The sequence below is a fragment of the Calditrichia bacterium genome (assembly GCA_020634975.1).
In the GTDB taxonomy this organism is placed as follows: domain Bacteria; phylum Calditrichota; class Calditrichia; order RBG-13-44-9; family J075; genus JACKAQ01.
The window spans coordinates 1,002,672-1,118,014 of the sequence record JACKAQ010000001.1 but is presented as its reverse complement, the minus strand read 5'-3'; the positions used below and the strand labels follow the sequence as shown (position 1 = coordinate 1,118,014).

Below are 115,343 nucleotides of genomic sequence, written 5' to 3'. Positions count from 1 at the left end.
CCGTTGGTTGGGACGTCGACCAAGCGTTCGGGGTGTTGTGATGAACCCTGTTGACCACCCGATGGGTGGCGGTGAAGGTCGGACCTCGGGTGGGCGCCATCCTTGTTCACCGTGGGGGCAGTTATCCAAAGGTTTGAAAACCCGTAAGAAGCGTAAAAAATCCAGCGCGTTAATCGTCAAACGTCGTAAATAAAGGAAGTAATCATGTCAAGATCGCTGAAAAAAGGCCCTTTTATTGACCAGAAATTATACCAAAAAGTAGACGATTTGAATGGTAGCGGTCAAAAGAAAGTTGTGAAAACCTGGGCTCGTCGTTCAACTGTACCGCCTGAATTTGTTGGGCATACAATTGCAGTACACAACGGCATCAAATTTATTCCGGTTTATGTGACGGAAAATATGGTTGGGCATAAGCTTGGTGAATTTGCCCCGACCCGTACCTACCGCGGTCATGCGGGTAGTAAAAATGAAAAGAAATCGAAAGTTCGTTAACCTTTTTCAATCGTGAGGTCTGTTGATGAAAGCTGTAGCCAGACAACGATACGCGCGTCTCTCACCATTAAAAGTGAGACAAGTGACACGTCTGATCAAAGATAAAAATGTGGAAGATGCTTTGAGCATCCTGCACTTTACGCCGAAGCGCGCCGCTAAAACGGTTGAAAATGTATTGCGCTCTGCAGTGGCAAATTTTCAAAACCAGGAAGAGGCCGGCGGTGTTAATCCGGATAAAATTTTCGTGAAAAGTGTAACGGTAGATGGTGGACCGATGTGGAAGCGTTTTCGTCCCATGTCAATGGGGCGTGTTGGTCGTATCCGCCGCCGCACTTCTCATATTACAATTGTTGTTGAAGATCGCTAAAAAAGTATAGTTTCGGAGGTTACGTTTTGGGTCAAAAAACGAATCCAGTTGGCTACCGTCTGGGCTTTATCAAAACTTGGAACTCCCAGTGGTTTGATGAAAAAAACTTCGCTGAAAAGCTGAATGAAGATTTGTTGATTCGTAAATACATTTTCAAACGCATTTCAGATGGTGCTATTTCGAAAGTTGGTATCGAACGCACTGCACGGCGCGTGTTGATTACGATAAACACAGCTCGTCCCGGTGTTGTGATCGGGAAAAAAGGTGCTGAAGTCGATAAGTTGAAAGAAGAGCTGAAGAAATTGGTCAACAAAGATATTCAGATCAACATCAACGAAGTGAAGCATCCGGAGCTAGACGCCTTTTTGGTCGGGCAAAACATTGCTCGCCAATTGGAAGGGAAAGTATCTTTCCGACGTGCGATGAAACGCGCCATTACTTCCTCTATGCGCCTCGGTGCAGAAGGAATTAAAATACAGTGCTCCGGCCGTCTCGGCGGTGCGGAAATGGCACGGACAGAAAACTATAAAGAAGGTCGGATTCCCCTGCACACACTCCGCGCCAATATTGATTATGCAACCTCTACTGCCAACACAACTTATGGTTGTATCGGTGTAAAAGTGTGGTTGTATCACGGTGAAGTGATCGGGACCAATTCGTAAGAGGAGACGTTTGTCATGTTAATGCCCAAAAAAGTTAAACATAGACGTGTAATGCGTGGCCGCAGAGCGGGGAATGCAACCCGTGGTGCAAGTGTATCGTTCGGACAATTTGGATTAAAAGCTTTAGACGCCGGCTGGATTACCAGTCGCCAAATTGAAGCTGCCCGTGTTGCGATGACACGCTACATCAAACGGGGTGGTAAGGTTTGGATTCGAATTTTCCCGGATAAGCCCATAACCAAAAAACCCGCAGAAACACGGATGGGTAAAGGTAAAGGTTCCCCGGAATATTGGGTAGCGGTTGTAAAGCCCGGACGCGTAATGTTTGAACTTGCCGGTGTTTCTGAAGAAATTGCCAAAGAAGCAATGCGCCTGGCTTCGCACAAACTGCCCATCAAAACCAAGTTTGTAACGCGTAAAGAAGCGGGAGAATAAAAATGAACACTGCGGAAATAAAAGCTTTACCTGAAGCGGATATCAAACAACATCTGGACGATTTGATGGATGAACTTGCGAATCTCCGCATTCAGAAAGCGACGCATCAATTGACAAATCCAAGCCGGATCCGCGAAGTGAAACGTGAAATTGCGCGTGCCAAAACCATCATGCGCGAAATAGAATTAGGTATTGTCAAAACAAAAGAATCCTAACCGAAGTGAATGGTGTGAAATGGAAAGAGGTATTCGTAAAACCCGTGTGGGATTTGTAGTTAGCGACAAAATGGATAAAACCGTTGTCGTAGCTGTTGAGCGTTACGTTCGACACCCACTCTATAAAAAGTTCGTCAGGCAAACCAAGAAGTTCAAAGCGCACGACGATACCAATACCTGCGATATTGGTGATAAAGTAAAAATTATGGAAACTCGTCCTCTGAGCAAAACGAAACGCTGGCGGGTTGTAGAAATTGTTGAAAAAGTGAAATAACAGCTTAACCTTTGGAGTTGTCATCATGGTTCAGGAACAAACCCGTTTGAGTGTCGCGGACAACTCAGGCGCGAAAAAAGTGATGTGTATTCGCGTGTTGGGGGGCTCAGGCAAGAAAAGTGCTACGGTAGGCGATATCATCGTGGTGTCTGTAAAAAGCGCCATCCCGAATGCGCCGGTCAAAAAAGGACAAGTATCAAGAGCGGTAATCGTACGCACCAAAAAGGAAGTTCGCCGCGCCGACGGTTCCTATATTCGCTTCGATGAAAACGCAGCCGTGTTGCTTGATGCGCAGGGTGAACCGCGCGGAACCCGTATTTTTGGTCCCGTTGCGCGTGAACTGCGCGATAAAGCTTTTATGAAAATTGTGTCATTAGCGCCAGAAGTGATTTAATTAAAGGGTTGTAAACGATGAAAAAAATTAAGAAAAATGATTCTGTGATGATCATCGCCGGCAATGATCGCGGGAAAACCGGAAAAGTATTAAAGGTGTTTCCTGAAAACGAGCGCATTATTGTTGAAGGCGTGAATATGCATAAGCGTCACCGTAAACCGACGCAGCAAATGCCCCAGGGCGGTATATTGAGTATCGAAGCCCCCATCCATATTTCCAACGTGAAATTGGTTGCGCCAAAAAGTGCTGTAGCAACACGGGTTGGGTTTAAAATTTTAAAAGATGGCAGCAAAGTCCGGGTTTGCAAACACCCGGATGCAAATGGTGAAGAAGTAGCCTAAAACGATTAAAGCAGGTTTGTAGAAATGAGCTATACACCCCGTTTAAAAAAGAAGTATACGGAAGAAATTGTGCCCATGCTGTTCAAAAAGTTTGGGTATAAAAACATCATGCAGGTACCGAAGCTTCAAAAAATTACCATGAATATGGGCGTTGGCGAAGCCGTTCAGGATAGCAAAATTCTGGAACGTGCGGTAGAGGACCTTACCGTAATTGCCGGTCAAAAACCGGCTTTGACTACGGCGAAACATTCCATCTCGAACTTTAAACTTCGGGAAGGTATGAAAATAGGTTGCAAAGTGACCCTGCGTGGCGATCGGATGTACGAATTCCTCGATCGTTTTATCAATTTTGCAACACCGCGTATTCGAGATTTTCGCGGTTTGCCAGACAAACTCGACGGTCGCGGAAACTTCACAGTTGGTGTTCGTGAGCAGATTGTATTTCCTGAAGTTAACGTCGATAAAATTGATAAAATCCGTGGTTTGAACATCACTTTCGTATCAAACGTAGATTCAGATGAAGAAGCATACGAGCTTCTGAAAGCGTTTGGAATGCCGTTCAAGAAATAATGTTGAAGGAGAAGTAGGTTTGGCTAAGAAAGCGCTCATCGCAAAAGCGAAACGGAAACAAAAATTTAAAGTCCGAGAATACAACCGGTGCCAGCGTTGCGGACGTCCGCGTGCGTACTATCGCAAATTTGGTATTTGCCGCATTTGTCTTCGTGAATTGGCAAATAAAGGCGAAATTCCGGGTGTTACCAAAGCAAGCTGGTAAAACGTTAGGAGAGATTGTAATATGTCCATGACTGATCCGATTGCCGATTTTCTGACACGGATTCGCAATGCCATTCAGGCAAAGCATCGTACCGTTGATATTCCGGCGTCGAACATGAAAAAACGCATGGCGGAAATTCTGTTTGAGCACAAATTTATTCGTAATTTTATCATCATTGATGATGGCAAACAGGGTATCATCCGCGTCTTTTTGAAATACGTCGCCCCATCCGGTGAACCTGTTATACACGAATTAAAACGTGTGAGCAAGCCCGGACGCCGTTATTACGTTGGGGTAGAGCAATTGCCACGTGTTAAAAACAATGTTGGTATTGCAATATTGAGTACATCCAGGGGTGTTATTACAGAACGTCAGGCACGCCGTGAAGGTGTGGGTGGCGAAGTGCTTTGCACAGTCTGGTAGTTTGCGCATTTTGGTGTTGAATTATCGACGCAAATATCGGTTGTGTAAAATGCCCTTTTTGGTATGTTTGTAAGTAATATTAAAATTTGATAGTTATTTTATTTAGGAAGAGGTGAACCGGTGTCTCGTATAGGAAAATTACCGATCGAAATTCCCGGCGGTGTAGAGATCAAAGTTGATGGTGGTTTGGTAAGTGTAAAAGGACCCAAAGGCAAACTGTCCCGTCAGATTAATCCTGATATGATATTTGAACAGGAAGATAATACGCTTACTGTATCCCGCCCAACGAACGAACGAAAACATCGTGCACTGCATGGATTAACCCGCACATTAGTCAATAATATGGTTGTGGGTGTAACCCAAGGGTATACCCGTACGCTATTAATTGAAGGCGTGGGTTATCGTGCAGAGAAAAAAGGGAATGGCCTGGTTTTGAGCTTGGGATATTCACATCAGATTTACTTTTATTCGCCAGATGGCGTCGAAATCAATGTCCCTCAGCCGACCCGAATTGAGGTGAGTGGTATAGATAAAGAAACTGTCGGGCAAGTTGCTGCAAAAATCCGCTCTTTCCGCAAGCCGGAACCGTATAAAGGTAAGGGTATCCGTTACGACAACGAAACAGTCCGTCGTAAAGCTGGTAAAACTGGGAAATAATTGAGAAGGTAGTTGGTATCATGGCTAAAAAAGTACGTAAAAAGTCAAAAATGTTTGGCACCGCAGAGCGGCCGCGTCTGGTAATTTCCCGAAGCATTCGTCACATCTATGGACAAATTGTTGACGATACTGCCCAAAAAACAATCTTAGGCGCTTCGGAAATAAGCAAAGAGCTCAAGGATGAATTGAAAGATGTAAAAACAAGAATTGAAACCAGTAAACGTGTCGGCGCTTTTATCGCAAAAAAGGCCAAGGAAAATGGGATTGAAACAGTAATTTTTGATCGCAACGGTCTGAAATATCATGGTCGCGTAAAAGCATTGGCCGAGGGCGCGCGTGAAGGCGGCTTGAAGTTCTAAAACGAGTGAGGAAATCGTGAGAGACAGAATTAACGCACACGAATTGGATTTGAAAGAAAAGGTTGTTCACATCAACCGTGTTGCTAAAGTTGTAAAAGGTGGTCGTCGCTTTAGCTTTAGTGCAATTGTTGTCGTTGGCGATGGCAATGGCCATGTTGGTATTGGTTTGGGTAAAGCAGGCGAAGTTGTAAATGCAATTTCCAAAGCTACCGAACGGGCTAAAAAGGATGTCATGCGCGTTAACCTGATTAATGGCACACTTCCTTACGAAGTATATGGCAAGTATGGCGCAGGTAAAGTGTTGTTGAAGCCTGCATCTGCTGGTACTGGTGTTATTGCAGGCGGTCCGGTTCGGGCAATTTGCGAAATGGTTGGTATCCACAATATTTTAACCAAAATTATGGGATCTTCGAATCCGCATAGTGTGGTCAAAGCAACGATTGTTGCATTACAAAAATTACAAGATCCGGCGAATATTGCCCGCAAGCGCGGAATGTCGCTGAAAGAGTTGTACACCCTGTAAACGGTTGAGTAGAGATCATGGCTAAAAAAACTAAAGAAAAACAATTGAAAATCACACAGGTGCGCAGTATCATCGGGCAAAAAGGTACGCACAAAAAAACCATTGAAGCTTTGGGTTTGAAGCGTATTCGCCACGAGGTAATTCAAAAAGACACGCCACAAATTCGTGGAATGGTCTTCAAAGTAAAGCATCTGGTTTCCGTAGAAGAAATTTGATTAATAACGTTTGAGGAAGTGCAATGGATCTCGGTTCTTTAAAAAAAGCAGAAGGCGCAACCCATAGCAGAAAAAGAATTGGTCGCGGAGAAGGCTCGGGCCAAGGTGTTATGGCAGGACGTGGTCATAAAGGTCAAAAAGCTCGTTCTGGATCAAAAAGACGCGCCTGGTTCGAAGGTGGACAAATGCCGATTCAGCGGCGTCTGCCCAAATTCGGCTTTTACAATCATAACAAAAAAGTATATCAGGTTGTGAACCTGAGTGATTTGGAAAAAGTAAGTGAAACTGCCGAAATCACACCGGAAACGTTACAACAAAACGGTTTGGTCAAACGTTTGGATGTGCCGGTGAAGGTCCTGGGAAATGGGGAGGTCAGCAAAAAACTGAATATTCAAGCCCATGCGTTTAGTAAAACCGCCCGGGAAAAAATTGAAAAGGCAGGAGGCAGCGTTACAGAATTATGATCGAAACGTTCCGTAACATACTGAAAATTGATGACCTGCGTAAACGTATTTTCTTTACTTTTGCGATTTTGGGTCTGGCTAGAATTGGTACACACATTGTTACGCCCGGAATTGATACTGCAGCGTTGCAGGAAATTTGGCAAAGCGCCAAAGGTACCCTTTTCGGGCTATACGACTTGTTCGCCGGTGGTGCTTTCAGTAAAGCTGCAGTGTTTGGACTGGGTATCATGCCTTACATCAGTGCGTCGATCATTTTCCAATTATTAGGTGCTGTTTGGCCTACCATTCAGCGGTTGCAGCAATCTGGTGAAGATGGCAGAAAAAAAATAACCCAATACACGCGCTATGCAACCTTACTACTTTCTGGAATGCAGGCATTTGGTGTTGCCGTTTGGTTGGAAAGCCAAGGCGTTGTGTTGGATCCAGGGTTTGGTTTTAAACTGTTAACAATGATATCGATGGCTTCCGGAACAATGTTGTTGATGTGGATGGGTGAGCAAATTGACGAACGAGGTATTGGCAACGGTATTTCACTGCTGATTACTGTCGGCATTATTGCATCTTTACCAAGTGCAATCCGTCAGGAGTGGATCGAATTCATGAACGACAACCGGAACCTGTTGGTAGAAGTTTTGCTGCTGGGTATCGGATTTGGTATTATTGCCTTTGTCGTGCTCATCACTCAAGGGCAACGTAAAATTCCCGTTCAATATGCAAAACGTGTTGTCGGCAGAAAAGTTTATGGTGGTGTAAATACCCAGTTACCGTTGCGGATAAATACTGCAGGTGTTATGCCAATTATTTTTGCCCAGGCAATTATGTTTATTCCGCAAACGCTTTTTTCACTCTTTCCGGAAAGTGATGTAATGAACTCTATTTCCGGATTGTTTGCCTTCGATTCGGTGTTTTATTGGTTTATATATGCCGTACTGATCATCTTTTTCACCTATTTCTACACGGCTATTATTCTCAACCCGGTTGAAGTTGCAGACAACCTGAAAAAGCAAGGTGGCTTTGTTCCCGGTGTTCGCCCCGGTAAAAAGACTGCTGAGTATCTCGAAAATATTCTCACCCGTGTAACACTGCCAGGTGCGCTTGCCTTAGCTTTTGTGGCTATCATACCTTACATCTTGTATCGATTTATGGGTGTTTCTTTTGCCTATGCATCTTTCTTTGGTGGAACCGGGTTATTGATCATTGTTCAGGTAACGCTTGATTTTATCCAACAAGTTGAATCGCACCTTTATATGCGACATTATGAAGGATTCAGCCGCAGTGGGCGTATTCGCGGCAGAAAATAATATCTTGTGATTACGATTAAGAATGAAAAAGAAATCGAGCGTATGCGAGTCAGCGCAGGAATTGTTGCTGAAACGCTCGAAATGCTGGCAGATTTCATCTGCCCCGGAAAATCGACAAAAGATATTGACAACGCGGTAGAAAAATATATATTTTCGCGCGGTGCTTATCCGGCTTTTAAAGGATTGTATGGTTTTCCGGCAAGTGCATGTATCTCGATAGATGAAGAAGTTGTTCACGGAATCCCATCAACCAAACGGTTGTTGAAAGAAGGTATGACAGTAACCGTTGATGTTGGTGTGCGCTACAAAGGCTATTATGGGGATGCGGCTTTTACTTATCCCGTTGGGAGTATCACTGGTGATAAACAAAAGTTGATGCTCGTAACATGGGAAAGTTTGTTTAAGGGATTAGAAAAAGCGCATTCGGGAAACCGATTAGGTGATTTATCCGCCGCAATTCAACAGCATGCAGAAATGCATGGTTATGGTGTTGTTCGGGAGTTGGTTGGCCACGGGATCGGAAAAAAGATGCACGAAGATCCTCAGGTCCCAAACTACGGAACTGCAGGAAAAGGGATGTTGCTAAAACAAGGAATGACAATAGCCGTTGAGCCCATGATAAATATGGGTACAAAAAATGTGCGGATTTTAGATGACAAATGGACTTACGTAACTAATGATGGAAAACCCTCTGCGCATTATGAACATACAATTCTTATTCGTGATGGCGAGCCGGAAATATTGACAAATCATTCATTAAATCCGGAACAGTTTTTTTAAGCATTTTTAAACAAAAAGTAGTTTATGGCAAAAGAGCAACCGATTTCAGTAGATGGAATAATCAAAGAAACGTTGCCTAACGCCACTTTTAGAGTGGAATTAGAAAGCGGTTTGGAAGTATTAGCACATGTATCCGGTAAAATGCGTATGCACTTTATTCGTATATTGCCCGGAGATAAAGTAAAGTTAGAACTCTCGCCATACGATTTAACCCGTGGGCGAATAACCTATCGATACAAATAAGAATTTTTCGAGGTTTTCAAATGAAAGTTCAAGCTTCAGTAAAAAAACGTTGCGAAAATTGCAAAATTATCCGACGAAAAGGTGTTGTTCGTGTAATCTGCAAGAAAAATCCGCGGCACAAACAACGTCAAGGTTAATTTTTTAGATAGGGATTAGACTTAATTGTTGATAATTAAGCATCCCTGTAAATTCGCCAATAATAACACGTTCCGAAAAAAACGTATATTACCGCATTATTCAGGAGGCTATTTTGGCACGTATTTCAGGTGTTGATTTACCGAAAAGCAAACCCTTAAACATTGGGCTTACCTATATTTTCGGTATTGGTCGCACGACAGCTCAGAAAATATGTGATGAGACAGGTATCGACCCTTCGACTCGCGTCAACGATCTGACAGATGACCATGTGAGAAAGATTCGCGAATACATTCTGCAATATATTAAAGTAGAAGGTACGCTTAAATCCGAAATTAACATGAACATCAAACGATTGATTGATATTGGTTGTTATCGTGGTTCCCGCCATAAAATGGGCTTGCCTGCCCGTGGACAGCGGACCTCAACCAATGCGCGAACCCGAAAAGGTCGCCGTCGTGCTGTGATGAAGAAAAAGAAATAATATCAGATAGACTCTATTTTCAGGAGGTTATACCTTGGCTAGAAGAGGCCGTACAGTACGTAAAAAGAAAGATCAGGTTGATCCGCTAGGTGTTGCACACATCAAAGCAAGTTTCAACAACACCAATATTACATTGACCGATCAAACTGGTAATGTGATTTCGTGGGCAACTGCCGGAAGAATGGGCTTTAAAGGATCGCGTAAAAATACGCCATATGCATCCCAGATGGCCGCAGAAAATGCTGCAAAAGAAGCTATGGATTTGGGATTGCGTAAAGTTGATGTGGAAGTAAAAGGACCGGGTGGTGGTCGTGAAGCTGCAATTCGTTCGCTGCAGGCTGCCGGTTTGGAAATTCTTTCCATTAAGGATATTACGCCGATTCCGCACAACGGTTGTCGTCCGCCCAAAAAACGCCGCGTATAAGGCGATTGTGTTCGCGCACGTTAAGCTGTTGTTTTAAATCGAATTAAATATTCTTGAAAAGCCATAAACCTGGTTGGGAGTATGTATGAACTGGATGAATTTATTGATGCCGGAAAAGGTCGAATTAGATGAAACAAACTATTCTACCAATTACGGCAGATTTGTTGTACAGCCATTAGAACGTGGATTTGGTGTCACGCTTGGCAATTTGTTTCGCCGTGTGCTGTTGTCATCTATTCAGGGTGCGGCAATCACTGCTATCCGTATTGATGGTGTTCAGCATGAGTTTGCAACCATTCCGGGCGTTAAGGAAGATTTAACCCACATTATTCTGAACCTTAAAGAAGTCCGTATTAAGTTGTTGAATAAACGCCCTGATAAAGTTACGTTAAACTTGAGCGGACCCTGTGATCTGAAAGCCGGTGATCTGGAAAAATACACAACAGATTTTGAAGTGTTAAATCCTGACCTGCACATTGCGACTTTGAACGAAGAAGCAAACCTTGATATCGAAATCCGAGTGGGCAAAGGTAGAGGATATGTACCGGCTGAAGAAAATAAGCCACTGGAAGCGTCGATTGGTTTGATTCCGATTGATTCGATTTTTTCACCGATCAGCAAAGTTCGTTTTGATGTTGAAAACGTACGCGTTGGTCAGCGGACAGATTATGAAAAATTGGTTTTGGAAATCGAAACGGATGGCAGTATCACTCCGGATGATGCTTTAACGTTTGCCGGTAAAATTGTAAAAGATCACGTTCAGTTGTTTATCAATTTCGATTTTGAGCCTGAAGAAGAAGAAACTCAGGAAATCGACGAAGAAGTTCTGCGCATCAAAAAGCTGTTGAAAATGAATGTGGATGAACTGGAATTGTCTGTTCGTTCGCACAACTGCCTGAAGAATGCGAACATCAAAACTATTGGCGATCTGGTTCGTTTGGATGAATCAGAACTGCTGAAATTCCGGAATTTCGGACGCAAGTCGCTCCAGGAAATCCAGGAAATTCTGGATAAAAAGAGCCTCTACTTTGGAATGGATGTAGATAAATATCTCAAGGGCGACGACTAATTCTTTTAATGATAGTGGAGTATTGAAATGCGACATCGTAATACTGTAAAAAAGATGGGCAGAACGCCAAGCCACCGCGCTGCGACATTACGTAACCTGGCATCTGCACTTATCGAACATAAGCAAATTCGCACAACGCTTTCCAAAGCCAAAGCTGCCCAGGGATATATCGATCGTTTGATTGGTTATGGAAAAGGCAATTCGGTTCATGACCGTCGCCTTGCTTTTAAATTGTTGCAAAGCCGTGATTTGGTAAAAACGTTGTTTGATGATATCGCGCCGACATTTACGACACGTAACGGTGGTTACACCCGTATCGTTAAGTTGGGAATGCGTCGCGGTGATGGTGCGCCTTTGGCTGTATTGCAACTGGTTGGTTTTGAGCCGTTCAAATTTGGCGAAGAAACTGAAGCTGCAAAACCGGCGGCGAAAAAGAGCAAGCCTAAAGCCGCTAAAGCAGCCGCAGCAACAGCTGCTGTGGAATCAGCGACTGAAACAGAAAAGCCGAAAGCAACAAAATCCAAAGCCAAAAAAGCTGAAAAGAAAGAAGTTGAAGTCGAGGAACCCGTTGAAGAGGCAGTCGAAGCAGCAGAAGAAGTTGCCGCAGACGTTGCTGAAGCCGCACCGGAAGCGGAAAAAACCGATGAGCCGGCAGCTGATGAAGCTGAAAAGAAAGATGATGATAGTGAAAAAAAATAGCTTGATCTTTGATTGATCAAGCCTGATTTTCTGGATTTTTTAGCGGAACCGATGTTTTGGTTCCGCTTTTTTTTTGGTAAAATTGTTGTGGTTTCTCCAATCGTAAATCATTAAAATTTATGAATCTGTGCAATTGTTTGTTAATAATGGGGTTTTAAAAAGTGTTAAAAGCGCTCTGGCAAATGATAAATAGTGTGAAATTTTGGCTGGTAATATCGGGCATCATCCATTTTTCTGTATTTGCTAATGCAGATGTCGAAGTCCGTGCGCTGTGGGTTATCCGGCATCAAATGAAAACCCCCCAAAGTATCGATAGCGTGCTTAAATTTGCAGCTGCGAACCAAATCACAGATCTGTTTGTGCAGGTTCGTGGTCGGGGTGATGCATATTATCACAGCCGTTTTGAACCGAAAGCCGAAGAAATCCCCGAAAATTTTGATCCGCTCGGATATTTGTTGATCAAAGCCAATCGAAAAAAAATCCGGATTCATGCATGGGTGAACATGTTTTACATATGGAGCAGCGAAAAAAAACCGGTTTCACCTGAACATTTAATAAACCGGAAACCGGAATGGCTGATTTATCCATCAAAATACGACCCTGCCTTGCCCGACAGCAACTGGAACGGTCGCAGGAATGAGGAAGGGCTTTATCTTGCGCCGTTGATTGAAGATGTGCAAATTCATTTGCTAAATGTTGTCGATGACATTTTATCGCAGTATGAACTGGATGGTTTACATCTGGATTATATTCGGTTTCCGGGATACGGATTTGATTTTGATCCGTATGTTCGCGATAAATTTAAGGAAAGGTATGTGATCGACCCTGCAGAGTTTCGCAATACGCCGGAATCATTTTCGGCGAATTATGGAGCCGTTGGCTATGACATTTTTTTTAGCCGTTGGGGAAAGTTTTTGCGAGACGGTCTTTCAGAATTTATCGAAAAACTGGCAAAACAAACGCGTGAGCGTCATCCGGAAGTGATTATTTCTGCAGCAGTTAAGCCGGATTTGCGGCGGGCACATTGGTATTATTATCAGGATTGGGATCGCTGGTTAAATGAGGGGTGGCTGGATTGGGCTGTGCCAATGAATTACGCAAAATCTCAATCCGATTTTGAAACGCGAATGGACCAGATGCTCGAAAAAGTGCCGGCAGAAAAAGTTGTGATGGGCACAGCGTTGTATAACCAACCGTGGTCATCCGTCAAACAAAAGTGGCAAACGATACAAAACAAACGCGACAAAAATGAAGCTTTAAAAGGCGTTGCCCTGTTTTCTTACGACCAAATTTCGGAGAGTGGCGCGCTGCAAAAAGCGTATACAGAGGTGTTTATCCACAGGAGGACCCGATAATGAAACGCGAAATTCATGCGCCGCATGGCAGCAAATTGAGTTGCAAAGGCTGGCATCAGGAAGCCGCTTTGCGAATGTTGATGAACAATCTTGATCCCGATGTGGCGGAAGAACCGGACAAGCTGATCGTTTACGGCGGTTCCGGTCGCGCAGCCAGAAACTGGGAAGCATTCGATGCGATTGTTAAATCGCTTCGCGAACTGGAAAATGACGAAACGCTGCTGGTGCAAAGCGGCAAACCGGTGGGCATTTTCCGGACCCACCCGTATTCGCCGCGCGTGCTCATTGCCAATTCCAATCTGGTTGCGAATTGGGCAACCTGGGAGCACTTCCGCGAATTGGAAAAAAAAGGGTTGATGATGTATGGGCAAATGACTGCCGGAAGCTGGATTTACATCGGCACGCAGGGCATTTTGCAGGGCACATACGAAACTTTTGCGGAAATCGCCCGGAAGCGTCACAACGGCAGCCTCGCCGGAACGCTGACACTCACCGCCGGACTCGGCGGAATGGGCGGCGCCCAACCGTTGGCGGTAACGATGAACAACGGTGTGGTGATTGTGGTCGAAGTGGATGATCACCGCATTCAGCGACGGCTGGAAACGCGCTATCTGGACGAAATGGCAACCGATTTTGACACTGCGATGCAAATGGCGCAATCGGCGATGGCAGCCAAAAAACCGCTGTCGATCGGTTTGCACGGGAATGCGGCGGATGTGTTTGCTGAGTTCGTAAAGCGTGGAATAGTGCCGGATATCGTTACTGATCAAACATCCGCACACGATGAATTAAACGGATATGTGCCAAACGGAATCCGTTACGCAGAAGCGTTGGAATTGCGGAACAGCAATCCCAAACAATACATCGACCTGTCGATGAAAGCGATGGCAGCACACTGCCAGGCAATGCTCGATCTGCAAAAAATGGGCGCAGAAACCTTCGATTACGGCAACAACTTGCGCGGACAAGCCATCAAAGCCGGCGTGAAAAACGCGTTCGACTATCCGGGTTTTGTGCCGGCATACATCCGAAATTTGTTTTGTGTGGGGAAAGGTCCGTTCCGGTGGGCGGCACTTTCGGGCGATCCCGAAGATATTTATCGCACCGACGCGTTGGTGAAAGAATTATTTCCCGAAGATAAAGCGTTGCTGCGCTGGATTGATATGGCGCAGAAAAAAGTGAAATTCCAGGGGTTGCCATCGCGGATTTGCTGGCTCGGCTACGGTGAGCGCGCCAAATTGGGTCTGGCAATGAACGAGTTGGTGCGCACCGGTGAAGTGAAAGCGCCGATCGTGATTGGTCGGGATCACCTTGATTGCGGTTCGGTGGCATCGCCCAACCGCGAAACCGAAGCGATGAAAGACGGCAGCGACGCAGTTGCCGATTGGGCGTTGTTGAACGGAATGCTCAATGTCGCATCCGGCGCATCGTGGGTGTCCATGCATCATGGTGGCGGTGTGGGCATCGGTTATTCGCAACATTCCGGCGTGGTGATGGTTGCAGATGGCACGGAAGACACCGCAAAACGCATCGACCGGGTGCTCACCAACGATCCCGGCACCGGCGTTATGCGACATGCGGACGCAGGTTACGACGAAGCAATCGCCTGTGCTAACGAAAAAGGCGTCAACATTCCCATGCTTTCTGCAAATTCATCAACACCTCAAAAGGTCAGTTGACGATTGTTTTAAAGCAGCCGGAATGATATATTATTTTGGCTGCTATCGCCGAAATAAACGCGACAAAGGTGTAAAATGAAGAATCTTGAACAGCATTTCGATAAATTCCGCAACAATATTATTGGAAATAATTTTGTGCACGATTTCCCCGGTGGGAAAATGCCCATCATTTATGCGGATTGGGCAGCCAGCGGGCGGCTCTACGCACCCATCGAAAATTATATTTCCAATAAATTGGGTCCGTATGTGGCAAATACGCACACAGAAACCACGCTCACCGGAACGGTGATGACCGATGCCTATCATCAGGCACAGAAAATTTTCAAAAAACATGTGAACGCATCGCCGGATGATCTGCTGTTATTTGTCGGTTCCGGTATGACGGCGGCAATCAATAAGTTCCAGCGGATATTGGGTTTACGCGTTCCCGAGCGATACAAAAATCAGGTGAAACTGAGTGGCAACGAACGTCCGCTGGTGATTATCACCCACATGGAGCATCACTCGAACCAGACAACCTGGGTTGAGTGCATGATGGATGTTAAAATTTTGCAGCGCTGCAGCAACGGACTGCCCGATCTCGATCATCTGCGGGATATTTTGAAAGCGGAAAAAGATCGCCAGTTGATCATCGGATCGTTCACTGCCTGCTCGAACGTTACCGGCATCGTGACGCCATATCACGAAATGGCGGAGATTATGCACGAGTTCGGCGGCTACTGTTTTGTCGATTTTTCCGCATCTGCGCCGTATGTGCCCATCAACATGCACCCGGAAAAAGAAACGCAAACGCTGGATGCCATTTTCTTTTCACCGCACAAATTTTTGGGCGGACCCGGCTCCTCCGGCGTGATTATTTTCCACAAATCGCTGTATAAAAACACGGTGCCGGATCATCCCGGTGGCGGCACTGTGCTGTGGACAAATCCGTGGGGTGAACATCATTTTTTTGAAGATATCGAAGTGCGGGAAGATGGCGGCACGCCCGGATTTTTGCAGGGCATCAAAGGCGCGCTTTCTATTCGCTTGAAAGATGAAATGGGCGTTGCGAATATTTTGGAACGCGAACACGAACTGACCAACCGGCTGATGGATCACCTCGAACGGATTCCCGGTATTGCCATTTTGGAGCGCGAACAGCGCAATCGGGTGGGATTTGTATCGATGTATGTGCCGGGATTGCATCACAATTTGATGGTGCGACTGCTCAACGACCGATTTGGTATCCAGACACGCGGCGGTTGCTCCTGTGCCGGAACCTACGGCCATGTGCTGCTGAACATCGATTATCACGAATCACAACGCATTACCCAAAAAATCGATCTCGGCGATTTGAGCGAAAAACCCGGCTGGGTGCGCATTTCGCTGCACCCGACGATGACGGAATCTGAGGTCGATACTATTGCAGATGCCGTTTCAGAAGTTGTCAAAAATTATAAAAATTGGGATTACGATTACAAATTCAACTGCAAAACCGGGGATTTTGAGCCGGGAAACCGTAAACCGTTTATCATTAATCTGTCAGAAACTATTATGGCGTAAATAAAAAGGGCGGATTCTACATCCGCCCAAATAAAAAATTAATCATTTATTTTCACAATATTTTACCGCAATTCCCGCATATTTTCTTCCACCAGCGAAAGTTGCTGCTCCAACTCTGCAAGCTGTTCGCGGCTTTGCTGCACCACGTTTGCCGGCGCTTTGCTGACAAAGCTATCGTTGGATAACTTGCCTTTTAACCCGCCGATGCGTTTAACCAGATTTTCTTTTTGCTTTTCGAGTCGCTCCAATTCCTTTTCAGGATCGAGCACACCGTCCACATAAATTTCCATTTCACCCAAAACAGCGACAGCTGCAAGTTTCGGCTTTTCTGCGTTTGCATCGATTGCGAGCGAGGCCAACCCGGACATTTCCCGAATGTGGTAGGTCATATGCTGGAGTGCAACAGCATCTTCGCCCGTGGCTTTGATGGCAGCATCCAGCCGGTTTTGGTGGGGAACGGTGTATTTATTGCGCAAATCGCGGATGCGCCGAACTGCTTCCTGCATCAGCGAAAACTCATTTTCCAACGCAGCGTTTTGGCGCTCGGGGCGAACCGCCGGCCATTCGGCAACTTGCAACACATCCACAACCGGCAATGCCGCATCGATGCCGCGTTGCGGGGCGCGTTCGTTGAGATTCTCCCAAATTGCTTCGGTGATAAACGGCATGAACGGGTGATACAATCGCAACACCTGATCGAGCACCGTTGCCAGCACCTGCCGCGCCACGAATCCGCTCTGCTCATCTTTCATGCGCGGTTTGATGAGTTCCAGATACCAATCGCAAAATTCGCCCCAAAAAAAGTCGCGCGCCGTGTTGATTGCCGCCGAGGGATTGTATTTTTCCAGATGCGATTGCACTTCCGCAACGGTTTTGGAGAGCCGCGAGAGCAGCCAGCGATCTTCCAACGCCAAATCGTTTTCGGTCAGCGGGCGGAATTCCTGCCGGTTGAGGTTCATCATCGCGAAGCGGGCGGCGTTCCACAATTTGTTGCAGAAATTTTTGCCGATTTCGAACCGGTCGCTGATAATTTTTGCGGAAGGAATATCCGGCATCGTGCCCAGCACGTCGAATTCTTTCCCGGTTTCCGGGTCGATGTAGGTGAAAATGCTGCGCCCGTGTTTCGCTTCCGCAAGTTCTACTTTGTTGCCGGTAAACGGCGAAATCGCCTGCACGGGCAAACGGATATCCTGCGTGCCGGTTTGCATATCGGACAGCACGTAGCGCATCGCATCCGTGCCATACATATCGATAATGTCCACCGGATCGATGCCGTTGCCTTTGGATTTGCTCATGCGTTCGCCTTTGCCATCCATAATATTGGCGTGCAAAAAGCAATCGGTGAACGGCACATCGCCGAGGTTGTAGAGTCCGGCAATTACCATCCGCGCCACCCACAATGTGATAATATCGCGCCCGGTAACGAGGCATGATCCGGGATAATAATAATCCAGCGAATTCGGGTTGCTGTTGAGATCGGTCTGTCCGGTTTCTGTTTTTGCATCTTCCGGGTTCGGCCAGCCGAGGGTGCTGTGCGGCCACAACGCGCTGGAAAACCAGGTGTCCAGCACATCCGGGTCTTCTGCTAACCCCAATGTTTCCAGTGATTTGGCAAATGTGCTTTCGTTGCTCAAATAGCGCGGGCACGCCTGCACTTCCAGCGGTGTTTCTGCCGGGAAAGCAGCCAATTTTGCCCGGGCTTCTGCCAGCGAAAAGGTGTGATCGTGCTCATCCGCAATCCAGACGTGTAGCTCCTCGCCGGAAAGTTTGTCCAGTTCATCGAGCACCGGCGCCAGATTTTCCGGCAAAAATTGCCCGTGCCAAATGGGAATGCGATGCCCCCACCACAACTGGCGGCTGATGCACCAATCGCGTTTTTCCGCCAGCCAGTTGTAAAAGGTGTTGCGATAACGCACCGGGTCCGGGTGAAAAGTGAGGTTGCGTCCGCTTGGCGATTGGTAGTTGGGATCGACAACATCCATCGCAGCCTGCGCGAGCCCGGGTGCGGAAAATTCCTTTTCCGTGCCGCGACCGAGCACCACGCCGCCAGCCACATCGCCCATGCGGATAAACCACTGTTTGGACAAATACGGCTCGATGGGCGTTTTGGAGCGATCGGAATGCCCGACCTCAATTTCGCGATCTTCCACTTTGGCGAGCAATCCCTGCGCATCGAGATCGGCGACTACCTTTTTGCGGGCGTCGAACCGGTCGATGCCTTTGTAACTTCCGGCATTATGATTCAGCGTGCCGTCGGGATTCAAAATATTGATGATATCAATTTCATTTTGGTGACGTTGCCAAACGGCGTAATCGTTCGGGTCGTGTCCTGGTGTGATTTTCACACAGCCGGAGCCGAGTTCGGGCTTCGCCCATTCATCAACGATGAGCGGGATTTCCCGGTTTTGCAACGGCAGCAGCACTTTTCTGCCATTCTGCGCCATATTTTTTAACGCTTCCAACTGCGCCAGATGTGTTGATTTACGATTTTCCAGTCGCTCTATTTCCGCTTCGATTTGCGGTTTGTCTTTTGCAGATGCGCCTTCCAGCCGCTCTTTGGCTTTGGCGATGAGCGAATTGAGTTGTCCGGCGGGATCGGGATGCACGGCAACGGCGGTATCACCCAGCATGGTTTCCGGTCGCGTGGTTGCGACAATCACATGATCCGGTTCGCCCGGCTGCGGATCGACAATCGGATAGCGCAAATGCCAGAAATGCCCGTCCACGGTTTTGTGCTCAATTTCGTCATCGGCAACGGAAGTTTGCAGGGCGCAATCCCAGTTTACCAATCGGTAGCCGCGAAAAATCAGTCCGTCTTTGAACAGCCGGAAAAACCATTCGCGAACCGCAGCGGCACACACCGGGTCCATTGTAAATCGCTGGCGATCCCAATCGCAACTGCAGCCCATTGCCTGCTGCTGCCGGATGATGCGCGCCTGATATTGGTCTTTCCATTCGAAAATGCGCTGCACCAGCGCATCGCGCCCGATATCGTGACGGGTTTTTCCCTCGAGTTCGAACAAGCGTTTTTCCACAACCGCCTGTGTGGCAATTCCGGCGTGATCGGTTCCCGGCTGCCAAAGGGTGTTGTCGCCCATCATCCGGTGCCAGCGAACGAGCAAATCCTGCATCACGTTGTCCATCGCGTGACCCATGTGCAACGCGCCGGTAACGTTTGGCAGGGGCATCATTACCACATAGCGATTTTCGCGCTCGTCCGGCTGCGCCGCCCAGGCTTTGGTGCGGTTCCATTTATCGGTAATTCGCTGTTCAAAATCTTTCGGATCGTAAACGGAGGGAATTTCTTTCATCGACATAAAACGCCTCAACAGGTTGTTTTGCAATGCTTTAGCGCATCGCTATTTATCAGTTTTGCTATCGTTTTTAATTTGATACTAAAGTCGGTAAATTTAAACGCTTAAGGGTGATAAATAAACTGTTTTTTGAATCTGGTGAACAGGTTCTACGAAAACGTAAATGAGGAGGAAATCAATATGAGTAAAACATTTGTTATCACCGGTGCATCCGCCGGATTGGGAAAAGCGATGGCGCTGCAAGCCGCAACATACGGCGCAAAAGTAGCGCTGTTGGCACGCCGTGCGGAAAAACTGGCAGCCGTTGCCGATGAAATTCGCGAAGCCGGCGGAGAGGCGTTGGCGGTTCCCACAGATATCAGCGATGCGAATCAGGTTGTGCAAGCTTTTCGGACGGTGCACCAAAAATGGCATAAAATAGATGTGCTGGTCAACAATGCCGGTGTTATCAATCCGATTGCACCGATACACGATTTTGATGAAAACGAATTGGATAAGTTGCTGAAAATTAACGTTTTCGGAAGCTTTTTAGCAATGCGCGAAGCGTTGATAATTATGCGACATCAGCAGGATGGAACGATTGTGAATATCACCAGCGGTGCGGCGTACAAGCCGTACGAAGGGTGGGGCGCATACGGCAGCAGCAAAGCCGCAATGGACATGATGACTCGCATCGCCGCAGCGGAAAATGCTGAAAAGAACATCTGTATTTTTGCCATCGCTCCGGGTGTTTTTGCCAGCAACATGCAGGATACCATCCGGCAAACGCCGGCGGAGAAATTTCCGCCATTGCAAAAATTTATCGAGTTGCATGAAAAAGGGTATTTATCCGATCCCGCGGATGTGGGCAGCCTGATCGCACAGGTTGGGCTGAACGCCTGGCCGGAGCTCAACGGAAAAGTGCTGGATATCCGCGATGTGGATTTTCAAAATGAGATCAAATTGAACGGATTAATTATCCCGGGTGCACTTGCGGTATAATTTAGCCTGGAACTATCATGTAAAAAAAGCTGCCAATATAGGCAGCTTTTTTAATTGCTGGTTAATGACAAATTTTAATGAATTGTCAAAGAAGCAAATTGCATTAATATGCAAAGTGTCTAATCGTCTAATAAGTAATCTTTATCTCCCGGTTTCTTGCCATCGATGGTTAGCACTTTTACCGATTCGTCCACATCCTTTAAATCCATAAAACCAATGGCGCCAACATTACTTGCAATTGCGGATTTAATTTCCGCACCGCTCGAATAATCCTCCGGAGGTTTTACTTCTGTTGCGCCGGTAATTTTTTTACTGATCCATAATTTTGCAATTTTTTTGGATGATTTTCCGGTTACTTTGTGATAAAAATCCTCTTTCAGGCTGTCCAGCGCCATCAAATGAAGCTCAATGTGTTCTTCTAATTTTGACAAGTTTCCCAGAAACAAATGCTTTAGATCTTTCTGACTGATATCTGTTATTGCACTCTTCGGATTTACAACCACAACGGTTTGGGCAAATAACGATGAAACACAGCAACCAGTTAGTAAAAGTATGTAGAATACAAATTTATAATTTTTCATTTCTTATCTCCTGATCAATTCAATTAACGTTTTCAGAATGCTACCGCAACAGAAGTCACGAATCTTTCATAGCCATCAATAGCCTTATTCTGAAAGCGATTGAGCTGAACTTCGCCTTTCAAATAAACACGTGGCGTTACAGAGATATTTAACCCTGCTACGATTGTATTCATTGCATCATCATCTACATTCGTGTTTGGGTCAAATACTTCATAGCGGAAAAATGGCGTGTACATATCCAGAATTGTGTATGCTGTCTGAGCATAATATCCCAAAATATCCACATAATTTCCGGTCGGTGTCATTTGGGCGTTAACCGTTTCCTGCTTTGCCATAACACCTTCTAATTCAATCAGAAATTCATATTGGGTGAATGCCATATCCAACGAAAGTGCAGATTGGCGGGTATCCATTGCGTTACCGTTTTTTTCGTTGTAATAGGATGAGCCAATCGTAAATCCTGTGATGCCGGGAGATAGCCTAACCATACCTCCCACAGCTTTGTTGGTGTTGTTATCTTGTTTTGCGGGTTTTGGCCCGCTTCCGTTGCTCGCAAAAACATGATACTCGCCGGACCAGCTATCCGTAATAAAAATTCCCAAAACCTGAATACCTGTCGCAAATTTACCATAAAGTCTTTGGCTGTTTCCTAACGGATTCGCGTGCTCGCCATATACTGCATTTGGAAGAAAACTGGAAAGGAAAGTAGGTGTTGCATCGTGTTTTAAGTTGTATAAACCAAAAGGAGTTAACATTTTTCCAAATTTAAAACGCAGAGCATCTGTGTATTTATATTCCAGCCAGGCACGTTCCATCGCCACCAAGCCAGAGCCTTCGCCATCTTCAATTTCCACACCGTGTTCCCATTCAATTTCTGAAAATATGCGGAACCGTTCATCTAATTGAAAAGTGGTAATTACATTAAAATGGTGCTGGTCAAATGTCCATATTTTTCCTTTGGCATCTCTGTTGTTAACTTCTGCCTCGAGATCAAAATATCCATATATAGACATTCTGGAATCTTGTGCAGAAAGCACCATTGAAAACATCAACCCAATCAAAAGAATGAGCGTTTTTTTCATCTTGAAATCCTTTCCTGAAAATAGATATCCGAAAATTACTATCGATAAATAAGCGTTTGGATGGTTTTAAATTTAATTGGTTTGCCTTTGTAGGTACCGGGTTGGTAACGATAATTTGTTAATGTTTCGATACTGAGCGTGTTTAGCCACTCGAAGCTGGATGGTTCAATAAGTTCAACAGATTCCACTATTCCCGATTCGTTGACCAAACAAATCGCTCGGACTTCTGTGAATCCTTGAATATCCCAAACTTTAGTATTACGCGGTTTGGCTTTTTTGATTAACCGAACCGGCTGATCCAGCAACGAATCGCTCACAACTGTCAGCGGTTGAAAATCGGTTGAATTTGATGGTGTTGGGTTTGGCAATAGTTGCGTTGCGGGTTTCGATGAGGGGACTGAACCACCGGAATTTATGGCAGTTGGTCTATTTGCATTATTTGCCGATGGAGTGTTCTCTGAAACTTTATCTGACGGTAATGGTTGTGTCCGGTTCGCGATTGTTGGTGATGAACTGGTGCCAGTTTGATTTGCGGATATCGCCGGTTCTTTTTCAACCGGCGTTTCTGGGGTTATCGCAATTTTGGAGTCATCGGAATCTTGTTGAGCCTTCAGATTGTTAAATGATTTCCGGTTTTCAACCGCCCGTTTTTCTGCAATAAGCAACGCTTTGGTTTCATCTATTTTGTATAAAATTTCCGGATCATTGGGTGAGATAATCAGGTAATTTTCATAAAACTCAATTGCAGAATTATATCGCCCGGAACGCTGGGCACGATCACCGGTGGATGCATAAAACCGTTTGATTTCTTCCAGCATTTCAATGGCTTGAGCGTTATTGGGGTCAATTTGCAATATTTTGAGGATTGTTGAGAAGGCGTTGTCATCCTCTGGTACCAAATATCGCTGCATTTCAAATGATTTTTTAGCCCTGGAAAGCAAGTCGGAAAGCTGGCTGTTTATGGCCGTTTTCTGCTCAACAATTGTCAGATGCCCAATCCTGATGTCATCTGCTTTTTGGTTCGCCAATTGTGCCAATGGGCTTTTTGGGTGTTCATTTGCTAGTTTGCTAAATGCTTGAAAAGCCTGAAGATACTGCTGATCATTATACAGTTGATTTGCATGAACAAAAAGCGCATTTGCCTTGGCTTCAATTTCTGCAATGTCTTTTTGTGATTGATTTTTCCAGACCAGCCAAAGAACAACGGCAACAACCAGAATTCCTGCAAGACTGTATAGCAGTGGTAACGTGCGGCTTTTGGGGGAATGGGATTTGATTGGTGTTGATCTGTTAAAAACAGATGTCGGTGCAGCTGTTGATGGGGTCGGTTTTACGGCTGGTGAACCGCCTTCCTGTATCGAAAATCCTCTGTTTTGCTGCCGTAATGGCGATTGGCGAGGTAGCTTTTCATCTGCTCCCGGTTGGGTTTGTTGAGCATTCAATGGTGTGCCACATTGAATGCAAAGTGTGTTTTGAAAATTATTTGCTACACCACAAACAGCACATCTGACCATATAACATTCCTGTTAGAATTCGTTAATATTTAGACTTAAAAATTCCATTTTGGATTCAGTTGAGAAAAAAGCCTTGCGGTAAAAAAATTATAGTAACAATAAATTGTTTTCGAGAACAACGGGATGATTTTATTTGCCGCAACAGCAAGTGTTTATACATCTATTTGGGTAAAAAAATAATGGCTAATGAACCACTCAGGATAAATAAAGGAACCGGGTGCATGTTTTCATGTGCTCAAGCGCAACAAAAGAAAGGTACAAAAAAAAACCGGGAGCGATAATACTCCCGGTTTTGGTCTTTAACTTGCCTGAGGAGGCTTTGGGGGTTGTTTATTCTCTTGGTAACACAAAGTCGATAATTTGCCGGCGCCCGTCACGTTTGATTTGCAGTAACACTGCATCACCCGGCTCAATTTCTTTGATCGCTGCGGCAAATTCACCGGTGTTGGTGATGCGGCTGCGATTGATTCGCATGATCAAATCTCCGCGTTCCAATCCGGCGCGTTCAGCAACGCCACCCTGCGCAATTCCCTGAATAATCACGCCGTAATCGCTGTCGCTCAATCCGTATTCGGATCGCAGCGAATTGGTGAGATCCTGCACGGTCAAACCGAGGTCTTCTATCTCATTGGAATTACTGGAATTACCGGCTACCAACTCATCCGGAAATTCACCAAGTTCCACTTTCACGGATTTTTCTTTTCCGTCCCGCAACAGTTTCAAGGTCACTTTGTCGCCGGGATTTTTGGAGCCGATAACCGAGCTCAATTCTGTTGGTGATTTTACGGTGTTGTCATCAACACCCAGAATAATATCACCCGGCTCAACGCCATCTTTTTCGGCTGGGCTGTTTTTTTCGATAGAACGGATCAACACGCCATCGTCATTTTTCATATTATACATTTCGGCAACTTCTTTGCTGACGGGGCCAATTTGCACACCCAGCCATCCGCGGGAAACTTTACCGTCTTCCAAAATATCCTGCATCACATCTTTGGCGAGATTTGAGGAAATCGCGAATCCGATGCCGGAATTTTGTCCGGTTCGGCTGGCGATTGCCGTATTGATTCCCACCAATTCGCCGCGCAAATTAACTAATGCACCACCGCTGTTTCCGGGATTAATGGCTGCGTCTGTCTGAAGAAAATCCTGAACGCCGGTTAATCCACTAACCTGACGCCCTTTTGCGCTGATAATTCCTGATGTTACAGTGTGATTATATTCCGGGCTGAGCGGCGAACCGACAGCCAAAACCCATTCGCCAACCCGAAGATTATCGGAATTGCCGATGGGAACGATCGGTAAATTATCCGCATCGATCTGGATTACCGCGATATCGCTGCGGGGATCGGTGCCTGTAACTTTTCCGGGGAATTCGCGACCGTCCATCAACTGAACGATGATGTCATCCGCATCGCGGATCACGTGATTGTTGGTGAGGATAACCCCGTTGGACTGAACAATCACACCGGAGCCGAGCCCCTGCGATTTGAATTCGCGCTCACGGTCGCCCTGCGGTCCAAAAAAATCTTCAAAAAACGAAGGCATTCTGGGCACGCGCTGGCGAACCGTTGTTTCTGTTGAAATGGTTACAACCGCAGGGTTAACACTTTCGGCAACATCTGCAAATGCGTTGCTGAGTGCGTAAACCATGTTCAAATTACTGTTGGTGCTTTGATTGGGTTGTCCGGAATTTTCGCCGGTTTTGGGCGGATTCGGTGAATCTGCATTACTAATGTTCGGGATGCCAAATCCGGCTGCCAAAATCAAACCCACAATAATTCCTGCAAAAACCAACGTTGCGCTAAACAAACTGGATTTGTGCTGTGACATAAGTTAACCTCTTGATTATTTTACCTTTATTAAACTCAGTTATTTCGGCAAGATGACGATTTGCATCGTTGCCCATATTTTTGTTTTCGTGAATTATAAACGCTATTGATGAAATGAAGTTTCTCAACTAAAAAAAGTTTACCCAAAATTTACAATTGGCGCTGATTTTTTTTGGGAGAAAAGTGGCGGGAATAAACGAAGAATATCGCGACATACGAAAAAAAGGGCGAGCCGTTTGCCCGCCCTTTTCAATTTGAATTTGCGATTAAAGCAGCTCGGCAATGGATTGGTTGGCGCGAATCAGTTTCATTCCGGCATCGGCGAAGCGCTGATAGGCAGCGTTGGCATCATCGGTAAAATCGACCACATCGGGAATGCAAACTGCGGAGGAACAATCGTCCAGCAGATAAATTTTTTCCACAAACGCGGGATTTTCTTCTTTGATGCTGGCCAGCAAATCAGAGATTGTCCACGCGACGCAGTGGCTTTTTGCCTGTCCGGCGATAATCACGGCATCGTAAGCGAGCAGCTTTTTGAGCAACGCATCATTTTTTCCGACCATCAACCGTCCGTTGGCATCGTGGGTAACTTCCGGATTAATTGCGGAATAATGTTCGGTTAACGGATGACTGCCTTTGATCTGAATATCCGGCTGGCTGTTGCGGGCGATGCCGTGAAAAAATATGGCTTCCTCAAACGCCGGAACCAGCGCATGCCCGATTCCGCCGAGCATTGCATGATACGGCCAAATCATCAGCTGATATTTGCTGTTGCGCTCTAACCGTTGGGTGTAGTAAAGCAGGTGTTTTTCCATAAAATTTGTGGAATAGCCGAGTTGTTTTGCCAAATCTGCATTAAAACGCCATTTGCCTTTGGTGATATCGGTGGAAGAAATCATCGTTAACGGTGCGGGATGATTGCCTTTTTCATCCACAAAAAAGAAGCTGTGGAAAATTTGCATGGCCTGGTGGGTGTCCATTGTGGGAATAATTTGGGTAATGAACGGCAGATTTTGGTAAATAAATTTGCACAACCGCCGGGTATCGTCTACCGCGCCTTTGCCGCTGCGGCCGCCCACAAACAGTTCGTGACCGGGAATGCAAAAGGTGTTTTGCATATCGATAACGAGCATGCACACCTTCTTTTTATCCGAAATCGCTGGTGAAATTTTATGTTCGCGCTGCCATTCTCGGGCTGCGCCGGCAATTTGCTCATATTCAACCTTCCAGATTTTGCTAACATTTTTTGGTTTAAAATGTGGTGGAACGGGCAAAGTATGTTGCATCGGAAAGCTCCTGTTTTGTTGATTTGCATTCGTCAATCGGGACTAATGTAAGATAACTCCGGCAGAAATTAAAGATCAACCTAAAAAGATGGAACAGGTTTGTTCAAAAAAAAAGAAACTGTTTGGAATACATGGTTTCGTGTTTTAATTATAAAACCTGTCAAATCTTCATCAATATATGAAGTTTTGGCGCAACTAACTCAAAATAACCCATTTATTCTCTGAATCCGGGAATATGTTATGAAACTAACTTCCGCTTTTAACAGCCCGGTGTTGCAATCTTTTGCAATCCCGTATGTGTTGAATCGCTGTAAGCTAAAAAATGCGCGAAACGGATTAATGAATTGCATGATCTGTTTTGCCCAAAAAATTCTGGTTGTTACCGTTTTCCTGCTACTTTTAGTCCTCATACAAGAACCCGGTCTGGCGCAACAAACCGGTGATCTTGAAGCTCCCCAATTTGTGACTCCCACTGAAAACATCGTTAATGCCGGATACATACGGATTCGCTGGATGGCCATCCCTTCGGATAACCAAAACGAAACGGTTGAATACGAACTCCAACAATCCACCGAAAAAGATTTCGGGAATTTTCGCGTGAAATACAAAGGTGTTGACCTGGCATCTTATGTTTCCGGTTTGCCAAACGGGACGTTTTACTACCGCATTAAAGCCATCGATACCGCAACAGGCAACGAAAGTTTGTGGTCTGCGCCAATTAAAGTTGATGTTGTCCACCATTCCCTGACGCTGGCGTTTTGGCTGATGGGAATCGGCAGTATCGTGTTTTTCGCGACTGCCGGCGTAATCTGGCACGGCACACGTTCGGCTGCAAACGAGCAATAATTCCACTTTTTTTAATTTGAACCGAAGCCACATCGAAAATAAAAGGAGGCTGTAGTGGCTCACCAAACGGCAATTCTTTCCCAGAATGTGGGATGGGTTTTACTGGCTATTTTAAGCATTTTCTGGATTGCCCTGGGCATTTATTGGGGCAAAAAAGCCAAGGATATGGAAGGTTTTATGCTGGCAGGGCGCAACGTCGGTTTGGCTTTGGGCGCTGCAACCGCAATGGCAACCTGGGTTACCTCCAACACAACAATGCTGGCGCCGCAATTTGCACTGCAGTTGGGTGTTTGGGGAATGCTGGCATATTCTACGGCTTCGTTCGGGCTGTTTATGTTTGCACCGCTGGCAAAACGCATTAAAGGATTGATGCCAACCGGCTACACCAGCGGCGATTTTATCCGGCTGCGATACGGCAAACGCGCCTGGTTGCTGTTTCTCATCATTTCTATTTTTTATGGTGTAACCTGGATGATCAGCATGGGCATGGCCGGCGGTATCTTGATGAACGCAATTACAGGAATTCCATATGTTTACGGTATGTCTGTAATTCTGCTGGTTTGTGTTATTTACACGCTGTTTGGCGGATTGTATGCGGTTATCGGAACAGATTTTATCCAAAGCCTGATCATTTTGATCGGAATTGTTGCTGTTGGTGCGGGCATTTTAATGAACACGGATATGACCCAGGTGCACACCGATTTACAAAAAGACAGTCCCATGCTCATCAATATTTTATTGCCTGCGGCGATTATGGCATTTTTTAACAACCTGCTGTTTGGTGTCGGCGAAATTTTTCACAGCAACGTGTGGTGGAGCCGGGTCTTTGCGATGCGGGCGGATGTGGGACAGAAAGCATATTTGCTGGGCGGATTATTTTGGTTGCCTGTGCCGGTTGCCGCCGGATATTTTGCACTTTCCAGCGGCACTTTGGGCATCAACATCACAAGCCCGGATATGGTTGGCCCGCTCATCGCTTCGCAATTGCTGGGTGAAATCGGTTCGGTGATTGTTTTTGTGGTGCTGTTTTGCTCGCTGGCGTCCAGTATCGATAGTTTGTTGGCAGCGACTTCGGATCTGGTAACGGAAGACATCTACAAAAAATGGCTCCGTCCGGATACCAGCCCGGAAAAGCTCCGAAAAATGTCCGCATGGATTATTGTGTTTATCGGCGTGCTCACCTGGCTGATCTGTTTGCCGCGCGTCGGCACGCTGGCGGATGTCCTGTTTTTTGCCGGTCCCATGGTTGGCAGCACCATTTGGCCGATCGTTACCGGATTATACTGGCGAAAAGCCAGTGCAACAGGTGCATTTTGGGGAATGTTGCTGGGCTCGTTGTGTGGTCTGGTTTCGTATTTCGAGCTTGGCTGGTACACATCTTCGCTGATCGGTGCGGCTGTTTCGATGATTGTGGTCATTATCGCCAGAGTCGTTTCGAAAACGTCGTTCGATTGGAAGGATTTAAATGAAGCGTCAAATCACTAAAAATAATGAGGTTAAGATGTTTTTCTCAGAAATTTTCCTGACTTGGTGTGTTCACCTTGCGTTATGGCTCACCGGGGTTTCGGCGCTCACTTTAATCGGATTAATAATCCGCGATTACCTTAAAAAGGAGATCTGGTAATGGAAAAATTTAGTCAAACAGATATTGATGTAAAAGAAATTAACCCTCTGGAATCCGAAGGGTTATATCCAAATCCGGAAGAACTGATTTCCGACGACAAAATTCACCTGAGTATTTTGGAACACCTGATCGGGCAATCCGTGCTTTCGGTTCAACAATTTGATAAAAACATGGTGATGGAGCTGTGCAAATTTGCGGCGCTTTTGGAAGCAACGGAAATTTCCAGCAGTCATCCGCTGGACGGAAAGCTGATCATCACTGCGTTTTTTGAAGCGAGCACCCGCACCCGCTTATCGTTCGAAAGCGCTGTGTTGCGGCTCGATGGCAAAATTATCAGCATTCCCGACGGCAAAGTTACCGGCACAGCCAAAGGCGAATCGTTGGCGGATATTGGCGAAATGTTCAACGCATACGGCGATCTGGTCATTATGCGGCACACGGAAACCAGTTCCATTCACGAAATTTCCGAAAAATTGCGTCTGCCGCTGATCAATGCCGGAAACGGCACCGGCGAACACCCCACTCAGGCGCTGGCGGATTGGTACGCTATTTTAAAATGGCGCCCGGATTTGAAGCAACCGCGCATCAAACCGGAAAACAAAATACATCTCGGTATTTTGGGAACGCCGGGCAGCATGCGTGCTGTGAAAAGTTTTCTGCTGATGTCGCTGTTGTTCAAAGATTGCATCGAGCAAATTTCCATTATTTCTGAAATGGCCGATCCGCTCGGCTACGATGCCCGAAACGAGCTGGAAACGGTGGGTGTACCGTTCAAGATCACCAATAATATCAACACGGTAATTTCGGATCTGGATGTGATTTATATGAACTCAATCGCGTTTTTGGGCGACAGCTACAAAACGCTGGATTCGCGATATAAATTACACGAAAACAGTCGCTTAAAGAAAAATGCAGTTGTGCTGCACCCGCTCGCACGGCTGGATGAACTGAGCCCTACGCTGGACGGCACGCACCATAATCTGTATTTTACGCAGGCACACGGTGCGGTTTTTGTGCGGCAGGCGTTGCTCATTTCTATTTTGAACTGTTTCGACCGGCTGCCGAAAAATATTCCGGTAGTGAAGTAAAACAATCAGAGCATTCATTTTTAGCATGGAGGAAACGCATGTGCGGTATTGCCGGATATTGGCAACTCACAGGAAACCCGGATAATCTTGCCCCGAACGCCAAACGGATGGTAAAAGCCATTCGCCACCGCGGCCCGGATGGTGAGGGATATCATATTGATTCAAACAATGGGTTGGCGATGGGTCACGCCCGGCTGTCCATTATCGGACTGGATTCGGGTGATCAACCCATCACCACCGCAGAAAAAGACCTGGTTTTAACCGTCAACGGCGAATTTTACGATTACAAACGCATTCGCACATCGCTGGTGCTGGATGGCGCGCGGTTTTCCACAAAATCCGACAGCGAGATTGCCATGCATTTGTATCGCAAACACGATCTGGATTTTGTGCACCATTTGCGCGGCGAATTTGCCGTCGCATTGTTCGATAAACAGAAACAGCGTCTCATTTTAGCCCGGGACAGATTTGGGATAAAACCGCTGTTTTACCATCGCCAGAACGGAAAAATATTCTACGGTTCAGAAATTAAAGCAATGTTCGCGCACCCGGAAGTACCGCGGGCATTTGATAATCAGGCTGTTTTGCACCAGCTAATGCACACGATGGTGCCCGGCAGCAGCGCATTTAAAGATGTTTACGCCATTCAACCGGGGCATATGTTGGTCATCAGCAAACGCGGCAACGGTTTTGATGTGAAAGAAATTTGCTATTGGGATGTCAATTTCCCACGGGCGAATGAGCGCGATCAATCCCGGTCGACACCCGATCACATCGAAAATGTGCAGCGGCAACTCACCGAAGCTGTCCGGCTGCGGCTGGAAGCGGATGTGCCGGTAGGCTGCTATCTTTCCGGCGGCATCGACAGTTGTTCGATGTTGGGATTGGCGGCGAACATGCAGCAATCGCATGTGAAAGCGTTTACCATCAGTTTCGATAATGCGGCGTATGACGAATCCGCCATCGCCCGGCAAATGGCGGAACGGGTGGAAGCTGATCAGGAAATGCTCAACCTCACCGCCGACGATTTATACGGCGACAATTTTCTGAAAACCGCATTTCATGCCGAACGCACATTTTACAACACGCTGGGCGTGGCAAAATGGTGCATGAGCAAACGCGTTCGCGAATGCGGCTACAAAGTGGTGGTCACCGGCGAAGGCTCGGACGAATTGTTCGGCGGCTATCCGGCGTTCAAACGCGACATGTTCCGGCACGGATTGAAAGATCTGCCGGAATCGCAAGTGGCGGAATATCGTGCGAAAATGGATGCCAGCAATAAAGTATTCAGCGGTGCCATTCTCGCGGAAAAAGATGTTTCCCACCCGGATTTTGAGGCGCTGTGCGGATTTACGCCATCGTGGATACAGCCGTGGATGCTAACGTTAAATCTCGCGCGGCCATTGCTGCACGATGATTTGCTGCACGATTTGCGGGATTACGATCCCATTTCCGCCATCGTTGCAAAGCTGGATCGCCGGCAAATTGAACATCGCCACGTGCTGGACATTGCCCAATATACCTGGATAAAAACCATGCTGGAATGCCAGATTTTGAACTGGGGCGGCGACCGGGTGGATATGGCAAACGCGATGGAATCGCGCCCTGCGTTTCTGGATCATCACGTTGCGGAAGCAGCGCGGGATATTCCGCCACATTTGCGTATCAACGGCGATGTGGAAAAATGGGTGCTTCGCGAAGCCATGCGCAATATTTTGCCGGAAGTGCTTTACAAACGCGAAAAATTTGCGTTCATGGCACCGCCCGGACACACCGAAGAGAAAAAACGCAAGGCATTGCAACAACTGCTGGACCGGTTTATGAACGAAGACAGCATCCGCAATGCCGGGCTGTTTGATGTGAAGCGGTTAAAGCAATTTATTACGGACTATCACAGCGATACCGATGCCACATCGCTGGTGCGCAAGGATGCGCTGGTGAATCATTTGTTGGTATTGCATGTCTTGCACAAACAATTTATCAAACAAGAAACCGTTTATTAAAATATTCGACTCCTGAATAAACAAAAAGCCCCGTAGTGGTTAGCTGCGGGGCTTTTTTATTTGTGGAGACGCCGGGAGTCGAACCCGGGTCCGAAAAGGAGATTGCCAGTGCGTCTACATGCTTAGCCGAACGGTTGAGTTTTGCGCATCGCGGGCAGTCCGGCGAGCCTTCGTTACGCTAGCCCGGATTATACGATCATCAACGCCCGGGCGGCATTAATGAAAGACCCATCAGAGTCGGCGTTCATCCACTTCCCGGATGGGTGCGAGTCGTGGTGAACGGGCTTTAACGCTTAATTAAAATTAAGCAGCCATTGCATAATCATAGTCGGCATTTAAACCGATTTTTCCCACTAATTTCGGGGTAGTGAGGATCCCGGCATGCAGCCCCAACCTTCGTCGCAATTCGTCGAAGCCGTTTCGTCCCCGTTATCAAAGATCTGTTTTTATTACAAGCCGGGAAAGTTAAAGTTCCGCAATCCTAAAAACAAGCCGGTTTTTTCATTCTGAAAATCGGTTTTTGTATTTCACAATCGTTGGTGAAAAACGTATATTTCGGTTCGTATTTACACAGGGCTGCAATTTGCAATCCTGCTGTTTTGCGCATCGCGACGTTGTCTTTTTATCACGGAATACTCAAATTCTAACACTCGGCCGAACAGGAGATGTCTATGAGAAACTGCATCGGTATACGCAGGGAAAACAAATACTTAACGGAAAAACGCGCACCGCTTTCACCCTATCAGGTGATGAAATTGATCAATCTTCATGGTTTACACGTTGTGGTTGAACCATCCGATACCCGCATTTTTTCCAACGATGAATACGAAAAAGTAGGCGCGGAAATTTCCGAAGATTTATCCAATTGCAACATCGTTTTCGGAATCAAGGAAATCCCGGTTGAGAGCCTCGAAGAAAAAATGGCTTACTGTTTTTTCTCGCACACCATCAAAGGGCAGCCGTATAACATGCCCATGCTCAAAAAAATTCTCGATCAAAACTGCACCTTGCTGGATTATGAGCTGGTAACCGACCAACGGGATAAACGGGTGATTTTCTTCGGCAATTTTGCCGGATACGCCGGGATCATCAACTCGATGTGGGCTTTGGGTAAACGTCTGCAAACTGAAGGCGTGCATACACCGTTCGCGAATCTGCAGCAGACCTGCCGATACGAAAGCCTGGATGAAGCCAAACGCGCCGTTGGTGAAGTCGGGGAGCGCATCAAACGGGATGGCTTGCCGGATTCGATGGTGCCGTTTGTGTGCGGTTTCACCGGCTACGGACAGGTTTCCAAAGGCGCACAGGATATGTACGAACTCCTGCCATCGCAAACGTTGACGCCCGAAGAACTGCCGGAATTTTTTGAAAAAGGCGATTTTTCCCGTTACACGGTTTACAAAGTGGTGTTCAAAGAAGAGCATATGTTTGCACCAAAACCGTATCAGGGACGCGAAAAACGATTTAATTTGCGGGAATATTTCAGCAATCCGGAGCGGTATTTCGGGACTTTCCACAATTATGTGCCATACCTGACCATGGTTATCAACGGCATTTACTGGACGCCGAAATGCCCGAAACTGATCACCAAAGAATATCTCAAAGAATTGTATCAGCAGAGCGAAAACGTCCGGTTGAAGGTGATTGGCGATATTTCCTGCGACATCGACGGATCGATCGAAATGACCGTGAAAGCGACCAGTTCGGACAATCCGGTTTATGTGTTCGACCCGGAAACCGAAACCGTGCAAGATGGTTTCGAAGGGCGTGGTCCGGTAGTGATGGCTGTGGACAAACTGCCAGCGGAACTGCCCCGGGAATCATCGGAATACTTTGGCGGCTCGCTGATGCCTTTTGTGCCGGAACTTGCCGATGCAGACTTTTTTACCCAATGGGATCGTATTCGCATGCCCCGCGAATTCCGTAAAGCGATGATTGTCCATCGCGGGAAATTAACCCGTAGTTTCAACCATTTGCAGCAATCATTACCCAAAGAATGATCAAAATGAAAATACGTATCTACAGAAAAAACAAAGACATACCGTTGCCGGAACGCCAAACTGCGCGTTCCGCAGGGCTGGATGTTTACGCCGCCGAACGCAAAGAATTGTTCCCCGGAAAAGTGGAAGTAATCGCCACCGGACTGGTGATTGCCGCACCACCGGGATTTTTCTATAAAGTGCATATCCGCAGCGGTTTGGCAGTGAAAAACGGCATTTGCCTCGCCAACGATGTGGGCATTATCGATGAGGATTATTGCGGTCCGCAAGATGAGCTGAAAATTGCATTGGTGCGACTTTACAATCCCAACGATCCGCAGAAAGATGTACCGTTTGTGATCGAACGCGGCACGCGCATCGCGCAGATCATTTTTGAACGCAATGCGTTGCCGGAAGTGGAGTGGGAAGAAATGGATTCGCCCGATTTCGCCGGGAAAACCCGCGGCGGGTTCGGTTCCACGGGCATCGCCTGATTTTTTAACACCGAAAATTTGATGGTCATTCTGAACGAAGTGAAGAATCTGTACGATTGCATCGCTTGCGATTCAGTTGAATAGTGCAATCGTCACCGCGATATATAATTAAAAACTGCGTCCCGCGCCGCCGCCGCCGGAGCTTCCGCCGCCAAAACTGCCGCCGCTGAAACCACCGCCACCACCAAATCCGCCACTGCCAAAACCACCACTGCGCCCGGATGTCGGTCCGCCGACCCAAATGGTGGGTTTGGGCTGACGCACCCGTTTCGGAATCCGGCTTTGTTTGCGCTCCTGATGCCCGCAGCCCGGGAAAACGCATTTCTGTTCAATTTCCCGAGTGCCTTCGCGGGTATAACTTGGCTCTTGCAATACATAGGTTCGCAGCCGCAGCGTGCGGTGTTTGCATTTCGGGCAGTTGGAAAATCCGCCCATAAATTTGCGTTTTACGGTCACTGTCTGGCAGTCGTCGCAATGCCAAACGCGATAATCGATGCTGCCGATTTCTTCCTCAAACTGTTGGTCTGCCGAGAGATACGGTTTCTCCTGTTCTGGCGAAAGCAGCCGCATTTTTTGTTTGCAACTCGGGCAGCGCTCGATGCGTTTGCGGAGGATCACAAAAACGATCACCAACCCGATCGACAGCATCAGCAGCCACGGAAATAGTGAAAATTCGCGTGTTCGAGATGATTCCGCAAAACCACGCACATCGTCGGGATCGCGCATGAGGACTCGTGACATCTCCCGAACGCCATCCACCAAACCGCGCCCAAAATCGCCATCGCGGAAACGCGGTATCACAACATCATCCAAAATTTGCCCGACCCTGCCATCCGGCAAAACGCCCTCTGCGCCGTAACCGGTTTCTACCTCAATTCGCCGGTCGCCCATGGACAACAGCACCAAAACGCCGTTATCGTTGCTGCCTTTGCCAACGCCCCACAAATTGAATAAATCCGTGGCAAATTCTTTTACCGATCGCCCGTCCGTTTGTCGAATGATGACCACCGCCATTTCAACGCTGGTTTGCGATTCCATTGTGGAAATTATGGCGTTAATTTGGCTGATTTCCTCTGCGGATAGCGTTCCGGTTAAATCCGTTACCCAATTATCCAGCGTGGCGCGCGGATTGGGCACCTGTTGCGGTATTTCTGCAAACAGCAAGCCGTTAAACAGAATAATTGCTATTTGTAGATAAAACAATAAGTTGTGGACTGAAATCGATCGATTTTTCAACATATCAGGCTTTCGGGGAATCCGTTTCGGGTGAAATGCTATCCAAATTCGATTGCATCAATTTGTCGATTTCGCGAATGGCGGTTTGCATCGCCGAAAAATAATCGCCGTTTTTGAGCTGCGGAACCACTACCGTATCCAGAATTTCACCGGATTCCGGATCGGAAATAATCGGTTCCCAGCCGTAGCCGACTTCGCTTTCCACCCTGCGATTTTCCTCCGCGAGCAAAATTGCGATGCCTTTGTGCCGGTCGTCGCCAATTTGCCAGCGGTTGAACAGCCAAAAAACATATTCGGACGCCTTCACCGGATCGGCGTTTTGTATTGTGATAATGACCAATTCTCCGGCATATTTTTGGGAAAATTCTATCAATTGTTCGGTCAATAATTGCTGTTCATCCTGCGAAAAAAGTCCGGCAAAATCGTTTACGCTGCCGTTTTGTTGCGGTGGTTTTGGCAGCAATTTGTCGAGATCGGCAATCGTAAAATGACATCCTTCGCAAGCTGGCACTTCATCGGTTACAATTAATCCACAGCGGGGGCATTTCATTTTTGGCGTTTTCTCCAGAGCATTTTATTTGTTTTCACAACAAAAAGTTAGCGCGAAAGCGGAATCTTTCAAACCAAAAAAAATCCCCGTATGATTGCCACACGGGGATTTTATGAATGGTTGAAACGTCAGATGCTCAGAAATTTTGTGCCAACGCCACAGACTCAACCTGGTTTTTATCCATCTCATATTGGGCAACATAAGCCAATACATGCCGTTGAACTACCGGATCTTTCTCAAATTTGGTGCTGCGTTTCAGGAAATACATTGCCCAGTTGCTGTTCATTTTGGAAATTGCAGCGAGTGCCAGCAATCGCACATTACGGTCTTTGTTGCTGCGAAAAACGTGAACCACATCAAACAACGCATCGCGAACATCCAGATTTTCGCCGTGGCGAATTACCAATTGCATTGCCGAGTGGCGCAATCCGGCGTTATCCGATTTCAGCGCATGCACTAGATTTTCGCTAAACAAATCCCAATTTACTGTGGCTTTGGTTTGGGCATTTGCAGTTGCGAAACCAAATACACATACACTTAACAACATTATCCAGGTTATTTTCGAAAAGATTTTCATGGTAAATCCCCTTTCATTTCTGAAAGATTCAGGTTTTACCTCCGCCTGAAATATACTACGGGAGCGTTTGAAAATAAGTTGCCGCCCTGTCGCATTTTTTTTGTAGAAAATTATAAAAGTGAAAAAATAAATCCATCGTAAAATGTGCATGCTGTGGTATAAGGATGGATCATCACCATAAAAAATTTTGAATTCCGGGCATTTTCCTTTAGATTTAAGTGATACAAATAAACATAAAACAGGAAGTTACCGCTTGATCGAACCTAAATCGATGCCAGCTACAACCCATCAATCGCTTTCCGGTGAAATGACGCAGGCGTATCTGCAGATTTTGCAGAAACATCACGATGCCTGTTTGCAAAGCTGGACAGCAGCTCATCGGAAAACACTGGATTTCTTCAATCAGCAACTGAATGTTGTGCTGAATTCAATTCGGGAGTTGAAAAATCCGGAAGATTTACGCCCGGTTTGGCGACTTTGGCAGGACTATTTTCGCCACATCCAACTTCATTTAAGCGAGCTGCATTATGCCGGCGATGTGCCGGTAGCGCAAATGCTGGAAAATTGGGATAAACGATTCGAAGAATGGCTGACCAATTATCCGCCGCAGGTGGATTTGCCGATTGAGCCAACGGACACCCAATTGGAAACGGGTGATGCCACAACCGTGCTGGTCTGGAAAAATGCTCGCCGTTTCCGGAATGTGTTCCGCAAAAAGACAGCGATTCGTCGCGTTCAACTGCACGATTTTGCAACATATTATCTGCAGCAAACTACCGAACAATTTTTGATGGATGAATGGGAACATTTTCTGCGATTTGCGGCACAGCAGCTTGCCGCCGCCCACCGGGTAATGCAGGAAACTACCCGGCTGTTTTTGTTGCTGGATAACGCGCAAACCGATTGGCAGCAGCATCCGGCGGAAATTCTGGAAAAATCGTTAGCTGCGGTTCAACCATATCAGGAATCGCTGGCAACGTTGCCGACGGAACTGGAAAAATTTGTTGAGCTTCGCAAACCTGTGCTGGATAAACATTGCGAACAAGTTTGTTCAACATTTACAAAATTGCTGGCGTTTGCGGGGAGTTTCGCACATCCGCACTATCACTATGGTGTACGGCGGCAGCAAAAACGCCGGCATTCGCTGGAGATTCATTACAATGCCCATCGTCCGGTGTGGGAACGCCACTTCGTCGCCGAAAAAGAGGACTGGATTGGCGATACCGCGCTGAAAGTTATTCAAATGGATGTTGGCCGCGCGTATTTGCTGACCATCGCCAGTTTGAGTGAAAAAGTGCAGAAACAGGTTTTCCCGCCGCTGAAAAATGCGGATGCTATTTTTGAAAAATCGATAAACCGTTTTGCCGAAATGGAACCCGGCAGTATTGTTCAATTGCGTAAACAAATGAATACCGAGCATTATGACCTTTTGCGCGAACTGCGCAAAACCGTTCTGCCGGAAACCACCGATGCATTTGTGAAGGCACAGTTTAATCAGGTGATCAGCCGTTATATTTATGAAGCGCAGCAAACCACGACAGATTTGCCCAAACACCAATCGATTTTCACCCGTCGCGATACGGAAAATATTCCACCGAAATCCGAAGTGGACGATATTCCGCTGCAGGAATTGTTTGAGCACAGCCTGCTTAGTTTGTTGCAAACAAAATGCAACAAATGCGACAAAAATATTCAGCAGCGATTCACAAAAATAGTGAATGGTGTAACCGAGCTGGACCAGGTGGTCGAGTTCAATTTAAAGGCGGCGCTGGATTCTCTGCAGGAGCAAGAAGAATCGGCGCTGGCGATACAGCATTTCAACGACGGATTAAAACGGGCGCGCGAACGGCTGCAAGGATATCAAAACGAAACAGTTCGGCTGGAAACGGAAACTTCCCGCGAACTGTTCGAAATTTCACACCAGTTTATCAGCAGTGTTCAGGAATTGTTGGATGATGAAAAATTACTCGAACTGAAAATTCAGTTGATGCGCGCCAAAGCGGAAGAAAAATTTCGCGAAAGCCGCCGTAAAGCATGGGAATTCATTAAATACGCACTGCCGCGAGCTTGGCAGCGTATCCGGAGTTTTGCCAAAGGTATTTATGAGCAATATTTGCGGATCGGGAAATTTACCGGGCTTGTGACCACTTCCACCGCAACGAAAGAGCAATTATTTCGCTTCCTCACCGAAACTCGCCAGCGTATTGCTGCATTGCCGTTTATCTATCAACGTTTGTTCGAAAACAAACCGCTGAACGATGAGCGACTGTTTGCCGGTCGCGAAAAGGAGATGGATATCCTGAAATCCGATTTGAAAGATTGGGATAGCGAACGGTTTATGTCCACCGTGATCATCGGAGAAAAAGGCGGTGGGCGCACAACCCTGCTTAATTTTGCAGAAAAAGAAATTTACAAATTGTATCCGATCAAAAAAATTGTGCTCGAAGAAACCGTGTACACCGAAGCCGCGTTTATGCCGCTTCTCCACAAGCTATTTCCGGATGTGCCCGGCGAAACGCTTTCCACTTTCGAAGCATCGCTGATAAAACTGGACCAGAAACAGGTCTGCATTGTTGAAAATATCCAAAACATGTTCCTGAAAACCGTGGATGGGTTTGACCTGATCCGCCGGTTTTTGCAACTGGTGGCGCACACGCAGGAGCATGTGTTTTGGGTGTTGAGCAGCACGCTGTATTGTTGGGAATATCTCGATAAAGTGATCAATATTTCCCAACAATTCCAACGTGTGCTGCTTCTGGACGGATTGAAACGTGAAGATATGGAAAGCATAATTTTGAAACGCCACCGGATTACCGGTTACGAATTGGCATTCGATGCACCGGAATCGATAAAAAATAATCGCCAGTTTCGCAAACTGGACTCCGACGATGCCCGACACCAGTTTTTGAAAGATCGCTTTTTTGAGCAATTGCAAGAGGTTTCCCAGGGCAATATTTCTGTGGCGATGTTGTATTGGCTGCGGGCGATCAACAAAATAGAAGATAACAAACTGGTGCTTTCTGCATCGGTGGAGTTTGATTATTCATTTATTTACCAGCTTTCCGGCATCGAGTTGTTCACGCTCGGCGCATTGTTGCAGCACGAAACGCTGAGCATTGCCGAACATGCCAGCGTTTTTCATCGCTCATTGGAAAGCAGCGACGCAGTGTTCAACGTGCTGCGGCGAAAAGGGATTCTTATTCCCGCACACGGCGATGATTTTCAGCTACACCCGTTTTTGTATCGCCCGACCGTTCGCGCGTTAAAAAGCAATAATATTTTGCACTAATCCGCAAAAGGGTAACCAAAGATGAAAACACTTTTTTATAGATTCCGTTACTGTTCCTTTCGGTGGATTGTTTGTCTGCTGCTGGTTGCCGGACTGGCAACTGCAATCGCACAGGAAACCGGAGCGGATAGCACAGCCGCACAATCCCGTTCGGTTGAACCCACACCGCAACCGCAACAATCCGTGCCCGAAAAGAACACGCCGCAACCGGAGAAACAGACGAATACGGATTCGTTAGCCGCCACAGCCGATTCGGTTCAAAAATCAGCAATCGATAGCGCAGCAAACGACAGCGCAACAGTTGCCTCAGATACATCCTCCGGCGATCCTACCGGCATTGTTGATGCCATCAAAAAAACGCAGCCCGATCCCCAATTCTCGCTGTCATTCGGGAAAATTTTCTGGTCGATCATCATTCTGCTCATCGCGCTTTACATCATCCGCTGGTTTACGCGATTGTTGGAGGCAATCGCCGAGCGTTGGCCAAATTTGCGATTGACCATTAAACGCTTGATTCCATCTATCCGGATTATTAGCTGGATTATCGTAATTTATGAAATTATTGTTGTTGTTTTAGCGCCGCCGATCGAAACGATTATTGCGTTTTCCGCATCTGCAGGAATTGCTATCGGCTTTGCTTCGCAAGATATTTTGAAGAATATTTTTGGCGGATTGATGATTTTGTTCGATCGCCCGTTTCAGGTTGGCGACAAAGTTGAAGCTGCCGGGCACTACGGCGAAGTAATGCAAATCGGACTGAGAACCGTGCGAATTGTTACACCGGACGACAATTTGGTATCAGTGCCCAACGGCGAAATTATGAATCAGGCGGTTTCCAACGCCAACGCCGGAGAATCGAATTGTCAGGTTGTTGCGGAGTTTTTTCTGCCGCCACAGATCGATCTGGAGCGCACCCGGGAAATAGCCTATCTTGCTGCTGCCACATCCCGGTATGTTTTTCTCAACAAACCCATCGTCGTGATTTTCAAAAATGAAATTCATGAAGGCAGGTCTCTCCTCAAAATGCGACTAAAAGCCTATGTGCTGGATATCCGATACGAATTTCCTTTCATGAGCGATATGACAGAAACCGTTTTGCGAGAGCTTTTGGCAAAGGAATTGGTGCGACCGGAGCAACTCAACTTTATCACAAGTGACCCGCATCACACCTAACGTTTTTGTCAAATTAAATCGTGACAATTAACGGTTTATGACTAATATTTTAACCGGAGGCGGCGATAATTTACTACTCAAACAACAATGGATGTTGGATTTGACGAGCTGCGAGGAGAGTTATAATGTCGGATATTTTGAAGCATTTAAAGGATTATTTGCGGACACGTCCGAGCAATGGCAACAAGCCAAAGCCGGGCAAAAAGGGTGCAGGTAAGGGTGGACAAAAATCGGGCAATTCGAAATAGCCGACCCCATTTCGCAAATACGCTGTAATTGTTTTGGACCGCGCTGTTGGTGTGGTAAAAATATTGATCCAGAAAAGAAGCGGTAGATGCAACCGCTTCTTTTCTGATAAGTTATTTGCTATGCCAAAAATATTAACGCATGTAAACCATACGTTTCGTTTGAGAAAACGAGGCTGTTTCCCCCCGAACTTGTAATCGATAAAAATAAATTCCGGAGCTGACAGCTTTGCCGTTTTCATCTGTTGCGTCCCAAACGATGCGGTATTGGCTTCCGGCAGTTTGCCGCTGATTGACGAGTGTGCGCACTTTTTTTCCGGTGATATCAAAAATATCCAACATAACTTCACCGGATTCTGGCAAATTGTATTCGATAGAAGTTGCTGGGTTGAACGGGTTCGGATAATTCTGCGCCAGTTGGAATTCGGATGGCAGATTTTGTGCCGGCGGATCATCCAATCCGGTTATGTTTGCGCCATCAAAATAGAAAATAAACAATCCGTAGGTGCGATCACTTGCCAGCACTTTCCCGGAATTGAAATAAGGAAACGCGCCCCAGTTGCCTTCGTAGTTGCTGCCAACCCCTGGATATGTATCGTAAGATGCCACTTCCAAAATATTTGAAGGATCGGAAATGTCGAGAATCCGTAACCCGTCCCAATAATGTGCGAGATATGCGTACTGCCCTTTGATATGCACGTTATGCGGTCTGCTGGTTGCTGTCGCAATGTAATCGTCCATTAATGTTGCGTTTTGGGGATCTTGCACATCCCACAATTTTACCGTTTTACCTGCCGGAACTTCCTCTGTGGTCATCAGATAATTGCCGTCGTCTGTTGCCCAGGCGTTGTGGGCATAACCGGATGAGGGTGTATTGAATCGCCCCAACAACGCCGGGATTGTCGGATCGCTGACATCCCAAATGCTGTAACTAAACTGCCATCCTTCGGACACATAAAGACGATCACCCGTTGCAAAAACATCGTGAACGCTGGGTGCGGAAATAGTGGTCAACTGAACCGGGTTTGCCGGGTCTGCTAAACTGATCACCCGAACTCCGCCACCACCCTGGGCGTATAAAATGGCGTTGTTTTCATCGATAAAAATATTGTGTGACGACGCAAACCCGCCACCGGTAAATGTATTCACCAATGATACACTGTTGGGCAAATCGGAAAGATCAATCACCTGCAGCCCATTTCCCGATGCATCGATAACAACATATGCATAGTGATCATACGTTTTAATATCTTTCCAGGTGCTGGTGTTAGACGGCACAAAACCGACCTCTACCGGATTTAGGGGATCGCTGATGTTCACAACGCTGGTGCCATTTAACACACCTAAAAATGCATATTCTTTGCCATCCGGTGCGGTGTAGCCCCAACAATCGTTGTAACCGATCGATGGATAAGGATCGAAATTGGACAAAAGTGTTAGGTTTATTTCGCCTTGTGCAAAAGCGAAGCCTGATAACAACATCAATAGAAACAGCTTGTTAAGCATGGTTTTCATTGGGTAAAACTCCTTTGTTGAATAGATCACGAATGCGTGAAAAGTTACAGGTAGGCGACCACTGAAATAATAGTCAGATAACCGGAAAGTTCCAAATAAAATGTTGCGATTTTTGATTCTGTAGATTCGTGGTTTGGAAAATGAAGTGTGCTTTTTTGTAACAAATAACGCTTAAAACATCGCCTTAATTGGTCGATAACGATAGTGAAACAGGATGTTTTAAAGAATTTGTTGCTCAGGGATGGAGATGATAAATACTTTTTCGATGTTGTATCATAATCCGGCGAAGTTGCTGGAGTATGTTCTGGAAAACTACTACCGCAAATCGGACGCTGCGGGCCAGGAAGCCCGCATTATGCAATTACTAAAGCAAGCCTCCGAGGTTCGCTGGCACGTTGCCCGCATCTATCACGATCCCCAACTTATCGAAATTTTGATTGATGATCCCTCCCCGATGGTTCGAAAAGCGGCGATGGACAATCCTTATTGGCTCATTTTGGGACAGTTTAAGCCATTGTTATCGCTGCCGGAAGCGGAAAAAATTCAATATATCGGTCGTGAAGGATTTTCAAGTATTCTGGTTTTTCTGGTTTATGAAACAAATCTGAAAGTGTTGAAAAGCGCATTCCTGAACCCGACTGTCAGCATTGCAATGTTGGAAATGATGCGGCGATATTTGATTCGTCGCGGAACAAAATCCGTTGATAACGATATTTTGCGGCTGATTCAACAGTCCATCAAATTAAAGCAACACTATCTTCGTCAAATTTCGGCGATTAATCGGGCTAAGGATAATCAGGATGTTGCGCATTGCATCGCCAATCTCACCCCGTTTTTGTTGGATGAAGATATGGTAATTGTTCAGACCGCAGTCAGTCATCTTGAAAGATTCCCGTATTCCGAAATTGCAGCTGCGTTAATTTCGCCGAGGTTGCTACAATTCATTAGTGCCCATCAATTATGGTGTGTGCTCGATGCTGTCCGGCGCCATTTTTGTTATGTAAAAGATGATTTCAAACCGGAACGGTTAGTTGAAATGAATGGATTTCCGCCGGTAGATCCGTTAAAAACACTCGTCCAAACCCGAAAATTGGAGCTATTGGAGCTTTGCCAATCCGATTTGAACAACCCGCACTATTTTTTCACCGTCGTTCAGGCACACACGGATGAAGATAAACAGGTGCGAAAAATGGTAACCGATATCATCAATGTTGATGAGTTGATCAGCCTGATTACCGATAACGCTTTCCCGGTTTTACGGGCGATGAAATCGTTGAATATTCTTAGCCAGCATCCATTTCCCAGCATTCGTAAACGGTTGGAAAGTGCGACAGTCCAACTCGCGTTGCGTTCCCAAAAGCGGTTGGAAGAAATGGAAACGACGATTAATGCCTGTCTGGATATCGTTTTTGATTTTGGTAAAGTCGTGTTATCCGGCAAAATTCAAAACGACGTAAATACATTAAAAGAGCTTAATTACATTTATGAATTGTTGGTGATGATTGTGAATTTTCCCGGCGAAACCGTAAAAAACGAAAATTTTGCCAAAGCAGAAGATCCCGAGTTATATAAAGAGCAGCATGATAAAGTGCATTCGTTGTGGAAAGCGACTATCGGGCAATATTTGGGGCGGTTGAAAGAGCTTGAAGAAGTGATACGCGATAAATGGGTTGTTCCGCTAATCACCGGGGGGAGACACCGCTCGCGGGAATATCAGGACTTTTCGCGAACGGTGCGACAGTTGGAATGGGATTATAAAAAAGCTGTGGGTTGCGAATTGGCAATCGCCTGCCGCAAATGCCAGAATCGCGCCTGCGCAAGTGAGCGATTTTTAGTTCAAATTGAATATTTGATCGGTGAGATTATCGAAAAGCTTTCGGGAAAATCGGAACACCCCCAAACTATAATAGCGAATGAAAATTTGAGTGCAGCGCCAGAGCCTTATTAACGCGACCGTGATTTAAAAATAATCGATTTGTGATTATCCGGATGGTAAAAACAAAACCCTTCATGAAATTCATAAAGGGTTTTGATAACTAAACATTAAAAAAGTTGATTTTTTCCGGTAATAAAAATCTACGCCGGATTAGTTGATGACAGATTTCAACTCTTTGCCGGCTTTAAACGCAGGCACTTTGCGAGCGGGAACTTCAACCGTTTCGCCGGTGCGAGGATTGCGGGCAGTCCGAGCCTGGCGCTCGGTAACACGGAAACTACCAAATCCGACGAGATTTACAGAACCACCATCTTTCAATTCATCAACAACTGCTTCAATAAAACCTGTAATAAAGCTATCGGTATCTTTCTTGGACAACCCTGTTTTTTCTGCTACTGCATCTACCAATGCTTTACGATTCATAATTACCTCCTGGTCTGTTCTACATTAAATGGTTCATTTAAAAGGAAGAGGATGAAACACCGAAGCATTTCATCCTTTTAGCGGGGGAGAAGAAATTTTTTTTAAGATTTCTGATCGGTTCCTGTTCCATTCCTGAATTGCCTAAAGGCATCGCTTTTTAACATACGATCGGCAACCTCGCTGATGATTTCGTCCTGATCGTAAAAATTTTCGGCAATACGTTGCCGGATGAGCTCAAGTCGCTCCGGAGTGAGATTGGACTTCATACCGTTTAACCTTTTTGCTTCGTCAGATAATACTAATTTGTCTTGATCCGGACGTTTTTCAGGCTCAACACTTTTTTTAGGCCCTGCTTTTTCGACACTAATTACATAGCCCAAATTATCAATGGTATTAATCTTCATGGCTTTTTTGTAACCTATTTTTAGATCACTTTGGATATTACGCGTTCCTGATTTACCTGGCTGCTATATCTTTTCAAAAATACCATGCCCTGTTGAAATTCATTCATTTGGTGAACCAGATCTTGTTTTTTATTATTTATAGTATCGAAGATTTCTGCATCCACTTTAGCTAATTTTTTGAACTCTTCGCGAATATTCCTGCGCAGTTTATCAATTTTGGCTGTTTCGGATGTATTATCGACACTTTCTGACTCAATTGCAAGGCTTTTTAAAGCTTGAATTTCCTCGAAATAGGGAACGCGTTGCCCGGTTAAATCCCTGAATGTTTGCCAATCATCAGCCTTTGCTGCAGCTAACATACCTGTTGTTAGCTCTAAAAGTTTCACAGACGATTCATTAATCCGTTCAAAATTTTGCAATCTGGAACGGTCAGGCTGATTAGAATTTGACATCCAGATTTCCTTTTTCATCCGAATTTTCCGTTTGCTGCATTTCCCGTGCAGCTTCGGATGCTTTTAATAATTCTTCCGGAGGAATTTTACGAACAACCTCATCTGTGACCGGGTCTTTAACCAGAACCAGCACTCGTTCGGTCTTTTCGTCAACTTCCAGCGAAATTTTCATGCCGGAGTTTTTTAATTTCTCCTGAACTTTCTGATTGAGCTCTGCCAGATCATCGTTTTGTTGATTCAAGCCTGTGGCGTTCGGATCCGCTTTTTCGGCTTCCTGAACTTTTTGAGCTCTTTCAACGAACTGTGCTTGCAACGGTGCGATATTTTTGGCAACATTCAAAGGTGTTTGTTGACTATCGTCGTTGGTTTTAGCTTTGCTTTGCTGCTGGCTCATTTGCAATGCAAATCCATTGTTCAATGCGGTAACTTCCATGATAACCCTCCTTTTGTAACTCGGTTAAGAATTTACCACTACGGCGCAAAGCGCCAATTGGCTGATTCCGGGTTATTCGCAATTGCTAATTTAATGCGATTTGAGCGGTATCAGCCATATAAAATACTATTTTATACGAGCGTTTCTATGATTCTCCTGTCAAAAACTAGACTGTGTCAGTGCAGTAATATAACTATACTGTGATTGATATTGTGCATACGCAGCTTGTAATTGAGCAAACTGGGTACGATAATAGTCCATTTTTTTGTCTACCGAGGATTCCATCAACTTTATCCGGCTGTTCATTGTCGTGATCTGGCTTTCCAGCACCTGTTTGCGACGCGTAATGATGCCTTCGCCATCGGTCATCCCGTCCAGCAGGGTTTCCAGTTTGCCGGAAATACCATCCGCAGCGTTGAAAATTTGTTCAACTTGCGAGATGTTGTTTTTGATTAAATCATCCAGCGAATCGGCATCGCTGATGCTGAGTTTGCCATTCCGGTCTGTGGTGATGCCCAATTCGCTGAGCAGCGATGGGTCGTCCACACCTAATCCGGTAATAGGCGTCGCGATGATTTGCCGAAGCTGGAATTTGAATGTGCTGATCGAGTAATCGCCACTAAATGCGGAGCGTTCATATGTTGTGGTGTTTACTGCGGTGTTGGTTTTTATAAAATCCAGCACCCCATTATACGCGTCGATAAATTCCTGAAGCTTCTCTTTGATTCCCTCAACGTCGTTTTCCGCGTTCACGGTGATGGGTGTTTCGCCAATTTCCTGCTGTTTTTTGAGGGAAATGGTGAGACCGGTTACCACATCTTCCAATGTGTTTGTGTTTGAGGTAACGGTAATGCCATCGATTGTGGCAATTGCATTCAATTCGGACGTATCGTAAACATATCCGCCGGTTGTGCCGTTGGCTGCAACGGAATCGTTAATGCCAATGGCGGAAAGCAATCCGCCGGAAGTATCCGACAGTGTCATTTCGTAATCGGCACCGGTTTCTGTGCTGGTGAAAACCATTCGGCTGGTGCTGCTGGAATCTTTGATGATAGATGCACGAATGCCTGCTCCGGTCGCATTGTTTACAGCGGAAGATACTTTACCCAACAGCGTTTCATTGTCTTCTGTGCCATCCAATAGAACGGAAACGGGTGTAGCGACGCCATTTACGGTGACGTCGAAATTGAATGTGCCGGCACCGAGCCCGGTGGCGATGTCTGTTCCGGTGTTTGTAAATTGACTGGAAACCACTTTATCTGCTTTTGCCAACTGGTTTACAAATACCGATGTGGAAGTGGCAACAGCGGTTGAAGTGGCTGTTACGGTCAGATAATCTTCATCTGAGCTGGATGCGGTTTTTTTTCCGAAAAACGAGGTGGTGCCGGAGTAGCTCAAATCCTTGCTCAACGTGCTCAAGGCGCTCAATTTGCTTTTGAGGTCGTTGAATAATTTGATCCGGTTATCGATGCCTGATTTACGGCTTTCTAATTGGCGAATCGGTTCTCTTTCGAGCGATCGATAACTTTCGAGCAGTAATTCTATATTTCCTGAACTGAAGCCGGAGACCATGATCAGCCGCCTTTCTGTTACCCTAATTTAAATGCTGTTGCCCACGTATCCCGTAATTCCTGGATAATTTCCAATGCTTCGTCATATTTTTCGCTATACAAACAATCCTGGCTGTAGCGATACAGCCTGAATAAGCCCATTGCTTCGTCGTGATAATCGAAGTTTAGCGCAGCAATTAATTCAGAGATCGCCAGGTTTGCTTTTTTGATATCTTTTTTCCGAATGCTGACAATTGTCAGATCGTATATTTTTAACGTTAATTCTTCCGGACTTGCACTGAGAATGCTGTTTTGATGATACTGATTAATTGCACGCCTGGCGCCCGGTTTTGCATACGCAAGAGCAGAATTCATGCTTTCTCCTGAGTTAAAAAATTAGCCTGCCAAATACCGTTAGTTAATGAATCCTGTGGTTATTGCTTTCAACCAAGAGAGTCTTCCGCCAAAACGAAAGACTCCCATTGGTGATCAAACTTAACCACCGAACAACTGCAGGATGTTCTGCGGCGCTGAATTCGCCTGAGTAAGCTGGATGGTTGCAGTTTGTTGCAAAATCTGCAGTTTGGTCAATTCCAACTGTTCTTTTGCGACATCCGCATCCATGATCCGGCTGGCTGCAGCATCGGTATTGGTCATGGCCACTTGAAGCGTCTGCTCTTTTACATCCAATCGCTGCATGTAGGAGCCTACTTTTTGCAACTCGATACTAATACTGCTGATGGCACTGTCAATGCTTGTGAGTGTTGTCGTCAACGCAGTTCCCTGCAACGATGCTGATGTAAGGCTGTTCAAGCTAAAATCAGCTGAATCGATTGTTGCAGAGAGACTGATCGTCATCGTGTCGCCACCATCTGCGCCTGTCTGGAACAGCTTGCTGGTGAAGCTGGCATTCAACAGGTTGGTACCGTTGAATTTGGTTTCACTGATTGCATCATCAATTTCGTTCAGCATATCCTGCAATTGCGTAACCACTGCTGCCAATTCTTCGCTGCCGTAGGAGCCGTTACCGGCTTGAATGACTTTCTCTTTCATGCCTACAAACAGATCGTTGATACTCTGAAGTCCGCCTTCAGCGACAGAAAGGATATTCTTCGCTTCGCCGACGTTGTTCAAAGCCGCGCTCAAAGAACGGGAACGGGCGACCAATTTTTGTGAAATAGTGTAACCGGCAGGATCGTCTGCTGCGGAATTGATGCGCTTACCAGAAGCAAGACGCAGTTGGTGCGTACCGATTTTGCTGTTCAACGTATTCAACGCATTTAAAGCATTTAACGCGCCAACATTGGTGTTAATCCGAGAGCCAGAATAAAAGGCCATTAGATATACCTCCTTGTATGAATGTTTTTAACCATCTCGAGCTTCCGTGCCCGATTTTGTCTGAGAATCATAATCGCCATCTACAGTATTTGCTTTAGTGTTTTTCTGAATTTTTATAATACTTTTTGTTGATTTTCCCGCTAAAAACATTTTTAAAACACGCGATAGATGGGTTATGGTTCTAAATTACTTAATACCGAATTTTCGTAAAGTAATGATTATTATGGTGATGCCGTATTAAAAAGCCGCCCTGCAAAAGGGCGGCTATGGTTTACAGCCATCAAAAAAATTAACCGAACAATTGCAGCACGCTCTGTGGCGAAGAGTTCGCTTGAGCCAGCTGGATGGTCGATGTTTGTTGCAGAATTTGCAGTTTCGTCAAGTTCAACTGCTCTTTCGCAACGTCGGCATCCATAATCCGGCTTGCGGCTGCATCGGTGTTGGTGATGGAGCTCATCAACGTCGATTCTTTCACATCCAAACGAGAGGTCAACGATCCCACAACCTGAAGTTCGCCACTGACGCGGTTGATTGCGCTGTCCAGGCTGTTCAGGGTTGCGGTCAGGTTGGTACTGTTGAATGTTGCAGACGTAATGGAGCTCAAATTGAAGTCTGCAGAATCGATAGTTGCGGACAAGCTGACCGTCATAGAATCGCCACCATCAGCGCCGGTTTGGAAGATCTTGCTGGTGAACTGGTTGTTCAGCAAGGATGTTCCGTTGAATTTGGTTTCGGAAATGATGTCGTCGATTTCGTTCAGGCTGTCTTTGACCTGTGTGACAATCGCGTTCAATTCTTCGCTGCCGTAGGAACCATTGGCTGCCTGGATGGCTTTTTCCTTAATGCCAACCAACAGGTTGTTGATTTCCTGCAGACCGCCTTCAGCTACCGACAAAATATTCTTCAGCTCGCCCACGTTGTTCAACGCAGCCGAAAGGCTTTTGGAGCGTGCTTCGAGTTTTTTACCGATGGTGTAGCCTGCGGGGTCGTCTGCGGCAGAATTGACGCGTTTGCCAGAAGCAAGACGCATTTGAACAGAACCAATTTGTGAGTTGATTTTACTCATCGCGTTAAATGCATTCAACGCGCCCACATTGGTGTTAATCCGAGAACCAGAATAAAAAGCCATAATAACCTCCTTGTTTAAATGACTTTTCGAGAATCCCTTCTCAATCAATGCAGCTCATATTTTTAGGTTTTCGGGGTTGCTGCATCTACCCCTGGGGAAGTCTTTTTCCTTACATCTGATATCGACATCGTTAGAAAACCCTTTAGCAAAATGTCATAACTTTATAGATAATTTATTTTTATAAAATAAAACTGTTTACTACAGAACAGGTCTGTAGTATCATATTTCTGTGTTGATGTCACGATAAATTAAACTATTACAGGATTTGAAAGCTTGGAGGGAAAAGCGGAAGAGAGTAAAAACAAAAAGCCGCCCGTTGCCGGGCGGCTTGATTCGATTGAAATCAGAATCGGGATTATCCGAACAACTGCAGGACGCTCTGCGGAGCAGAGTTCGCTTGAGCCAGCTGGATGGTCGAAGTTTGTTGCAGAATTTGCAGTTTCGTCAAGTTCAACTGCTCTTTCGCAACGTCGGCATCCATAATCCGGCTTGCGGCTGCATCGGTGTTGGTGATGGAGCTCATCAACGTCGATTCTTTCACATCCAAACGAGAGGTCAACGATCCCACAACCTGAAGTTCGCCACTGACGCGGTTGATTGCGCTGTCCAGGCTGTTCAGGGTTGCGGTCAGGTTGGTGCTGTTGAACGAGGCAGACGTAATGGAGCTCAAGCTAAAGTCTGCTGAATCGATAGTTGCGGACAGGCTAACTGTCATTGTGTCGCCACCATCAGCGCCGGTTTGGAAGATCTTGCTGGTGAACTGGTTGTTCAGCAAGGATGTTCCGTTGAATTTGGTTTCGGAAATGATGTCGTCGATTTCGTTCAGGCTGTCTTTGACCTGTGTGACAATCGCGTTCAATTCTTCGCTGCCGTAGGAACCATTGGCTGCCTGGATGGCTTTTTCCTTAATGCCAACCAACAGGTTGTTGATTTCCTGCAGACCGCCTTCAGCTACCGACATGATATTCTTCAGCTCGCCCACGTTGTTCAACGCAGCCGAAAGGCTTTTGGAGCGTGCTTCGAGTTTTTTACCGATGGTGTAGCCTGCGGGGTCGTCTGCGGCAGAATTGACGCGTTTGCCAGAAGCAAGACGCATTTGAACAGAACCAATTTGTGAGTTGATTTTACTCATCGCGTTAAATGCATTCAACGCGCCCACATTGGTGTTAATCCGAGAACCAGAATAAAAAGCCATAATAACCTCCTTGTTATTAGATTGAGAATCCCTTCTCATAGCGGTAGCTTATGTAATTGTTAAGCTTATGACGCTACCAAATCACTCGCTTTATTTTTTGAGCCACATCCCTTTGGCTCTTTCTTAATCTTCGTATGTTATTTTTTGCACTTTAATTCTTTTTCAATAATTATTTTTTGCTTGATGCAGAATTAGCAGTTTCGTTTGCAGCTATCATAAAACGTGTTGCCATTTCTGTATTTCCTGTTTTCATGTGCAAGCCAGCAAGCCTGCGAAGTGCCAGTTCCCGCTTTTCCGGGAAATTTCCGGCGATATATTCAAAGCAATCGATGGCCTGTTGATACTTTTGTTGTTTGATCAACGTAACGGCAAGATTGTGGTGAATTTCAAACGTTTCCGGCGATTTTTCGATAGCGCGGTTAAACCACATTTCCGCATTTTCGAACGCCTGGTTTTCCAGATAAAAATTTCCGCGATAATAGGCGAACACGCCTTCATCCGGGAAATAATCAGTTGCAAATTGAATCAATTGATGAAAATCGATGGTTATCTCGCCATTCAACGCCGGTTGCAACAGGCTTTGGGTGGCTGCTAACGGATCGTCAAACTGCGCTATTTTTGGAATTATCGCATTGAGTGTTGCCGTAATGGTTTGCTGTTGCCCGGTTTGGCTAGCGGCATAAATCAAACGCTGTAACGCATTAGAGCGATAATTTGGTGCAGATTCGAAATAGTTAATATAGTGCGGAATGCAGATATCAAAATGTTCAAGATGAAAGTGATATGTTGCCTGCCTTTGGTAAATCAAATGCGGCAGGATCACTTTATCCACACTGACATCGGAAAATGGATTATCTGCATACTGCCAGTAACTTTCCAGCGCAGCAATAGCCTGCTGGTAATTTTCCTGGAGTGCATAACATTCTGAAAGTAAAAAATAGCCCAATCGCTGCGACGGTGCCAACTGCAAAGCCTTCTGAATTTTTTCGATGGCTTCATACAGCAGCTTGTTTGTGTAATCGTCGTTTGCTAAAATCAGGATAATTGTTGCTTCCAGTCCTTCACTTAATCCCTTTATTTCCAAAGCTTTGTGGAGTTGTTCTTTTCCGTTTTTTATCTCGCCGGCAATAATGAGCGTTTGCCCCAACTGAAACCGCGCATAGGCATTTTGGGGCTCATCCGCCACTTGCTCTTTCAGCGATTCCAGATTTCTTTTAACTTTTGCAACCATTTCATCCTGAGTCAGGTTGTAGCCAAGATGTTCAATTTCGACATCCAGCAGTCCGAACTGCCCGTTTATTTGGCGGATGGCAGGTGTAATTTGTTCGTGAATGCGACCGGTAAAATAAACGCCCGGTTTGCGGCGGAACAAACGCGGATAAGCCTGCACATGTGGCATGCTTCCCAACATTTCGCCAACCTCGCTGCTGACGCGAACGTAAAATGCATCAATATTCGTGGATGAAATGGCTTGTTTTACGAGTGGGTGAAATGGCGGATGCAGACGTTCATCTGCATCCAGATACAAAATCCAGGGTTGTGTGGCGTGTTTTAATCCGTAATTGCGGGCTTTGGCAAAATCGCCTTCCCATTCAATTTCGAAAAGGCGTGCGCCATGTGTTTTGGCGATTTCAATCGTCCGGTCCGTTGACCCGGTATCGACAATGACAATTTCAGAAACCAAATCCGCAACGCTGCGCAAGCAATCTTCCAGAAACCGCTCTTCGTTTTTTACGATCATGCACAGCGAAACAGGTGCGTGCCCCGAAGTGCCGGTCAATTTATTTGCTTTGTGACCAGCTTTTTTTTTGGAACGTTTTTTCGACATTTCACTAGCCAAGCAAATGTGCCGATACGACACTGCTTTTTTGTTTGGCAGCAGATTCCGGTTCGTCAGATAATAGCGCTGAAAATACATTATTCAACGAGGCACGAATCGACTCTGTATCCGCCTCTAGTACGATAGAAATTTCGTCAACAGTCAGCCGTTCGTAAAAATAAAGCCCTGCAATCAGCCGGTCTTCTACGCTGATCTGATGCAACGATGCTGCTGTTAGTTCTGCTTCTGCCTGTTTAACGATGTGGTGTTGCATACCCTGCCCTGTCCTAAAATTTAACGATTTGCTTGAATACCTTTGCAACATTTTTCAACCGAGTGTGATCTGTGCGAGTGGCGTTGCGGTTGAACCGTTTGATTTTATCTACGAGTTCTTGCCGATAAACAACAACATCTGATGGCGCGCAAATACCTAATTGCACTTTGTTGCTCTCGATTTTGATAATTTTGATCGAAACTTCCTCTCCAATCAGAATGTTTTGACCTAACTTCCGTGTTAACACTAACATAACTGTACCTTCCTTGGTTTTATGTTATGGTGAGACATCCTTGCTCACCGGTCTCAAATTTTCTCAGGAAATCGGATGTGCGACCGGCACATCGTCTGATGCCAATATCATCTGTTCGCCGCGTTTTTCGTCATAATCGATGACGATGGGACTCTTCAGGTTGATGGTCACTTTTCCGCCTTCGCCATTCAGCGTAACAACGCAAAAGAGATCCAGCGTCTGTTCTTTATTCAACAGCCGTTTCACCAACCGGTGAGGTAATTCTTTGTCGAAATTTTTTGTTACTAAAAACGGATTCAGTACGGGAAAGCCTATTTCTTCTTCATCAACAGCTATTAACCAGCGAAACGGTTCATAATCTTCGTCGTTGACGATCAAAAAACGGCGGCAGCGTTCAAATCCAATCATACCTTTGGGAAAATGTATTAGCATATCTTCCGAAAATTCGATTTCACCGAATTGCCTTGTTACAATTTTCATTCAGATCTCCACTTGATTACGCCCATACAGAAGCAACACCCGTGCCATATCTGATGTTTGTGTTCTAAGTGCCTGTTTATATTTAACATAAAAAATTTATCCTAAATCACAAAGTGCATGGAGCGGTTAAAAAATGTTTGTGCATTCAACACTTTGTAACGAATTTCCCAACACATCTATCAAATGAAATCGATAATTGAGATATTGACTGTTTGTGCCAACGTTTGCAATGCGGTCTGAAGCGCCGTCTGTTCAATTTGCAAATTCACAATCGCTTCCGGTTCGTTGGTATCTTGTACGCCAGAGAGAAATTCCTTCAACCGGATATCTTCGCCCTGAAACTGGGTTTCCAGCAATTCAAAGCGATTGATGCGAGCGCCGGCTTTTGTATTCGCGGAAAGCACCTGATCCAATGCGTTATCCATATCCGGAATCAGAGTATCCAACGCTGCAGCATCGTGATTCATGAATGCTGTTCGCACATCTAAGATTGTTTGAAATACGTCAATCGACTCGAGGTAGGCTTCCTGCCCGGTGATGTTGTAGCGGTCGATATTTCCCTGACCTAATTCGGCTTTTAATTCGCCGTCGACACCCTCGGGATTAACTGACACACTGCTAAAATCGGGCGCAAGTGTAAATGGTGTTGTGCTCACATTTGAGCCGCCAAAAATAAAACGCCCTTTGAAACGGGTATTCGCCGTTTCAACAAATTCCTCAACAAGCTCGTTTAGCTGTTCAGCAACGGCATCAAACTCATCGTTGCTGGAGCTATCAATCCCTTGAATGGTCAGTTCCTTTATCGTTGCGATAATATCAGAACTATTTTGGAGGGCATTTGAGGTAAATGTCAAAAATTCGCTGGAGTCTTTTATATTTTTCTGATATTGCTCGTTGTATTTTAATAAGGAGCGATATCGCATTGCGGTTTCCACGCCGGACGGATCGTCAGATATTTGATTGAGTCTTTTCCCGGTGGAAAGATTGCGTTGGAGTGTACTGATACGTTCACGCGTGCTGTTCACCTGGCTGAGCAGGCTTTGGATGCTATAATCCTGGGTAATTCTCATGTCAGTCTTCCTTGACTTTATCCAGTATTTTGATCGGCGGGAATTATTTCCGCGCCGTTTTCTTCCCTGATATTAATTTACAACTACAGATTGATCACTGTTTCCAAAATATCGTCAACAATGCCGATAACCCGTGCCGCTGCTTCCAGCGAACGCTGATATTTGATGAGGTTGGTCATCTCCTCATCCAGCGAAACACCGGATTCCGATTCGCGCTGATTGGTTATCTGGTCGCGTAATAATTCCTGATTTTGACGATCCGTGCCAGCCAATTGCACGCCGGTGCCCAAATCGGTCACTGTAAAGTTGTAATAATCCGCAAATGTTTCCGAACGGGCGTTGAGCAATCGCTGGCTACGCAAGTTGGAAATTGCAAATGCGGCTTCACCATTACCCACACTGCCATCGTTGGATGCCGCAATATTCGCGGTATTATTTCGAATCGTCGATGAGATCTCGATGGTCGATGCATCGGAGCCGGTGAAAAAATTTAACCCGGTATTGGCAACCGGCGGCGATCCTGTCGGTAGTCCTTTACCGGCACGGTGGATCTGATTTACTTCATCAATAAACGATTTTGCCAAAGTGTCCAACCGGTCTAAAACGCTGGCAATCTCGGTGTTATGCATTTCGATAATGCCGCTCAATTTGCCGGTTTGCACATCTAATCGCTGGTTTTGCGAACCTTTCACAAACACAGACAGCTGGTTGCCGTTTCCTTCGCTTTCAATACCCAGTTCACGAAACTGGGTTTGGGAGACCAGCATTTGTCCATTCATGGTTACGGTAATTTGTCCGTTGCTGTCTTCCATGGATTGGATTTGCACAAACTCCGAGAGCTGATCCAGCAAATTATCGCGTTGGTCGCGCAAGTCGTTCGCTGAGCTGAACTGGTCTTCGGAAACGGCGATTTGCCGGTTCAATTCCGAAATCTGCCGGGAAATCTGGTTCACTTGGCGGATGGAAGATTCCGCATCTCTGCGAAGCGAGCTTTGAATCTCGCGCAAACGACCACTTTTGGTTTGGAACGCCTGCGACAAATTTCCGGTTTTTTGAATCAGCACATTTCGCAAATTCATATCTTCCGGGCTGCCGCCAAGCTCACTGAACGCGTTAAAAAAATCGTCCATCAAACTGCCAATGCTGTTGTCCGAAGGTTCCTGAATAATGGTTTCAACCTGATAAAACATCTGCTCCATAACAGAGCTTCTGCCAAAATTGTGGTTCGTGTTGCGGAATTGCACATCCAGCAAAGAGTTGCGAATGCGGTTAACGCCGCCGATATCCACACCCGTGCCAATGGCACCATAAATTGTATCCATCGGATGAGATGTGGTAATATTAACCCGCTGGCGGGAATATCCCGGCGTGTTCACATTGGCGATGTTATGGCTCGAAACATCGATGCCCAGACGATTGGCAGAAACCGCGCGGCTGGCTGTATTCAAACTGTTAAATATGCTTGGCATTGGCTTCTCCTCTCTTTACAGTGTCCGGTCGATTAACACGTTCGCGGCTTTCGATTTTTGATCTTTGCGATAAACCGCGCCACTATCGGCAGTATCAACAATGCTGCGGAACAACCCGCGGATGAAGCTCAACGAGCGGTTCATCAGCAATTGGTTGGTTTCGCGGAGCTCGGCGACAACTTTCAAGATCGTTTTTAACTGATCCTGAAGCCGCTTTGCCTGCATGGATTCTGTTTCCGAAAGGCTGAACCGTTCGGTTACCGGAAGTGGGCGCATTGCCAATTCCTCCGGCGAAAATTTGCTGAGGAGAAGTTGTTGCCAGGCGTTTTCGTATTCCTGGATGGTTTCCAGAATAGCCAATTGCTCCCCGACAACCTCATTAATTTCAGTCATTTGGTTGTTTACCAGAAGCGATTGCTGTTTGGATAGAGATGATTTTAAATCTTCTTGAAGCTGTACCCGTTGTTCCAACAGGTGCAATAAACCGTGTGGTTGTGGCATAATGGGCTCCTTCCCAAAAAAACTTCGTCCATGATTCCTTGACAAGATTCATCTTCGGCGGCGGAATTGTTCACTTTAGCAAAAGTTTTGGAAATTATTTGATGAATTATTTTTGAGGATAAAAGAGGCGCTCTGGCGGAAAAAAGAATAAACTAACCAACTGTTTTTAATCGATCTAAATGGCGAATTGACGGATCAGAAATTGCAATAATTCCGTGGCGTGTGCTTTGGCGTTTTCGCCAACTTCCAGCGCCGGGCCAACGCAGGACGGGCAACCGGATTTACAACCGCAACCTTGCACCAGTTCCAAACATGCCGCCACAACCGGCTTCGGATTGTTGAACAATTTGAAACTCAGCCCGATCCCGCCCGGATACGTATCATATAAATACAGCGCGGGCAGTTGCGAAAATGGCGATTTTATCATCGGGAATGCCCGGATATCGGACGGATCGCACATCAAATATACCGGCGCGATGTTGTGCAACACGTTGGCAATCGCCTGCAGTGCACTGCTCAAATCGCTGGCGGAGAGCTGCATTTCGGCAGCCAATGCCTCCGGCAATTCCAGCCACGCAGCGGCGGTGTGCAGCTCAATTTCCGGTTGATACACCCGTCCGGAACCGATGTTTTCATGCGTAAACAGCTTGATCTTTTTGTAACCGGTGGTAATGGTGTTCACTTTAATTTCGCCGTAGCGCAGCAGCGCTTTTCCCGCCGGTTTTTCCTCATCAACAGCCAGCACTTTGATGTCCGATTTGGTGATCGCGTCCGTAAAATAATCCACCGAAACCTGCCGCACATACGCTTTTTTTCGCTCCAGATCCAGCTTGTCCACATGAAACTGGATGCTGCCGTGCATGTAAATTGCCTCGGTGTGCACCAGCATGTGCGCGCTAAACAAATCGGTTTCACCGATCACGTTTTCACCGTTGGTTGTGTCGATAATTACGACATTGTCCGGCGAGGCGCTGCGCAAGCTCACCTCCTCCGCCGGATACACCTCGCTGCTCCAGTGATATTTTTCGGCGGAATGGTGCAGCACCCGCTGATCCGCCAGATAATCCAGAATTTCCCGCGTCGCCACATCGCTGAAGGTTTCATCTTCGAGAAAGGGGATTTCGAATGCGGCGCATTTGAGATGGCTCATCAAAATCAGCAAATTGTCGGGATCGACAATCCCGTTTTCCGGCGATTTCTGGAAAAAATATTCCGGGTGGCTGATAATAAATTGATCGATCGGCGAGCTGCTGGCAACCATAATCGCCAGCGATGTGCTGCTGCGGCGTCCCGCCCGCCCGGATTGCTGCCATGCCGATGCAATTGTTCCGGGATAACCGGCCATGATCGCCACATCTAACTGCCCGATATCGATGCCCAATTCCAGCGCGTTGGTGCTGATCACGCTGAGAATGCTGCCGTCGCGCAATCCGCGCTCAATTTCGCGGCGCTCCAGCGGCAAATATCCGCCGCGATAACCGCGCACTTTTTTTTCGGGAATTTTCAGGCTGCGCGCCTGCTCCTTTAAATAATGAGTGAGCACCTCAACCCGCATGCGGCTGCGCGCAAAAACGATCGATTGAACGCGGGTTTCCATCATCAATCGGGAAATGCGGTTCACTTCTTTCAGCACCGAGCGGCGAATGCCCAGTTCCGGATTCACCAGTGGCGGGTTGTAAAAAACAAAATGTTTGCTGCCGCGCGGGGCGCCGTTTTGGTCGACCAATTCCACCGGTTCGCCGATCACTTTTTGGGCAAATTCCAGCGGATTGGCGATGGTTGCCGAGCAGCAAATAAACTGCGGATTGCTGCCGTAAAACCGCGCGATGCGCTTCAACCGGCGAATCACATTTGCCAAATGGCTGCCGAAAACCCCGCGATAGTAGTGGATTTCGTCGATAACCACATATTTCAAATTCTCGAACAGCTTTAGCCAGATGGTGTGATGCGGCAAAATTCCCTGATGCAGCATGTCCGGATTGGTCATTACCACATGCCCGGAACGGCGGATGGCCTGTCGCGCGGAAACCGGCGTATCGCCGTCAAATGTGTACGTTTTGATGTCCGCGCCGGCAATGGTCACCAAATCGTGCAGTTCGTGATATTGATCTTGCGCCAGTGCCTTCGTCGGGAAAAAGTAGAGCGCCCGCGCATCCGGGTCTTGCAAAATACGGTTGATTACCGGCAAATTATAGCCGAGCGTTTTGCCGGATGCCGTGGGCGTTACCAGCACCACATTTTTTCCGTTTTGGATGTGCGAAAACGTTTCCGCCTGATGCGAATACAGTTGGCGAATCCCTTTTTGCGCCAGCGCATCGCGCAATCGCGGATCAATCGAATCGGGAAAGTTGGCAAATTGGGCGGCTTTTTCCGGCACGGTTTCCCAATGGGTTACGTGCTGCATAAAATCGTTCTGCTCACGCAGATAAATAATCAGTTGTTCTAAATTCATATTTTTCAGGAAATTATAAAAATGGCGTGAAACGCGAACCGCGTTCCGTTTTGGTTCAGTCGGAAGTTATTCAAAATAAATCGCCGAGCAAAATGAGCAGCGAAATCAACAAAAAAATCAATCCCAGCAGATGCCGCCCGCGCGATCCTGCCAGCGAATAAATACCGCTGACGAGGCAAAACGCGCCGGTCACGCGCATTACCAAAATGGCGATCGGGTCATCCGGATGTATTGCGACGATCAACAAAATGGCTGCCATGTTCAGCCAGCCCAGCGTTGTGAGGTGCCACGCCGTTCGGGTGGAGCGATTGACGTGTTCGTCAATTTCCAGATTTTCCGGATATTCGTGTTTGAACAATCGCGGTAAAAAATGCCGTTCGCCCATCCACGAATGACCCATGCTCAATAAAACGGTAAAAAATGATGCTGCTAACCAGTAATAATTCATGATAGTTATCGCCTTTTATTTTCCGAGACGATGAGGCCGCAAACTTCTCTGGCAATTTTTAGATAAACGCTTTTTATCAATTCTTCATGCTTCTGTTTTTCGCTGAGCGCACGCATATTCCACCACCCGGCTTTGTGAATTTCGTTGAGGTTCCACCAGCCCATTTGGTCCATATGATCCGCTCGAATGGGAAAAGAATGCTGCGGTACTTCTTTTCTGTAACCATCTTCCGTGGACAACATTTTGGTCCAGCGCTGCGATTTCAGCGAAACCAATCCGTCGTTTTCGCCCTCATTTTTATCCAGAATTTTCCAGGCGATCTGAAACGGCAAAAAGGTTTGGTTGAATTCCTGATGGCTGCTGTACGTCTGGTAAAATATCGGATTTTTTGCCTCGAACGCCTCAACTTCACGGTTGAACGCTGCGCAGGATTCCGTTGCGCAACTGCGAATGCCGTCAAAATTCATGATGGTTTTGAGCACGCCGATCACTTTGTCCATGCCGTATTGAATGGCCACATCGGCAACGCTGGTGCCCCAATGCGGTGTTCCGATGGTGGTCAGCGAAGAAATTTTTTCCGCCATATCGTGATTGACAATCATGTGACGGGCATCGAGCCCGCCCATGCTGTGGGCAATTACGTGCACTTTGTCAGTTTTGGTTTTCTCGATGATTTTCAGGATTTCTTTTTTGAGATCTTCCGCGCGGGTTTCCACATCTGCCGCGAAACTGACGCTGGTATGGTAAACCTCAAAATCGTGTTTGCGCAAATAGCTGGCAATGCCCCGGAAATAATGAAACCGGTCGGAAACGAGGCTGAAATCGTATAGCGAGAGGTTGAGTGTGCGGAAAACAGAATCGACGAGATAATCCGGGCGGGCAATGCCGTGGGACAGCACAATCGGGCGTTTTTGAAAAACTTCCGGAAAACGCTTCCGGGCAACAAGGTTTGCATCGTAATATTGATGAAGCTCTTCAAAATCGTCTTCATCAATCTGGATGAATGAATCGCGTTTGTTTCGAATCATGTTGCCTTCGCCGGCAATCGCCGGCTTCCCCCTGGGCAAGTTCCTGTTTTCACGCTATTTTTTCTGCCCGCCATGGCAGAATCGCCTGTATTATAACAATCATTTTCCAAAAATGAAAAACAAAATCGCGGCAATCAGCAAAGAAACAGAGAGTGCAGGATGCCCGTCCTGAACCACAGAAATAACCATTCCCACTACGCAAGCACCGGCAATGAGCGCGCTTTTTAAGCCGCTGAGCGGGTTTTCCTGTTTGTTACCGTCATTCAAAAAATCTTCCAGCGAGCGGGAACTGTCCGAAGCTAGTTTGGGCAACCGAACCATAAAATCCAGCAATTCCGGTGCGCCACGCATAAAATGTTTATATAAATTGTCGAAGCTAAAGTGTTGACTATAAATACGTTGGATGTGTTTTCGCGATAGCGCGGGAACATCCAGATTTGGCGATAAAAATTGCCCGACACCTTCAAACGTTACCAGCGCTTTCACCATCAGCGTCATTTCGACGGGGAAGAAAATCCGGTAGCGGCTGCTCAATCGCAGCGATTCCAGAATGAGTTGCGCCAGACTGAAATTCCCGTGATGCGCCTGCAGCAAAAATCGCCGCAACAAATCGGTAACGGAGCGTTCGAAGCCTTCGGGATCGCCGCCGCGACCCACTTTTGCCATCGCCAGCAAATGTTTGGCGGAACGCTCCACATCGCCATTCACCAGCGCGTAAAAATAATACAGCATTATCCGCATCACTTTTTCATCAAACCGCCCAACCATTCCCAAATCGATAAACGCGATTTTCGGTCCCGGCAAAATAATCAGATTCCCGGCGTGCAAATCGGCGTGAAAAAAGCCATCCTCGAACAACATTTTGATGATGGAAAACGTGCCGATGTCAATAATCTGGCGCTGATCCGCCGCGCTGAGCGACAGAATTTCCGGATCATTCGGTTTGATGCCATTCATGAAAGACATGCACAGCACATCCCGGGTACTGAATTGGCGGTAAATTTTCGGGAATACAATTTCCGGGGAATTTGTAAAATTGGCGGCAAACAGCTCCGCATGATCCGCTTCGTAAACCAGATCAATTTCACGCTCTGTGTAACGCGAAAATTCCGCGATGATCACTTTCGGCTGAAACCGCGGAATAATCCATTCCAGAAAGGTGCCCAAAATTTGCATCAATTTCAGGTCAGACATGATCGTTTCGCGAATGCCGGGTTTGATAACCTTGAGCACCACCGGAATGCCGTCCAGCGTTGTGGCGTGGTGAATTTGCCCGATGGATGCAGAGCCGATCGGCTGCGGATCGACATATAAAAACAGATTTTTCAGGGAGTTATTAAGGCTGCGCTCGATGATTGCGCGAATGCTTTCGAAGGGCACTTCCGGCAAATGATCCAGCAATTGTTTCAGTTCTCCGGTAATATTTTTTGGCAAAATATCTTCCCGGATGGCCATTATTTGCCCGAGTTTGACATACGTTGGCCCCAACATTTCCAGCCGTCGCCGCAATTGCACTTCAAACGGTTGGTTGCGCAATTCTTTTTTGATCGTGAATTTCAAAAAAAATGCCATCACCCGTCGTCCGGCGGAACGAAGCCCTTTTCGCTTGATCGGCGATAAATTGCGCACAGATACCACAAAAGCACCGATGATCAGCCCCAACACGTGTTTATAGAGCTGCACAAAGCGATTGAGTACGCTGCGATATGTCGCTATCGGATTCCGTTTCACAAATGAAATTACCAAAAAAATGGGTGTTAGCAAAAAGGAGAAATTAAATTGCCAAAAATGGAAATAGCCGCCATAGGGCAGCTATTTCCGCGTCGTTGGGGCAATCCGTTAGGATTGACTTTTTGTAATAACTACTTAGTGGAGGACGACTTTTTTCCGTTTTCGCTCAATTTTTTGGTCAATTGCTCAACGGCGTTGGTCAGTTTGTCAACCTTGTCATTCAGCTTATTCACTTCGTTGCGCGAAGATACACCGAATGTTTCCAATGCCTGCTGGAATTTTTCTTCGATGACGGTCGGAACGGAATTGTTCAGTTTTTCCTGAAATTCTTTGGTAATCTGATCGGTTCTTTCAGTGAAAAACGTTTGGAAAGATTCGATGCGTTCTTTGGCACGTTTCTCAACGGTTTCGCCTTTCTTTTCCAGATCTTTCCCTTTTTCGACGAATCCGGTGAACATTTTTTCGCCTTCTTCTTCCAAAGTGGAAAATAATCCGAGACCTGCCAACCAGATATCCCGTGCAGAATCGCTCAACGATTGTTGCAGACGCTCTGCAGATTTGGTTGCCTGATTAAATTCTTCGTTAAATTGATCGGCTACTTTGCGTGCGCCTTCGGTAACCGTATCTTTAGTGGATTTACGCGTAGTCATAACGCTCTCCTTTCGGGTTTATTGATGTTATTTTTCTTTTTTAGGTTGATCACTGTTTATTTGACTGCCAAGGTTGGTGATCAACGATTCCAGCGATTCGAGTCGTTTTTTGAGCTGTTCGATCTCGCTCTCTTTTTCATTTTTTTTGAACAATTTGTTCAATGATTCCGGCATTATCTGATCCAGTTTTTCAAAGCTATCGCGGAACTGTTTCAGGCTGTCGTCCAGCATGTGATTTCCCCAGCGGATCACATCGTGCAGCACATCCGGCGAAAGCGGGTTACGCCCTTTTTTGCCTTCTTCAAAAATAACCTGCGTTAGCGTTTGCGCGGTGATGTCCTCATCGGTTGTATTGTCGATCACTCGCACATCTTCGCCTTTACGAACCAGTTCCGCAATTTCTTCCAGCGAAATATGCTTTTTGGCTTCTGCGTCATACAGCTTGCGATTTCCGTATCGTTTAATTATTCTGCTCATCGTATTCTGTTGCTGCCTTTTTGTTTCATTTTTGACTCAAGGGTAATATAACGCATCGCGTTAGATTTGTCAAGAAATATTTTACGCATTGCGTTAATTTCTTGAATAAAACACATGTTTTTGGTCAAAAAATAACGCAACGCGTCTACGTAATGCGTTATTTTTACGCAACTTGTAAAATATTTAACGCAGTGTTTAATAAATTGAAAATTTTTTCGGATTGAAAAAAGGTAGGTTCAAATACCGCCAAAAACGAAATACAACTGTGCCATTCCTGCCAAAAATCCCAAAACAGCTCCCATCAAAATCAGTTTGAATTCCTCTTCCTGAAAAGCCGGGCGCAGCAAATGTTGGAATTCTTCGGATGAAAGCGCGATCATTCGTTCGCGAATCAAATCTTTTACGATGGCGGCGCGTTCGTCGTTAAATGCGGGATCGTCCATCGCCTGTTCAGAAAACAACAGCGCTTTTTGCGATGCCGTTTCTTTGATGCCCGCAAATTTTTCGGAGCCGATCGCAAACCGGACCAGCGGTTCGGAAATGCCCATCGCTTCATCAATCAAATCGCGAACGTGTGCCCGGACAATTGCATTGGTGCGTTCGGATTTTTCGCCGTGCAGCATGTCATCAATAATATTTTGCACAGTAATAACTTCTTTGGTAACAATTTCGCACCAAATATTGGCCACTTCGTGCTGCCGTTTGAGGAATAATCCCTGTATCACAAACGGGCCTATTTTATGCGGATTCAGCGGTTGGAAAATGATGCGCAGCGCAATCCAATTGGTGGCGTATCCCACAATTACCCCAAACAGCGGTAAAATCCACCAGTTTTGAAAAAAGAACCATATGCCCATCTGCAAAACGCCAAACAGAAAACCAAAATACAGCCCGGAAACAATAATAAACCGGAATTCTTTCGCGCCACATTCCAGAAAAATGCGGTTGACGATGCGTTTATCCTTCACCAATTGGCGGATGACAACCTGTTTCAGATCAACCATATCTTCAATATTTTCAGTCACATCGTCCATTATTCGCCCGACGGTGCCGGATAATTTTTGGCGCACATTGTTGACGATGGAATTTTGCATCATTTCCGGCAGCATTTTCCACGATGCGGGATCTTCTTCCAGCATGATCCATTTGATGTAGGCGTGCAGCCGTGGCTCAATATTTTCCACCAGATGCCGGGCAATTTTTTGGGGCGACATCGCCGCAAATACATCAGATAATTTGCCTAATTTTGAAAGGGTGGAATCTACCGTAATTGCGCCCATTTTTGCCGCTTTGGAAGGGATGATGCCCTGCCAGCCCAAATATGGCGGTTTTCCCCAGGCTTCCAGCGGATAAAACAGCAGTTTGATGGCCACCCAGTTGGTAGACCAGCCAACCAGCGCAGCAACAACCGGGATGCTCAAATATTTCCAAAATTCGATGTCGGTGAGGAGTTCCGGCATTGCAGATCTCTTTTGTCGTGCAGCAGCACGGTATTTTTGTTGCAAAATAAAGTGAGGGCAGCTATTTCTGTGTTGAAAATCGCTGGTGTTAAGCTACCGGAACGCGTTGGTTTTCCAGCCGCATTTGAACAGATTTGATATGGTGAATATTGTGATACAACGTGAACAACAACATTTCCCGCACAGAAATTTTTCCGAGGCTCGGATGTGGTAGCCGGTAGCGATCGAGATCGTTTTCCTGCCATTTTTCGAGGCTGCTGATCAAATCATCACAGAGGTCTTTCCACTGCTGCAATAATTTTTCGCGTTGTAATTCGGGATTTGCTTCGGAAAAATGCGGGCGTTTCGGCTCAAAAAGCCACGGGGATTTAAAACCGCCGGCCAATTTTGTCCGGTAGGTTTTGCGGACGTCCGCATAACGGCGGGAAATTCGTTCGGCGTTGCCGAATAACAACCGGAGAATTGGGCGGGGTAGGTTCATCCCCAGCACCACCGGCCGGGCAGATTTGAGCAAATGATGCAAATGCTCCGCTGGTGACCAGCTTTGTTGGGGCTGCGCCCAGAAAATATCGGTTGGCAGGGTCCCGAAATATTGCGTTACATCGTGGCGAACACGTTGTAATGCCTCAATAATCGGTCGTTTGGTGTAGGGATCGCCCAAATCAATCATACGAAACTCCCGGTGATGGTGGATCGTTGTTCACAATCTGGATTTCTGCACGAATATTTTTCGAAGAGAAAACCTCGTGTAACTGGCGCACCACTTCTTCTTCCACTTTCCGTTCCAGATCGATGAATAATCCGCCCACGCGCGCTGCCAAACGCCCTTTTTCAGTTGCGATGATCTCTCTCGCATTATGAATTTTTATTGTAATCATAATTTTCCAATGTCAAAGAAACTGCCCTGTTTGTTGTTCAATTAACCAATAGAACAGGACTTTTGCAACATGATTTTTGCCGAAAAAAAACGGCTCAGGTTGGTTTGCGACCACCGGGATTTTCCGGCAAACCTTCCCAAAGTTTCACAAATTCCTGATCTTTCTGCAGTTCCAGTAATTTGGCAAAACGGGTGACCAACTGCCCGACTTCCAGCAGGCGTTTTTCATAATTGCGGTTGCTGATTTTTCCATCTTCGGTGAAATATTTGTAAGCTTCCGGCACGGAAACTTGTTGCGGCAGCACCCATGCATGCAGGTTTCGCCCGATGGTTCGCAGGCTGTTCAGCGCATTTATCGCACCCATATTGCCGCCGGAAACGCCAATCAGTCCGAGCATTTTTCCTTCGAATTCGTCAAAACTCATTAAATCCAGTGCGTTTTTGAGAACGCCGCTTAGCCCGGCGTGATACTCCGGTGTACCGAGCAAAATGCCCTGCGCATCTCGGACTTTCTCTCGCAATTGCAATACATCTGGTGGATAATCCGTTTCCTCCACCTGCCCGAAAAACACCAGATTGTATTGCCGTAAATCGATCATCTCGATTTCCGCGCCTTCCATTTCCGCGCCTTTTAGTGCAACTCTCAGGGAGGCACTGGTATAACTACCGTTTCGCAAACTGCCGGAAATTGCCACCACTCGCACATTTCGTGAATTATTGAGATACTTTTTCAATTGATATTTCCCATTTTTTTTACAAATTGAACAATCGGTTCAACAGCTTTTGGTGATCATTATAACATTAAAACAGGAGCGTTGCCACGAAAAGCCATAAAAAGAGCATTAAACTGTCTAAAACTTTTGCGAGAAAATTCCTGTGACAAATATCACGCGCTATTGAGTTATTTACCGTTAGTTTTTGAGGTAATTTTTTTATCCACTCTCTTTGACATTCATTCACAAAATTTTTTTATCGAGCAGATTTCCCGGAAAATTGTTGGCAATTTTCTTTTGAACATTAAAAAACTACCCGTTTTGGTAACAAAGGAGCGGTTTATGAAGCGATTAATGCTATCGTTTTTGACTGTGTGGATGATCTTTTTTTCGCAGCACCTTTTTGCACAGGCAGCAGATGACGCTAATGATGCAACTTATAATGATGGTTGGCAGTCTGGAGATAATGGCGGAAGTGGATTTGGTGCGTGGACACTTTCCCCAAATCCTAATAACGATTTTGCAGGCTTTTTTATTGGAAGTTCAAAAGTCAATGGAAATGGTGACTCAAATAATGACAATGATATAAATACTGGCGTTAATTTTGATGAGGCGTGGGCGTTATACGCAAAGCCTTTTAATAACAGTGAAGCATACCGATCACTTAATTCACCACTTTCTGTTGGGCAACGTTTTTCTATCGACATGGACAATGGGTTTATTGAATCTGGCGCGGAAGTTGGTTTTGAACTTAGAAATACTACATCTGAATCATTATTACGATTTTATTTCAAAGGTGGTGAAAGTGTCTATAAAATTGAAGAATTAAGTGGCACAGTTTCAACCAGTCAAGGGTTTACGAATGAAGGCCTTCGCATTGAAATAATATTGACAAGTACGTCAAACTATCGACTTGTTTTGACAGACTTATTTGATAGTAGTGAAGAAGTTATTAATGGTTCGTTAAAAAGCACGGTTAGTAGCCAAAGTTTTAGCATTTTACGTTTGTTTAATTTGGGTTCGGCACCTAATCAACTAAATACTGATCAACACAACCTTTTTTTCAACAGCCTGAGCGTCCAAACCGACGCAAATCGTCCAACTGTTGAATTGGCAAATGTAAGCGGAACAGTCGCTAACGCCACACTGCTGGACTCTAAAGCGGGTGATTTGGGCATCGTTCGCATCGAAGTAAAGCAATTGCAGGATGCAACGTTAACCGTCGATAGCAATGCTGCAAGCCTGAACGATGTGATCACAAAACAACTCGTTTCCTCGGTTCCTGTGAGCGTTACCGCAACGGGAGCTGATCCACGAGTGAGCTTGCTGGTAACTGATGTCGCCGGAAACGAAACCGTGTGGTTTTTCGATTTTCTGAATATGTAAAACATTGAAAATAATACGAATAGCAAACGGATATTGATTGAGAAAAAGGAACTTCGAAATGAAAAAATATGTACTGTTACTGCTGGTTTCCATGCTGTTGTTATTGGGGAGCTGCGAAAAAAACATCCAGTCCATCAGCAGCGAAACGGATGCAGCACCGGTGGGGCAAAACGTTCTTCTCAAAGGATTCGGGATTGAAATTGACGAAGCCAGCGGCAGATTTACGCTGTATCAAAACGGGCAGCCGGTTGGATTGGGCAAGCTCGGCAGCCCTGCGGAAGTGATGGGCGATATTAGCAGCACCGTAACGCTGGACGATATCAAATACACCGCCGAAGGCTGTGGCACACCGTCCGATCTGATTCGCGAAATATCGCTGGACTTTACCAATAAAAGCGACAGCCCGACGTATGCGTATATCGTGCCCCAAAATTTTAGCGGATTCAACACCGATGGCGTTAGCGGATACGTCGATACCGATGTTGCACCAGGCGAGCAATTTCACGTCGTTATTCAGGTGAAACTGAGCACCTGCGCGGCATTCAGCGTTTATTTTGATTTGTATGATAATTTCTAAATTGTAAATTATTGCGTGTTGCCGGGGCAAACGCCCCGGCAATTTGTTTCTCTCCAAAAAACAACCAACAATTTTTGTCACCCGGAATTAACCAGTGGGGGATTTTTCTGATGAAATGGTATTCGTACACATTTTTAACGCTATTTTTTTCATTCTATTTGTGTGCACAAACGACGGTTTTTATTAATGAAATTCATTATGATAATGCTGGCAGTGATGTGGGTGAGGGTGTGGAAATCGCCGGGCCGGCTGGGACGGATTTATCAGGGTGGTCAATTGAGTTTTATAGGGACACAGGGACAATTTATAGCACAGTTAATTTGTCAGGAGTTATTCCAAATCAATTAAATGGCTTTGGAACCCTATTCTTTACAGAATCCGGTATACAAAATGGTCCAGCTGATGGTTTATCCTTAGTCGATGATCTGTATAATTTAAAGCAATGTCTTAGTTACGAAGGTAGTTTGGTCGCTGTTGAAGGTACGGCAGCAGGCTTAACGTCAACTGATATTAATGTCACCGAAAGCGATGCTGACACCCCATCGGAAATTCCTCCAGCTAAAAGGCTACAGCACAACTTACGAAGATTTTGAATGGCAGGGCGATTCGGTTGCTAATACTTACGGTGCAGTCAACACAAATCAGGTTTTTATTTTCGATAAAGAATTGCCTTCCGTAACAACCGTTTCAATCGAAAGCGGTATCGCAAATATTGAGTTCAGTGATGCAATTTCCGGTATCGCATCAATAAGCGTTAAGGTGTTAACTGGCGCAACGCTGACACTGATGGCATGCCGTTTAATCAAAATGATGTTTACAATCCAGCGTCACCGGAAAATACCGTCGATGCAATTTTGACCGGATCAAATAGCGACAAAGCCCGTTTGGTGATTACCGATTTAGCCGGCAACGAAACCGTGTGGTTTTTCGATTTCATGCAATAAACACAATACTTCTTTCCTTCCAATAACGCAAAAAAGGCGCACCGAAATTCGATGCGCCTTTTTCAATACATCTCTGCAAGCTGTTTTAAATCAACGGTTTAGCATCATCTTTTTCACCAGCTTTACATCGCCGGCTTCCAGCGAGTAGAAATAAATTCCCGATGAAACGCCGTTGCCGCGCAGGTCGGTGCCGTCCCAATTAAATTGATAGGTTCCCGCCGGTAATTCGCGATTAACCAGTTCTTTCACCTTTTGACCGATCACGTTGTAAATCGCCAATTTGGCAAATTGCGCTGTCGGCAGTGCAAATGTGATGGTCGTGTTCGGGTTGAACGGGTTCGGGTAATTTTGTTCCAGCGCGATGGCTTTCGGCAGCGATTCGCTGTCGTCCGGATCTACGCTCAGCGGCGTTGCGGAAAGGTTCAAATTCATGACCATAATTGAGCCGTTGCCACTGTTGTACGTCATCAATTCCGTGCGGCTTTGGTAGCCGACTTTGCTGGCGCGAACGGTCAATTGTCCGCTGTGTAAGCCCATCATCTGATAATTGCCCTGAGCATCGCTGAGATCGTAACCGGCAATTTCGCCGCTGCCATCCATCAACGTCACCAGCACGCCGGAAACCGGCTCGCCGAAATCATCGGTGATTGCGCCGGTCATCATCGCGTTGGTGGCTGGCGCGATATTCGCGGGTGTCAGAAACGCATCGACGCTGAACACATTTCCGAATGCCGGTACCGGTGTGGCATCTTCCCAAACCAGCACATCGTTGTAAAATTCCGGAACGTAGCCATCGGCGGCGAACAATACGGCGTATTCACCCGCTTCCAAACCCGAAATTGTGTAAAATCCACTGGAATCACTCTGCGCCATGAACATCAGGCCGTGATCGATGCTGGTGGCGATTACGGTTGCGTTATTTAATGCGAACCCGTTTCCGCCGAGCACAAATCCGCTGATGCTATTTTCTCCAACGGTGCTTTCGCTGAGTGTGAAATTGACGTTTTGGATGAGCGTATCGCCGGTGACAAAAATGGGGTCTGCCAGATATTTTGCCGGCTGCTCTTCCCAATATTCGATGCGATAACCATCTGCGCCGGCAGATGCGCTGAATACGTTAAATGGTAGTAATCCGGTGTTTGCGGTGATGCTGTAGTTGCCGGCGTTATCTGTAACGCTGCGGAAAATCAGCGAATCGTTGAATATCGGGAAGCCGAAAAAACTGCCCTCGATGGTCACCAATGCGCCTTCAATAGGATTGCCCGAATCATCTGTAACGGTTCCCGTGAAGGTTGCATTGATCGGCGGAATCGAATCCGGTACGCCAAAATTGATGTTGCCCGTTGTGTCGTTCGCGACGACAGAAACCGGGGTTGCTTCGGCGAGCGTTTGCGCGTCATCAAAATATTCGCGATAAAACATTGGGAATATGTTTAGCGAATCCATCGCGTAATATGTAGCTGCCACAACATAATCGCCCTCCGGCGCCTGCACGGCGTAAAATCCCTGAGGGTTTGTGACTGCGCTAAAGTTTACATTTCCGCCGATCAGCTCGATAACTGCGCCGTTCACCGGAGTGCCGCTGCCGTCGAAAGTCACCTGACCGGTGATCCAACCGGTGGGGCCGTTGAACAGCGATTCCAGGAGAATGTCAAACTGATTTTCGCCGGAAGTAATTACCAATTCCGGCGAATGAAAGGGCTGATATCCGTTTGCATTCGCAAAAATCATGTACAGACCGGGTTCGATATTTGGGACGCTGTAGCTGCCATCGGGGTTATTGGTGACCGGCTCGATCGGAAAACCGCTCGGTGTATCGATCGGAATCAGTTCGATGAAGGTCGGATAAATGGCGCTGCCGTTTGGATCGTTTTCCCGAACGGTGCCCGAAAGTGTGGCTGAGCCGCCGCTCGTTGCGCTTTCCGGCACACCAAAATCGATGCCGTCGGTGATGGCATTTTCCGTAACGGTAACTACTGTTGCTTCGTTGAAGGTTTGCACATCATCGTAAAATTCGCGATAGGATGAGGTTGTGCCCATCGTGTCCAATCCGACTCTTACTGCGACATAATAATCGCCGGTAAGTGTTGTAATAGAGTAGTTTCCTTGAAAATCGGTAAAGGCGCGGTCAATAATGTTGCCGTTTACATTCAGCAATTCGATAAACGCGTTGGCAACCGGGGCACCGCTGGAATCGTATTTCACATTGCCGGAGATCGTGCCAATCAACGGCGTGGGCTCTACTGCCAGCGCAAAATTGAGCGTATCGACCCGGTTATCCTGCAGCACGACCGGACCAAAATTTTGGTTTTCGTATCCGGGTGCGAAAACGCTGCCATAATAAGTGCCTGCCGGAATGCCGGTAAAATAGTAAATCCCACTCGGTTGATTTACTTCGAGAAAAAACAGCGAATCACCGATAGGTGTATTGCCGTGCACTTCCACAAACGCGGGATAAACCGGTAAACCGGTTGCCGAATCGGTGATCACACCGGTTAGCGAGCCCAAGCCTGTCGGGACTCCAACCGGAGTTAATTGAATAAAAAAATTGTTAATCTGCGTGTTAACATCAAAATAAAGGCTGATGAACGGCGATGTCTGGAAGCTGTCTTTTTCAACAACAACTAAATACTGTCCAATTTCGACATCATCGAATGCAAAATTTCCACCGGCGTCCGTCATTTGTTGATAGCTGATTGCGCCATTTTGTTGCAACGATATCAGCGCATCCGCTATAAATTCACCGGTTATTGCATTCTGCACTTTACCGGAAAAGCGATTGTTCAGCGTTCCCACCGGCGAAAGCGTAAAATCAATTTGTAGCTGGGTGTTGCCGCTCAGCAGAATTCCACCGGCTTGCTGGCGAATGTATCCGTTCAGGTCTGCCGAAATAAAATATTCGCCATCTGCCATGTTTTCAATAAGATAGCCGCCGTCGAAACCGGTTGTTGTTTCGTAAAACAGCGAGTCGCCGTTTGTGTTGTAACCGAGTGCCATCACCAGTGCACCGTTCAGCGGTGTGCCGTTGATAGCATCCGTTACCGTCCCGGAAATCGAGGCGCCAAACATCGGCAGCGTCACAATACCCAGCAACAGAACAGCTTTCATTAAAACTGATTTCATAATACCTCCATGATTGACAATTGATCTCGTGGTTTTTTATTTCATCCCTGATGGATCAAATTTAATGCCAGTTTTGATAGAAATTGAGCAATACCATATTTTTGGCAAAAAATCGCCTGTTAAGCGTCATTTGGCGGCTATGCGGCACGAAATAATGCGATTTTAAAACCCGGAAATTTGGTGAACAGTGAAAATTCTGCGCGAAGCTATGCAAATTTTGCAGGGTTGGTTTTTATTGATTGGGTCAGGAAGGATAAAGGACGAAGGGGCAATCGGGAAAAATAGAAAATGGGAGAGATTTTTATGCTATGTTACAGAGATGCTGTATTTGCAGTTGAATTATTGTAACACAACTGTCAACTGCGATGCAAAATTGTATCGAGCATCCAAATAATTAAACCGCCGCGGATGCTCCACGCTGCTGTGCGAATCCAGTTGGAATTTGTTAAAAATTGGTGGGCGCGTTCGTCAAAACCGCTGCTGAGGATGTTGTGTTGGGGAACCTGCAGAAAAAATGTGGAAAGCCAAATGAGGATCACCAGCGCCAGCCCTAGCCAAATTGCCGGAACCGGAATTTCCGGCGGATGGAAATAGAGCAGTAGTACTGCGGTGAACAGCTCGGCGATCATTAACGTAGCGACAATTGGGGAAATGCGTTTGGAGTGGGCAATTTCGTATGCGGCAAAATCTGCCGGATCTACCATTTTGAACAACGGGTAGTGAACCAGTTGCACAAACCAGATAATACCGACCATGCAGAGCGTTACGCCAACGTGGATGAGAAAATTCAGCTTTGTTAACCCTGCAATATCTTCCATAAAAACAACCTGTTAAAACGTGTTATTTCAACAAAATCATCCGGCGGGATTCCCGAACGCCATCCACCGTTAGGACATAAAAATAGATGCCGCTGCCGATATTTCCAGCGAAAAATTCAATTTCGTGCGAACCGGCGGGCTTGCGTCCGTTCAGCAATTCTGCCACGGTTCTGCCGGTCAAATCGACAATGCGCAGCGTTACATTTGCCGATTGCGATAGCTGAAATGGGATCATTGTCGTCGGGTTAAACGGATTCGGGTAATTTTGCTGCAATGTAAACTGATTCGGTAACGGCTCGTTTTCAGGAGTGTCAATTGCCGTTGGCGGCAGGGGAATAAAGGTGCGAAATATGCCATTACCACTGGTTCCGGCATATAAATATCCATCGGGGCTGATGGCTAACGACCACACGCCAGCGCTAAATAATCCGCCAACCGGCAGTTCCCATGTGATGCCGTTATCGCCGGAAACAGCAACGCCGGAACCGTGAGTTGCCGCGAATAAATCGCCGTTTGGCGCGGTGACCAAATCCATAATATGAATGTTGGACAACGTGGTTTGGCTCCAAATGCCGTTGTTGGGCGGCAGAATAAATACGCCCTGCGCCCATGCGCCGGCAAATAATTCGCCATTCGGTTTGGCCAGCAACGTGCGGATGTCTACACCTTCCAGCCCGAGACCGGTGGTGTTCCATTCCAGTCCGTCGTTGCCGGAGCGGAAAATGCCGACATTGCTCACCGCTGCAAAAATTTCGCCGCTGGCGGCTATTTGCAAATCGTAAACCGTTGCGGGAGATGGTAATCCCAAATCGAGCAATTCCCAGCTTCCGCCACGGTTGCTGCTGCGAAATACGCCGTCCAGCAATGTTCCGGCAAACAGCTCGCCGTTGATGCCTTTTTGGAGGGTAAAAACAAACGGGGATAAAATACCTGTTGAGGCGATTTCCCATGTATCGCCGTTATCGGTGGAGCGAAAAATCCCATCGCCGAAGGTGCCGGCATACACCCAACCGGTGTCGTCCACTGCCAAACTCAAAATACCGCCGGTCGATAATCCGCTGCCCAGATTCGTCCAGCTTTGGCCGTTATTGGTGGAGCGAAAAATACCGTCGCCATGTGTAGCAACAAAAATATGCCCCTGTGCATTAAAAACGATGTCGTTGACAGCAACGTTATCGAGCGAGGTTGGCAGCCAAAAGGAATCCGTTACCGCTGCTTCGGCGGAAAAACGCTGTTCATTTTCGCCGGTTGCTGTAATTTCCGGTGCATCCCATGGAAAAAGCTGCCCGAATGCCAATCCGGTCAACGCCAACATCATCGCTGCTGTTTTCAACAATTGCTTTCGCATGATCATCGTCCGTTCGTGAAACACTTTATTTGAGATAATAAGATTTTCCCCGGAACTCCGCAATCTAAAATTTTTTCGCTACTTTTTTCAAAAAACCGGCGAACCCGCATTTCCGCAGGCTCGCCAGCTGTTCAGGTTCCAACCGCTATTTGGAACATTTATTTAATCAACATCATGCGTTTGGTGGCGGAAAAACTGCCGGCGTTCAACTGATAAAAATAGATGCCGGATGCCAAATTCGACGCATCGAAAGTGATCTGGTAACTGCCTGCGGGGCGGTCGCCGCTGATCAGTGTTGCAATTTCTTTGCCAGTGATGTCAAATATCTTCAGCGATATTTTTTGTGATTCCGGCAAAGCGAATGCAATCGTGGTGGACGGGTTGAACGGATTCGGGTAGTTTTGCTCCAGCGAATACGATTTTGCAACGCCCGGCTCCACGGTTTCGATGCCCGTGACCACCGGCAGCGGAATGGCATTTCCGGATGCGGTAACGGCAATCAGTGCGAATGCTTCGCCGTTCTGGTTTGCCGACGGATCGACAAATCCGGATGCCAAAACAGTGAGTGCGCTGTCCGGAAATGCGCTCAACGGCGCGGTGTATTTGAAGATTTTGGTCGTGTTTCCGGCATCGGTAATGTCCAGCGTGTAGTTGATTGCCGGAACAGACAGATACGGGGTGAAGTCGCTATATGCAGCATTATTAACAAGTTGCGCAACGTCCCGCGCATACACATCTACCGTCGGAGCATCGGTTGCGCCGTGCACCACAAACAATTGTGTTTCGCCGGATGCGTCGGATACTTCACGACCGCGATCGTTGATAAACAGCGTGAATGCGGTGCTGCGTCCGTCCGGATTTGCGGCAAAACTGTTCGGATCGAGCACGCCGTTGGCGATTGCCACATACGTTGCGCCACCCAACAAAACTGCCGGGAAATTTTTGAGCGTATCGGCAACCGAGCCGCTGTTTCCGGCAGCAACGCCGATGTTCAATTCGGTCAACGCAGGCGCATCGATAAACGGCGTGGCGGTGCGGAATGCAAAATCATCGAGCAGCAATCCGCCGTTCAGATATACATCCACGGCTGCGGCTGCCGGATCTGCTGCGTTGTGAATCACCTGCAACCGTGCTGTGTCCAGCAGCGGGAATTCAACAACGTTGCCATCGGGCAGCGCCGCGAAAATACCGAAGCCTTCGCCATTTTGATTCTGTGCCGGATTCAAAAATCCGGATGCAAAAACCGCTGCCGCGCCGCCTGCCAAACCGGATAAATCTGCACCGAACGAGGCAACGTAAACCGTTCCGGTAGCGTCAGTTACGTCCAGAATGTAACTGGCTGCGGGAACGGAAATATAATCCTGACCACGTGCAATATCGCCGTATGCGGCGTCATCCACCAGTGTTGCCACATCGCGGGCGGTTACGTCAACGGTGGGCGCGTCGGATGCGCCGTGCAGCACAATAAATTCCACATTCGATGCGTTGATTGCCGCTTCCTGCGCCATCGCATCGATGAACAATGTGAATGCAGTGCTGCGTCCGTCCGGATTTGCCGCAAAGCTGTTGGGATCGAGCACGCCGTTGGCAAATGCGATGTAGCTTTCGCCGGGCGTGAGCGTCAGCGCGAAATTTTTGAGCGTATCCGCAACGGAACCACTGTTTCCGGCGGCAACGCCAACGTTGATCACTTCGCCGGCCGGTGCATCGATAAACGGCGTGGCTGCGCGGAATGCGAAATTGTCGAGCAACAATCCGTCGTTCAAATACACATCAACGGATGCGGCTGCCGGATCTGCGGCGTTGTGAATCACCTGCAACCGTGCGGTGGTCACCAACGGCAATTCGACAACTAATCCATTGGCCAATGCGGCAAAAATACCGAAGCTTTCCCCATTCTGATTTTGGGCAGGGTTCAGAAATCCTGAAGCAAAAACAGCCGCAGCGCCGCCGCCCAAACCGGATAAATCGGCGTCAAATGTTGCCACGCGAACGGTTCCGGTGGCATCGGTCACGTCCAGCAAATACGCTCCGGCGGGCACGGGAATGTATTCGGTGAAATCGCCGTATGCGGCATCGTTCACCAATGTCGTAACATTGCGTGCGTTAACATCAACTGTTGGTGCGTCGGATGCGCCATGCAGCACGGTAAACTCAACATCCGAACCCGACGATGTCTCACGGGCAGCAGGATTTACGAACAGCGTAAACGCGGTGCTGCGTCCATCGGGATTTGCCGCAAAGCTGTTGGGATCGAGCACGCCGTTGGCAACGGCGATATACGTCTCATTTTCCGCCAGCGTAACCACAAAATTTTTGAGCGTATCGGCAGCCGAACCGCTGTTCCCCGGCGCAACGCCGATGTTCAACGGCGTATTTGCCGGAGCATCGATAAATCCTGTTGCTGCGCGAAACGCGAAGTCATCCAGCAAAATACCGCCATTCAAATAAACATCCACAACTGCGGCGGCGGGATCCGCTGCATTGTGTATCACTTGCAATCTTGCGGTTTGCGCCGCAGCGCCACCGCCGATCAACATCAGCGATATCATCGCAAACATAAAACTGCGAAAAAATTTCATCATCACAACCTCCATCGGTAAAGTTAAGATTTAACATGAAGCGACTTTGGGTGTGTTTTCCTTCCATCAGCCCAAATCGCTCAAAACGCTCAAATACAAGCCACATGCCAAACCAAAACCTGACTGCCCGATGGAACATAAAAAAACACCGTTTTTGCTGTATTTTATTGACAGTAAGTTGTTGATAGATAGCTACTTATAAAAAGTTACCCGGAGGGCTAAAAACAATTTGCAAATAAATCTCGCTCATCGCGGAAAAAGCTGATTCAACGATCCTTTGAAGAAATCAAATTTCTAAAGTCACGCAAAATTTGCATGGCAGATTGCAGTATTTGCAGGGTTGGAGGATTGCGGAACATTTGCATTCGCGAAAGCCGAGCCAGTTTTGCGATCAACACATGCAGATATTTGCACATAATTTCGCAGTTTAACTTTTCTTTATTCGCACCATCGCTTATCTTTGGTGATTATCAGTAAAAAAACAGACAGAGACCAAATGGAGGCACTGCGACCATGTATCGCAACATTAAATTATTTTTAACAGCAATCCTTTTCACAATGTTAACATTGCCAATGCTGGCGCAAGATGCACCGGACGCGCCTGATGCCGGCGAAGCGCAATTTCTCACCAATGTTCGCCAATTGATTATTGATGGCAAACGTTCCGGCGAAGGCTATTTTTCGCCAGACGGCCAATACATGGTTTTCCAAAGCGAGCGTGAACCGGAAAATCCGTTTTTCCAGATTTACATGCTCGATTTCGAAAGCGGGGAAACCTGGCGGGTTTCGCCCGGCACCGGAAAAACCACCTGCGCGTTTATTCGCCCCGGCAAAAACGAAGTGCTGTTTGGCTCCACCCACATGGACCCGGATGCCGTTGCCAAACAGAAAGCGGAAATCGAAATGCGCGAAAGCGGCAAACAGCGCCGTTACAGTTGGGATTACGATGAGCACATGGACATTTTTGTGTCCGATATGAAAGGCGGCAACATTCGCCAGCTCACCAAAGCCCGCGGTTACGATGCGGAAGCGTCGTATTCCCCGGACGGCAAAAAAATCGTGTTTTCGTCGATGCGCAGCGCATTCGAAAACAAAAAAATGAGCGCCGAAGACCAGAAACGGATGGAAATTGATCCGGCATATTTCGGCGAAATTTACATTATGGACGCAGACGGCTCCAACCAGAAACGTCTCACCAACACGCCCGGATACGACGGCGGGCCGTTTTTTAGCCCTGATGGCCAGCGGATTATCTGGCGTCGGTTTGATGACGAAGGCATGATTGCCGATGTGTACACCATGAAAATTGACGGCTCCGACCTGCAGAAACTCACCAGTTTCGAGTCGATGAGTTGGGCACCGTATTTCCACCCAACCGGCGAATACGTTATTTTTACCACCAACAAATTGGGATTCGCGAATTTCGAATTATACATCGTAGATGCCGCCGGTAAAAAGCAACCGGTTCGGGTGAGCTTCACCGACGGATTCGACGGATTGCCGGTATTCACACCGGACGGACAAAATCTGGTGTGGACTGCTGCCCGCACGGCGGATGGCAAATCGCAGTTGTTCATGGGCAAATGGAATCACGAAGCTGCGCTGGCTGCATTGAAAGCCGCGCCGGAACGCATGGAAAAAACCGCCGGAAACTTCAGCGGCGAAATGAAAAAATTTGCGCTCGATCATGTGAAACGCGTGGATGAATCGGGCATGGCGAAAGACACACCGGTAGATTTCGCGGTTTCGCCGACCAGCTTTTCCCCGGAAATTTCCGAAGCGGATTTAAAGGGATTGGTGGGCTACCTCGCCGCCGATCAACTGGAAGGGCGCATGACCGGCTCCTCCGGCAGCAAAAAAGCTGCGGAATTTTCCGCCGCCTATTTTAAAGGATTGGGATTGAAACCTGCCGGTGAAAACGGCACGTTTTTTCAGGAATTTCCGTTCACTTCCGGCGTTAAAGCGCTGCCCGCCGAAAACAGCCTGAAAGTAACCGCAGGTGCCAAATCCACAGATTTTGCGCTGGACAGCGATTTTCGTCCGCTCGGATTTACTGCCAACGATGCCGCAGAAGGCGATGTGGTTTTTGCAGGTTACGGTCTGCGCATTCCCGGCGAACCCGGCAAAGGCTACGATTCCTACGCCGGATTGGATGTGAAAGATAAAATTGTGCTGGTGCTCCGTTACACCCCGGAAGACGTGAGCATGGAACGCCGCCAGGAACTGAATCGCTACGCCGGATTGCGCTACAAAGCGCTGTTGGCGCGGGAAAACGGCGCCAAAGGTTTGCTGGTCGTTACCGGACCGAACTCGCCGAATGCCGGTGAACTGGTGCCGCTCAGCTTCGACCAGAGTTTGGGGAACTCCGGATTGCCGGTTGCATCGATCAATCTGGACGTAGCCAACGCGCTGTTTGCCGCTGCCGGAAAAGATTTGAAAACCGTGCAAACCGAACTCGATCGCGAGAATTTCCATTTCGAAGGCTCGTTTGCGATGAGCGGCGCAGCCGTATCGATGAAAACCGGTGTGGAGCGCCAGATTTCCAACGATAACAACGTATTTGCGATGCTGCCGCCTGCTGGCGATGCCAAAGCTGCGGAATACGTGTTGGTTGGCGCCCATTACGATCACCTCGGTTACGGTGACAACAACTCGCTGGCCAAAAATGAAGAACGCGGACAAATCCACAACGGCGCAGACGACAACGCATCCGGAACGGCGCTCGTTCTGGAAGTTGCGGCAGCGCTCGCCAAACAGCGGGCGGAAAATCCTGAAAATTTCAAACGCGGGATTATTTTCGCGCTGTGGAGCGGCGAGGAACTGGGCATCGTCGGATCGTCTTATTTTGCCGAAAACCCGACAGTGCCGATGGAAAATATTGTCGGTTACCTCAATTTTGATATGGTCGGTCGCCTGCGCGAAAACACGCTGTATCTGCAGGGCATCGGCTCTTCGGATGTGTGGAAAAAGCTGTTGGAACGCCGCAACGTGATGGCCGGTTTCAACCTCTCGCTCAGCGATGATCCCTATCAGCCAACCGATGTTACCGCAATTTATCCCAAAGGCGTTCCGGTGCTCGGATTTTTCACCGGCGCACACGCCGAATATCACCGTCCGGTGGATGACACCGAAACGCTGAATTACGACGGATTGAAACGGATCACCGGATTTGCCAAAAATATCGCATATGATATGGTGAAAGAAGAAGCGCGTCCGGCGTATGTAAAAGTAGAGCGCAAAGTGGAAGAACGCGGTGATCGCGCATCGCTGCGGGCGTATCTCGGCACGGTGCCGGATTATGTTGCGGATATCGAAGGCGTTAAACTTTCCGACGTAAAAGCGGGCGGTCCGGCGGATAAAGCCGGTGTTCGCGGTGGCGATATCATCGTTGGTCTGGCGGGTCAGAACATCACCAATATTTACGATTACACTTACGCGCTGGATGCCATCAAAGTGGGTCAGGCTACCGAAATCATCGTCATGCGCGGCAGCGAAAAACTGACGATGACCATTGTTCCCGAATCACGGCAATAGGTTGCTGTTGGCTTTTAGCTTTTAGCTGTTAAGGCCTATTCTTGCTGATACATCGATTGGATAATGTGGCAGGAGACTCTTGCGAATGCAGGAATCTCCCCCGATAAAATGCACTGGATTTGGTTCTTTCTATCCAGTCTGTAATTTGCATCGTTAGCATTTGACAAATAGCCTTGGTGAAACATGAGGGATTTCAAAAATTTAAAAGTTTGGGAGAAAGCGCATGCGCTGACACTAAAAATTTATGAAATCTCGAAACATTTTCCCGATGCCGAAAAATTTGGATTGGTTTCACAGCTTCGCAGAGCCGCAGCATCAATCTCGACAAATATTGCCGAAGGCTGTGGCAGGGATACCGATCGGGATTTTGCGAGATTTATGATCATTGCCGCCGGTTCAACCAGCGAAGTTGAATACCAAATTCTATTGTCGAAAGACTTGGGATATATTAATGTTGAGCAGTACAAAATATTAGATGACGAAATTAATGAAATTAAGCGTATGCTGAATAGTTTTATCAGAAAACTGACAGCTAATCGCTAACAGCTAATCGCTAACAGCAAAAAATTGGAATTGAATGCATAAATTGCATATCCTCAATAAATTGATACTGATTCTGGGCGTCACCGTTTGCCAATTCGGCAGGGCTGACGCCCAAACTATTTACACCAGCAGTTGGGGTAAAGATGCCCCGCTTACCATCGGCGGGCTATCTGCGCTGGGTGTCGGGTTTTATCTGGAAAGCAAGATCGAGCCGCTGAAACCGGCAGAAATTGCCAAACTCAATCGCGCCGAAGTCAATTCGCTGGATCGATTCGCGACACATCAATGGTCGCCGAAAGCCGCAAAAGCCAGCGACTGGATTCGTAACGCAAATCTGCTGGCGCCGTTTCTGCTGCTCTCATCCGAACGGGTTCAAAACAACGCCGGACGATTTATGCTGATGTATCTGGAAACGCTTGCTTTGTCCAATGGCGCGTCGTTGGTCATCAAAAGCCTGGTAAAACGCAAACGACCGTTTGTTTACAACGAAAATGTGCCGATGGAAGAAAAGCTGAAAATTTACGCCCGGAAATCATTTTACTCCGGACATGCAACAATGGGGTTTGTTTCCGCCACATTTTTTGCGCGAACGTATCAGGATTTTTTCCCGGATTCCGATTGGCGGGCTGCCGTTTGGGGCATTTCGATGGGCTCTGCCGGTGCGGTTGCACTGTTACGGGTTTTTGCCGGAAAACATTATTTTTCAGATGTGATCGCCGGTGGTGTGGTCGGTGCGTTAATCGGCTACGGCATCCCGGAAATTCACGAGCGTAAATTCAACAAAACCAACGATGATTCGGCTTTTGTGTTGAGCTTTCAGATTCCGTTATGATGCCAGCCACGGCAATTTGTCCAGATCCACATTCCCACCCGATAAAATGATGCCGATCCGTTTTCCTGCCGCATCAACTTTCTTTTCCAAAACCGCTGCAAACGGCACCGCACACGACGGTTCGATGATAATTTTCATGCGTTCCCAAATCAGGCGCATCGCCCGGATGATGGTTTCATCTTCCACGGTAACGACTGACGAAACGTATTGGCGAATCACCGGGAAGGTGCGGTGACCCAGCGATGTGAGCAATCCGTCCGCAATCGTGTTCGGCTTCACGGATGGGTAAATTTGCCCATCACGGAATGAGCGGAACGCATCATCCGCACCGGCGGGTTCGGTGGCTATTACTTTGGTTGACGGTGAAAAATACGCCGCAGAAAGCGCCGTTCCGCTGAGCAAGCCGCCACCGCCAACGGGCGATAAAATGATATCCAGATTTTCCACTTCGTCGAGCAGCTCCTTCGCGCAGGTTGCCTGTCCGGTGATCACCCGGTAATCGTTGTAAGGATGCACAAATTCCGCACCTGTTTTCTCCACAATCATTTCCAGCGTCGATTCACGGGCTTGCTGGTTCGGCTCGCAAAAGGTGATTTCTGCGCCGTATCCGCGCACAGCGGCAACCTTCACTTTTGGCGCGGTTTTGGGCATTACAATGTATGCGGGGATGCCGCGCATTTTTGCCGCCAGCGCCAGCGCCTGCGCATGATTGCCCGATGAATGCGTTGCCACACCGCGCTGCGCCACTTCATCCGGCAGCGACATTACCGTAAAACACGCGCCGCGAAATTTGAACGCTCCCACTTTCTGGAAATTTTCGCATTTGAAAAACAGGCTGGCGCCGGTCAGATCGTCCAGTGTTTTGCAGGTGAGTACGGGTGTGCGGTGGGCGTGCGGCGCAATTTGTGTCGCAGCATCGAGAATTTCCTGTGCAGTGGGGAAGGCTTCGGGCATATTTGTGTTCCTTTTTTTGGAAATGAAATTACAGTTGCCCGTTCAATTTCGCAACGAAATTCCCAATACATAAACAGAACATTGCGAATGAATAACAACCGCAAAACAATGTTGGGGATTTCCTGAAACCATTTTGGCGGGAAAATTCAGTCGTTTCGCCATCGTCCGACAAACGGACCGCAGCGCGCCGTTTCGTATGTTTCCACCAACACAGGCGACCTCAATTACGCTGACCTCTCGACGCCGGTTCTGTTCTGGAACCGGCGTTTTTTTTTGCCTGTTTCACTGTTTCGTAAAATTTTCGCGATGAAAACTATTGCCTAAGTAGAATAAGTCATTAAAATTGCGTAAAAACAGAATCCGGCGTAAGTGTATTTCAACAGCGATTTTGTCAAAGCGTCATTCTCATCTGTTTGTAGCTGCGGATGATAGATAAAATAAACCGGCACCAAAAACGCCGATATTTTCAATAAATGTTGATATGTTTTTTTCATTTTCCACCTACTTTCGACGGGTTTCTTTTTTCAACCCATAAAATTCCAAGATTAACACCAGACAAAATGCCAAACCCGAATAAGGCAAATTTGTCGATCAGGCGCATGCTATCCGGATTCAGAAAAACGGTAAAAAAGGCTAAAGCGGCAAACGCCAGCGCCAATGCCAGTCGGTTAATTGTTGATTTCATGACAACCTCGATTTATTCAAGATAAGTTTTGCGTTTTGTGAACGCTGTTATCGACAAAAATAGAAAAATTACACCCAGAAAAAACGCCATTACCCGTAACATCTCGCTGGTTGGCGATTGCCAGATGGCGGCAAATGTTAGCGGAATGCCCATCAGGAAAACCAGCAGCATCAGCACCAGTGCCAGCAGGTCGAACTCCGCTGCTTTGCCGCGCCCCATCGCCGAAATAAACGAATCGTGTTGGATGAGATATAACGCGAAACCCATAAAAATGACCCCGATAAACATCAGCAAATCCAGCGAATCATGCTGCCAGACATTCCCGGAAATGGCTGCGAAAAGATAAATCAGCCAATAGATGCCGCAGAAAAACACCGTTGGCAAAACGATGAGCAGCAATCGCGCAACGGCAATTCGCTTCAGCGACAGCGGCAACAAAACATCTTTGCGATCGCGCTTTTCGATGCTGCGATAAATCATAAAATGCATAATTACGGTCACGGTCAGCGGCACAAAAAAGATGATCCCGGGATTTTCCAGCAGTTTGGCGCGGGCAAAAAGAATCGCGAAAAAACAGATAAACGCAGTTGTGAACATCAGGCTAAGGGCGTTGTAACGCAGCTCTGCTTTGAAAATTTGCCACATATCAACCTCCTATTCCAAAAATGATTTTCGGCGTTGATACGAAAAAATGGTCACTCCCGCCACCGCGAAACAGAACGCCGCGAATTTGATGATCCCGATATTCCCCGCAAACGGATTGCTGCCAATGATGAAATACATCACGCTATCGATGATTTCATACGGAATTAATCCTGCTTTCACCTGAACAAATGCGAGAATGCCCAACAAATTCAGTCCCAAAAGGAACAACATTAATCCCACAAATACATTGTTTTTTGAGATCCCACGGTTGCGCAAAAACACCATCAGATGATCGCGTATGAGGAAATAAATGGCAAATCCGCCGAATATGACGCTCAGACCTTTCAGTTGCAGCGAGAGATGTGCCGGCATTCCGGCATCAAATATTTTTATGAAGATCAGCAACACTGTTACATAAACAATTGCCAAAATGAAAATCATCAGCAATCGCAGGGTTGCAATTTGCACCGGCGAAACCGGCAGCAACGCATGAATTCGCTCGCGATGCTCTTTGTTGCGATAAGCGATCCAGTTTTGTAACATCAGAAAAATCAACAGGAAAGCCCAAAAGTTTGCCGGCAAATGTTCCAGCGACCGGACCGTCAGTATTCCGGCGATTATTGGCGTTGTGATAAAAAATCCAAAAAACAGGCGTTTATGATACGCCATTTCCGTTTTGAGCAGTAACCACATGTTTATCTCCTTTGAGGATTTCTACGGAAATTTCATCGATGCTCATGCGATTTTCGTAGATGTTTTCCGCGCCCAATTCCCGCAACTGGCGCAGCGTGATTTCGTGATCCGCACTGATCACCTGATGTTCCGCACCCTCATTTTTGTGTGACACCACGCCGCTAATCACCTGCTGATGTTGCGGCAACCGGAAAGAAATGCGCCGCCAGTGATCGGTGAGCAATTCTTTCGCTGTTCGCAGTTTGATGCTGCCGTTGTCCAGAAATGCCAGTTCATCCGCCAGCCGTGCGATATCCGACAAAATGTGGGTGGAGTAAAAAATCGCCCGATCGCCATCCTCCAGAACTTCGAACAAAATATCGAGCACTTCGGTGCGCACAACCGGATCGAGTCCGGCGGTCGGCTCGTCGAGCAGCAACAATTTGGGACGATGCGCCAATGCGCTCACCAACGCCAGTTTCACCCGGTTTCCGGTTGAAAGCGCCTTCGCTTTGCGATCCAGCGGCAGCTTAAACCGCTGCACCAGATTCATCATATATTCATCCGACCAGTTCGGGTAAAATTTGGAGAGAAACTTGAGATTTTTGGCGGCTGTCCAGTTTTCGTAAAACACGTGGACATCGCCGACATAGCCGATATCAAATTTCCAGTCCGGTTGGTTGGGATCGTTCCGGCGACCAAAAATTTCGATATCACCGGAATCCGGTTTCACCAATCCGGTCATGCAATGCATGGTGGTGGTTTTGCCGGAACCGTTTGGCCCGATGTAACCCAGCACCGTTCCGGGTTCGACAGATAACGATAGCGGTCCGAGCTGGAAATCCGGATATCGTTTGATGATGTTTCGGAGTTCGAAGGCAGAAGACATAATATCCTCCTTCATTGTGGTTATCGTTTGCAATATTGGCATTTTGCTGCATGAATTCCATGATTTTTGAAAGCTGCAAACCTGACAGTTGTCAAATTCGGAGCCATTGGTGTTGCTCAGGCACGGCTTGCGGCTTCTGTTGCGCATTCGCTGAGTATTGCTTCCAGCGTGTTGCGAATTTCATCGATGCTCAATCCTTCTGCAATTGCGGCGCTAAACGGCGCTTTCAGGTGTTCGATCAGTCGCTCGCGAGCCATCTCTTTTTTGGTATCTTTTTCAACGGTAGACACGAAAAACCCCTTTCCCCTTCGCGAATGAATGAGCCCCTGCCGGTCCAGATTTTCGTAAGCGCGCTGAACGGTTATCACGCTCACGCGATTCTCTTTTGCCAGGCTGCGGATTGATGGCAAATCCGCACCGGCGGGCAGATCGCCAGCCAAAATTTTTGCGCGAATCTGCCGGGAAATCTGGCTTTGCAACGGCTCATCGGATATATCGGTTAAATTGAGAATCATTTTTTGCCTCGTAAATACATTCCGGTTTCGAAATTCAAATCCGATTTTTTTACCAATTTTGCACCTGTTAATTGTGCTAACTGTATATACTCAATATATACAGTTAAGTTTCAAATTCTTACACTTTTTTTTTTTTTTTTTGATATGTTGTTGAATATATGATGCTTTCAGATAAAACCGGAGATGCCTGCATTCGCGGGAGTAAATGCTAAATGTTTGTTTTTATTGTCATTCCTGCGAATGCAGGAATCTCCCGGCTATGTTGGTTACCGTGTTTCAGATACTTCGACTTCGCTCAGCATGACAGCGGTCTGAGTAGCATCGAAGTTACCCAGAAATTTCATTTACCAAATACCCGGCTGCGCCGAAATCGAGAATTTTCCGGTGCAATTCAGCGAATTTTATTATATTGTTAACCCGGAAATGAAAAGAGAAAACGAGAAATGCCCAAAATAAAAGTATTACCGCCGCATATCGCCAACAAAATCGCCGCCGGAGAAGTGGTGGATCGCCCCGCCTCGGTGGTGAAGGAATTGGTGGAAAATTCGCTGGACGCCGGTGCGGACGAGGTGAGCATCATCATCAGCAAAGCCGGGAAAGAGCTGATTCAGGTGATCGACAACGGTGCCGGAATTTCGGAAGACGAAGTGGTGCTGGCATTCGAGCGGCACGCCACCAGCAAAATCACCGCCGCCAGCGATCTGGATGCGCTGCGAACACTCGGTTTTCGCGGCGAAGCGCTGCCGAGCATCGCATCGGTTTCCCGGGTGGAGGTGAAAACCTGCGAAACCGGTCAGCAGGTGGGCACGCGTGTGCTCATCAACGGCGGACAGGTGGAAACTGTTGAAAAAATTGCATTTAAGCCCGGAACAACTATCGCGATCAAAAATTTGTTTTTCAACACGCCGGCGCGCCGCAATTTTTTGCGCGCAGATGTCACCGAGTTCAACCACATTCTCAAAACCGTGAAACGCTTTTTTTTGAGCTATCCCGGCGTTCAGTTTTCGCTCGTGCACAACGGCGAAACGCTGTTCGAACTGCCGCGCGCGGTGATGGATGAGCGCATCAGCGATGTGTTCGGGAAAGAATTTTACGAATCGCTGGTGTTCGTTCGCGAGGAAATGGGCGACACGATTTTGGAAGGCTACGCCTGCCGCCCGGACAAAGCCCGGGGCACTACCGAAAATCAGTTTATTTTTCTGAATCGGCGCTCCATTATTAATCGCAGTTTGACGCACGCGATTTTTCAGGGATACGGCAATTTGATCGACCGGACGCGCTATCCGCAGTTCATTATGTTTCTGGAATTGCCGCCGCGACTGGTGGACGTGAATGTGCATCCCAACAAAATGGAGGTGCGTTTCGCCAACGAGCAGGCGATTTATCACCTGTTTTTGAACGCGGTTCGGCGCGGCATCCAGACCCGCGACGGCGCACCGCTGATTTCCATCAACACCGGTGAGCCGGTGGAACGCCGCCGGGAAATCCGTCAGCATTTCGAAAATTTGCCAAAAATGAATTTTTCGCCGCGCGAAAGCAAACCGGGCATCGGCAGGTTGCAGATCCAGCCGCAGAAACCGGAAGCATCGCAGATGCGCTTCGATTACCAGCCGCTGCCGCCCAAACCGCAGGAAATTACCGGCGGTAAATCGGATGATCTGATCGACGCGCCAACTGAACAATCCGGCGCGCCGCAAAAATTGTGGCAGGTGCACGGACGCTATATTTTTTCCCAAATCAAAAGCGGGTTGGTGATTATCGACCAAAATCTGGCGCACGAACGGGTGCTGTTTGAGCGAACGCTCGGCTATTTGTTGCAGGGTGAAAAAATGTCGTCGCAGCAGTTGCTGTTCCCGCAAACGCAGGAATTGAGTATCGAAGATTTTCTGATTTTTGAGGAAATCGGCGATTGGCTGCGCCAAATCGGGTTTGTGATCAACACGCTTTCCGGGCGAACGGTTGCGGTGGAAGCCATTCCCTCCGATGTGAAAGTGGGCAGCGAAACGCAAATATTGCTGGAAATAATCGATCACTTTCGCGAACACAAAGGTGAAAAAAAGTCACCGGCGGAGAAAATGGCAGCGGCTTTTGCGGCAAAAAATGCTATCAAATCCGGTGAAAAATTAACGCCGGAAGCGATGAGTGCGCTGGTGGATCAACTGTTTGCCACAAAAGAGCCGTATTTCGGTCCGCACGGTCGTCCGGTAATTGTGACACTGGAACTGGAAGAACTGGAGCGGCGGTTTAAAAAGTGAAATTTCAAATTTCCAATTTCAGAATGAAAAAATCGCTTAAAGCATTAACTTATTCCATTTTGGCGATTATCATCGGTATCAACCTCATCGCATTCAACCACGCTTACCGCTTTACCCACTTTTCCGACAGCCATTCCGAAAAAACCAAAAAGCCCGAAGAATTGAGCCTACCCGAAAAAATCGGCGTGCTGTTTTGGGGCGCCAGTGTCCCGAAACCGAAGAATAAAAAATCGCCGGAAGCGCCGTTCGAAACGATTTATTTTGAGGGCAACGGTCAATTGGAAGGCTGGCTGATCCCCGCAGAAAATGACAACGGCGTTGTGATTTTGTTTCACGGATATGCCAGTTCAAAATCAAGTTTGCTGCCGTATGCTGCCGAATTTAATAAGTTAGGGTATTCTGCTTTTTTGGTGGATTTGTCGGGAAACGGCGGTTCCGCCGGACAAACAACCACCCTCGGTTTCCGGGAAAGTCGCGATGTGGCGGCGGCTTTTGCGCTGATGAAAAACCGATTTCCGGAGGATAAACTGGTGTTGTTCGGCGTTTCGATGGGCGCGGTATCCATCATGAAAGCGGTCGCGGATTTCGATATTTCACCGGACCAGATTATCATCGAAAGCCCGTTCGGGAGCATGCGCGATGCGGTGTATCAGCGATTTTCAGCGATGAACGTTCCCGCATTTCCGTTCGCGGATTTGCTGCTGTTTTACGGCGGATTACAAAGCGGCTTCAATGCCTTTGCCCATCGCCCGGTTGAATACGCCCGATCGATATCGACGAAAACGCTGCTATCGCATGGCGCAAAAGACCGGCGTGTTTCCCGTGCCGAAATCGATGAAATATTCGAAAATCTGGCGGGTGAAAAGCAACTGGCGGTTTTCGAAAATTCCGGTCATGAGGTTTTTTTGAAAAAGGATAGCACGGCGTGGGTGGCTGTTGTTTCCAGTTTTTTGGCGGGATTGTCGAAAAAGACACCGTTGAAAAACTGACCAAAATTATCGATGAATTAGTTCCAAAATTAAACAGCTTTATCAAAAGCACTACTTGAAAATGAACGCTTCCAAATTTCAAATTTCAAATTTCAAGTTTCCGGAAAACACCGTTTTGGTGATTTGCGGGCCAACCGGCATCGGGAAAACCGCATTGTCACTGGCGGTGGCGGATGCGGTTCCGGCGGAAATTGTGTCGGCGGATTCCCGGCAGATTTACAAATATATGGATATCGGCACGGCAAAGCCGACCGCAGCGGAACAGGCTGTTGCACCGCATCATTTTATCGATATTCTGGAACCGGATGTGGATTACAGCGCCGGCGAATACAGCCGAGATGCCCGGGAAACTGTCGCGGAAATTTTTGATCGTGGCAAATTGCCGGTGGTCGCCGGTGGCTCCGGATTATATATTCGCGCGCTGCTGGACGGCTTTTTCAATCTCGATGCCAAAGATGAGCAGCTTCGCGAGAAACTCAATAAACGACTGGCGAACGAGGGCATCGAAAAATTGTTTGCCGAATTTGCAACCATCGACCCGGAACTGGCATCCAAAACTCATCCGAACAGTATAAAACGGGTGTTGCGCGCGCTGGAAGTGTATCATATCACCGGGAAACCGATGAGCCAGATTCAGCAGGAAAATCGCGATCCCGCGCCGTTCGGCTGGATCAAAATCGCCCTGACGATGGAGCGAAAATCGTTGTATGCCCGCATCAATCAACGGGTGGAAGAAATGTTCGATCTCGGGTTGGTCGACGAAGTTCGCAGCCTGCTCGATCGCGGATTTTCAGCGAACCTAAACGCAATGAATTCAGTCGGTTACAAAGAGGTCGTCGCATATCTGAACGGCGAAATAGATTTGTTCACCTGCAAGGAATTGGTGAAACAAAATTCCCGGCGATACGCCAAACGCCAGTTCACCTGGTTTCGCGGCGAAAGCGATGTGCACTGGCTGGAAATTTCCCCGGAAATGGGCAAAGCCGATGCCCGCGATGGGCTTTTTAAAAAGTTGTTGCGAATCGCTTAAAAGATGCGTAAAAATCGGGCTGATAACGCCGGATAACAATGTGAAATCACGATTTGACAAACTGTTGAAAATCCCATGTTAAAAAAAGTCACCTTTATTATTAATCCCATTTTTGGCATCAACCGCAGCCCGGCGAAAATTGTTCACTGGATTGACGATATCTGGAAAAACAGCGGTGTCGAATACGAAGTGCTCAAAACCGGACACCGCAGCCACGGCATTGAGTTGGCGCGAAATGCCGCCAAATCCGGTTCTGATATGGTTGTGGCGGTCGGCGGTGATGGCACGATCAACGAAATCGGGCAGGGATTGATCGGCAGCCAAACGGCGCTCGGCGTCATTCCTGCGGGTTCCGGCAACGGATTTGCCCGGAATATGGACATTCCGCTGAAACAAAAACTGGCCATCGAGGCATTGCTGAAACCGCAATTTCACAAAATTGATGTCGGAAAAATTAACAAGGACTACTTTTTCAACGTTGCCGGCGCCGGACTCGACGCGGTGATCAGCGATATGTTTGACGGCGTAAAAATGCGCGGACCCGTGCCGTATTTCGTGATCGGTGTTCGGGAATTTTTCCGGTATCATCCGCAAAATGTGATTATCCAACTGCCCGATCGCAAGCTGGAGCGCGCGCCGCTGCTGCTCAGTTTTGCCAATTTGCCGCAATTTGGCATTGGCGCAACCATCGCACCGAACGCCAAACCGGATGACGGGCTGATCGACGTGTGCGTACTCAATCCCGTCAAAGTCGGGAAAGCCCTGCGAAACCTCCCCAAATTGTTTTCCGGGCACATCGACCAACTGCCGGAAATGGAAATTTATCAGGCATCCAAAGTAATTATTTATCGCAAAAATCCCCAACCTATCCACACCGACGGCGACCCGCATCCGAGCGATGCGCTGATCACCGTGGAAGTGCTGCCGGGCGCTGTCCGTCTGGCGCTCCCTCAATAAAATCCTTGATTTGGTATACATATTTTCACTATATTGTTTGGTCAAAAATAGTGAGAAAATATGATTGCCAAAGCACCCGCCAAAGGTCGCGGCGCGGGCGAAAATCCCGCCGGACGATTTGAAAAATTGCAATACGAGCCGGATCTCAGCGCACTTGCGCCGGATGACGAGCTGCCACCGCTGAAAACCCAATATTTCAACGATACTTCCAAAACAATTATCGCATACAACGACAGCCCGGATATTCCGTTTGACGCGGGCATCAATCCCTATCGCGGCTGCGAACACGGCTGCGTGTATTGTTTTGCGCGACCGAGTCATGAGTTTTTGGGATTTTCCGCCGGACTCGATTTCGAATCAAAAATTTTTGTAAAAATGGACGCCGCACGATTGCTGCGAAAGGAATTGGCTGCACCGAAATGGCAAGCGCAAACCATCGCCCTCAGCGGAAATACCGATCCGTATCAACCGGCGGAGCGGCATTTTCAAATTACCCGGCAATGTTTGGCAGTGTTGGCGGAATTTCGCAATCCTGTTGCGTTGATCAGCAAAAATCACCTGATTACGCGGGATATCGATTTGCTCACTGAGTTGGCGAGCTTCCGCGCGGCTGCGGTTGCCGTTTCCATCACCACGCTGGACAATTCGCTGGCGCGAAAAATGGAGCCGAGAGCATCGCTGCCGAAACGCCGATTGGCGGCAATTTCCGAATTGGCGAAAGCGGACATTCCGGTGGGCGTGATGGTTGCGCCGATCATTCCGGGGCTGAACGATCACGAAATTCCGGCGATTTTGACCGCCGCAGTTGACGCAGGCGCGTCATTTTCCGGATACATCATTTTGCGATTGCCATACGGATTGAAGGATATTTTCAGCGACTGGCTGGAACGGCACTTCCCGGATCGCCGGGAAAAAGTGCTCAACCGCCTGCGCAACATGCGCGACGGCAAATTGAACAGTCCGCAATTTCACCAACGCATGCGCGGCGATGGCCCGTTTGCGGATCAGGTGCGCAGCATGTTTCAGCTCACATCCCAAAAACTGGGGCTTGGCGATCAGCGCCAACGGCACCAATTGTCCACCGCCCATTTTCGCCACCCGAACGGCACACAGTTGAGTTTATTTTGAGAATGTAGGATTTAAAAAAAGCAATGGGATTTACCGGTAGTGGTATTGCTGATCGGCAGATTTGAGGCTGTCAAAAATATTGCAGTAATTATCGTATCGCTCCGCAAAAATATCACCGCTTTCGACAGCGGCTTTAACGGCGCAGCCGGGTTCGTGGATGTGGGTGCAGTCCGCGAACTGGCAATTGTGGCGAACTTCAGCAAAATCAACAAAATAGCCGGATAAATCTTTTTTGTAGATATCCCATAATCCCAACTCGCGAACACCGGGTGTGTCCATCACAAACCCACCGATTTCCAACGGAAACAATTGCGAATGCGTTGTTGTGTGCAGCCCTTTGCTGGTGCGCTCGCTGATCGATGCGGTGCGAATATCCAGCTCCGGCTGAATTGCCTGAATGATCGAACTTTTGCCAACGCCGGAATGCCCGACCAACGCACTCACCCGGTTTTTCAACAATTTTGTGAGCGAATCGATTCCTTCGCCGGTTTGGGCAGAAGTGAACATCAGCGGGTAATTCAATTTTTTACTGTAATAATGTTGATATGCCAGAAAATCTTCCGGTTCGGAGAGATCCATTTTGTTGATGCAAATAATTGGCGGGATATGGTACTTTTCGGAAATAACCAGATAGCGGTCGAGCAAACCGGATTTGAAGGCCGGTTTTTTTGTGGATAAAATAATCAGCAGTTGATCGATATTGACAGCAAAGATGTGCTTTTGATACTGTCGGCTTTCGATATTCCGTTCGATTTGCGAGGTTCGCGGCAAAACAGATTCGATCACGCCTTCGCCATCGGAAATACGGTGCAATGTGACGTTATCGCCGACACGAACGGAGCGGTAATCGGGGTTCTCCACGGACAATTTTCCGCGAATGGTGCATTGCAAAACAGTGTGATCCACCATAACTTCATACGTTGCCCGCGTTGCCCTGAGCACTTTACCGGTAACGATTTTGCTCATTTGCACCCCAAAATGCGGTTCATCTGCACCCCATCAATAAATCACCCGGTATTTTCCCCGGTCGCTGCGCGGTCCCGGGTGCATCGGGCAGGTTTCGGTGGGATGGTTATCGCTTTTGAACACCTCGTTGTAAATCACTTTCGGGCAAAATGTGGTGGCAATTTTACCGCTGTCTTCGCAAATATTGAGGTTGATAACATCGGGCGGTTGCCGGAAACCGTCTTCGGGGAGCTTCAATTTTTCGTAAACCAGCCGCATGTAGGTTGCCCAAAATGGCAACGCTGTTTCCGCGCCGGTGCCGGAGCGTCCCAGCTTCAGGGTGTGATCGTCCAATCCGACCCAAACGCCTGCGGTAAAATGCGGCGTGAAGCCCATAAACCATGCATCGCTGTAATCATTGGTGGTACCGGTTTTGCCGGCTGCCGGTGCGGTAAAATGCCAACGCCAGCGGGCGGAGCCGCCGGTGCCTTTGTTGAGCACATCTTCCAGCATATTGGTGATAATGTATGCAGTGGAGCGATTGAGCGACTCGGTGCGTTTGGGTTGGTGTTCCCACAGTAAATTGCCGTATCGGTCTTCAATTTTGAGGATGGATACCGGTTCCACCCGAATACCGCTGTTGGCGAACACGCCAAATGCGCTGACCATCTCCATCGGGATAACTTCCGAACTGCCCATTGCCAGGCTGGGAAATGGCTGAATATCGGTGGTTAAGCCCATCCGGTGGGCGTACTCGACCACATTTTGCGGCTGAATTTCCAAAATCAGGCGCGAGCTGATCAGGTTCAGCGAATTGCGCAAACCCTGCCGCAGGGTAGTTAACCCGCCCACTTTGCGATCGAAATTTTCCGGAGTCCAGCGGGTGCCGTCCGGATTGATCAGCACAACCGGTTGATTGAGCAATTTATCTACCGGTGTGTAGCCGTTATCGATGGCTGTCGCATACAGAAACGGCTTGAATGTGGAGCCCGGCTGGCGTTTCGCCTGAATCGCGCGGTTGAATTTGGAATTCTCAAAATCGCGTCCGCCAACCATCGCCAAAATATGGCCATTGCTGTGGTTGATCGACACAAAACCGATTTGCACGGTCGATTTTTTCACGAATACAGAATCGGGTATCTTTTCCCGTTTTTTCCAACCGAGCAGGTTTTGGGCAACAACTTTCTGGATATCCGGCATTCGTTCGGCAATTGCGGAATCCATCGCGGTTTGATGCGCCATGTTTATGGTTGTGTACACCCGAAGCCCGTCTTCATACACATTTATTCCGAGTTCCTTTTGGAGCTGGTTTAGCTGTATCCGAACGTATTCGGTAAAATACGGGGCAATCATGCCCTGGTCTTCATACGGGTTGGTGGCAACCGGATCGGTTTTCAGGCTGTCGTAAACGGTTTCTGCCAAATAATCGCAGATCACCATGTTTTTCATCACAATGTTGCGGCGCTGCATCGCCCGTCGCATTTTGGTTTTCCAGGCATCCTCTTCCGCTGTCGGTTTGGATTGGAGAAATTCAACCGTTGTAATTGCTGCCGCGTCGGTCAATTCTTTGGGAGTTAAATTTGGTGGTTGATAATTATTCGGTCCTTTTAAACTGCCAACCAAAAATGCAGCTTCCTCGACGGTCAGTTCGGATGCATCTTTGCTGAAATATTTTTTTGCGGCACTTTGGATGCCGTATGCGCCCCTGCCAAAATACGAGAGGTTTAGATACATTTCCAAAATTTCCCGTTTGGAGTAGGTGCGCTCGATTTCCAGTGCGGTAATAATTTCACGGATTTTACGGGAGTAACTGCGCTCAAATCCGATTTTTTTAACATATAAATTTCGCGCCACCTGCATGGAAATTGTACTGAAACCCTGGCTTTTGCCAAAACTACGCAAATTAGCCAAAATAGCTCCGGGAACACGCCCCAAATCGACGCCCCAGTGATCAAAAAATGCGCGATCTTCTGTCGCAATTGCTGCCTGAATTACAGACCCGGGAATCTGTTCGAACGAAATCCAGACCCGGCTTTGGGTGAATAATTCGTGGATCACTTTACCGTCATCGGAGAGCAGTTGGGTGGCTTGCGCGGGGTTCACATTTTCCAGATCGGTGAGATCCGGCAACCCGCGAATCAGGTAAACAAAATATACCAGAAACGCTATACCTGCAATGATTGCAGCCGAAATTACGGCTATCTTTTTTGGCGATAATCCGCCGCTAAAACCTGTTGTGTTGTATGAATCAGACATATGCTATCAGTGTTTTGTTTTCCTCAAAATTATCATTAAGTTAGCTAACGTACGAGATGCATGCGGATAAATCAAGCTGATTTTCAACTGCTGGAAAATCTGCAGTGCAGATGTGCATTTTTTTACCTGGCATGTAGCCGTTTTGAAAACTATATTCCGGGCTTATTTAACGCGTGATTGCAATGGTTTTTATTAATATTTCTACATTTTTTCGCCAATGGCGATTGCCTGCAAGTGTTGCTTTGCTGTGGCTGATTTTTGGTGTTTCCTGCAGTGGTTCCCGCAACGTTGTGGTTTCCAAAAATCCCGACAAAATGAAAATCGGCCAATCGCAGGAAATGGCGGAAAATTACTACCTCTCCGGCGCATTGTACGATTTCGAAGAAAATTATGCCAACGCCATTCTGGAATACAAACTTGCGCTCAATTACGATACTTCATCAGCGCAAATTCACAAAGCGATCGGTCGGAATTATGTTCGGCTCGAGCAGCACGAAAAAGCGCTGGAATATCTCGAAAAATCGTATCACAAAAATCCCGAAGATAAAGAAACACTGCACTACCTTGCGGAAACTCATTATACGCTAAAAGAATTTCGGAACGCCGCATTTTATTACGAATTGCTCAATGAACTGGACCCGTACGACGAAACCGTTTACCGTAATTTGGCCTATTTGTACAACACGCTGGGCGAACTGAATAAACTGATTACTCTTCGTGAAAAACAGCTGGAGCTGGTCAATTGGGAAATCGAAACGGCAACCCAGTTGTGGTCGCTGTATTTGCAATCGCATCAGGAAGAAAAAGCGCTGGAAATGTCTGCGAAGCTGGTGGAGCTTTTTCCGGATGATCCCGATGCCTGGCTGCTCAACGCCAGTTCGCAGGAATTTACCCGCGACACAACCGCAGCGATCGAATCCTATCGCCAGTTGCTGTTGCTCGATCCCGAAAACGAGCGGGCTCTGAATCAGATGTACACGCTGTTCGCCCAATCGCGCGGATGGTCCGGGCTGGATAAAATATTGACCGATTTGCTGGATGTTCACCCGGAATCCGCAATGTTGCGCCTTTTTCTGGGCGAAGTGAAAATTGCCCGCGAACAATTTGCCGAGGCCAAAACGCTGATGGCCCCGTTGCTGGCATCCGAAACCCACGCATCGCAGGCGAACATGCTGTTGGGCAGGCTGGCAACCCAGCAACAAAATTTTGAAGCCGCCAAAGGTTATTTTCGGGAAATTACCCGGCGATCGCCGTGGGATGCCCGGGCATGGGAATTTTTGAGCGTGCTCTATTTTCAGGAAGGGCAGCCGGATTCGGTAATCCTTTTGCTGGAAGAAGGACTCATTTCGTTGCCCAACGAATTTTCGCTGCTGTCATTATATGGCAGCGCGTTGCAACAAGTCAATCGCATAAGCGAGGCGGTTGATCCGCTGGAAAAAGCACACCGGCTGGAGCCGGAAGATTTTAACACTATCGTATCGCTCGGTATTGTTTACGATGAGCTGAAAATGTATCAACCACTCGATTCGCTGTATCAAAGCGCGCTGGCGCGATTTCCCAATAATGCGCTACTGCTGAACAATTACAGCTATTCGCTGAGCGTTCGCGGGGTTGAGTTGGAAAAAGCACTGGAAATGTCCCAAAAAGCGTTGCAAAATGAGCCGGATAACGCCGCCTATTACGACACCGCCGGCTGGATTTATTTTAAAATGGGACATCTGGAAAAAGCGCGCGAACTCATCGAGCAATCGCTGGTGATGGAGCCGGACAACCCGGAAGTGATCGAGCATTTGGGTGATGTGTACGAGAAACTCGGCAATCTCGATTTGGCCAAACAATACTGGCAACAGGCGCTGGAATTGGCGCCGGACAATCCGGAACTTCGCGAAAAATGGCTGCAAAATTAATTGTCGCCCGGACAGTGAACATCAATGAACATCCTTTGAAAAAGGAGAATAGATGAACCGTCAAATAATTGTTTTATCTGTAATTATACTGTCGATGTTTTTGGCAGGCTGTGCCGGTTCCCGCAATGGCACATCTGTAAGTGGCTCTTCGGCTGCCGGAACGCCCGTGTTTGTTTCGGATCTGGCGATGTGGCCGCAACAGTATCGTCAAAATTTTGAGCGGATGCAAAGTTTTCGCGGCGACGCACGGCTAACCGTGGAATCGGAAACATTTGGCGGCAACGTGGATTTGGAAACGCTTTGGGAAAGTCCCAACAAGCTGTTCCTGAAAGCGGAAGGACCGCTGGGATTGGACATCGGCAAAATTTTTGTCGGCGAAGACCGCTTTGTCTGGTACAATCAGTACGAAAATCATTTCACTTCCGGCAACCTCAGCGATCCGTATCTCAATCGTTTTTTGCAAACCAACATCACGCTGGAAGACCTGAAATACACAGTTTTGGGTTTCGCCGGACAAATTATCGATTCCGTTAAAATGGTCGATAACACCCACGGTATTTTCCAAACGATTTCTCCGAAAGATGATGAAATTTATTACCGGTTCATCGTCAATCCGGAAAGCGGATTGCTGGAAACAGTGGAAGCGTTGCGTCAAGGGCGCGCATTCATGCGTCAGGATTTCAAAAATTACCGGGTGGTCGATGGCGTTTTTATTCCCGGAATAGTGCAAATTACCATGCTGGATCAGCGGGAACGCATCTCCATTTTTTACAAAAAAGTGTCAATGAACAAGCCACTGGATCCGTCGGAATACACCATCGAAATTTCGGGCAAGGTAGAGCAACTGAACGTGAATTGATGCCAATCTATTGCATCAATTGGAAAGATAAGCGGGCAGGTTGGCTTTTCCCGGCTGATAAAATAAACATTTGATAAGTTACTGGTTTCTATGGATATATCTGTTGTTGTGCCTGCTTACAACGAGCGGGATTCACTGCCGGAATTGATGAAACAAATTCATGCTGCGGTAACCGATCTTAATTTGACATACGAAGTAATTGTCGTCGATGACGGATCGAACGACGGCACATTTGAAGTGCTGAAATCGTTGCGTTCGGAGTATCCCACGCTGCGCGCAATTCGCTTCCGGCGAAATTACGGCAAAAGTCCGGCGCTTTCCGAGGGCTTCAAATTGGTGAAAGGCAAATTTGTCATTACCATGGACGCCGATTTGCAGGACGACCCGCGGGAAATTAAAAATCTGCTGGCCAAGCTGGAAGAAGTGGACATGGTTTCCGGTTGGAAAAAAGTGCGACACGACCCGATTTCCAAAACATTCCCGTCGAAAATTTTTAATTTTGTGACCTCAAAAATCACCGGCATAAACATTCACGATTTCAATTGCGGGCTGAAAGGCTATCGCAAAGAGGTAATCGATTCGCTCAATGTTTACGGCGAAATGCACCGTTTTTTACCCGTGCTGGCCAACTGGCAGGGCTTCCGCGTCGGTGAAATTGTGGTGCAGCATCATGCCCGGAAGTTCGGCAAAAGCAAATACGGCTTCGCCCGAATTTTCAACGGATTGTTCGATTTGATGACGGTTATTTTTCTCACCCGATTTCGCACATCGCCGCTGCATGTTTTTGGAATGGTGGGGCTGGCCAGCTTTTCGTCGGGTTTTTTGATCGAATTATATATCACCGCCCAAAAATTAATGGGCATTCCGATCAAACAGCGACCGCTGTTTTTTCTGGGCATTTTGTTGCTGATTGTCGGGGTGCAGTTTGTCGGTTTCGGGCTGGTTGCGGAAATGATTTCTGCGCATCAGGCCGAGAATGTGCGCTACTCGATTCGCGAACACATCGGTTTGGATAGAGATCAGCAGTTGGCAACCGAAACGGAAAAAGGCCCGCACATCGGCGATATTCCGGTAGATTAAGTATCTGATTTTAAAAGAATTATCAAAAGAGGACGCGTTGGAGATTTATAACGAATTTACCTTTGAATCAGCCCATTTTTTGCCAAATGTGCCTGAAGGGCACAAATGTCGCCGGCTGCACGGGCACTCGTTCCGGGTGCGCATTTATGTGGAGGGACCGGTGGATGAGCACGTCGGTTGGATCATGGATTTTGCGGACATCCGCACGGCGTTTGAGCCGATCCGCCGGCAACTTGACCACTACTGTTTGAACGATATTGAAGGATTGGAAAATCCCACCAGCGAAAACGTTTCCCGCTGGATTTGGCAGCGGCTGAAACCGGTGTTGCCGGAACTCAGCCGGATCGATTTTTCGGAAACCTGCACTTCCGGCTGCATTTATCGCGGCGACTGATTTTACCCAAACACACTTTTTCGCCACAGTTTGACCTGAATTATCGGGGAATTGGCGCCAATCAAAACGAATTTCAAAACTTTCAATTTGCTGCAAAAACGCGAAGTACGCCAAGAAATATCTTTCGGACCTTTTGCGCTTTTGGCGTTTTCGCAGCAAAAATAAAACGGGATTTCAACAATGAACAATCGCGTCACCAAAACATACCGACAGACCAATTACGGCACGCCGGAAGAAATTTTTCCGCTGCTCTGCCCTGTTCGCGAAGCTGATTGGCTGGACGGCTGGCAATATTCGATGATCTATTCCGAGTCCGGTGTTGCGGAGCAGGATTGCGTTTTTTCAACGCCGCATCACGGCGAAAATGATACCATCTGGTTTGTAACGGAATACGATCCGGCAAATTATCGCATCGGGTTTGTGCGAACCACGCCCGGGGAGAGCGTTGTGAACATTCACATTGCGCTATCCTCGATTGATGAAACATCAACTGCAGCTGATATCACCTACCAATACACCGCGCTCAACGATGCGCAGCAACGTTTCATCAACACTGAACTGGATGCCGTTTTTCACGAAAACATGCTGTGGTGGGAAAAATCCATCAATCACTATTTGCAAACTGGTGAGAAATTACTCTCGGAAGATTGATCAAAACCGATCCAGCCACTCACCGATGGCTGCCAGCAGTCGCGTTTGCGAACGCGCCAGCGTGAAGCCGTGGTCGGATTCCTCGATGCAAATCATCCGGAAATTGGGCGATTCATCAATTTGTGCTTTGAACATATTCTGGAAATTGTAAAATCCGGCACTCTCTGAAGAATATAAAAAACAGCAACTTACATCGTTTCGAAGCAGCACATTCGTGTCGCTGCCGATGCTGTTTTCATCCAGAAAATTTTCGAATATTTCAACGGTTTGTTCCACTTGTTCCTGTAGCAGCGTTTCCGGTTCGGACGATTTTTTAACCCGTGACCACAAATCACTTTTGCCGCTGAGCAGGCGTTTCCAGCTTTCCATGCGGAGCATGCGCTGTTTGTAACGCTGCAAATGGTAGCCTTTGGATGGAATGTTGAAAAAATCGATCGGCAAAATCGCGCGGACGCGCGGGTCGCATTTGGCGGTCTCGAACGCCACATCGCCACCGGCGCATATGCCCGTTAAAATAAACGAGGTTACGCCCAATTTTTGGTTGAGAAAATCCATCGCGGTCTGCGTTTCCGCGACGCTGCTTTTGGCGAAAGGCAGGTTATCGGTGCGCACTTCGCTGTCGCCGATGCCGGAGAAATCGAGCCGAAACGCCAGAAAGCCCATTTCCGCAGCCAGTCGCGCCAGTTTCACATACAACCGGCTCGGACCAACGCGGTGAATCAATCCGGAATTGAGTAAAATGACAGCGGTTTTGCTGCGCTTGCCCCGTTCGCCCGGCAAAGTTGCCACGCCGCTGAGCGATTTATTTTCGCCAAAATCGAATACTTTTTCTTTCATCCGCTCACCTCATCCAGCCAATCCTGAATCGCTTGCAAACTGTTGTTCGGCACCAGAAAATTTTCCAGACTTGCGCTTTCCTGCCAGACCTGTTGTTCCGGGATTTGTTGCGATTTCACCTGCGAGCCGGATTTTTGCAGATGATTTTCCAGCCCCGAGACACCGTTTTCGCTGTTGCTGAGAATGAGAATGTGCTGCGCGGGCGATTGCTGCAATGCCGATAAATCGAGCTGGCGAACGGATTTTTCGAACGCATCCGAAATGGTGAAACCAACGATTTCGCGAACATCACCGGCAGATTGCGGCTTCACGAGATGGCTGATCAGCCAGTTTTGGTGCTGTGTTTCGAGGCTTTGCCAATATGTTTCGCCATTGCTGACCGTATCCCACAACGCGATGCTGTGCACATCGCCGGAAGCTGCGCCGGCCAACGCGGCAATCGCGCCGCCGAGCCGCAAACCGATCAGCGAAACGGATTGCACATCGCCGCAATCGTGCAATTCTTCGATGGCGTTGTGCACGTTTTCCTGCCAAATATTGATGGTTGCATCTGTCAACTCTCCGGCGGAATCGCCCGTGCCGAAATAATCAAACCGAAGCACGTGATAGCCGTCGCGACTCAATCGCACTGCCATTTGTTTGAACAGCCGATGCGTGCGGACGTATTCCTGCCCGAACGGATAGCACAGCACAACGCCGTGCTGCCGGTCATTGGAAAACGCCGGCGCGTGATACACACCCAAAAGGGATTTGCCGTTGCTGTCGAAGTAAAAGGATTCTTTCATTCAATCGTATTTTTGGTGAACAATCACGGAGATTCCTGCCTTCGCAGGAATGACCAAAATATGTCATTCCTGCGAAGGCAGGAATCTCCCATTTGAATCACTTGTTTTTTAATGTCATTAAAATCAATTATTTATCGCCTGTTGAACAGACTGCGCTTCGCAGATGGCGGCGAGCTGCCCGAGCGTTTGCAGCAGCACATCGCGTGGCGTGATGTTGCAGCCGAGTTGTGATTCCACTTTGAAAATCATCTGCAATGCCAGCAGTGAGTGCCCGCCGACATCAAAAAAATTGTCCTGCGTGCCAACTTTTTCCACGCCGATGAGCTGTTGCCAGATGTTCGCCAGCGATTTTTCCATTTGCGTTTTTGGCGGAACGTAGGCGCGGGCGTGGGTTAAATCACTGGGCATCGGCAACGCTTTTCGGTCAATTTTGCCGCTGGGCGTGAGCGGAAATTTTTCCATCACCACAAAACTCGACGGAATCATGTAATTTGGCAGTTTGGTGCGCAACAGCTTGCGCGCTTTGCGTTGCTGAAATGTTTCGCCAAAGGCTTCGATAACGTAACCAATTAAGCGTTGATCATTTGGCGCAATTTCTTTCAGCGAAACCACGGCCTGCTCAATTTCCTCGATGTCGCTCATCGCGGATTCAATTTCGCCAAGCTCGATGCGATAGCCGCGCAGCTTGATTTGTTGATCCATCCGCCCGAGATACAGCACATCCCCGTTCGGCAAATAGCGGCTCAAATCGCCGGTGCGATAGGCAATTTCCGGAAATGCAAATGTCGGGTCAACCAGATTTTCCGGCAATTTCACAAATCGATCCGCAGTCAGTTCCGGTCGATTGTGATAACCGCGTGCCACGCCATCCCCAGCGATAATCAGCTCGCCCGGCGCACCGATCGGCACGGGTTGCATATTTTTATCCACTATAAACAGGCGTGTGTTGGCAATCGGTCGCCCGATTGTCACCTGCGATTTTTTTTCAGTGATTTGTGCAAATGTCGACCAAATAGTGGTTTCGGTCGGTCCGTACAGATTCCACAAATCGAGGTTTTCATCCAGCAATCGATGTGCCAGATCCACCGGCAACGCTTCACCGCCGCTGATCGCCGTTTTCACGGTTTTATTTTTCCAACCGGTATCCAGCAACATGCGCCAGGTTGCCGGTGTCGCCTGCATCAGCGTAATTTCCGAATCGCCGATGGTTGCGCCGAGGAGCCGCGCATCTTTGGCAATCGCCTGGCTGATCAGCACCATTGTTGCGCCGGTGGTCAGCGGCAAATACAGCTCATTCACAGAAATATCGAACGATAAACTGGTGACAGCAATGAACTTATCATCGGTAGAAATGCCCGGCGTTTCCGCCATTGCGCGCAGCAAATTGACCACATTCCGCTGCATAACCTGCACGCCTTTGGGCTTGCCGGTGGAGCCGGAAGTGTAGAGCGTGTACATCACTTCATCGGGATCGTATTCGACGGGTTCGTGATGGGCGTCGGCTTGCAAAACGTCGTCCCAATCCCGGTCGATCAGCGCGGTTTTCCCGCCAAAATCATCGAACAGATTCAGCGTATCGCTTTCGGCAACCAGCCAATCGGCGGTGGCATCCGAAAGCATAAAATTGAGCCGCTCCGCCGGAAATGCCGGATCGAGCGGAATATAATTGCAGCCGTGCTTCATCACGCCCAACAGCGCGGGCATCAGTTTTTCGTGGCGATTGAGACAAACGCCGACGCAATTTCCCGGCGCAAGCCCTTTATTTTTCAAATAATTAGCGAAACGATTGGCAGACTCGTCCAATTCCCGGAACGTTATTTTTTGATCTTCAAAAATGATCGCAACGGCATCCGGTGTTTTCTGCGCCTGTTCCTCGAACAACTGGTGAACCCATTTGTCGCGGGGATAATCCGTCAGCGTATCATTCCATTCAAAAACGATTTTTCGCCATTCGTCGTCGCTGATTAACTGCGCTTCGCCAATGGATTTTTCGGGATTTGCCAGCACATCCAGCGCCAGATTCCCGAAGTGATCAGCAAATCGCTCGATGGTTTCCGGCGTGAACAAATCCGAATTATAAATGATTTTGCCGGTGTAGCCGTTCGCTGATTCGTTGACAAAAAAGTGCATGTCCAGCTCGGTGAACTGCGATTCGATGGGCAGCGATTCGACCTGCAATCCGGCAAGTTGTGGTTCGCCCGGCGAGAACACCTGGAACATCAGTTGAAACACGGGATTGCGGCTCAAATCGCGCTGCATTTGCAATTCTTTGATGATTTGTTCAAACGAAATATCGCCGTTGGCATGGGCGTCCATCAGCGTGTTTTGCGCAATTTTCAGCACATCGTGAAAGCGCATTTCCGGCTGAAGTTGCAGCCGCAGCGCCAGCGGATTCATGAAACAACCGATCAGATTTTCCCATTCCAGCTTGCCGCGATTGGCGTTTGGCGTGCCGAAAACGAGATCTTCCTGTCCGGTAAAACGGTGCGTGAGCACCGCAAAAACGCTCATCAGCGTGACAAACGGCGATGTTTTTTGCGCTTTTGCGAATGCCGGAATTCGCTCGGTGAGCGCATCGGGCAGTTCAAATTGATACGCCGCGCCGTTAAACTGCTGGTCGTTCGGTCGCTGGAAATCGCTGAAAAATTCGGTTTGCGACGGTGCGCCGGAAAGTTTTTCTTTCCAGAATTTGAGCTGTTCCTGCAAATGGTTTTGGCTGATGCTCTCGCGTTGGAAACTGGCGAAATCGCGGTATTGCGCGGGTAATTCGTCGATGTTGAGCGATGTGCCGTTGGCGAAATGGTTGTAAAACTGTTGCAAATCGTTGAAAAAAACCGAAAACGACCAGCCATCGGCGATGATGTGATGCATGCTTGCCCAAAACACATGCACTTCATCCGCCATTTTCAACAGCTTGAAGCGGAACAGCGGTCCCTTTTCAAGCTCGTACGGCGTTTTGATTTCGGCAATCATAGTGGATTGCAGTTGAGCATGTTGCGCCGATTCGGGAATTTCCTGCCAATCGGTTACCGGCAATTCGACCGGCGATGCCGCCGCAATGTGCTGAAACGGCTTTTCGTCGCGCACACCGATAGTCGTTCGCAACGTTTCGTGGCGCGCCACAATTGCCGAAAGGCTTTGCCGCAGCGCCTCAACATCCAGTTTTCCGGTCAATTTATAGGCAACATTAATATTGTTCACCGGATTGCCCGGCTCCAATTTGTCCATAAACCACAGCCGCTCCTGCGCAAACGAAAGATGCGGCGGTTGTGTTACAGCTTCATTTTCCGTTTGTTCGGCAACCGCATTTTTGGGCGACAAAATCGCGATCAGCGCCGATTTATTTTCTGCCAACGCTGTGCGAAAATCGTCGGTGAGCACGCGTTTCGGCGCATTCAGCCGCAGTTTGTCGTTTTCCACCCAAATGTTTGCGCCGTTTTCCTGCAATATTTTTAATATTTGATCTGGCGTCATATTTCCAAATCCTCCCATTCATCACTATCGTCCGCAGTTGCGGGTTGTTCAGCCGGTTCGGCGATCAATTTCAGGTTGTCGATGTGGTTTGCCAGCGACGCGATCGTGGGCATTTCCACCAGCAAGCTGCGCAGCGGCAAGTCGATCTGGAATTCGTCGCTGATGCGCGTCAAAATGCGCACGCCGAGCAGCGAATGACCACCGAGATCGTAAAATTCGTCGGTCACGCCGATGTCCGGAATTCGCAGCACTTCCCGCCAAATGGCGATCAGTTTTTTCTCCGTTTCGGTTGAAGCTTCGACATGCGTTTCTTTTGTATCTTCTTTTTTATCAACAGGTTGCGAAGCCTGTTGTTGCGCTGCGAGTGGTTCCGCAGGTAATGTTTTGTATAATTGTGTCAGCGGTGTTTCCGGCTGTGCAATCACCGATTCGAGCAGCAATTTGAAATGATTCAGCCAGCGCTCAACGGTTTCTTTTTTGAACTTTTCCGCCTGATAATCGAGCCGGATGCCCAGCCCGTTTTCGCTTTCGGTGAAATACATTTCCAGATCGAAATTGGCGTAGCTTTTGGGATTGAGCACGGTTTTCGCCTGCAAATCGCCGAACGGCAGCGATGCCGATTCGCTTTCGTAAGTGATTTCCACCGAAAGCAGTGGCGGCTGCGAGGCATCGCGATTGAGCCGCAGTTTTTCGAGCAATTTGCCGTAAGTGTATTCGCGGTGATCGAACGCGTCCATCAGCCCGGTTTTGATTTGTCCGAGCAGCGATTTGAAGGTGCTTTCCGGCGAAATTTTGGCACGGATCGGCAGCAGCGAAACACAATGCCCGACCAGATTGGCATTCGATTGCCCGGATTGTCCGGCGGCAGCCAGCCCGATCGCGAAATCGTTTTGCCCGCTCAAGCGATGCAGTTGTGTGACAAACCCGCTCATCAGCGTGGAAAACGCGGTGGCGCCCATGCGTTTTGCTGCGCTGCGGATATTCTCAAATGTTGCTGCATCAATGTGCGCGAACAGTTGCCCGGAGCGATAGGTGCGCCCGTTGATTTTCGGGAAATCCACCGGCAGTTTGAGCGGCTGCGGCGGTGATTGGAATTGCTTCAGCCAGAAATTTTCCGTGGCGCTGCCGTCTTCGCTGCGCCAGAATGCGCTGAGTTGCTGCGCGTATTCGCCAAACGGCTTCGGGTCGGGCAGCTTCGGTGCGTCGCCGCGCGATTCGCTGCGATACAGTTCGCCGAGTTCTTCGCACAAAATGCCCATCGACCAACCATCGCAAATGAGGTGGTGGGCGCAAACCATCAGCGCGTGCGCGTCGTCCGCCAGTTTGATCAGCGTAAACCGGAACAGCGGCCCGTTCACCAAATCGAACGGCTGGCGGTTTTCTTCGGATTGCAATTTCTGTAATTCGGTTTCGCGTGCATCGCTGTCGAGATTCGACAAATCTTTTTCGGCGATTGCAACTTCAATATTTTCAGCAATTTGTTGGAAAACGCCATTTGCATCAAACGTGATGCGCAGCGCCTCGTGGCGATCCACCAATTTGCGAACGCTGTTGCGCAATGCGCTTTCGTCCAGTTTGCCATCCAGCCGGATCGTTGTGGACATGTTGTATGCGCAACTCGCCGCGTCTCCCATTTGGGTTGCCAGCCAGATTTCCATTTGCTGGTCGGTGAGCGGAAGTTGCCGGAGGCCGGATGTGCTTTCGCTGCCGGTCATAAATCCGCTGCGCTGCATGTCGTCCACGCTGGTTTCAATGGCGCGCAGCACGAAATCCAGATCAGCTTCACTGTGCGCGGTGGAGACAAAGCAGGCGCGTTCGCGGAGCAGCACGCCTTTTTCGCGCATCAAAAAGAAGAACAATCCGTTGAGCGGATTCTGGTCGGTGAAAATAAATTTGATGATCGAGCCGCCGTTGAGCAATTCGATTGGCGCGTTTTTGCGCCGGAAAATGTCGTTTACGCGTGCCGCGAAACGGTCGGCTTTGGCGTTTAGTTCGTTCTGCAAATTCGGGCTGTCCGATTGCAATTTTTGCAGCGCCGCGTGCGAAGCCGCCAGTCCCATCGGGTTGCGCATGAACGTGCCGACGCAATAGGTCACCACGCCTTCGGGATAGGAATCGTCGCCGTAGCGCCAGTCGCCGCCGTCGAAGCTGTCCATGTATTTGCGTTTTCCGGCGACCACCGCCATCGCCATGCCGCCACTGAGCGCTTTGCCATAGCTGCAAATATCCGCTTCGATGCCGTACCAGCCCTGCGCGCCTTTCGGGTGCAGCCGGAATCCGGTGATCAGCTCGTCAAAAATCAGCGGGATGTCCAGTTCGCGGGTCAGCTCGCGCACTTTTTGGATCATTTCTTTTGGCTGGAAATTGGGGCGAACTGCTGTGATCGGTTCGATGATCACGGCCGCGAGATCGTCCGCGTTGGCGCGAATGGCATCGAAACAGTCATCGGTGTAGTCGAGCAATAGCGTATTTTCGGTGAGAAAATCAGGGATGCCCGGCGCTTTTGGCAGCGTGCGGATGCCGTCGGTGGTTTTGATACCGCGAACGAGATATTCGTCCACCAACCCGTGATAATCGCCTTCGAAAACGGCTATTTTCTGTCGTCCGGTGGCGGTGCGGGCGGCGCGAACGGCGGCGAGCACGGCTTCCGATCCGGTGTTGACGATGTGCGCGCGGTCGTGTCCGGTCATTTCGCAGACCATCCGGGCAACTTCTTTCGCCAGCGGCGAAATGACGCCGAGGTGCATGCCTGCTTCAAATTGCTGCATCACGGCTGATTTGATGAATTCCGGCTGATGCCCGAACAGGTTGACGCCAAATCCCATGATCATGTCGATGTATTCGTTGCCGTCCACGTCCCAAATGCGGCTGCCTTCCGAGCGTTGCGCGGCGATTGGGTAAACGACTTCTTTCCAGAAACGGCTGAATCCGTCGATGACCTGCGGATCGGCGAGGTGCTGCCGCTGCTCCGCGGCGATGGCTTTAGATGTTTTGGTTTTGGCGCTGTATTTTGCGACAAAACGATCCAAAAATAGTTGCTGTTGCAAATTCAATTCGTTGATTTGCGGTGCCGGTTGTGGTCGCGATTGCGGCAATGGCGTCGCTTTTGGTTTGAGAGCAGGCGACACGGATGGGGCAGTCGGCGGCGGCGCGGGTGTTTGTGCCGGTGTCGATTGCCCAACGGCTCCAAACGCTGCCAGTTGGTGCTGCATGAGTTGCAACTGTTGCTGGATCACCCGTTCCAGCGCACCGGCGTTTTCCGGCGAAGGCGCGATTCCCGGTGTCACAATCGGCAATTGCGGCGCGGTTTGCGGCATTGCCACCGGTTGCGGCTGTGCGGCTGCCAGTTCAGCGGGATCAGGCGGGAACGCATCCGACGACAGATTATCGTCAATATATCCGGATAGCGCGTCAATTGTCGGTGCCTCCTCGAACAATTGACGGAAAGAAATTTTCACTTTGAAATTGCGCTGGATCGTCGCATTCGCCTGCGACAAAAACAGCGAGTCAAAACCCAATTCCAGAAATGTCACATTCGGGTCGAGCGCATCGATTTCAACGCCGCTGAGGTCGTGTAAAATTTCCTGCAGCTTGCGAGCGATGCGTTCTTTTCGCGGTTTTGTCGCGGCAACTGCCGGTGCAGTTGCGGTCGGTTGAGCCGGTTGGGGCATTTTCGTATCTCCGGTAAAAACATGTTGTTGCGTTGTCTGATTTGGTAGTGTGGATGCGTCCGGCGGATCGATCCAGTAGCGTTTCCGCTCAAACGGATAAGTCGGCAGCGACACGCGCATGCGCTTTTCGTTGCCGTAAAATTTTTGCCAATCGATGTCCTTTCCCGCCAGCCACAATCGTCCCAAACTGGTCAGCAAATGTTGGTCGTCGGGTGTGGTTTCGCGGGGGTGACGCATCGATGAAACGATCGTGCGGGCAGCGGATTTTTGCGGATGCATCCGCGCAAGTGAGCTCAAAATTTGTCCGGGACCGATCTCCAAAAAGATGCGCCCTTCGCTGTCCAGCAATGTGCTCATCCCGTCCGCGAAGCGCACGGTTTGGCGGAGGTGCTTCACCCAATATTGCCAGTTGGCAACGCTGTTGTTCGCCCATTCGCCGGTGACGTTGGAAATGAGCGGGATTTCCGGCGTGTGAAATTCAATCGTTTGCAAAAATTTGCCGAATTCATCGAGAATCTGTTCGACGAGTTGTGAATGTGCAGCGACGTTGATGCGCACCCGCGTCGCTTCAATTTCCCGGGATGCCAGCGTTTGCTGCAGTTGTTCAATCGCAGCAACAGTGCCGGATGCCACGCAGGAATCCGGTCGGTTGATTGCAGCAATCGAGAGATCGTCGTTCAAAAACGGGCGCAGTTCCGCCTCGGAAAGCGGCACGCTGAGCATCGCCCCTTCGGGCAGCGTTTCGAACAATTTGCCGCGCATCACCACCATCGCGAGGGCATCTTTCAGCGAGAAAACGCCGGAGAGACATGCAGCGGTGTATTCGCCCATGCTGTGCCCGATCATCGCGTTGGGCGCAACGCCCCAACTCATCCACAGTTTTGCGCTGGCAAATTGGATGGTGAACAGAGTCGCGAGCGCCAGCGTCGGCTGTTCCATTTCGGCAGCGAGCGCGTCGTTGGTTTCGGCGGGATAGATCAATTCGCGAATGTCGCGGTCGATCATCGGCAGCAGCAATTCAGCACATTCGTCCACGATTTCGCGGAAAACGGATTCAGTTTGATAGAGCTGCAATCCCATGTTCAAATACTGTGCGCCGCCACCGGCAAACATGAATACAGTCGAATGCGGTTCGCCCACGCAGCTCTGGCTGATCAGCCGTTGCGGTGCGGACTTCCCCAAAACGGATGCGGCATCGGCGGGATTTTCTACAACCGCGATGCGCCGTTTTTCAAAATACTGCCGTCCGGTTTGCAGCGTAAATGAGGCATCGGCGAGATTGATTTCGGGATGTTTGCCAAAATATTGCGCCAGATTTGCGGTTGCAGCGTCCAGCGCCGAATCGGTTTTGGCGGATAGCAGCAGCAATTGCCACTGCCGCGCGGTTGGCGCGGAAACCTGCTCCGGTGCTTCCTCCAAAATAATGTGCGCGTTGGTGCCGCCCAATCCGATCGAATTGACCGCCGCCCGTCGCGGTGTGCCGGGCACAGTGGGTTCCAACGGCTGCAATTTTGTATTCACAAAAAATGGGCTGTTTTCCAGCTTCAGTTGCGGGTTTGGTCGGGTAAAATGGAGTGTCGGGGGAATTTGCCGGTGCTTCAGCGCCAGCGCAGTTTTGATCAATCCGACCGCGCTAGCACCCGCGTCGATGTGCCCGATGTTCGTTTTCACCGAGCCGATGGCGCAAAATCCGCTGTTCTGTGTGTGCTTGCGATACGCCTGCGATAACGCCGCCACTTCGATGGGATCGCCCAAAATGGTGCCGGTGCCGTGCGCTTCCACAAACCTGATGGTTTCGGGATTCACGCCGGATTTTTCAATCGCTTCCGCGACCACCGCAGTTTGTCCACTCACGCTCGGCGCGGTGAAACCGATTTTGTCCGATCCATCGTTGTTGATCGCCGAACCTTTGATGACTGCGTGAACCGTGTCGCCATCGCGGAGTGCGTCCGAAAGCCGTTTCAGCACCACAATTGCCGCGCCGCTGGTGCGCACCATGCCTTTGGCATCCGCGTCGAATGTGCGGATGTGCCCGTCCGGCGACAGCGGTCCGCCCTCGGTATATTCGTATCCGCCGCGCGGGGGCATCATCATCCGGCAGCCGCCGGCAATCGCCATGTCGCTATCGCCGGTTTTCAGACTTTGGCAGGCGAGGTGAATCGCCACGCCGGAGGTGGAGCAGGCACTTTGCACAGTGAACGCGGGTCCGCGCAAGTTCAGTTTGTATGCCACGCGCGTGGTCGAAAAATCTTTGTCATAGCCGATGACCATGTGGTATTCGTCGGATTCCTGCCGCAAATCCGCGTTTGGCGCGATGTGCTGAATCATGTATGCGTTGCGCCCGACGCCGCCAAAAACGCCGATTTTCCCGGCGAAACGATTGGCATCGTATCCGGCAGCTTCCAGCGCGCTGTACGCGGTTTCCAAAAAAACGCGGTGCTGCGGATCGGTGAGCGCGGCTTCCCGGCTGTGATAGCCGAAAAATTCCGCGTCAAAATGTTCGGGATTTTCGAATGTGCCGCCTGCGCGAACGTAATTGGGATTGTCCAGCGCTTCCGGGGAAATGCCTGCCGCGCGCAGTTCTTCGTCGCTGTATTGGCGAATCGATTCCACGCTGTTGCAGAGATTTTCCCAGAGCTGATCGACATTTTCCGCGCCGGGAAACCGTCCGGCCATCCCGATGATGGCGATGTCTGTATCTGCAATTTCCGGCGTTTTTTCGGACGTTCTTTCCGCCGATTTCCGGTATGGCGATGCCGCTGCGAACAGCGTTTTCCGCGCCAGATTGCGCTCGTATCCCAAAAATTCCGCAACTTTCCAGGTTTCATCGCTCAAAAAATTATCGTCCAAAACGCCCTGCCAGCGATCCGCCAATTTCGGGTTTACCCGCTTTTGTTCGAGCATTTTCAGGTCGCCCATCGGACGGGAATCTTTGTAAATGCCGTCGACCATGCGTTTGTGCATATCTTTATACGGGTTCGCCATATCCGGGTGAAAATCGATGCCAAAATGACGGCACATGTGCTGCACGGTTGCTTCCGGTTTGACGACCAGATCCTCATACCAGATGGCAATTTTGCGCGATTCCGGAACAGTTTCCAGAAAACTGAGGATGTTCTGCTGACTGTGCAGCCAGATCAATTCGCCGAGTAACTTTTCCGGTAAGTCGTGTTTTTTCAAATACATAATCTGGTGCATGTGCACCGACTGAAACGAAGTGACCATCGCGTACGGATGGCGAATCATGTGCACATACAGCGCGTTTTCAAAATCGCGTTCGGCTTTGTGCATGCTTTGCAAATCCAGCGCGTATTGCGGCGATTTGTCCACCAGAATTTGCTCACCGAGCCAGTGTTGCAGCTTTGCGTAGAGCGCTTTGGTGCTCAAATTCTGTTGCTCAAAATCGTGCATCATCTGCCGGGCGGTATCGCCATCGACATTTTTGATTTCCATGATTGCGCGAATCGTGCCTTCCAGCCAGACATGCCATTTGCCCGAGAAAGCGTCCTTTCGCTCGCGCAGGGAATTGAACAGCAACAACTGCAATTCGGATGCGGCGAACAGTTGCGGATGACCCGCCAGCATCGTGCGAAACAGCGTCGTGCCGGAACGCGGCGGCGCCAGAATGAACAGCGCTGGCGGATTTTTTGGCGAATTGTCATCGTCACGGAGATGCACGGTTGGCACGATGTGTTTCATTTTTTCGATAATTTCCGGCGTGACGATGTGTTGCTCAACCGTCGATGCAGCGGTTTCCATGCTGCTTTCCCCGCCGAAAAAGCGTTTCAGTGCAGATTCATATTCGCTGTCGAGCATTTTGGCAAACGCCTCGATGGTCGGCTTTTCGAACAGCGTGACCACAAAAACTTCCTCGCCGAGATCGGCGTAGAGCCGCGCGACAAATTGCCCGGCTTGAATGGATGTGCCGCCAAGTTCAAAAAACGCATCGCGAACGCCGATGGACTCGATGCCCAATACTTCCTGCCAGATTTCTGCGAGA

109 protein-coding genes and 1 other RNA gene (2 of these 110 cut by a window edge) are annotated in these 115,343 nt (G+C 47.9%); 56 read left to right on the top strand and 54 right to left on the bottom strand.

Going from position 1 to position 115,343, the window contains the following annotated elements; translation table 11 throughout:
- From rplB to H6629_04280, 28 genes are all read left to right on the top strand, one after another.
- On the top strand, positions 1-193 hold the final stretch of the coding sequence (gene rplB, locus H6629_04415; protein ID MCB9067038.1) for a 50S ribosomal protein L2. The gene continues 632 nt to the left of window position 1, outside the view; only the last 193 of its 825 coding nucleotides appear in the window; the start codon falls outside the window, past its left edge; its stop codon occupies positions 191-193.
- A gap of 11 nt (positions 194-204) precedes the next feature.
- Positions 205-492 carry a 30S ribosomal protein S19 gene (gene rpsS, locus H6629_04410; GenBank protein MCB9067037.1) on the top strand — a complete coding sequence of 96 codons (288 nt, stop codon included), beginning with the start codon at positions 205-207 and terminating at the stop codon, positions 490-492.
- Positions 493-517: 25 nt separating this feature from the next.
- Positions 518-859, top strand: coding sequence for a 50S ribosomal protein L22 (gene rplV, locus H6629_04405; GenBank protein MCB9067036.1), 342 nt, complete (start codon positions 518-520; stop codon positions 857-859).
- Between the two features lie 26 nt (positions 860-885).
- Positions 886-1,521: a 30S ribosomal protein S3 gene (rpsC, locus tag H6629_04400; protein MCB9067035.1), complete on the top strand. Its 636-nt coding sequence runs from the start codon at positions 886-888 to the stop codon at positions 1,519-1,521.
- Positions 1,522-1,536: 15 nt separating this feature from the next.
- Positions 1,537-1,956 (top strand): 50S ribosomal protein L16, encoded by a 420-nt coding sequence (gene rplP / locus H6629_04395; GenBank protein MCB9067034.1) that lies wholly within the window; start codon positions 1,537-1,539, stop codon positions 1,954-1,956.
- Positions 1,957-1,958: 2 nt separating this feature from the next.
- Complete coding sequence (gene rpmC, locus H6629_04390) at positions 1,959-2,171, top strand: 50S ribosomal protein L29 (GenBank protein MCB9067033.1); 213 nt, start codon at positions 1,959-1,961, stop codon at positions 2,169-2,171.
- Between the two features lie 19 nt (positions 2,172-2,190).
- The gene (gene rpsQ / locus H6629_04385; GenBank protein MCB9067032.1) at positions 2,191-2,445 is read left to right on the top strand and encodes a 30S ribosomal protein S17; all 255 of its coding nucleotides are present in this window, start codon (positions 2,191-2,193) and stop codon (positions 2,443-2,445) included.
- 25 nt (positions 2,446-2,470) lie between these two features.
- Positions 2,471-2,839 carry a 50S ribosomal protein L14 gene (gene rplN, locus H6629_04380; protein ID MCB9067031.1) on the top strand — a complete coding sequence of 123 codons (369 nt, stop codon included), beginning with the start codon at positions 2,471-2,473 and terminating at the stop codon, positions 2,837-2,839.
- Between the two features lie 17 nt (positions 2,840-2,856).
- The gene (rplX, locus tag H6629_04375; protein MCB9067030.1) at positions 2,857-3,180 is read left to right on the top strand and encodes a 50S ribosomal protein L24; all 324 of its coding nucleotides are present in this window, start codon (positions 2,857-2,859) and stop codon (positions 3,178-3,180) included.
- Between the two features lie 24 nt (positions 3,181-3,204).
- The gene (gene rplE / locus H6629_04370) at positions 3,205-3,750 is read left to right on the top strand and encodes a 50S ribosomal protein L5 (GenBank protein ID MCB9067029.1); all 546 of its coding nucleotides are present in this window, start codon (positions 3,205-3,207) and stop codon (positions 3,748-3,750) included.
- A 19-nt stretch (positions 3,751-3,769) separates the two neighbouring features.
- A complete protein-coding gene (locus H6629_04365) occupies positions 3,770-3,955 on the top strand; it encodes a type Z 30S ribosomal protein S14 (GenBank protein MCB9067028.1) in 186 nt (61 codons plus the stop codon).
- 21 nt (positions 3,956-3,976) lie between these two features.
- Positions 3,977-4,378: a 30S ribosomal protein S8 gene (gene rpsH, locus H6629_04360; GenBank protein MCB9067027.1), complete on the top strand. Its 402-nt coding sequence runs from the start codon at positions 3,977-3,979 to the stop codon at positions 4,376-4,378.
- 120 nt (positions 4,379-4,498) lie between these two features.
- Entirely contained in the window at positions 4,499-5,035 is a 537-nt protein-coding gene (gene rplF, locus H6629_04355) for a 50S ribosomal protein L6 (protein MCB9067026.1), read from the top strand.
- A gap of 20 nt (positions 5,036-5,055) precedes the next feature.
- Entirely contained in the window at positions 5,056-5,394 is a 339-nt protein-coding gene (locus tag H6629_04350; GenBank protein MCB9067025.1) for a 50S ribosomal protein L18, read from the top strand.
- A 16-nt stretch (positions 5,395-5,410) separates the two neighbouring features.
- Positions 5,411-5,917, top strand: coding sequence for a 30S ribosomal protein S5 (gene rpsE, locus H6629_04345; GenBank protein ID MCB9067024.1), 507 nt, complete (start codon positions 5,411-5,413; stop codon positions 5,915-5,917).
- Positions 5,918-5,934: 17 nt separating this feature from the next.
- On the top strand, positions 5,935-6,132 hold the full coding sequence (rpmD, locus tag H6629_04340) for a 50S ribosomal protein L30 (GenBank protein ID MCB9067023.1): 198 nt from the start codon (positions 5,935-5,937) through the stop codon (positions 6,130-6,132).
- A gap of 23 nt (positions 6,133-6,155) precedes the next feature.
- Entirely contained in the window at positions 6,156-6,596 is a 441-nt protein-coding gene (rplO, locus tag H6629_04335) for a 50S ribosomal protein L15 (protein ID MCB9067022.1), read from the top strand.
- A complete protein-coding gene (secY, locus tag H6629_04330) occupies positions 6,593-7,897 on the top strand; it encodes a preprotein translocase subunit SecY (GenBank protein MCB9067021.1) in 1,305 nt (434 codons plus the stop codon). Before rplO ends, secY begins: the two co-directional genes overlap by 4 nt.
- Positions 7,898-7,903: 6 nt before the next feature.
- Entirely contained in the window at positions 7,904-8,677 is a 774-nt protein-coding gene (map, locus tag H6629_04325; protein MCB9067020.1) for a type I methionyl aminopeptidase, read from the top strand.
- A 24-nt stretch (positions 8,678-8,701) separates the two neighbouring features.
- Entirely contained in the window at positions 8,702-8,920 is a 219-nt protein-coding gene (gene infA, locus H6629_04320) for a translation initiation factor IF-1 (GenBank protein MCB9067019.1), read from the top strand.
- A 20-nt stretch (positions 8,921-8,940) separates the two neighbouring features.
- Positions 8,941-9,057: a 50S ribosomal protein L36 gene (rpmJ, locus tag H6629_04315; GenBank protein MCB9067018.1), complete on the top strand. Its 117-nt coding sequence runs from the start codon at positions 8,941-8,943 to the stop codon at positions 9,055-9,057.
- A 113-nt stretch (positions 9,058-9,170) separates the two neighbouring features.
- Positions 9,171-9,539: a 30S ribosomal protein S13 gene (rpsM, locus tag H6629_04310; GenBank protein MCB9067017.1), complete on the top strand. Its 369-nt coding sequence runs from the start codon at positions 9,171-9,173 to the stop codon at positions 9,537-9,539.
- Positions 9,540-9,573: 34 nt separating this feature from the next.
- On the top strand, positions 9,574-9,963 hold the full coding sequence (rpsK, locus tag H6629_04305) for a 30S ribosomal protein S11 (GenBank protein MCB9067016.1): 390 nt from the start codon (positions 9,574-9,576) through the stop codon (positions 9,961-9,963).
- 85 nt (positions 9,964-10,048) lie between these two features.
- Positions 10,049-11,032 (top strand): DNA-directed RNA polymerase subunit alpha, encoded by a 984-nt coding sequence (locus tag H6629_04300; GenBank protein ID MCB9067015.1) that lies wholly within the window; start codon positions 10,049-10,051, stop codon positions 11,030-11,032.
- Between the two features lie 27 nt (positions 11,033-11,059).
- Positions 11,060-11,731 (top strand): 50S ribosomal protein L17, encoded by a 672-nt coding sequence (gene rplQ, locus H6629_04295; protein MCB9067014.1) that lies wholly within the window; start codon positions 11,060-11,062, stop codon positions 11,729-11,731.
- A 161-nt stretch (positions 11,732-11,892) separates the two neighbouring features.
- Positions 11,893-13,086, top strand: a complete 1,194-nt coding sequence (locus H6629_04290) for a family 10 glycosylhydrolase (protein ID MCB9067013.1) — start codon at positions 11,893-11,895, stop codon at positions 13,084-13,086.
- Positions 13,086-14,765 carry a urocanate hydratase gene (hutU, locus tag H6629_04285; protein MCB9067012.1) on the top strand — a complete coding sequence of 560 codons (1,680 nt, stop codon included), beginning with the start codon at positions 13,086-13,088 and terminating at the stop codon, positions 14,763-14,765. Before H6629_04290 ends, hutU begins: the two co-directional genes overlap by 1 nt.
- A gap of 75 nt (positions 14,766-14,840) precedes the next feature.
- Positions 14,841-16,307: an aminotransferase class V-fold PLP-dependent enzyme gene (locus H6629_04280; GenBank protein ID MCB9067011.1), complete on the top strand. Its 1,467-nt coding sequence runs from the start codon at positions 14,841-14,843 to the stop codon at positions 16,305-16,307.
- 62 nt (positions 16,308-16,369) lie between these two features.
- Here the strand turns inward: H6629_04280 and H6629_04275 are convergent, their stop codons facing one another.
- The gene (locus H6629_04275) at positions 16,370-19,624 is read right to left on the bottom strand and encodes a valine--tRNA ligase (GenBank protein MCB9067010.1); all 3,255 of its coding nucleotides are present in this window, start codon (positions 19,622-19,624) and stop codon (positions 16,370-16,372) included.
- Positions 19,625-19,801: 177 nt separating this feature from the next.
- On the opposite strand from H6629_04275, the gene H6629_04270 reads away from it, so the two are divergent.
- Positions 19,802-20,602, top strand: coding sequence for an SDR family oxidoreductase (locus H6629_04270; protein MCB9067009.1), 801 nt, complete (start codon positions 19,802-19,804; stop codon positions 20,600-20,602).
- A 119-nt stretch (positions 20,603-20,721) separates the two neighbouring features.
- Here H6629_04270 and H6629_04265 read toward each other — a convergent pair whose 3' ends face one another.
- From H6629_04265 to H6629_04245, 5 genes are all read right to left on the bottom strand, one after another.
- Positions 20,722-21,183, bottom strand: coding sequence for a hypothetical protein (locus tag H6629_04265; protein ID MCB9067008.1), 462 nt, complete (start codon positions 21,181-21,183; stop codon positions 20,722-20,724).
- Between the two features lie 32 nt (positions 21,184-21,215).
- Positions 21,216-22,265 (bottom strand): hypothetical protein, encoded by a 1,050-nt coding sequence (locus H6629_04260; GenBank protein ID MCB9067007.1) that lies wholly within the window; start codon positions 22,263-22,265, stop codon positions 21,216-21,218.
- 38 nt (positions 22,266-22,303) lie between these two features.
- A complete protein-coding gene (locus tag H6629_04255; GenBank protein ID MCB9067006.1) occupies positions 22,304-23,707 on the bottom strand; it encodes an energy transducer TonB in 1,404 nt (467 codons plus the stop codon).
- Between the two features lie 402 nt (positions 23,708-24,109).
- Complete coding sequence (locus tag H6629_04250; protein ID MCB9067005.1) at positions 24,110-25,612, bottom strand: DegQ family serine endoprotease; 1,503 nt, start codon at positions 25,610-25,612, stop codon at positions 24,110-24,112.
- Positions 25,613-25,877: 265 nt separating this feature from the next.
- Positions 25,878-26,897, bottom strand: a complete 1,020-nt coding sequence (locus H6629_04245; protein MCB9067004.1) for an isochorismatase — start codon at positions 26,895-26,897, stop codon at positions 25,878-25,880.
- Between the two features lie 240 nt (positions 26,898-27,137).
- Here H6629_04245 and H6629_04240 point away from each other — a divergent pair, with 240 nt between their 5' ends.
- The 4 genes from H6629_04240 to asnB all read left to right on the top strand — a co-directional run bounded on the left by H6629_04240 (position 27,138) and on the right by asnB (position 32,458).
- Entirely contained in the window at positions 27,138-27,743 is a 606-nt protein-coding gene (locus tag H6629_04240) for a hypothetical protein (GenBank protein MCB9067003.1), read from the top strand.
- A 54-nt stretch (positions 27,744-27,797) separates the two neighbouring features.
- On the top strand, positions 27,798-29,228 hold the full coding sequence (locus H6629_04235; GenBank protein ID MCB9067002.1) for a sodium:solute symporter family protein: 1,431 nt from the start codon (positions 27,798-27,800) through the stop codon (positions 29,226-29,228).
- Between the two features lie 138 nt (positions 29,229-29,366).
- The gene (locus tag H6629_04230) at positions 29,367-30,455 is read left to right on the top strand and encodes an aspartate carbamoyltransferase (protein MCB9067001.1); all 1,089 of its coding nucleotides are present in this window, start codon (positions 29,367-29,369) and stop codon (positions 30,453-30,455) included.
- A gap of 38 nt (positions 30,456-30,493) precedes the next feature.
- Positions 30,494-32,458, top strand: a complete 1,965-nt coding sequence (asnB, locus tag H6629_04225; GenBank protein MCB9067000.1) for an asparagine synthase (glutamine-hydrolyzing) — start codon at positions 30,494-30,496, stop codon at positions 32,456-32,458.
- Positions 32,459-32,518: 60 nt separating this feature from the next.
- On the opposite strand, the gene ssrA is transcribed toward asnB, so the two are convergent.
- Positions 32,519-32,886, bottom strand: a transfer-messenger RNA (tmRNA) gene (gene ssrA / locus H6629_04220).
- A 243-nt stretch (positions 32,887-33,129) separates the two neighbouring features.
- On the opposite strand from ssrA, the gene H6629_04215 reads away from it, so the two are divergent.
- Positions 33,130-34,458 carry a hypothetical protein gene (locus H6629_04215; protein ID MCB9066999.1) on the top strand — a complete coding sequence of 443 codons (1,329 nt, stop codon included), beginning with the start codon at positions 33,130-33,132 and terminating at the stop codon, positions 34,456-34,458.
- 5 nt (positions 34,459-34,463) lie between these two features.
- Positions 34,464-34,931: a dUTP diphosphatase gene (dut, locus tag H6629_04210; protein MCB9066998.1), complete on the top strand. Its 468-nt coding sequence runs from the start codon at positions 34,464-34,466 to the stop codon at positions 34,929-34,931.
- A 108-nt stretch (positions 34,932-35,039) separates the two neighbouring features.
- On the opposite strand, the gene H6629_04205 is transcribed toward dut, so the two are convergent.
- The 3 genes from H6629_04205 to H6629_04195 all read right to left on the bottom strand — a co-directional run bounded on the left by H6629_04205 (position 35,040) and on the right by H6629_04195 (position 37,294).
- A complete protein-coding gene (locus tag H6629_04205) occupies positions 35,040-36,170 on the bottom strand; it encodes a TPM domain-containing protein (protein MCB9066997.1) in 1,131 nt (376 codons plus the stop codon).
- A 1-nt stretch (position 36,171) separates the two neighbouring features.
- Positions 36,172-36,717: a TPM domain-containing protein gene (locus tag H6629_04200; GenBank protein MCB9066996.1), complete on the bottom strand. Its 546-nt coding sequence runs from the start codon at positions 36,715-36,717 to the stop codon at positions 36,172-36,174.
- A gap of 136 nt (positions 36,718-36,853) precedes the next feature.
- Positions 36,854-37,294 (bottom strand): hypothetical protein, encoded by a 441-nt coding sequence (locus tag H6629_04195; GenBank protein ID MCB9066995.1) that lies wholly within the window; start codon positions 37,292-37,294, stop codon positions 36,854-36,856.
- 253 nt (positions 37,295-37,547) lie between these two features.
- Here H6629_04195 and H6629_04190 point away from each other — a divergent pair, with 253 nt between their 5' ends.
- The 3 genes from H6629_04190 to H6629_04180 are packed head-to-tail and all read left to right on the top strand — an operon-like array spanning position 37,548 to position 41,973.
- Positions 37,548-40,583 (top strand): hypothetical protein, encoded by a 3,036-nt coding sequence (locus H6629_04190; protein MCB9066994.1) that lies wholly within the window; start codon positions 37,548-37,550, stop codon positions 40,581-40,583.
- A 21-nt stretch (positions 40,584-40,604) separates the two neighbouring features.
- Complete coding sequence (locus H6629_04185; protein MCB9066993.1) at positions 40,605-41,756, top strand: mechanosensitive ion channel; 1,152 nt, start codon at positions 40,605-40,607, stop codon at positions 41,754-41,756.
- Positions 41,757-41,793: 37 nt separating this feature from the next.
- Positions 41,794-41,973: a hypothetical protein gene (locus tag H6629_04180; protein MCB9066992.1), complete on the top strand. Its 180-nt coding sequence runs from the start codon at positions 41,794-41,796 to the stop codon at positions 41,971-41,973.
- A 163-nt stretch (positions 41,974-42,136) separates the two neighbouring features.
- On the opposite strand, the gene H6629_04175 is transcribed toward H6629_04180, so the two are convergent.
- Complete coding sequence (locus tag H6629_04175; protein MCB9066991.1) at positions 42,137-43,516, bottom strand: choice-of-anchor B family protein; 1,380 nt, start codon at positions 43,514-43,516, stop codon at positions 42,137-42,139.
- A gap of 247 nt (positions 43,517-43,763) precedes the next feature.
- Between H6629_04175 and H6629_04170 the strand changes: the two genes are divergently transcribed.
- Positions 43,764-45,464, top strand: coding sequence for a hypothetical protein (locus H6629_04170; GenBank protein MCB9066990.1), 1,701 nt, complete (start codon positions 43,764-43,766; stop codon positions 45,462-45,464).
- Positions 45,465-45,602: 138 nt separating this feature from the next.
- Here the strand turns inward: H6629_04170 and H6629_04165 are convergent, their stop codons facing one another.
- From H6629_04165 to H6629_04040, 26 genes are all read right to left on the bottom strand, one after another.
- Complete coding sequence (locus H6629_04165) at positions 45,603-45,875, bottom strand: HU family DNA-binding protein (GenBank protein ID MCB9066989.1); 273 nt, start codon at positions 45,873-45,875, stop codon at positions 45,603-45,605.
- A 101-nt stretch (positions 45,876-45,976) separates the two neighbouring features.
- Complete coding sequence (locus tag H6629_04160; protein ID MCB9066988.1) at positions 45,977-46,279, bottom strand: hypothetical protein; 303 nt, start codon at positions 46,277-46,279, stop codon at positions 45,977-45,979.
- Between the two features lie 20 nt (positions 46,280-46,299).
- Positions 46,300-46,749 (bottom strand): flagellar protein FliT, encoded by a 450-nt coding sequence (gene fliT, locus H6629_04155; protein MCB9066987.1) that lies wholly within the window; start codon positions 46,747-46,749, stop codon positions 46,300-46,302.
- Entirely contained in the window at positions 46,718-47,164 is a 447-nt protein-coding gene (locus tag H6629_04150) for a flagellar protein FlaG (protein ID MCB9066986.1), read from the bottom strand. Before H6629_04150 ends, fliT begins: the two co-directional genes overlap by 32 nt.
- Positions 47,165-47,323: 159 nt before the next feature.
- Positions 47,324-48,736 carry a flagellar filament capping protein FliD gene (gene fliD, locus H6629_04145; GenBank protein MCB9066985.1) on the bottom strand — a complete coding sequence of 471 codons (1,413 nt, stop codon included), beginning with the start codon at positions 48,734-48,736 and terminating at the stop codon, positions 47,324-47,326.
- Positions 48,737-48,753: 17 nt separating this feature from the next.
- On the bottom strand, positions 48,754-49,089 hold the full coding sequence (locus tag H6629_04140) for a flagellar protein FliS (protein ID MCB9066984.1): 336 nt from the start codon (positions 49,087-49,089) through the stop codon (positions 48,754-48,756).
- A gap of 120 nt (positions 49,090-49,209) precedes the next feature.
- Positions 49,210-50,052 (bottom strand): flagellin, encoded by an 843-nt coding sequence (locus H6629_04135; protein MCB9066983.1) that lies wholly within the window; start codon positions 50,050-50,052, stop codon positions 49,210-49,212.
- A gap of 289 nt (positions 50,053-50,341) precedes the next feature.
- The gene (locus tag H6629_04130; protein MCB9066982.1) at positions 50,342-51,181 is read right to left on the bottom strand and encodes a flagellin; all 840 of its coding nucleotides are present in this window, start codon (positions 51,179-51,181) and stop codon (positions 50,342-50,344) included.
- Between the two features lie 355 nt (positions 51,182-51,536).
- Positions 51,537-52,376 (bottom strand): flagellin, encoded by an 840-nt coding sequence (locus H6629_04125; protein MCB9066981.1) that lies wholly within the window; start codon positions 52,374-52,376, stop codon positions 51,537-51,539.
- 169 nt (positions 52,377-52,545) lie between these two features.
- On the bottom strand, positions 52,546-54,204 hold the full coding sequence (locus H6629_04120; protein ID MCB9066980.1) for a glycosyltransferase: 1,659 nt from the start codon (positions 54,202-54,204) through the stop codon (positions 52,546-52,548).
- A 4-nt stretch (positions 54,205-54,208) separates the two neighbouring features.
- Positions 54,209-54,469, bottom strand: a complete 261-nt coding sequence (locus H6629_04115; GenBank protein MCB9066979.1) for a hypothetical protein — start codon at positions 54,467-54,469, stop codon at positions 54,209-54,211.
- Between the two features lie 13 nt (positions 54,470-54,482).
- The gene (locus H6629_04110) at positions 54,483-54,722 is read right to left on the bottom strand and encodes a carbon storage regulator (GenBank protein MCB9066978.1); all 240 of its coding nucleotides are present in this window, start codon (positions 54,720-54,722) and stop codon (positions 54,483-54,485) included.
- A 63-nt stretch (positions 54,723-54,785) separates the two neighbouring features.
- Positions 54,786-55,202 carry a flagellar assembly protein FliW gene (gene fliW, locus H6629_04105; protein ID MCB9066977.1) on the bottom strand — a complete coding sequence of 139 codons (417 nt, stop codon included), beginning with the start codon at positions 55,200-55,202 and terminating at the stop codon, positions 54,786-54,788.
- Between the two features lie 179 nt (positions 55,203-55,381).
- Positions 55,382-56,272 (bottom strand): flagellar hook-associated protein FlgL, encoded by an 891-nt coding sequence (gene flgL / locus H6629_04100; protein MCB9066976.1) that lies wholly within the window; start codon positions 56,270-56,272, stop codon positions 55,382-55,384.
- Positions 56,273-56,355: 83 nt separating this feature from the next.
- Positions 56,356-57,741, bottom strand: a complete 1,386-nt coding sequence (gene flgK / locus H6629_04095; GenBank protein MCB9066975.1) for a flagellar hook-associated protein FlgK — start codon at positions 57,739-57,741, stop codon at positions 56,356-56,358.
- A 15-nt stretch (positions 57,742-57,756) separates the two neighbouring features.
- Positions 57,757-58,242, bottom strand: a complete 486-nt coding sequence (flgN, locus tag H6629_04090; GenBank protein MCB9066974.1) for a flagellar export chaperone FlgN — start codon at positions 58,240-58,242, stop codon at positions 57,757-57,759.
- 175 nt (positions 58,243-58,417) lie between these two features.
- Positions 58,418-60,694: a DEAD/DEAH box helicase gene (locus H6629_04085; protein ID MCB9066973.1), complete on the bottom strand. Its 2,277-nt coding sequence runs from the start codon at positions 60,692-60,694 to the stop codon at positions 58,418-58,420.
- 70 nt (positions 60,695-60,764) lie between these two features.
- Complete coding sequence (locus tag H6629_04080) at positions 60,765-61,142, bottom strand: hypothetical protein (protein MCB9066972.1); 378 nt, start codon at positions 61,140-61,142, stop codon at positions 60,765-60,767.
- 5 nt (positions 61,143-61,147) lie between these two features.
- Complete coding sequence (locus H6629_04075) at positions 61,148-62,170, bottom strand: alpha/beta fold hydrolase (protein MCB9066971.1); 1,023 nt, start codon at positions 62,168-62,170, stop codon at positions 61,148-61,150.
- A 99-nt stretch (positions 62,171-62,269) separates the two neighbouring features.
- Entirely contained in the window at positions 62,270-63,901 is a 1,632-nt protein-coding gene (locus tag H6629_04070; protein ID MCB9066970.1) for an AarF/ABC1/UbiB kinase family protein, read from the bottom strand.
- Positions 63,902-64,032: 131 nt separating this feature from the next.
- Positions 64,033-64,551 carry a phasin family protein gene (locus H6629_04065; protein MCB9066969.1) on the bottom strand — a complete coding sequence of 173 codons (519 nt, stop codon included), beginning with the start codon at positions 64,549-64,551 and terminating at the stop codon, positions 64,033-64,035.
- Positions 64,552-64,578: 27 nt separating this feature from the next.
- Positions 64,579-65,028: a polyhydroxyalkanoate synthesis regulator DNA-binding domain-containing protein gene (locus H6629_04060; protein ID MCB9066968.1), complete on the bottom strand. Its 450-nt coding sequence runs from the start codon at positions 65,026-65,028 to the stop codon at positions 64,579-64,581.
- A 236-nt stretch (positions 65,029-65,264) separates the two neighbouring features.
- Positions 65,265-66,488, bottom strand: a complete 1,224-nt coding sequence (locus H6629_04055; GenBank protein ID MCB9066967.1) for a hypothetical protein — start codon at positions 66,486-66,488, stop codon at positions 65,265-65,267.
- 88 nt (positions 66,489-66,576) lie between these two features.
- Entirely contained in the window at positions 66,577-67,158 is a 582-nt protein-coding gene (locus tag H6629_04050) for a DinB family protein (protein MCB9066966.1), read from the bottom strand.
- Entirely contained in the window at positions 67,151-67,366 is a 216-nt protein-coding gene (locus H6629_04045) for a hypothetical protein (protein ID MCB9066965.1), read from the bottom strand. Before H6629_04045 ends, H6629_04050 begins: the two co-directional genes overlap by 8 nt.
- Before the next feature lie 94 nt (positions 67,367-67,460).
- A complete protein-coding gene (locus tag H6629_04040) occupies positions 67,461-68,099 on the bottom strand; it encodes an NAD(P)H-dependent oxidoreductase (GenBank protein ID MCB9066964.1) in 639 nt (212 codons plus the stop codon).
- 321 nt (positions 68,100-68,420) lie between these two features.
- Here H6629_04040 and H6629_04035 point away from each other — a divergent pair, with 321 nt between their 5' ends.
- From H6629_04035 to H6629_04020, 4 genes are all read left to right on the top strand, one after another.
- On the top strand, positions 68,421-69,464 hold the full coding sequence (locus H6629_04035) for a hypothetical protein (GenBank protein ID MCB9066963.1): 1,044 nt from the start codon (positions 68,421-68,423) through the stop codon (positions 69,462-69,464).
- A gap of 58 nt (positions 69,465-69,522) precedes the next feature.
- Positions 69,523-70,041, top strand: coding sequence for a hypothetical protein (locus tag H6629_04030; protein ID MCB9066962.1), 519 nt, complete (start codon positions 69,523-69,525; stop codon positions 70,039-70,041).
- Between the two features lie 110 nt (positions 70,042-70,151).
- Complete coding sequence (locus tag H6629_04025) at positions 70,152-70,634, top strand: hypothetical protein (protein MCB9066961.1); 483 nt, start codon at positions 70,152-70,154, stop codon at positions 70,632-70,634.
- Positions 70,570-70,899 (top strand): hypothetical protein, encoded by a 330-nt coding sequence (locus H6629_04020; GenBank protein ID MCB9066960.1) that lies wholly within the window; start codon positions 70,570-70,572, stop codon positions 70,897-70,899. Before H6629_04025 ends, H6629_04020 begins: the two co-directional genes overlap by 65 nt.
- A gap of 176 nt (positions 70,900-71,075) precedes the next feature.
- Here H6629_04020 and H6629_04015 read toward each other — a convergent pair whose 3' ends face one another.
- The 4 genes from H6629_04015 to H6629_04000 form a co-directional block, all read right to left on the bottom strand.
- A complete protein-coding gene (locus tag H6629_04015; GenBank protein ID MCB9066959.1) occupies positions 71,076-74,108 on the bottom strand; it encodes a carboxypeptidase regulatory-like domain-containing protein in 3,033 nt (1,010 codons plus the stop codon).
- 356 nt (positions 74,109-74,464) lie between these two features.
- Positions 74,465-74,863 (bottom strand): hypothetical protein, encoded by a 399-nt coding sequence (locus H6629_04010; protein ID MCB9066958.1) that lies wholly within the window; start codon positions 74,861-74,863, stop codon positions 74,465-74,467.
- 85 nt (positions 74,864-74,948) lie between these two features.
- Positions 74,949-76,274 (bottom strand): T9SS type A sorting domain-containing protein, encoded by a 1,326-nt coding sequence (locus H6629_04005; protein MCB9066957.1) that lies wholly within the window; start codon positions 76,272-76,274, stop codon positions 74,949-74,951.
- Positions 76,275-76,432: 158 nt separating this feature from the next.
- A complete protein-coding gene (locus tag H6629_04000; GenBank protein ID MCB9066956.1) occupies positions 76,433-78,859 on the bottom strand; it encodes a DUF4397 domain-containing protein in 2,427 nt (808 codons plus the stop codon).
- A 570-nt stretch (positions 78,860-79,429) separates the two neighbouring features.
- Here H6629_04000 and H6629_03995 point away from each other — a divergent pair.
- The 3 genes from H6629_03995 to H6629_03985 all read left to right on the top strand — a co-directional run bounded on the left by H6629_03995 (position 79,430) and on the right by H6629_03985 (position 83,765).
- Positions 79,430-82,390, top strand: a complete 2,961-nt coding sequence (locus tag H6629_03995) for a M28 family peptidase (protein ID MCB9066955.1) — start codon at positions 79,430-79,432, stop codon at positions 82,388-82,390.
- A 183-nt stretch (positions 82,391-82,573) separates the two neighbouring features.
- Positions 82,574-82,933, top strand: a complete 360-nt coding sequence (locus H6629_03990; protein ID MCB9066954.1) for a four helix bundle protein — start codon at positions 82,574-82,576, stop codon at positions 82,931-82,933.
- Positions 82,934-82,967: 34 nt separating this feature from the next.
- Positions 82,968-83,765 (top strand): phosphatase PAP2 family protein, encoded by a 798-nt coding sequence (locus H6629_03985; protein MCB9066953.1) that lies wholly within the window; start codon positions 82,968-82,970, stop codon positions 83,763-83,765.
- On the opposite strand, the gene H6629_03980 is transcribed toward H6629_03985, so the two are convergent.
- From H6629_03980 to H6629_03950, 7 genes are all read right to left on the bottom strand, one after another.
- Positions 83,760-84,719, bottom strand: a complete 960-nt coding sequence (locus H6629_03980) for a pyridoxal-phosphate dependent enzyme (protein MCB9066952.1) — start codon at positions 84,717-84,719, stop codon at positions 83,760-83,762. The genes H6629_03985 and H6629_03980 overlap by 6 nt on opposite strands.
- Before the next feature lie 320 nt (positions 84,720-85,039).
- Positions 85,040-85,213 carry a hypothetical protein gene (locus tag H6629_03975; protein MCB9066951.1) on the bottom strand — a complete coding sequence of 58 codons (174 nt, stop codon included), beginning with the start codon at positions 85,211-85,213 and terminating at the stop codon, positions 85,040-85,042.
- Positions 85,210-85,404, bottom strand: coding sequence for a hypothetical protein (locus H6629_03970; GenBank protein ID MCB9066950.1), 195 nt, complete (start codon positions 85,402-85,404; stop codon positions 85,210-85,212). Before H6629_03970 ends, H6629_03975 begins: the two co-directional genes overlap by 4 nt.
- 12 nt (positions 85,405-85,416) lie before the next feature.
- Positions 85,417-86,049, bottom strand: a complete 633-nt coding sequence (locus H6629_03965; protein MCB9066949.1) for a hypothetical protein — start codon at positions 86,047-86,049, stop codon at positions 85,417-85,419.
- 9 nt (positions 86,050-86,058) lie between these two features.
- A complete protein-coding gene (locus tag H6629_03960; protein MCB9066948.1) occupies positions 86,059-86,742 on the bottom strand; it encodes a hypothetical protein in 684 nt (227 codons plus the stop codon).
- The gene (locus H6629_03955) at positions 86,705-87,610 is read right to left on the bottom strand and encodes an ABC transporter ATP-binding protein (GenBank protein MCB9066947.1); all 906 of its coding nucleotides are present in this window, start codon (positions 87,608-87,610) and stop codon (positions 86,705-86,707) included. The genes H6629_03960 and H6629_03955 overlap by 38 nt, the downstream gene beginning before the upstream one ends.
- 116 nt (positions 87,611-87,726) lie before the next feature.
- A complete protein-coding gene (locus H6629_03950; GenBank protein MCB9066946.1) occupies positions 87,727-88,125 on the bottom strand; it encodes a GntR family transcriptional regulator in 399 nt (132 codons plus the stop codon).
- 443 nt (positions 88,126-88,568) lie between these two features.
- Between H6629_03950 and mutL the strand changes: the two genes are divergently transcribed.
- The 5 genes from mutL to H6629_03925 all read left to right on the top strand — a co-directional run bounded on the left by mutL (position 88,569) and on the right by H6629_03925 (position 94,484).
- On the top strand, positions 88,569-90,380 hold the full coding sequence (mutL, locus tag H6629_03945) for a DNA mismatch repair endonuclease MutL (protein MCB9066945.1): 1,812 nt from the start codon (positions 88,569-88,571) through the stop codon (positions 90,378-90,380).
- A 23-nt stretch (positions 90,381-90,403) separates the two neighbouring features.
- On the top strand, positions 90,404-91,369 hold the full coding sequence (locus H6629_03940) for an alpha/beta fold hydrolase (GenBank protein MCB9066944.1): 966 nt from the start codon (positions 90,404-90,406) through the stop codon (positions 91,367-91,369).
- 61 nt (positions 91,370-91,430) lie between these two features.
- The gene (gene miaA / locus H6629_03935; protein MCB9066943.1) at positions 91,431-92,399 is read left to right on the top strand and encodes a tRNA (adenosine(37)-N6)-dimethylallyltransferase MiaA; all 969 of its coding nucleotides are present in this window, start codon (positions 91,431-91,433) and stop codon (positions 92,397-92,399) included.
- 75 nt (positions 92,400-92,474) lie between these two features.
- Positions 92,475-93,356: a diacylglycerol kinase family lipid kinase gene (locus tag H6629_03930; protein ID MCB9066942.1), complete on the top strand. Its 882-nt coding sequence runs from the start codon at positions 92,475-92,477 to the stop codon at positions 93,354-93,356.
- A 60-nt stretch (positions 93,357-93,416) separates the two neighbouring features.
- Positions 93,417-94,484: a PA0069 family radical SAM protein gene (locus tag H6629_03925; GenBank protein ID MCB9066941.1), complete on the top strand. Its 1,068-nt coding sequence runs from the start codon at positions 93,417-93,419 to the stop codon at positions 94,482-94,484.
- A 30-nt stretch (positions 94,485-94,514) separates the two neighbouring features.
- On the opposite strand, the gene rsgA is transcribed toward H6629_03925, so the two are convergent.
- Both rsgA and H6629_03915 read right to left on the bottom strand, forming a co-directional pair.
- Positions 94,515-95,450, bottom strand: a complete 936-nt coding sequence (gene rsgA / locus H6629_03920) for a ribosome small subunit-dependent GTPase A (GenBank protein ID MCB9066940.1) — start codon at positions 95,448-95,450, stop codon at positions 94,515-94,517.
- Positions 95,451-95,483: 33 nt separating this feature from the next.
- Complete coding sequence (locus H6629_03915) at positions 95,484-97,685, bottom strand: PBP1A family penicillin-binding protein (protein MCB9066939.1); 2,202 nt, start codon at positions 97,683-97,685, stop codon at positions 95,484-95,486.
- A gap of 182 nt (positions 97,686-97,867) precedes the next feature.
- Here H6629_03915 and H6629_03910 point away from each other — a divergent pair, with 182 nt between their 5' ends.
- From H6629_03910 to H6629_03890, 5 genes are all read left to right on the top strand, one after another.
- Positions 97,868-99,592, top strand: a complete 1,725-nt coding sequence (locus H6629_03910; GenBank protein ID MCB9066938.1) for a tetratricopeptide repeat protein — start codon at positions 97,868-97,870, stop codon at positions 99,590-99,592.
- A gap of 52 nt (positions 99,593-99,644) precedes the next feature.
- On the top strand, positions 99,645-100,451 hold the full coding sequence (locus H6629_03905; protein MCB9066937.1) for a DUF4292 domain-containing protein: 807 nt from the start codon (positions 99,645-99,647) through the stop codon (positions 100,449-100,451).
- A gap of 90 nt (positions 100,452-100,541) precedes the next feature.
- The gene (locus H6629_03900; GenBank protein MCB9066936.1) at positions 100,542-101,531 is read left to right on the top strand and encodes a glycosyltransferase family 2 protein; all 990 of its coding nucleotides are present in this window, start codon (positions 100,542-100,544) and stop codon (positions 101,529-101,531) included.
- 37 nt (positions 101,532-101,568) lie between these two features.
- The gene (queD, locus tag H6629_03895) at positions 101,569-101,925 is read left to right on the top strand and encodes a 6-carboxytetrahydropterin synthase QueD (GenBank protein MCB9066935.1); all 357 of its coding nucleotides are present in this window, start codon (positions 101,569-101,571) and stop codon (positions 101,923-101,925) included.
- A 180-nt stretch (positions 101,926-102,105) separates the two neighbouring features.
- A complete protein-coding gene (locus tag H6629_03890) occupies positions 102,106-102,576 on the top strand; it encodes a hypothetical protein (protein MCB9066934.1) in 471 nt (156 codons plus the stop codon).
- Here H6629_03890 and H6629_03885 read toward each other — a convergent pair whose 3' ends face one another.
- The 4 genes from H6629_03885 to H6629_03870 all read right to left on the bottom strand — a co-directional run.
- The gene (locus H6629_03885; protein MCB9066933.1) at positions 102,577-103,413 is read right to left on the bottom strand and encodes a hypothetical protein; all 837 of its coding nucleotides are present in this window, start codon (positions 103,411-103,413) and stop codon (positions 102,577-102,579) included.
- A complete protein-coding gene (locus H6629_03880; GenBank protein MCB9066932.1) occupies positions 103,410-104,198 on the bottom strand; it encodes a hypothetical protein in 789 nt (262 codons plus the stop codon). The genes H6629_03885 and H6629_03880 overlap by 4 nt, the downstream gene beginning before the upstream one ends.
- Before the next feature lie 123 nt (positions 104,199-104,321).
- Positions 104,322-107,672, bottom strand: a complete 3,351-nt coding sequence (locus H6629_03875; protein MCB9066931.1) for an amino acid adenylation domain-containing protein — start codon at positions 107,670-107,672, stop codon at positions 104,322-104,324.
- Positions 107,669-115,343: the 3' portion of an amino acid adenylation domain-containing protein gene (locus tag H6629_03870; protein MCB9066930.1), read on the bottom strand. The gene runs 1,613 nt beyond the window's last position; only the last 7,675 of its 9,288 coding nucleotides appear in the window; the start codon falls outside the window, past its right edge — the gene reads right to left on this strand; its stop codon occupies positions 107,669-107,671. The genes H6629_03875 and H6629_03870 overlap by 4 nt, the downstream gene beginning before the upstream one ends.

What these genes read in the sequence shown, in the direction of transcription:
- rplN (MCB9067031.1), top strand. Translation starts at nt 2,471, where the DNA reads ATGGTTCAGGAACAAACCCGTTTGAGTGTCGCGGACAACTCAGGCGCG.
- H6629_04010 (MCB9066958.1), bottom strand. Translation starts at nt 74,863, where the DNA reads ATGGTCGGTATTATCTGGTTTGTGCAACTGGTTCACTACCCGTTGTTC.
- H6629_04055 (MCB9066967.1), bottom strand. Translation starts at nt 66,488, where the DNA reads ATGCCGGAACTCCTCACCGACATCGAATTTTGGAAATATTTGAGCATC.
- H6629_04005 (MCB9066957.1), bottom strand. Translation starts at nt 76,274, where the DNA reads ATGCGAAAGCAATTGTTGAAAACAGCAGCGATGATGTTGGCGTTGACC.
- H6629_03970 (MCB9066950.1), bottom strand. Translation starts at nt 85,404, where the DNA reads ATGAAATCAACAATTAACCGACTGGCATTGGCGCTGGCGTTTGCCGCT.
- H6629_04150 (MCB9066986.1), bottom strand. Translation starts at nt 47,164, where the DNA reads ATGGAAGTTACCGCATTGAACAATGGATTTGCATTGCAAATGAGCCAG.
- H6629_03960 (MCB9066948.1), bottom strand. Translation starts at nt 86,742, where the DNA reads ATGTGGTTACTGCTCAAAACGGAAATGGCGTATCATAAACGCCTGTTT.
- H6629_04020 (MCB9066960.1), top strand. Translation starts at nt 70,570, where the DNA reads ATGCTGACACCCCATCGGAAATTCCTCCAGCTAAAAGGCTACAGCACA.
- H6629_03950 (MCB9066946.1), bottom strand. Translation starts at nt 88,125, where the DNA reads ATGATTCTCAATTTAACCGATATATCCGATGAGCCGTTGCAAAGCCAG.
- H6629_04065 (MCB9066969.1), bottom strand. Translation starts at nt 64,551, where the DNA reads ATGACTACGCGTAAATCCACTAAAGATACGGTTACCGAAGGCGCACGC.
- H6629_03890 (MCB9066934.1), top strand. Translation starts at nt 102,106, where the DNA reads ATGAACAATCGCGTCACCAAAACATACCGACAGACCAATTACGGCACG.
- asnB (MCB9067000.1), top strand. Translation starts at nt 30,494, where the DNA reads ATGTGCGGTATTGCCGGATATTGGCAACTCACAGGAAACCCGGATAAT.
- infA (MCB9067019.1), top strand. Translation starts at nt 8,702, where the DNA reads ATGGCAAAAGAGCAACCGATTTCAGTAGATGGAATAATCAAAGAAACG.
- H6629_03975 (MCB9066951.1), bottom strand. Translation starts at nt 85,213, where the DNA reads ATGAAAAAAACATATCAACATTTATTGAAAATATCGGCGTTTTTGGTG.
- rpsS (MCB9067037.1), top strand. Translation starts at nt 205, where the DNA reads ATGTCAAGATCGCTGAAAAAAGGCCCTTTTATTGACCAGAAATTATAC.
- dut (MCB9066998.1), top strand. Translation starts at nt 34,464, where the DNA reads ATGAAAATACGTATCTACAGAAAAAACAAAGACATACCGTTGCCGGAA.
- H6629_04275 (MCB9067010.1), bottom strand. Translation starts at nt 19,624, where the DNA reads ATGTCGATGAAAGAAATTCCCTCCGTTTACGATCCGAAAGATTTTGAA.
- H6629_03885 (MCB9066933.1), bottom strand. Translation starts at nt 103,413, where the DNA reads ATGAAAGAAAAAGTATTCGATTTTGGCGAAAATAAATCGCTCAGCGGC.
- hutU (MCB9067012.1), top strand. Translation starts at nt 13,086, where the DNA reads ATGAAACGCGAAATTCATGCGCCGCATGGCAGCAAATTGAGTTGCAAA.
- H6629_04045 (MCB9066965.1), bottom strand. Translation starts at nt 67,366, where the DNA reads ATGATTACAATAAAAATTCATAATGCGAGAGAGATCATCGCAACTGAA.
- H6629_04120 (MCB9066980.1), bottom strand. Translation starts at nt 54,204, where the DNA reads ATGTCGAAAAAACGTTCCAAAAAAAAAGCTGGTCACAAAGCAAATAAA.
- H6629_04215 (MCB9066999.1), top strand. Translation starts at nt 33,130, where the DNA reads ATGAGAAACTGCATCGGTATACGCAGGGAAAACAAATACTTAACGGAA.
- H6629_03990 (MCB9066954.1), top strand. Translation starts at nt 82,574, where the DNA reads ATGAGGGATTTCAAAAATTTAAAAGTTTGGGAGAAAGCGCATGCGCTG.
- H6629_04075 (MCB9066971.1), bottom strand. Translation starts at nt 62,170, where the DNA reads ATGATTCGAAACAAACGCGATTCATTCATCCAGATTGATGAAGACGAT.
- H6629_03940 (MCB9066944.1), top strand. Translation starts at nt 90,404, where the DNA reads ATGAAAAAATCGCTTAAAGCATTAACTTATTCCATTTTGGCGATTATC.
- H6629_04180 (MCB9066992.1), top strand. Translation starts at nt 41,794, where the DNA reads ATGACTAATATTTTAACCGGAGGCGGCGATAATTTACTACTCAAACAA.
- H6629_04200 (MCB9066996.1), bottom strand. Translation starts at nt 36,717, where the DNA reads ATGAAATGCCCCCGCTGTGGATTAATTGTAACCGATGAAGTGCCAGCT.
- H6629_04130 (MCB9066982.1), bottom strand. Translation starts at nt 51,181, where the DNA reads ATGGCTTTTTATTCTGGTTCTCGGATTAACACCAATGTGGGCGCGTTG.
- H6629_03880 (MCB9066932.1), bottom strand. Translation starts at nt 104,198, where the DNA reads ATGAAAGAATCCTTTTACTTCGACAGCAACGGCAAATCCCTTTTGGGT.
- fliW (MCB9066977.1), bottom strand. Translation starts at nt 55,202, where the DNA reads ATGAAAATTGTAACAAGGCAATTCGGTGAAATCGAATTTTCGGAAGAT.
- flgN (MCB9066974.1), bottom strand. Translation starts at nt 58,242, where the DNA reads ATGCCACAACCACACGGTTTATTGCACCTGTTGGAACAACGGGTACAG.
- H6629_04125 (MCB9066981.1), bottom strand. Translation starts at nt 52,376, where the DNA reads ATGGCTTTTTATTCTGGTTCTCGGATTAACACCAATGTGGGCGCGTTG.
- H6629_04205 (MCB9066997.1), bottom strand. Translation starts at nt 36,170, where the DNA reads ATGTTGAAAAATCGATCGATTTCAGTCCACAACTTATTGTTTTATCTA.
- H6629_04000 (MCB9066956.1), bottom strand. Translation starts at nt 78,859, where the DNA reads ATGATGAAATTTTTTCGCAGTTTTATGTTTGCGATGATATCGCTGATG.
- fliT (MCB9066987.1), bottom strand. Translation starts at nt 46,749, where the DNA reads ATGAAAAAGGAAATCTGGATGTCAAATTCTAATCAGCCTGACCGTTCC.
- H6629_04110 (MCB9066978.1), bottom strand. Translation starts at nt 54,722, where the DNA reads ATGTTAGTGTTAACACGGAAGTTAGGTCAAAACATTCTGATTGGAGAG.
- rplX (MCB9067030.1), top strand. Translation starts at nt 2,857, where the DNA reads ATGAAAAAAATTAAGAAAAATGATTCTGTGATGATCATCGCCGGCAAT.
- H6629_04085 (MCB9066973.1), bottom strand. Translation starts at nt 60,694, where the DNA reads ATGAATTTAGAACAACTGATTATTTATCTGCGTGAGCAGAACGATTTT.
- H6629_04195 (MCB9066995.1), bottom strand. Translation starts at nt 37,294, where the DNA reads ATGAAAATCTTTTCGAAAATAACCTGGATAATGTTGTTAAGTGTATGT.
- H6629_04350 (MCB9067025.1), top strand. Translation starts at nt 5,056, where the DNA reads ATGGCTAAAAAAGTACGTAAAAAGTCAAAAATGTTTGGCACCGCAGAG.
- H6629_03910 (MCB9066938.1), top strand. Translation starts at nt 97,868, where the DNA reads ATGGTTTTTATTAATATTTCTACATTTTTTCGCCAATGGCGATTGCCT.
- rplQ (MCB9067014.1), top strand. Translation starts at nt 11,060, where the DNA reads ATGCGACATCGTAATACTGTAAAAAAGATGGGCAGAACGCCAAGCCAC.
- H6629_03915 (MCB9066939.1), bottom strand. Translation starts at nt 97,685, where the DNA reads ATGTCTGATTCATACAACACAACAGGTTTTAGCGGCGGATTATCGCCA.
- H6629_04270 (MCB9067009.1), top strand. Translation starts at nt 19,802, where the DNA reads ATGAGTAAAACATTTGTTATCACCGGTGCATCCGCCGGATTGGGAAAA.
- H6629_03905 (MCB9066937.1), top strand. Translation starts at nt 99,645, where the DNA reads ATGAACCGTCAAATAATTGTTTTATCTGTAATTATACTGTCGATGTTT.
- flgL (MCB9066976.1), bottom strand. Translation starts at nt 56,272, where the DNA reads ATGAGAATTACCCAGGATTATAGCATCCAAAGCCTGCTCAGCCAGGTG.
- H6629_04160 (MCB9066988.1), bottom strand. Translation starts at nt 46,279, where the DNA reads ATGAAGATTAATACCATTGATAATTTGGGCTATGTAATTAGTGTCGAA.
- H6629_04245 (MCB9067004.1), bottom strand. Translation starts at nt 26,897, where the DNA reads ATGCAACATACTTTGCCCGTTCCACCACATTTTAAACCAAAAAATGTT.
- rplO (MCB9067022.1), top strand. Translation starts at nt 6,156, where the DNA reads ATGGATCTCGGTTCTTTAAAAAAAGCAGAAGGCGCAACCCATAGCAGA.
- H6629_04175 (MCB9066991.1), bottom strand. Translation starts at nt 43,516, where the DNA reads ATGAAAACCATGCTTAACAAGCTGTTTCTATTGATGTTGTTATCAGGC.
- H6629_03930 (MCB9066942.1), top strand. Translation starts at nt 92,475, where the DNA reads ATGTTAAAAAAAGTCACCTTTATTATTAATCCCATTTTTGGCATCAAC.
- H6629_04050 (MCB9066966.1), bottom strand. Translation starts at nt 67,158, where the DNA reads ATGATTGATTTGGGCGATCCCTACACCAAACGACCGATTATTGAGGCA.
- H6629_04015 (MCB9066959.1), bottom strand. Translation starts at nt 74,108, where the DNA reads ATGAAATCAGTTTTAATGAAAGCTGTTCTGTTGCTGGGTATTGTGACG.
- rpsQ (MCB9067032.1), top strand. Translation starts at nt 2,191, where the DNA reads ATGGAAAGAGGTATTCGTAAAACCCGTGTGGGATTTGTAGTTAGCGAC.
- H6629_04025 (MCB9066961.1), top strand. Translation starts at nt 70,152, where the DNA reads ATGAAATGGTATTCGTACACATTTTTAACGCTATTTTTTTCATTCTAT.
- H6629_03875 (MCB9066931.1), bottom strand. Translation starts at nt 107,672, where the DNA reads ATGACGCCAGATCAAATATTAAAAATATTGCAGGAAAACGGCGCAAAC.
- H6629_03980 (MCB9066952.1), bottom strand. Translation starts at nt 84,719, where the DNA reads ATGCCCGAAGCCTTCCCCACTGCACAGGAAATTCTCGATGCTGCGACA.
- rpmD (MCB9067023.1), top strand. Translation starts at nt 5,935, where the DNA reads ATGGCTAAAAAAACTAAAGAAAAACAATTGAAAATCACACAGGTGCGC.
- H6629_04185 (MCB9066993.1), top strand. Translation starts at nt 40,605, where the DNA reads ATGAAAACACTTTTTTATAGATTCCGTTACTGTTCCTTTCGGTGGATT.
- H6629_04080 (MCB9066972.1), bottom strand. Translation starts at nt 61,142, where the DNA reads ATGAATTATTACTGGTTAGCAGCATCATTTTTTACCGTTTTATTGAGC.
- secY (MCB9067021.1), top strand. Translation starts at nt 6,593, where the DNA reads ATGATCGAAACGTTCCGTAACATACTGAAAATTGATGACCTGCGTAAA.
- H6629_04030 (MCB9066962.1), top strand. Translation starts at nt 69,523, where the DNA reads ATGAAAAAATATGTACTGTTACTGCTGGTTTCCATGCTGTTGTTATTG.
- H6629_04035 (MCB9066963.1), top strand. Translation starts at nt 68,421, where the DNA reads ATGAAGCGATTAATGCTATCGTTTTTGACTGTGTGGATGATCTTTTTT.
- rpmC (MCB9067033.1), top strand. Translation starts at nt 1,959, where the DNA reads ATGAACACTGCGGAAATAAAAGCTTTACCTGAAGCGGATATCAAACAA.
- mutL (MCB9066945.1), top strand. Translation starts at nt 88,569, where the DNA reads ATGCCCAAAATAAAAGTATTACCGCCGCATATCGCCAACAAAATCGCC.
- rplV (MCB9067036.1), top strand. Translation starts at nt 518, where the DNA reads ATGAAAGCTGTAGCCAGACAACGATACGCGCGTCTCTCACCATTAAAA.
- H6629_04250 (MCB9067005.1), bottom strand. Translation starts at nt 25,612, where the DNA reads ATGTCACAGCACAAATCCAGTTTGTTTAGCGCAACGTTGGTTTTTGCA.
- rpmJ (MCB9067018.1), top strand. Translation starts at nt 8,941, where the DNA reads ATGAAAGTTCAAGCTTCAGTAAAAAAACGTTGCGAAAATTGCAAAATT.
- H6629_04300 (MCB9067015.1), top strand. Translation starts at nt 10,049, where the DNA reads ATGAACTGGATGAATTTATTGATGCCGGAAAAGGTCGAATTAGATGAA.
- H6629_04260 (MCB9067007.1), bottom strand. Translation starts at nt 22,265, where the DNA reads ATGAAAAAAACGCTCATTCTTTTGATTGGGTTGATGTTTTCAATGGTG.
- H6629_04060 (MCB9066968.1), bottom strand. Translation starts at nt 65,028, where the DNA reads ATGAGCAGAATAATTAAACGATACGGAAATCGCAAGCTGTATGACGCA.
- fliD (MCB9066985.1), bottom strand. Translation starts at nt 48,736, where the DNA reads ATGGTCTCCGGCTTCAGTTCAGGAAATATAGAATTACTGCTCGAAAGT.
- H6629_04230 (MCB9067001.1), top strand. Translation starts at nt 29,367, where the DNA reads ATGGAAAAATTTAGTCAAACAGATATTGATGTAAAAGAAATTAACCCT.
- H6629_03985 (MCB9066953.1), top strand. Translation starts at nt 82,968, where the DNA reads ATGCATAAATTGCATATCCTCAATAAATTGATACTGATTCTGGGCGTC.
- rplE (MCB9067029.1), top strand. Translation starts at nt 3,205, where the DNA reads ATGAGCTATACACCCCGTTTAAAAAAGAAGTATACGGAAGAAATTGTG.
- H6629_04265 (MCB9067008.1), bottom strand. Translation starts at nt 21,183, where the DNA reads ATGAAAAATTATAAATTTGTATTCTACATACTTTTACTAACTGGTTGC.
- H6629_04115 (MCB9066979.1), bottom strand. Translation starts at nt 54,469, where the DNA reads ATGCAACACCACATCGTTAAACAGGCAGAAGCAGAACTAACAGCAGCA.
- miaA (MCB9066943.1), top strand. Translation starts at nt 91,431, where the DNA reads ATGAACGCTTCCAAATTTCAAATTTCAAATTTCAAGTTTCCGGAAAAC.
- flgK (MCB9066975.1), bottom strand. Translation starts at nt 57,741, where the DNA reads ATGCCAAGCATATTTAACAGTTTGAATACAGCCAGCCGCGCGGTTTCT.
- H6629_03965 (MCB9066949.1), bottom strand. Translation starts at nt 86,049, where the DNA reads ATGTGGCAAATTTTCAAAGCAGAGCTGCGTTACAACGCCCTTAGCCTG.
- rsgA (MCB9066940.1), bottom strand. Translation starts at nt 95,450, where the DNA reads ATGAGCAAAATCGTTACCGGTAAAGTGCTCAGGGCAACGCGGGCAACG.
- H6629_03995 (MCB9066955.1), top strand. Translation starts at nt 79,430, where the DNA reads ATGCTGGCGCAAGATGCACCGGACGCGCCTGATGCCGGCGAAGCGCAA.
- H6629_04240 (MCB9067003.1), top strand. Translation starts at nt 27,138, where the DNA reads ATGAAACTAACTTCCGCTTTTAACAGCCCGGTGTTGCAATCTTTTGCA.
- rplP (MCB9067034.1), top strand. Translation starts at nt 1,537, where the DNA reads ATGTTAATGCCCAAAAAAGTTAAACATAGACGTGTAATGCGTGGCCGC.
- H6629_03900 (MCB9066936.1), top strand. Translation starts at nt 100,542, where the DNA reads ATGGATATATCTGTTGTTGTGCCTGCTTACAACGAGCGGGATTCACTG.
- H6629_04170 (MCB9066990.1), top strand. Translation starts at nt 43,764, where the DNA reads ATGATAAATACTTTTTCGATGTTGTATCATAATCCGGCGAAGTTGCTG.
- rpsH (MCB9067027.1), top strand. Translation starts at nt 3,977, where the DNA reads ATGTCCATGACTGATCCGATTGCCGATTTTCTGACACGGATTCGCAAT.
- H6629_04165 (MCB9066989.1), bottom strand. Translation starts at nt 45,875, where the DNA reads ATGAATCGTAAAGCATTGGTAGATGCAGTAGCAGAAAAAACAGGGTTG.
- H6629_04135 (MCB9066983.1), bottom strand. Translation starts at nt 50,052, where the DNA reads ATGGCCTTTTATTCTGGCTCTCGGATTAACACCAATGTTGGCGCGTTA.
- H6629_04140 (MCB9066984.1), bottom strand. Translation starts at nt 49,089, where the DNA reads ATGAATTCTGCTCTTGCGTATGCAAAACCGGGCGCCAGGCGTGCAATT.
- H6629_03925 (MCB9066941.1), top strand. Translation starts at nt 93,417, where the DNA reads ATGATTGCCAAAGCACCCGCCAAAGGTCGCGGCGCGGGCGAAAATCCC.
- H6629_03955 (MCB9066947.1), bottom strand. Translation starts at nt 87,610, where the DNA reads ATGTCTTCTGCCTTCGAACTCCGAAACATCATCAAACGATATCCGGAT.
- H6629_04280 (MCB9067011.1), top strand. Translation starts at nt 14,841, where the DNA reads ATGAAGAATCTTGAACAGCATTTCGATAAATTCCGCAACAATATTATT.